General features: G+C 60.3%; 105 protein-coding genes and 1 tRNA gene (2 of these 106 cut by a window edge). 45 read left to right on the forward strand and 61 right to left on the reverse strand.

What is annotated here, in order from left to right; all coding sequences use genetic code 11:
- Positions 1-1,047, forward strand: partial view of an efflux RND transporter periplasmic adaptor subunit gene (locus RHM60_RS17570; RefSeq protein ID WP_322212339.1) — the 3' portion only. Its footprint begins 24 nt before the window's first position; the window shows 1,047 of its 1,071 coding nt (coding positions 25-1,071); its start codon lies off the left edge, out of view; its stop codon occupies positions 1,045-1,047.
- Positions 1,044-4,109, forward strand: a complete 3,066-nt coding sequence (locus RHM60_RS17575; RefSeq protein WP_322212340.1) for an efflux RND transporter permease subunit — start codon at positions 1,044-1,046, stop codon at positions 4,107-4,109. Before RHM60_RS17570 ends, RHM60_RS17575 begins: the two co-directional genes overlap by 4 nt.
- Before the next feature lie 200 nt (positions 4,110-4,309).
- Here RHM60_RS17575 and RHM60_RS17580 read toward each other — a convergent pair whose 3' ends face one another.
- The 12 genes from RHM60_RS17580 to RHM60_RS17635 form a co-directional block, all read right to left on the reverse strand.
- Entirely contained in the window at positions 4,310-4,936 is a 627-nt protein-coding gene (locus RHM60_RS17580; RefSeq protein ID WP_209987219.1) for a class I SAM-dependent methyltransferase, read from the reverse strand.
- Between the two features lie 39 nt (positions 4,937-4,975).
- Entirely contained in the window at positions 4,976-5,620 is a 645-nt protein-coding gene (locus tag RHM60_RS17585; RefSeq protein WP_209987223.1) for a methionine ABC transporter permease, read from the reverse strand.
- A complete protein-coding gene (locus tag RHM60_RS17590; RefSeq protein WP_322212341.1) occupies positions 5,610-6,725 on the reverse strand; it encodes a methionine ABC transporter ATP-binding protein in 1,116 nt (371 codons plus the stop codon). Before RHM60_RS17590 ends, RHM60_RS17585 begins: the two co-directional genes overlap by 11 nt.
- Complete coding sequence (locus tag RHM60_RS17595; protein WP_322212342.1) at positions 6,722-7,537, reverse strand: MetQ/NlpA family ABC transporter substrate-binding protein; 816 nt, start codon at positions 7,535-7,537, stop codon at positions 6,722-6,724. The genes RHM60_RS17590 and RHM60_RS17595 overlap by 4 nt, the downstream gene beginning before the upstream one ends.
- 145 nt (positions 7,538-7,682) lie before the next feature.
- Positions 7,683-9,032, reverse strand: a complete 1,350-nt coding sequence (locus RHM60_RS17600; RefSeq protein WP_322212343.1) for an LLM class flavin-dependent oxidoreductase — start codon at positions 9,030-9,032, stop codon at positions 7,683-7,685.
- Positions 9,032-10,225 (reverse strand): SfnB family sulfur acquisition oxidoreductase, encoded by a 1,194-nt coding sequence (locus tag RHM60_RS17605; RefSeq protein ID WP_322212344.1) that lies wholly within the window; start codon positions 10,223-10,225, stop codon positions 9,032-9,034. Before RHM60_RS17605 ends, RHM60_RS17600 begins: the two co-directional genes overlap by 1 nt.
- Positions 10,226-10,227: 2 nt before the next feature.
- Positions 10,228-11,469 carry an SfnB family sulfur acquisition oxidoreductase gene (locus tag RHM60_RS17610; protein ID WP_322212345.1) on the reverse strand — a complete coding sequence of 414 codons (1,242 nt, stop codon included), beginning with the start codon at positions 11,467-11,469 and terminating at the stop codon, positions 10,228-10,230.
- Positions 11,470-11,674: 205 nt separating this feature from the next.
- Positions 11,675-12,433: a hypothetical protein gene (locus RHM60_RS17615; RefSeq protein WP_209987241.1), complete on the reverse strand. Its 759-nt coding sequence runs from the start codon at positions 12,431-12,433 to the stop codon at positions 11,675-11,677.
- 475 nt (positions 12,434-12,908) lie between these two features.
- Positions 12,909-13,655, reverse strand: a complete 747-nt coding sequence (gene tcyN, locus RHM60_RS17620; RefSeq protein ID WP_209987243.1) for an L-cystine ABC transporter ATP-binding protein TcyN — start codon at positions 13,653-13,655, stop codon at positions 12,909-12,911.
- Positions 13,656-13,658: 3 nt separating this feature from the next.
- Complete coding sequence (tcyL, locus tag RHM60_RS17625) at positions 13,659-14,324, reverse strand: cystine ABC transporter permease (RefSeq protein WP_322212346.1); 666 nt, start codon at positions 14,322-14,324, stop codon at positions 13,659-13,661.
- Entirely contained in the window at positions 14,324-15,118 is a 795-nt protein-coding gene (gene tcyJ, locus RHM60_RS17630) for a cystine ABC transporter substrate-binding protein (protein WP_209987246.1), read from the reverse strand. Before tcyJ ends, tcyL begins: the two co-directional genes overlap by 1 nt.
- Before the next feature lie 254 nt (positions 15,119-15,372).
- Complete coding sequence (locus RHM60_RS17635; RefSeq protein WP_231422664.1) at positions 15,373-16,368, reverse strand: D-cysteine desulfhydrase; 996 nt, start codon at positions 16,366-16,368, stop codon at positions 15,373-15,375.
- Positions 16,369-16,534: 166 nt separating this feature from the next.
- Here RHM60_RS17635 and epsC point away from each other — a divergent pair, with 166 nt between their 5' ends.
- The 3 genes from epsC (at position 16,535) to mgrA (ending at position 20,917) form a co-directional block, all read left to right on the forward strand.
- Positions 16,535-17,461, forward strand: coding sequence for a serine O-acetyltransferase EpsC (epsC, locus tag RHM60_RS17640; RefSeq protein ID WP_057009859.1), 927 nt, complete (start codon positions 16,535-16,537; stop codon positions 17,459-17,461).
- A gap of 347 nt (positions 17,462-17,808) precedes the next feature.
- On the forward strand, positions 17,809-19,770 hold the full coding sequence (gene betT / locus RHM60_RS17645; RefSeq protein WP_209990611.1) for a choline transporter BetT: 1,962 nt from the start codon (positions 17,809-17,811) through the stop codon (positions 19,768-19,770).
- A gap of 109 nt (positions 19,771-19,879) precedes the next feature.
- Positions 19,880-20,917, forward strand: a complete 1,038-nt coding sequence (mgrA, locus tag RHM60_RS17650; RefSeq protein WP_322212347.1) for an L-glyceraldehyde 3-phosphate reductase — start codon at positions 19,880-19,882, stop codon at positions 20,915-20,917.
- 250 nt (positions 20,918-21,167) lie between these two features.
- Here the strand turns inward: mgrA and tauC are convergent, their stop codons facing one another.
- From tauC to RHM60_RS17675, 5 genes are all read right to left on the reverse strand, one after another.
- A complete protein-coding gene (gene tauC, locus RHM60_RS17655; RefSeq protein WP_322212348.1) occupies positions 21,168-22,004 on the reverse strand; it encodes a taurine ABC transporter permease TauC in 837 nt (278 codons plus the stop codon).
- The gene (tauB, locus tag RHM60_RS17660) at positions 22,001-22,780 is read right to left on the reverse strand and encodes a taurine ABC transporter ATP-binding subunit (protein ID WP_209987268.1); all 780 of its coding nucleotides are present in this window, start codon (positions 22,778-22,780) and stop codon (positions 22,001-22,003) included. Before tauB ends, tauC begins: the two co-directional genes overlap by 4 nt.
- Positions 22,781-22,793: 13 nt before the next feature.
- A complete protein-coding gene (gene tauA, locus RHM60_RS17665; RefSeq protein ID WP_322212349.1) occupies positions 22,794-23,771 on the reverse strand; it encodes a taurine ABC transporter substrate-binding protein in 978 nt (325 codons plus the stop codon).
- Between the two features lie 245 nt (positions 23,772-24,016).
- Complete coding sequence (gene gshA / locus RHM60_RS17670) at positions 24,017-25,600, reverse strand: glutamate--cysteine ligase (RefSeq protein ID WP_322212350.1); 1,584 nt, start codon at positions 25,598-25,600, stop codon at positions 24,017-24,019.
- A gap of 291 nt (positions 25,601-25,891) precedes the next feature.
- Positions 25,892-28,228, reverse strand: coding sequence for a Tex family protein (locus tag RHM60_RS17675; protein WP_209987276.1), 2,337 nt, complete (start codon positions 28,226-28,228; stop codon positions 25,892-25,894).
- Between the two features lie 355 nt (positions 28,229-28,583).
- Between RHM60_RS17675 and ompR the strand changes: the two genes are divergently transcribed.
- Together ompR and RHM60_RS17685 are read left to right on the forward strand one after the other, a co-directional pair.
- Positions 28,584-29,324, forward strand: a complete 741-nt coding sequence (ompR, locus tag RHM60_RS17680) for a two-component system response regulator OmpR (RefSeq protein ID WP_003213175.1) — start codon at positions 28,584-28,586, stop codon at positions 29,322-29,324.
- Between the two features lie 117 nt (positions 29,325-29,441).
- Positions 29,442-30,755: an ATP-binding protein gene (locus RHM60_RS17685; protein ID WP_057009854.1), complete on the forward strand. Its 1,314-nt coding sequence runs from the start codon at positions 29,442-29,444 to the stop codon at positions 30,753-30,755.
- Between the two features lie 140 nt (positions 30,756-30,895).
- Here the strand turns inward: RHM60_RS17685 and rimK are convergent, their stop codons facing one another.
- The 3 genes from rimK to RHM60_RS17700 form a co-directional block, all read right to left on the reverse strand.
- Positions 30,896-31,801, reverse strand: coding sequence for a 30S ribosomal protein S6--L-glutamate ligase (rimK, locus tag RHM60_RS17690; RefSeq protein WP_003171022.1), 906 nt, complete (start codon positions 31,799-31,801; stop codon positions 30,896-30,898).
- Positions 31,798-32,214: an ATP-dependent zinc protease gene (locus RHM60_RS17695; RefSeq protein WP_416195184.1), complete on the reverse strand. Its 417-nt coding sequence runs from the start codon at positions 32,212-32,214 to the stop codon at positions 31,798-31,800. Before RHM60_RS17695 ends, rimK begins: the two co-directional genes overlap by 4 nt.
- A 79-nt stretch (positions 32,215-32,293) precedes the next feature.
- Positions 32,294-33,073: an EAL domain-containing protein gene (locus tag RHM60_RS17700; protein ID WP_209987279.1), complete on the reverse strand. Its 780-nt coding sequence runs from the start codon at positions 33,071-33,073 to the stop codon at positions 32,294-32,296.
- A 116-nt stretch (positions 33,074-33,189) separates the two neighbouring features.
- On the opposite strand from RHM60_RS17700, the gene RHM60_RS17705 reads away from it, so the two are divergent.
- A complete protein-coding gene (locus tag RHM60_RS17705) occupies positions 33,190-33,597 on the forward strand; it encodes an RNA-binding S4 domain-containing protein (RefSeq protein ID WP_003236026.1) in 408 nt (135 codons plus the stop codon).
- A gap of 124 nt (positions 33,598-33,721) precedes the next feature.
- Here the strand turns inward: RHM60_RS17705 and RHM60_RS17710 are convergent, their stop codons facing one another.
- The gene (locus RHM60_RS17710) at positions 33,722-34,525 is read right to left on the reverse strand and encodes a phosphatase PAP2 family protein (RefSeq protein ID WP_322212351.1); all 804 of its coding nucleotides are present in this window, start codon (positions 34,523-34,525) and stop codon (positions 33,722-33,724) included.
- 125 nt (positions 34,526-34,650) lie between these two features.
- On the opposite strand from RHM60_RS17710, the gene hslO reads away from it, so the two are divergent.
- Entirely contained in the window at positions 34,651-35,553 is a 903-nt protein-coding gene (gene hslO, locus RHM60_RS17715) for an Hsp33 family molecular chaperone HslO (RefSeq protein ID WP_209987286.1), read from the forward strand.
- A gap of 179 nt (positions 35,554-35,732) precedes the next feature.
- Positions 35,733-37,274: a phosphoenolpyruvate carboxykinase gene (locus RHM60_RS17720; protein WP_322212352.1), complete on the forward strand. Its 1,542-nt coding sequence runs from the start codon at positions 35,733-35,735 to the stop codon at positions 37,272-37,274.
- A gap of 124 nt (positions 37,275-37,398) precedes the next feature.
- On the opposite strand, the gene RHM60_RS17725 is transcribed toward RHM60_RS17720, so the two are convergent.
- From RHM60_RS17725 to RHM60_RS17735, 3 genes are all read right to left on the reverse strand, one after another.
- Positions 37,399-37,755: a DUF1493 family protein gene (locus RHM60_RS17725; protein WP_209990613.1), complete on the reverse strand. Its 357-nt coding sequence runs from the start codon at positions 37,753-37,755 to the stop codon at positions 37,399-37,401.
- Between the two features lie 408 nt (positions 37,756-38,163).
- Positions 38,164-38,763, reverse strand: a complete 600-nt coding sequence (locus RHM60_RS17730) for a putative adenosine monophosphate-protein transferase Fic (RefSeq protein ID WP_231422672.1) — start codon at positions 38,761-38,763, stop codon at positions 38,164-38,166.
- The gene (locus RHM60_RS17735; RefSeq protein WP_003236014.1) at positions 38,763-38,933 is read right to left on the reverse strand and encodes a YhfG family protein; all 171 of its coding nucleotides are present in this window, start codon (positions 38,931-38,933) and stop codon (positions 38,763-38,765) included. Before RHM60_RS17735 ends, RHM60_RS17730 begins: the two co-directional genes overlap by 1 nt.
- Positions 38,934-39,166: 233 nt before the next feature.
- Here RHM60_RS17735 and RHM60_RS17740 point away from each other — a divergent pair, with 233 nt between their 5' ends.
- A complete protein-coding gene (locus tag RHM60_RS17740; RefSeq protein ID WP_322212354.1) occupies positions 39,167-41,104 on the forward strand; it encodes an ATP-dependent DNA helicase RecQ in 1,938 nt (645 codons plus the stop codon).
- 25 nt (positions 41,105-41,129) lie between these two features.
- Positions 41,130-41,561 (forward strand): acyl-CoA thioesterase, encoded by a 432-nt coding sequence (locus RHM60_RS17745; RefSeq protein WP_209987298.1) that lies wholly within the window; start codon positions 41,130-41,132, stop codon positions 41,559-41,561.
- Positions 41,562-41,634: 73 nt separating this feature from the next.
- Here the strand turns inward: RHM60_RS17745 and RHM60_RS17750 are convergent, their stop codons facing one another.
- From RHM60_RS17750 to RHM60_RS17765, 4 genes are all read right to left on the reverse strand, one after another.
- Entirely contained in the window at positions 41,635-42,108 is a 474-nt protein-coding gene (locus RHM60_RS17750) for a glycine zipper domain-containing protein (RefSeq protein ID WP_209987301.1), read from the reverse strand.
- Between the two features lie 199 nt (positions 42,109-42,307).
- Entirely contained in the window at positions 42,308-44,656 is a 2,349-nt protein-coding gene (locus RHM60_RS17755) for an FdhF/YdeP family oxidoreductase (protein WP_322212355.1), read from the reverse strand.
- Entirely contained in the window at positions 44,653-45,492 is an 840-nt protein-coding gene (fdhD, locus tag RHM60_RS17760) for a formate dehydrogenase accessory sulfurtransferase FdhD (protein WP_209987306.1), read from the reverse strand. Before fdhD ends, RHM60_RS17755 begins: the two co-directional genes overlap by 4 nt.
- A 97-nt stretch (positions 45,493-45,589) precedes the next feature.
- The gene (locus RHM60_RS17765) at positions 45,590-46,477 is read right to left on the reverse strand and encodes a LysR family transcriptional regulator (protein WP_231422676.1); all 888 of its coding nucleotides are present in this window, start codon (positions 46,475-46,477) and stop codon (positions 45,590-45,592) included.
- A 133-nt stretch (positions 46,478-46,610) separates the two neighbouring features.
- On the opposite strand from RHM60_RS17765, the gene lysM reads away from it, so the two are divergent.
- On the forward strand, positions 46,611-47,051 hold the full coding sequence (gene lysM, locus RHM60_RS17770; protein ID WP_231422677.1) for a peptidoglycan-binding protein LysM: 441 nt from the start codon (positions 46,611-46,613) through the stop codon (positions 47,049-47,051).
- Between the two features lie 107 nt (positions 47,052-47,158).
- Here lysM and yrfG read toward each other — a convergent pair whose 3' ends face one another.
- Positions 47,159-47,821 (reverse strand): GMP/IMP nucleotidase, encoded by a 663-nt coding sequence (gene yrfG / locus RHM60_RS17775; RefSeq protein ID WP_209987315.1) that lies wholly within the window; start codon positions 47,819-47,821, stop codon positions 47,159-47,161.
- Between the two features lie 87 nt (positions 47,822-47,908).
- Here yrfG and nudE point away from each other — a divergent pair, with 87 nt between their 5' ends.
- Positions 47,909-48,475 (forward strand): ADP compounds hydrolase NudE, encoded by a 567-nt coding sequence (gene nudE / locus RHM60_RS17780; protein WP_209987319.1) that lies wholly within the window; start codon positions 47,909-47,911, stop codon positions 48,473-48,475.
- Positions 48,472-49,308: a 3'(2'),5'-bisphosphate nucleotidase CysQ gene (gene cysQ / locus RHM60_RS17785; protein ID WP_209987323.1), complete on the forward strand. Its 837-nt coding sequence runs from the start codon at positions 48,472-48,474 to the stop codon at positions 49,306-49,308. Before nudE ends, cysQ begins: the two co-directional genes overlap by 4 nt.
- A 67-nt stretch (positions 49,309-49,375) precedes the next feature.
- On the opposite strand, the gene RHM60_RS17790 is transcribed toward cysQ, so the two are convergent.
- From RHM60_RS17790 to rfbB, 7 genes are read right to left on the reverse strand one after another with little or no spacing between them, the layout of a single operon-like run.
- On the reverse strand, positions 49,376-49,831 hold the full coding sequence (locus tag RHM60_RS17790; RefSeq protein ID WP_322212356.1) for a thioesterase domain-containing protein: 456 nt from the start codon (positions 49,829-49,831) through the stop codon (positions 49,376-49,378).
- A gap of 26 nt (positions 49,832-49,857) precedes the next feature.
- A complete protein-coding gene (locus RHM60_RS17795; RefSeq protein WP_209987328.1) occupies positions 49,858-51,243 on the reverse strand; it encodes a sigma-54-dependent transcriptional regulator in 1,386 nt (461 codons plus the stop codon).
- Complete coding sequence (locus tag RHM60_RS17800; protein ID WP_231422679.1) at positions 51,240-53,048, reverse strand: sensor histidine kinase; 1,809 nt, start codon at positions 53,046-53,048, stop codon at positions 51,240-51,242. The genes RHM60_RS17795 and RHM60_RS17800 overlap by 4 nt, the downstream gene beginning before the upstream one ends.
- Positions 53,049-53,084: 36 nt before the next feature.
- Positions 53,085-53,966 carry a dTDP-4-dehydrorhamnose reductase gene (gene rfbD, locus RHM60_RS17805; protein WP_322212357.1) on the reverse strand — a complete coding sequence of 294 codons (882 nt, stop codon included), beginning with the start codon at positions 53,964-53,966 and terminating at the stop codon, positions 53,085-53,087.
- Positions 53,963-54,508 (reverse strand): dTDP-4-dehydrorhamnose 3,5-epimerase, encoded by a 546-nt coding sequence (rfbC, locus tag RHM60_RS17810; protein ID WP_231422681.1) that lies wholly within the window; start codon positions 54,506-54,508, stop codon positions 53,963-53,965. Before rfbC ends, rfbD begins: the two co-directional genes overlap by 4 nt.
- Positions 54,505-55,380 carry a glucose-1-phosphate thymidylyltransferase RfbA gene (rfbA, locus tag RHM60_RS17815; protein ID WP_209987340.1) on the reverse strand — a complete coding sequence of 292 codons (876 nt, stop codon included), beginning with the start codon at positions 55,378-55,380 and terminating at the stop codon, positions 54,505-54,507. The genes rfbC and rfbA overlap by 4 nt, the downstream gene beginning before the upstream one ends.
- Positions 55,377-56,459: a dTDP-glucose 4,6-dehydratase gene (rfbB, locus tag RHM60_RS17820; protein WP_209987342.1), complete on the reverse strand. Its 1,083-nt coding sequence runs from the start codon at positions 56,457-56,459 to the stop codon at positions 55,377-55,379. Before rfbB ends, rfbA begins: the two co-directional genes overlap by 4 nt.
- 290 nt (positions 56,460-56,749) lie before the next feature.
- On the opposite strand from rfbB, the gene aguA reads away from it, so the two are divergent.
- From aguA to RHM60_RS17835, 3 genes are all read left to right on the forward strand, one after another.
- Entirely contained in the window at positions 56,750-57,856 is a 1,107-nt protein-coding gene (aguA, locus tag RHM60_RS17825; RefSeq protein WP_322212358.1) for an agmatine deiminase, read from the forward strand.
- Positions 57,857-58,090: 234 nt separating this feature from the next.
- On the forward strand, positions 58,091-58,294 hold the full coding sequence (locus RHM60_RS17830; RefSeq protein WP_209987349.1) for a hypothetical protein: 204 nt from the start codon (positions 58,091-58,093) through the stop codon (positions 58,292-58,294).
- Between the two features lie 386 nt (positions 58,295-58,680).
- A complete protein-coding gene (locus RHM60_RS17835) occupies positions 58,681-59,982 on the forward strand; it encodes an OprD family porin (protein ID WP_209987352.1) in 1,302 nt (433 codons plus the stop codon).
- A gap of 78 nt (positions 59,983-60,060) precedes the next feature.
- Here the strand turns inward: RHM60_RS17835 and RHM60_RS17840 are convergent, their stop codons facing one another.
- The 14 genes from RHM60_RS17840 to RHM60_RS17910 all read right to left on the reverse strand — a co-directional run bounded on the left by RHM60_RS17840 (position 60,061) and on the right by RHM60_RS17910 (position 72,338).
- Positions 60,061-61,638, reverse strand: a complete 1,578-nt coding sequence (locus RHM60_RS17840; protein WP_322212359.1) for a M48 family metallopeptidase — start codon at positions 61,636-61,638, stop codon at positions 60,061-60,063.
- A gap of 15 nt (positions 61,639-61,653) precedes the next feature.
- Positions 61,654-62,019: a hypothetical protein gene (locus RHM60_RS17845; protein WP_322212360.1), complete on the reverse strand. Its 366-nt coding sequence runs from the start codon at positions 62,017-62,019 to the stop codon at positions 61,654-61,656.
- Between the two features lie 21 nt (positions 62,020-62,040).
- Positions 62,041-63,402, reverse strand: coding sequence for a CHASE2 domain-containing protein (locus RHM60_RS17850; RefSeq protein WP_322212361.1), 1,362 nt, complete (start codon positions 63,400-63,402; stop codon positions 62,041-62,043).
- 291 nt (positions 63,403-63,693) lie between these two features.
- The gene (locus tag RHM60_RS17855) at positions 63,694-63,921 is read right to left on the reverse strand and encodes a hypothetical protein (RefSeq protein WP_322212363.1); all 228 of its coding nucleotides are present in this window, start codon (positions 63,919-63,921) and stop codon (positions 63,694-63,696) included.
- A gap of 32 nt (positions 63,922-63,953) precedes the next feature.
- Positions 63,954-64,943 carry an Abi family protein gene (locus tag RHM60_RS17860; protein ID WP_322212365.1) on the reverse strand — a complete coding sequence of 330 codons (990 nt, stop codon included), beginning with the start codon at positions 64,941-64,943 and terminating at the stop codon, positions 63,954-63,956.
- Between the two features lie 403 nt (positions 64,944-65,346).
- Entirely contained in the window at positions 65,347-66,150 is an 804-nt protein-coding gene (locus RHM60_RS17865) for an MltR family transcriptional regulator (RefSeq protein ID WP_322212366.1), read from the reverse strand.
- Between the two features lie 33 nt (positions 66,151-66,183).
- Positions 66,184-67,332 carry an integrase gene (locus RHM60_RS17870; protein ID WP_322212367.1) on the reverse strand — a complete coding sequence of 383 codons (1,149 nt, stop codon included), beginning with the start codon at positions 67,330-67,332 and terminating at the stop codon, positions 66,184-66,186.
- Positions 67,329-67,541 carry a hypothetical protein gene (locus RHM60_RS17875; RefSeq protein WP_322212369.1) on the reverse strand — a complete coding sequence of 71 codons (213 nt, stop codon included), beginning with the start codon at positions 67,539-67,541 and terminating at the stop codon, positions 67,329-67,331. The genes RHM60_RS17870 and RHM60_RS17875 overlap by 4 nt, the downstream gene beginning before the upstream one ends.
- A gap of 428 nt (positions 67,542-67,969) precedes the next feature.
- Positions 67,970-68,260, reverse strand: coding sequence for a hypothetical protein (locus tag RHM60_RS17885; protein WP_322212372.1), 291 nt, complete (start codon positions 68,258-68,260; stop codon positions 67,970-67,972).
- Positions 68,261-68,265: 5 nt separating this feature from the next.
- Positions 68,266-70,977, reverse strand: a complete 2,712-nt coding sequence (locus tag RHM60_RS17890) for a toprim domain-containing protein (protein WP_322212373.1) — start codon at positions 70,975-70,977, stop codon at positions 68,266-68,268.
- Positions 70,977-71,210: a hypothetical protein gene (locus RHM60_RS17895; protein ID WP_322212374.1), complete on the reverse strand. Its 234-nt coding sequence runs from the start codon at positions 71,208-71,210 to the stop codon at positions 70,977-70,979. The genes RHM60_RS17890 and RHM60_RS17895 overlap by 1 nt, the downstream gene beginning before the upstream one ends.
- A gap of 71 nt (positions 71,211-71,281) precedes the next feature.
- Entirely contained in the window at positions 71,282-71,632 is a 351-nt protein-coding gene (locus RHM60_RS17900) for a hypothetical protein (RefSeq protein ID WP_322212375.1), read from the reverse strand.
- Positions 71,629-72,108 carry a YmfL family putative regulatory protein gene (locus RHM60_RS17905; protein ID WP_322214638.1) on the reverse strand — a complete coding sequence of 160 codons (480 nt, stop codon included), beginning with the start codon at positions 72,106-72,108 and terminating at the stop codon, positions 71,629-71,631. Before RHM60_RS17905 ends, RHM60_RS17900 begins: the two co-directional genes overlap by 4 nt.
- A gap of 29 nt (positions 72,109-72,137) precedes the next feature.
- Positions 72,138-72,338, reverse strand: a complete 201-nt coding sequence (locus RHM60_RS17910; RefSeq protein ID WP_322212377.1) for a DNA-binding protein — start codon at positions 72,336-72,338, stop codon at positions 72,138-72,140.
- Between the two features lie 138 nt (positions 72,339-72,476).
- Between RHM60_RS17910 and RHM60_RS17915 the strand changes: the two genes are divergently transcribed.
- Positions 72,477-72,785, forward strand: a complete 309-nt coding sequence (locus RHM60_RS17915; RefSeq protein WP_322212378.1) for a helix-turn-helix transcriptional regulator — start codon at positions 72,477-72,479, stop codon at positions 72,783-72,785.
- A gap of 353 nt (positions 72,786-73,138) precedes the next feature.
- On the opposite strand, the gene RHM60_RS17920 is transcribed toward RHM60_RS17915, so the two are convergent.
- The 3 genes from RHM60_RS17920 to RHM60_RS17930 all read right to left on the reverse strand — a co-directional run bounded on the left by RHM60_RS17920 (position 73,139) and on the right by RHM60_RS17930 (position 76,300).
- Positions 73,139-73,387, reverse strand: coding sequence for an ogr/Delta-like zinc finger family protein (locus RHM60_RS17920; RefSeq protein ID WP_071483122.1), 249 nt, complete (start codon positions 73,385-73,387; stop codon positions 73,139-73,141).
- Between the two features lie 65 nt (positions 73,388-73,452).
- Positions 73,453-74,331, reverse strand: a complete 879-nt coding sequence (locus tag RHM60_RS17925) for a phage portal protein (RefSeq protein WP_322214639.1) — start codon at positions 74,329-74,331, stop codon at positions 73,453-73,455.
- Entirely contained in the window at positions 74,243-76,300 is a 2,058-nt protein-coding gene (locus tag RHM60_RS17930; protein WP_322212379.1) for a terminase large subunit domain-containing protein, read from the reverse strand. The genes RHM60_RS17925 and RHM60_RS17930 overlap by 89 nt, the downstream gene beginning before the upstream one ends.
- Positions 76,301-76,461: 161 nt before the next feature.
- Here RHM60_RS17930 and RHM60_RS17935 point away from each other — a divergent pair, with 161 nt between their 5' ends.
- From RHM60_RS17935 to RHM60_RS18055, 25 genes are all read left to right on the forward strand, one after another.
- Positions 76,462-77,376: a GPO family capsid scaffolding protein gene (locus RHM60_RS17935; protein WP_322212381.1), complete on the forward strand. Its 915-nt coding sequence runs from the start codon at positions 76,462-76,464 to the stop codon at positions 77,374-77,376.
- A 1-nt stretch (position 77,377) separates the two neighbouring features.
- Positions 77,378-78,397, forward strand: a complete 1,020-nt coding sequence (locus tag RHM60_RS17940) for a phage major capsid protein, P2 family (protein ID WP_322212383.1) — start codon at positions 77,378-77,380, stop codon at positions 78,395-78,397.
- On the forward strand, positions 78,394-79,122 hold the full coding sequence (gene gpM / locus RHM60_RS17945) for a phage terminase small subunit (RefSeq protein ID WP_322212385.1): 729 nt from the start codon (positions 78,394-78,396) through the stop codon (positions 79,120-79,122). The genes RHM60_RS17940 and gpM overlap by 4 nt, the downstream gene beginning before the upstream one ends.
- 97 nt (positions 79,123-79,219) lie before the next feature.
- Positions 79,220-79,690, forward strand: a complete 471-nt coding sequence (locus RHM60_RS17950; RefSeq protein ID WP_231421631.1) for a head completion/stabilization protein — start codon at positions 79,220-79,222, stop codon at positions 79,688-79,690.
- Positions 79,687-80,136 (forward strand): phage tail protein, encoded by a 450-nt coding sequence (locus RHM60_RS17955; protein WP_209983838.1) that lies wholly within the window; start codon positions 79,687-79,689, stop codon positions 80,134-80,136. Before RHM60_RS17950 ends, RHM60_RS17955 begins: the two co-directional genes overlap by 4 nt.
- Positions 80,126-80,806, forward strand: a complete 681-nt coding sequence (locus tag RHM60_RS17960) for a virion morphogenesis protein (RefSeq protein WP_322212386.1) — start codon at positions 80,126-80,128, stop codon at positions 80,804-80,806. The genes RHM60_RS17955 and RHM60_RS17960 overlap by 11 nt, the downstream gene beginning before the upstream one ends.
- Before the next feature lie 11 nt (positions 80,807-80,817).
- Positions 80,818-81,933: a DUF2586 domain-containing protein gene (locus tag RHM60_RS17965; RefSeq protein ID WP_322212387.1), complete on the forward strand. Its 1,116-nt coding sequence runs from the start codon at positions 80,818-80,820 to the stop codon at positions 81,931-81,933.
- A 5-nt stretch (positions 81,934-81,938) separates the two neighbouring features.
- A complete protein-coding gene (locus RHM60_RS17970; RefSeq protein ID WP_003235237.1) occupies positions 81,939-82,388 on the forward strand; it encodes a phage protein in 450 nt (149 codons plus the stop codon).
- Positions 82,388-82,606, forward strand: a complete 219-nt coding sequence (locus RHM60_RS17975; protein WP_186751385.1) for a TraR/DksA C4-type zinc finger protein — start codon at positions 82,388-82,390, stop codon at positions 82,604-82,606. Before RHM60_RS17970 ends, RHM60_RS17975 begins: the two co-directional genes overlap by 1 nt.
- Positions 82,603-82,893, forward strand: coding sequence for a hypothetical protein (locus RHM60_RS17980; RefSeq protein ID WP_186751384.1), 291 nt, complete (start codon positions 82,603-82,605; stop codon positions 82,891-82,893). Before RHM60_RS17975 ends, RHM60_RS17980 begins: the two co-directional genes overlap by 4 nt.
- Positions 82,890-83,423, forward strand: a complete 534-nt coding sequence (locus RHM60_RS17985; protein ID WP_322212389.1) for a lysozyme — start codon at positions 82,890-82,892, stop codon at positions 83,421-83,423. Before RHM60_RS17980 ends, RHM60_RS17985 begins: the two co-directional genes overlap by 4 nt.
- Complete coding sequence (locus RHM60_RS17990; protein WP_322212390.1) at positions 83,423-83,875, forward strand: lysis system i-spanin subunit Rz; 453 nt, start codon at positions 83,423-83,425, stop codon at positions 83,873-83,875. Before RHM60_RS17985 ends, RHM60_RS17990 begins: the two co-directional genes overlap by 1 nt.
- 33 nt (positions 83,876-83,908) lie before the next feature.
- On the forward strand, positions 83,909-84,196 hold the full coding sequence (locus RHM60_RS17995) for a putative phage tail assembly chaperone (RefSeq protein WP_186751381.1): 288 nt from the start codon (positions 83,909-83,911) through the stop codon (positions 84,194-84,196).
- Between the two features lie 20 nt (positions 84,197-84,216).
- Entirely contained in the window at positions 84,217-84,360 is a 144-nt protein-coding gene (locus RHM60_RS18000; protein WP_032872601.1) for a DUF6890 family protein, read from the forward strand.
- A gap of 6 nt (positions 84,361-84,366) precedes the next feature.
- The gene (locus tag RHM60_RS18005) at positions 84,367-86,679 is read left to right on the forward strand and encodes a phage tail tape measure protein (RefSeq protein WP_322212391.1); all 2,313 of its coding nucleotides are present in this window, start codon (positions 84,367-84,369) and stop codon (positions 86,677-86,679) included.
- Positions 86,676-86,993: a DUF2590 family protein gene (locus RHM60_RS18010; protein WP_003235256.1), complete on the forward strand. Its 318-nt coding sequence runs from the start codon at positions 86,676-86,678 to the stop codon at positions 86,991-86,993. Before RHM60_RS18005 ends, RHM60_RS18010 begins: the two co-directional genes overlap by 4 nt.
- Positions 86,990-88,162, forward strand: coding sequence for a baseplate J/gp47 family protein (locus tag RHM60_RS18015; protein ID WP_322212392.1), 1,173 nt, complete (start codon positions 86,990-86,992; stop codon positions 88,160-88,162). Before RHM60_RS18010 ends, RHM60_RS18015 begins: the two co-directional genes overlap by 4 nt.
- On the forward strand, positions 88,159-88,683 hold the full coding sequence (locus tag RHM60_RS18020) for a phage tail protein (RefSeq protein ID WP_322212393.1): 525 nt from the start codon (positions 88,159-88,161) through the stop codon (positions 88,681-88,683). The genes RHM60_RS18015 and RHM60_RS18020 overlap by 4 nt, the downstream gene beginning before the upstream one ends.
- A gap of 8 nt (positions 88,684-88,691) precedes the next feature.
- Positions 88,692-91,106: a phage tail protein gene (locus RHM60_RS18025; protein ID WP_322212394.1), complete on the forward strand. Its 2,415-nt coding sequence runs from the start codon at positions 88,692-88,694 to the stop codon at positions 91,104-91,106.
- Positions 91,107-91,114: 8 nt separating this feature from the next.
- Positions 91,115-91,822, forward strand: coding sequence for a hypothetical protein (locus RHM60_RS18030; RefSeq protein ID WP_322212395.1), 708 nt, complete (start codon positions 91,115-91,117; stop codon positions 91,820-91,822).
- Positions 91,804-92,742, forward strand: a complete 939-nt coding sequence (locus RHM60_RS18035) for a hypothetical protein (protein WP_322212396.1) — start codon at positions 91,804-91,806, stop codon at positions 92,740-92,742. Before RHM60_RS18030 ends, RHM60_RS18035 begins: the two co-directional genes overlap by 19 nt.
- Positions 92,739-93,293: a DNA-binding protein gene (locus tag RHM60_RS18040; protein ID WP_322212397.1), complete on the forward strand. Its 555-nt coding sequence runs from the start codon at positions 92,739-92,741 to the stop codon at positions 93,291-93,293. The genes RHM60_RS18035 and RHM60_RS18040 overlap by 4 nt, the downstream gene beginning before the upstream one ends.
- Positions 93,290-93,994, forward strand: coding sequence for a hypothetical protein (locus RHM60_RS18045; protein WP_186751374.1), 705 nt, complete (start codon positions 93,290-93,292; stop codon positions 93,992-93,994). Before RHM60_RS18040 ends, RHM60_RS18045 begins: the two co-directional genes overlap by 4 nt.
- Entirely contained in the window at positions 93,967-94,938 is a 972-nt protein-coding gene (locus RHM60_RS18050) for a hypothetical protein (RefSeq protein ID WP_322212398.1), read from the forward strand. The genes RHM60_RS18045 and RHM60_RS18050 overlap by 28 nt, the downstream gene beginning before the upstream one ends.
- 366 nt (positions 94,939-95,304) lie before the next feature.
- The gene (locus RHM60_RS18055) at positions 95,305-95,532 is read left to right on the forward strand and encodes a hypothetical protein (RefSeq protein ID WP_322212399.1); all 228 of its coding nucleotides are present in this window, start codon (positions 95,305-95,307) and stop codon (positions 95,530-95,532) included.
- Positions 95,533-95,745: 213 nt separating this feature from the next.
- On the opposite strand, the gene RHM60_RS18060 is transcribed toward RHM60_RS18055, so the two are convergent.
- From RHM60_RS18060 to RHM60_RS18095, 8 genes are all read right to left on the reverse strand, one after another.
- A complete protein-coding gene (locus RHM60_RS18060; RefSeq protein ID WP_322212400.1) occupies positions 95,746-96,042 on the reverse strand; it encodes a hypothetical protein in 297 nt (98 codons plus the stop codon).
- Positions 96,043-96,056: 14 nt separating this feature from the next.
- Positions 96,057-96,296, reverse strand: coding sequence for a hypothetical protein (locus tag RHM60_RS18065; protein ID WP_322212401.1), 240 nt, complete (start codon positions 96,294-96,296; stop codon positions 96,057-96,059).
- 495 nt (positions 96,297-96,791) lie between these two features.
- Positions 96,792-97,151 carry a hypothetical protein gene (locus RHM60_RS18070; RefSeq protein ID WP_322212402.1) on the reverse strand — a complete coding sequence of 120 codons (360 nt, stop codon included), beginning with the start codon at positions 97,149-97,151 and terminating at the stop codon, positions 96,792-96,794.
- 477 nt (positions 97,152-97,628) lie between these two features.
- Entirely contained in the window at positions 97,629-98,450 is an 822-nt protein-coding gene (locus RHM60_RS18075; RefSeq protein WP_322212403.1) for a hypothetical protein, read from the reverse strand.
- A gap of 123 nt (positions 98,451-98,573) precedes the next feature.
- Positions 98,574-98,649 (reverse strand) — tRNA-Thr (locus RHM60_RS18080).
- Positions 98,650-98,768: 119 nt separating this feature from the next.
- Positions 98,769-100,145 carry an HlyD family type I secretion periplasmic adaptor subunit gene (locus tag RHM60_RS18085; RefSeq protein WP_231422687.1) on the reverse strand — a complete coding sequence of 459 codons (1,377 nt, stop codon included), beginning with the start codon at positions 100,143-100,145 and terminating at the stop codon, positions 98,769-98,771.
- Positions 100,135-102,288 carry a type I secretion system permease/ATPase gene (locus RHM60_RS18090; RefSeq protein ID WP_209987390.1) on the reverse strand — a complete coding sequence of 718 codons (2,154 nt, stop codon included), beginning with the start codon at positions 102,286-102,288 and terminating at the stop codon, positions 100,135-100,137. Before RHM60_RS18090 ends, RHM60_RS18085 begins: the two co-directional genes overlap by 11 nt.
- 45 nt (positions 102,289-102,333) lie before the next feature.
- Entirely contained in the window at positions 102,334-103,686 is a 1,353-nt protein-coding gene (locus RHM60_RS18095; protein ID WP_209987392.1) for a TolC family outer membrane protein, read from the reverse strand.
- A gap of 346 nt (positions 103,687-104,032) precedes the next feature.
- Here RHM60_RS18095 and RHM60_RS18100 point away from each other — a divergent pair, with 346 nt between their 5' ends.
- Positions 104,033-114,938: the 5' portion of an Ig-like domain-containing protein gene (locus RHM60_RS18100; RefSeq protein ID WP_322212404.1), read on the forward strand. 8,798 nt of this gene lie beyond the right edge of the window; only the first 10,906 of its 19,704 coding nucleotides appear in the window; its start codon is at positions 104,033-104,035; the stop codon falls past the right edge of the window.

Consider the following 114,938-nt stretch of genomic DNA (forward strand, 5'->3'; position numbering starts at 1 on the left):
GCCGCCAGCCTGTTGCTGACGGCCTGTTCCAAGGAAGAAGCGCCGCCCGAGCCGGTGCGCCCGGTGCTGTCGATGCAAGTGAAGGCTGAAGACCAGGAAACCTTCGGCCGCTTCGCCGGCACCATCCAGGCCCGCTATGAAAGCAACCTCGGCTTTCGCGTGCCCGGCCGCATTGCGCGGCGCGCCGTGGACGTGGGCGCCGAAGTGGAGAAGGGCGCCCTGCTCGCCGTGCTCGACCCCACCGATCAGCAAAACCAGCTGCGCGCCGCCCAGGGCGACCTCGCCCGCGTGCAGGCGCAGTACATCAACGCCCAGGCCAACGCCCGTCGGCAGCAGGAACTGTTCAACCGCGGCGTCGGCGCCCAGGCCCAGTTGGACGTGGCGCAGACCGACCTGAAAACCACCCGCGCCACCCTTGAGCAAGCCCAGGCCTCGGTCAACCAGGCCAGGGACCAGCTCAACTACGCCGAACTGCGCACCGACCACGCCGGTATCGTCACGGCCTGGAACGCCGAGGCTGGCCAGGTGGTGACGGCCGGCCAGCAAGTGGTGACCCTGGCCCGCCCGGACATCAAGGAAGCGGTGATCGACCTGCCGGCGGGCCTCGCCGAGCGTCTGCCGGCAGACGTGGTGTTTCTGGTGGCCGGGCAGCTCGACCCCGGCGTCAATACCACCGCCGTCGTGCGCGAGATCGAACCCCAGGCCCAAAGCGCCACGCGCACCCGTCGCGCGCGCCTGACCCTGGCCGAGACACCGCCCGCCTTTCGCCTGGGCACGGCGATCAGCGTCACATTGAGCAGCGCCATTGCGCCGCGTATCGAGCTGCCCCTGAGTGCCTTGCAGGAGGTCGACGGCACCACCCGCATCTGGCTGCTCGACACCCAGAGCCAGACGGTGCAGCCGCGCGATGTCACGGTGCTCAGCCGTGACAGCGACAGCGTCTTGCTCAAGGGCGGGGTCAAGCCCGGCGAGCGCGTCGTCACCGCCGGCGTGAACAGCCTGAAACCCGGGCAGAAAGTCAAAATCGACAAGGACAGCCCGCGATGAAACGCAGCTTCAACTTATCCGACTGGGCCCTCAAGCATCAGTCCTTCGTCTGGTACCTGATGTTCGTCGCGCTGCTGATGGGCGTGTTCTCGTACATGAACCTGGGGCGTGAGGAAGACCCCTCGTTCACCATCAAGACCATGGTGATCCAGACCCGCTGGCCGGGCGCGACCCAGGAAGAAACCCTCAAGCAGGTCACCGACCGCATCGAGAAAAAACTCGAAGAACTCGATGCCCTCGACTACGTGAAAAGCTACACGCGACCGGGCGAGTCCACGGTGTTCGTGTTCCTCAAGGACACCACCAGCGCCAGGGACATCCCGGACACCTGGTACCAGGTGCGCAAGAAGATCGACGACATTCGCGGCAGCTTCCCCCAGGGCTTGCAGGGGCCTTCGTTCAACGACGAGTTCGGTGACGTGTTCGGTTCGGTGTATGCCTTTACCGGCGACGGCCTGTCGATGCGCCAGCTGCGCGACTATGTGGAGCAGGTGCGTGCCGAGATTCGTTCGGTGCCGGGGCTGGGCAAGGTCGAGATGATCGGCCAGCAGGACGAAGTGATCTACCTCAATTTTTCCACGCGCAAACTGGCCGCCCTCGGGGTTGATCAGCGCCAGGTGGTGCAAAGCCTGCAATCGCAGAACGCGGTGACCCCCGCCGGGGTGATCGAGGCCGGGCCGGAGCGGATTTCCGTGCGCACCTCCGGGCAGTTCGCCTCGGAAAAGGACCTGGCCAACGTCAACCTGCGCCTCAATGACCGCTTCTACCGTTTGGCCGATATCGCCGAGATCAGCCGTGGCTACGTCGACCCCGCGCGGCCGATGTTCCGCTTCAACGGTAAACCGGCAATCGGCCTGGCGATTGCCATGCAGAAGGGCGGCAATATCCAGTCGTTCGGCAAGGCGCTGCACACGCGCATGGACGAACTGACCGCCGACCTGCCGGTGGGCGTGGGCGTACACAAGGTGTCCGACCAGGCTGAGGTAGTGGAAGAAGCCGTCGGCGGTTTCACCAGCGCGTTGTTCGAAGCGGTGATCATCGTGCTGGTGGTGAGCTTCATCAGCCTGGGCATGCGCGCGGGCCTGGTGGTGGCGTGTTCGATTCCGCTGGTGCTGGCGCTGGTGTTCGTGTTCATGGAATACAGCGGCATCACCATGCAGCGCGTGTCCCTGGGCGCGCTGATCATCGCCCTCGGCCTGCTGGTGGACGACGCGATGATCACCGTGGAAATGATGATCACGCGGCTGGAAAAAGGCGAAACCAAGGAGCAGGCGGCGACCTACGCCTACACCTCCACTGCCTTCCCGATGCTCACCGGTACGCTGGTGACCGTGGCCGGCTTTGTGCCTATCGGCCTCAACGCCAGTTCGGCAGGGGAATACACCTTCACGCTGTTCGCGGTGATTGCCGTGGCCATGCTGGTGTCGTGGGTGGTGGCGGTGCTGTTTGCGCCGGTGATCGGCGTGCATATCCTCAGCGCCAATGTGAAACCGCACAACGGTGAGCCGGGACGCATTGGCCGTGCCTTCAACGGCGGCATGCTGTGGGCGATGCGTAATCGCTGGTGGGCCATCGGCATCACTGTGGGGCTGTTCGTGGCGTCGGTGTTTTCCATGCAGTTCGTGCAGAACCAGTTTTTCCCGTCGTCGGACCGCCCGGAAGTGCTCGTCGACCTGAACCTGCCGCAAAACGCCTCGATCAACGAAACCCGCAAGACCGTCGACCGCCTCGAAGCGATCATCAAGGACGACCCGGATATCGCGCGCTGGAGCACCTACATCGGGCAGGGCGCGATCCGTTTCTACCTGCCCCTCGACCAGCAACTGGAAAATCCGTACTACGCGCAGTTGGTGATTGTCAGCAAAGGCCTGGAAGAACGTGGCGCGTTGATCGCGCGTCTGCAAAAGCGCCTGCGCGATGACTTTGTCGGCATCGGCAGCTATGTGCAGCCGCTGGAAATGGGCCCGCCGGTAGGGCGGCCGGTGCAGTATCGCGTGTCGGGCAATGACACCGACCAGGTGCGCAAGCACGCCATCGAACTGGCGACCCTGCTTGACCAGAACGATCACCTGGGCGAGATCATCTACGACTGGAACGAGCCGGGCAAAGTGCTGCGTATCGACATTGCCCAGGACAAGGCGCGGCAACTGGGGTTGTCGTCGGAAGACGTGGCGCAGTTGATGAACAGCGTGGTCAGCGGTGCCTCGGTGACCCAGGTGCACGACGACATCTACCTGATCAACGTGGTCGGTCGCGCCGAAGACGCCGAACGCGGCACGCCGGAAACCCTGCAGAACCTGCAGATTGTCACGCCCAACGGCACCTCGATTCCGCTGCTGGCGTTCGCCACCGTGCGCTACGAGCTGGAGCAGCCGCTGGTGTGGCGCCGCGACCGCAAGCCGACCATCACGGTCAAGGCCTCGGTACGCGATGAGATACAGCCCACCGACCTGGTCAAGCAGCTCAAACCCGAGATCGACACGTTCAGCGCCGGCCTGCCGGTGGGCTACAAGGTCGCCACCGGCGGCACCGTGGAAGAAAGCGGCAAGGCCCAGGGACCGATTGCCCGCGTGGTGCCGCTGATGCTGTTCCTGATGGCGACCTTCCTGATGATCCAGTTGCACAGCGTGCAGAAGATGTTCCTGGTGGCCAGCGTGGCCCCTCTGGGGCTGATCGGCGTGGTGCTGGCGTTGATTCCCACCGGCACGCCCATGGGCTTTGTGGCGATCCTCGGCATTCTGGCGCTGATCGGTATCATCATCCGCAACTCGGTGATTCTGGTGACGCAGATTCACGAATATGAAGTGGCCGGCTACACGCCATGGGATGCGGTGGTGGAAGCCACCGAGCACCGGCGCCGGCCGATCCTGCTCACCGCTGCGGCAGCCAGCCTGGGCATGATCCCGATTGCGCGGGAAGTGTTCTGGGGGCCGATGGCTTACGCGATGATTGGCGGGATTATCATTGCCACGCTGCTGACGCTGCTGTTTTTGCCGGCGCTGTATGTGGCCTGGTACAAGATTCGTGAGCCGAAGCAGGACCAGCAGGAAAAACGCGGTTAAAAATGTGGGAGGGGGCTTGCTCCCGATAGCAGTGGGTCAGCCACCCGATTATTTGGCTGACCCACTGCTATCGGGAGCAAGCCCCCTCCCACAGTTTCAATCGGCGGAGAGTTTGCAGCCAGTGTTCATCCTGGATTCCACGACCATGAAGCAACGCTGACCTCAAACCATATGGGCAACCCAATGTGGGAGGGGTGGTGTTAAGGCTTGCGCCAGACACTCGCCAGCCACGGTTGCTGATCGCGAGGTAGCCCGGCCGGGCGGTAGTAATGCTCCAGTTCCACAAACCCGGCTGTGGTCAGCAACGATTGCCACGCCTCCAGGTCGTGGTAGGCACCATAGCGCGGCCCATTCCAGCCTTCACGGTTGTCCCCGCGTGGATTGGAGCTGAACAACACGCCGCCCGGTTTCAACGCAGCCTGCAATTGCTTGAGTACGCGCGGTAATTCCTGCTTGGGGATATGAAACAGCACCGCGTTGGCGAAGATCCCGTCGAAGCGTGCGGCGGGCAGGTCGAGCTTGAGGAAATCCTGCTGGTAGACCTCGCAGCCACTGTCCTCGCGCGCCATCTGCGCAAAGCGCTCGGAGCCGTCCAGGCCTACGGCGACATGGCCCATGCGCGTAAACGTCTGCAGATCGCGCCCCGGCCCGCAGCCGAAATCCAGCACGGTAAACGGCGCCTCGCCCTGAATATGGCGCAGCAGCGCATCGATGTTCTGGCTCACATCGTGGTCGCGGGTGCCTTCGCGAAAGTCCTCGGCCACCTGGTTGTAGTGGCCCAGGGTGGTGGAGGTGATCTGGTTGAGGTCTTCGGGCTTGAGAGGCATGAGCTGCGGTACCGGGTGCTGAGAGGCCTCGACTATACCTCACCGCTTGTTGAGCACCCGCGCCAACCGGTCCCCACCCAGCTGAATCACCGCCACCAGCACCACCAGCAGCACAATCACCGTGAGCATGATCTGCGTGTCAAAGCGCTGATACCCATAGCGGTAGGCAATGTCGCCCAGGCCACCGGCGCCAATCGCCCCGGCCATGGCCGATGAGTTGATCATCGTCACCAGGGTAATCGTGAACCCGCCGACGATACCCGGCAGCGCCTCCGGCAACAGCACATGGCGGATGATGTGCCAGCGCCGGCAACCCATGGCCTGTGCGGCTTCGATCAGCCCGTGATCGACCTCACGCAGACTCACTTCAGCGATGCGTGCAAAGAACGGCGTGGCGGCGATGGTCAGCGGCACCACGGCCGCCCAGACGCCGTAGGTGGTGCCCACGATCAGGCGGGTGAAGGGGATCAGCGCCACCATCAGGATCAGAAACGGAATCGAACGGAACAGATTGACGAACGCCCCCAGCACGCGGTTCAACGCCGGGGCCTGATAGATGCCGCCCTTGTCGCTGGTCACCAGGAACACCGCCAGCGGAATGCCTACCAGCAAGGCGATCAGCGACGACACGCCAACCATCAACAAGGTGTCGATGGCACCCTGCACCAAACGATCAAACCACATAGCCCAGCACCTCCACCTGTTGCGCCCAGTTCGCGGCGCGGTTGCGCAGTTCTTCGGCGCTATGGGCCGAGCCATTCACCGCCAGTAGCAATTGCCCCAGGGCATGGCCCTGGATCCGTTCCACGCCGCCCTGCAGCAAGCGCACGCGCCCGCCGAGGGCGCTGAACAGCGCGGCCAAGTCCGGTTCGTCGGTGGCGCTGCCGGTGAACTGCAAGCGCAGCACCACAGCCGCGTCAGCCGCTACCCGCGTCGGCTGCAAGCGACTTTGCAGCTCTGGCGCCAAGTCATGCTGCAACGGCGCCAGCAGGGTCTGGCTCACCGCATGTTGCGGGTTGCCAAACACTTGCCACACCGGGCCTTGCTCGACGATTTTGCCGTGTTCGAGCACCACTACGCGGTCGCAGATGTCGCGGATTACCGCCATTTCGTGGGTGATCAGCACAATGGTCAGGCCCAGGCGCCGGTTGATCTCACGCAGCAGGGCGAGGATCGACTGGGTGGTTTCCGGGTCGAGGGCCGAGGTGGCTTCGTCGCACAACAGAATCTCGGGGTCGTGCACCAGCGAACGGGCGATGCCCACGCGCTGCTTTTGCCCGCCGGAGAGTTGCGCCGGGTAGGCCTTGTGCTTGTCCTGCAAACCCACCAGTTCGAGTAGCTCGCGCACCTTTTGCTCGCGCTGCGGCCTGGGGATGCCCGCCACTTTGAGTGGCAATTCGACGTTCTGCCACACGGTCTTGGCCGACATCAGGTTGAAGTGCTGGAAGATCATGCCGATGCGCCTGCGCAGCGCCACCAGGCGGTCTTCGTCGAAGTCGCCGATGTCCACCTGATCGATCAGCACGCGCCCGCTGCTGGGCTGTTCCAGACGATTGATGGTGCGGATCAGCGAGGATTTACCGGCGCCGCTGCGACCGATGATGCCGAACACTTCACCGCGCTGGATCGCCAGGTCGATGCCGTGCAGGGCCTGCACCGTGCCGTCGTAGGTCTTGCCCAGGTTGATGAATCGCACATGGGCGCGGTTCAGTTCAGGGTGCAGTTGGGTCTGTTCGGCGTCCCTGAGCGGTGTGCCCAGGGCGCGAAGTCGGGCATTGGCGGCGCTCATTTTTTACCTTCCCAGCCTACCTGGTAGAGCGTGCCGAGGGATTTATCCAGAGCCGCGCGCACCACCGGCGAGTGTTGGTAAATGTCGACGAACTTGATCACGCGCGGGTCGGTTTTGCTCTTGGGCTGGATCACGAACTGGATCACGTATTCCGGATGGTCCAGGCCGTCGAACAGCAACGCCGACTCGGCATCGAAGGTCTTCGAGAGGCGGATATATGCCGGGTAGCCCTGCACCAGGTCGGCGTCGTCATAGGTGCGCACCAGTTGCACTGCTTCCACTTGCAGGATCTTCAGCTTTTTCGGATTGCTGACGATGTCTTCTTCGGTGGCCTTGTAGCCTACGCCCGGCTTGAGGGTGATCAGCCCGGCCTTGGCCAGCAGTTGCAGGCCACGTCCGCTGTTGATCGGGTCGTTGGCAATCGCCACGCTGGCGCCCTCGGGCAGGTCCGCAATGGCTTTGTATTTTTTCGAATACAGCCCGACGTTGTTGATGATGCCCGGCGCGTACGGCACCAGGTCAAAACCGGCGGCGGCCTTGGCGTTTTCCAGGAAGGGGATGTGCTGGAAGTAGTTCACGTCGATATCGCCGGCGGCCAGGCTGACGTTGGGCGCGATCCAGTCGGTGAATTCCACCAGCTCGACGTTCAGGCCCTGCTTGCCGGCTTCGGCGACGGCGGCTTCCAGAGGAATGGCGAAGGCGGCGGTGGTGCCGACTTTCAGTGGCGCATCGGCGGCGAACACCGACGAGCTGAACACACCGAGGGCAAGGGCCAGTGCTTTGACTGGGTGGGAGAGCAGTGTTTTTTTCATGGTCGATTTCCAGTCATAAGGTGCAGGTGCAAACAATGAAGATCCACTGTGGGAGGGGACTTGCTCCCGATGACGGTGGGTCAGTCACAGGATGGGTTCACTGACACTCCGCTATCGGGAGTAAGCCCCCTCCCACATTTCTAATTCAATGGCGGTAGGTGGAGCCGGTGTGTTGCGCTGGCAGCAGCGCGGTGCCGAACACTTTTTCGCGCAGCGTGCCGGTCTCGTATTCGGTCTTGTACGAACCGCGCTTTTGCAGTTCCGGTATCACCAGGTCGATAAAGTCCACGTAGCTCTCCGGCGTCACAATGCGCGTCAGGTTGAAACCATCCAGCCCGGTTTCGCCGATCCACAATTCCAGTTCATCGGCGACCTGTTCGGGCGAGCCCACCAGGGTGATATAGCGACCGCCCAGGGCGTGCTGCTCCAGTAACTTGCGCCGGGTCCAATCGTTGTTCTGCAGGTTTTTGGTGGCCGACTGGATGGCGTTGCTCTTCACGTACTGGATCGGTTCGTCCAATGCGTATGCGGCAAAATCAATCGCGGTGGACGCGGCGAAATGCGCCACGCCGGCCTCCGCGCTGGCGTAGCTCAGGTACTCGGCGTGCTTGGCCCAGGCCAGTTCCTCGGTGGCGCCGACGATCACATTGAGGCCCATGAACACCTTGATGTCGTGCGCATTGCGCCCGGCCTCCACGGCACTGGCGCGCACCTTGTCCACCTGCACTTTGGTTGCGGCCCTGGTCTGGCCGCTGATGAACACACACTCGGCGTGGCGCCCGGCGAACAGCAGGCCACGGTCCGAACTGCCGGCCTGGAACAACACCGGCGTGCGCTGCGGCGACGGCTCGCACAGGTGATAGCCCTCCACCCGATAGAACTCGCCGTGGTGCTCGACCTTGTGCACCTTGCCCGGCTGCGCGTAGATCCGTTGCGCCGGATCGTTGAGCACGGCGTCGTCTTCCCAACTGCCTTCCCACAGTTTGTAGAGCACCTGCAGGTACTCGTCGGCCTGGTCGTAGCGCCGGTCATGCTCGACCTGCTCAGTCAGGCCCATGGCCTTGGCCGCGCTGTCGAGGTAGCCGGTCACGATGTTCCAGCCCACGCGGCCACGGCTCAGGTGATCCAGCGTCGACATGCGCCGGGCGAACAGGTACGGCGGCTCGTAGGTGAGGTTGGCGGTGAGGCCGAAGCCGAGGTTTCGGGTGACCGCCGCCATCGCCGACACCAGCAGCAACGGGTCGTTGGCCGGCAACTGGATCGACTCCTTGAGCGGCACGTCGACGGAATTCTGGTAGACGTCGTACACGCCGACGATATCGGCGATGAACAAGCCGTCGAACAGACCGCGTTCCAGGGTTTTTGCCAGGTCGGTCCAGTACTCAATGGTTTTGTACTGGGTGGAGGTGTCCCGTGGGTGGGTCCACAGGCCGTGGTTGATATGCCCGATGCAGTTCATGTTGAAGGCATTGAGCAGGATCTTTTTCTTCGCCATCAGAGGGTCCCCCGCAGCGGCGGGTTTTCGTCGTTGAGGTAGTAATTGCCTACTGCGTGATACTTCCAGCGCACCGGGTCATGCAGGGTGTGCACCCGTGCGTTGCGCCAGTGACGGTCCAGTCCATGCTCGGCCAGGGTGGCCTGGCTGCCGGCGAGTTCGAACAGGGTGCTGCCGGCGGCCAGGGAAATCTCCGTGCTCAGGGCGCGCGCTTCGGCCACCGCAATCGAGGCGGCGGCAACCGTCTCGGCATTGCTGTCGGCCTGGGCGCGGTCGAGGAATTCGCCGGCCCGTTCAAGCAGTGCCTCGGCCGCGTGCAGGCGGATGCTCAGGTGGCCGAAGCTCTTCAAGGTCAGTGGGTCTTCGCTGGCTTTGTCGCTGCCGGCGTCGATCCACGGGCGGGTCCTGGTGCGCACAAAGTGCAGCGCATCTTCAAAGGCGGCGCGGGCGATGCCGGTGTCGATGGCGGCGTGAAGGATCTGCGCCAGCGGGCCGACGGTGGTCGGGCGCTCGAAGGCGCTCTGGAAAGAGATGACGTCACGGGCGGCGACCCACACGTTATCGAACACCACCGAGCCGCTGCCGGTGGTGCGCTGGCCGAAGCCGCTCCAGTCATCGATCACGCTGAGACCCTGGCTGTCACGCGGCACAAAGGCCAATTGCTGCACGCCGTGTTCATCCACCACCGAGGTGGGGATGCGCTGGGCGTAAAGTGCGCCGGTTGAGTAAAACTTACGGCCGGTAATACGGAATCCGTCGCCGTCGCGGGTGAGCCGGGTGACGCGATCATGGGCGGTTTTGGTGCCCAGTTCGGCCAGCGCATTGCCGAAGCGCTGGCCGGCCAGTACCTCGGCGTACAGGCGTTGTTGCTGCTCGGGGCTGCCATTCACGCGCAGCACTTGCAGCGCATAGAAGTGGTTTTGCGGAATCTGGCCCAGGGAGGCATCGGCCTGGGCGATCAGTGCAATGACCTTGGCCAGGGTGACGTTGGACACGCCTGCGCCGCCGTATTCGCGGGGCACGCTGATGCCCCACAGGCCCGAGCGCGAAAAAGCATCCAGCTCGGGCAGCGGCAGGCGGCGTTCGCGGTCGCGCAGGGCGCTGTCGCGGCGAAAGTCTTCGGCCAGGTCGCTGGCGATAATCAGGGCGTGCTCGTCGCTGGTGATGACCGCGACGTGATGAGAAAGGGTCATGGTCAAATCCAGGAATGGCGAGCTGGCAGGGTGCCGTTCAGGCGATAGGCACCGACGGCGTGGTACTTCCAGCGTACCGGGTCGTGCAGGGTGTGCACCCGGGCGTTGCGCCAGTGGCGGTCGAAATTGAATTCGGCCAGCGTCGCGCGGCTGCCGGCCAGTTCGAAGAGCTTTTCGCTGACCAGCAACGCCACTTCGGTGGTGAGCACCTTGGCCTCGGCCACCGCGATGGACGCGCGTGCCGCGGACTGCGCGGTGATCGGTGCCGCGCTGACGTCATCCAGCACCCGGCCAGCCTTGCGCAGCAGGGCTTCGGCGGCGTGCAGCTCGATCTTCAGCTTGCCGATATCGGCGATCACGTACAGGTCGTCACTGGCGCGTTCGACCTTGGCGTCGATCCACGGCCGCGAGCGTTCGCGCACGAAGGCGAGGGTGTCGTCGAGCGCCCCCCGGGCGATGCCCGCATCGATGGCGGCCTGGATCAGTTGCGAGACCGCGCCCTGGATATTCGGGCTTTCGCCGATGCGCCAGTTGTCGATGATCAGCTCGGCGTCGACTGCCACCTCGTCCAGCAGCACGGTGCCGCTGGCGGTGGTGCGCTGGCCAAAGCCGGACCAGTCATCGACGATGCGCAGCCCTTCGCTGCCACGGCGCACGAACGCCAGGACCTGTTTGCCGTCATCGTTGAGCGCCTTGATCGCGACCCAGTGCGCAAACAGCGCGCCGGTGGAGTAGAACTTCTGTCCGCTGACCACGTAGCCGTCGCCCTTGGCGGTGATGCGCGCCTTGAGTTCAAGGGTGTTTTTGGTGCCGCGTTCCGGGCCGCCGTTACCGATGCGCCAGCCGTCGAGGACGCTCTGGAACAGCTGCTTCTTCTGGCGTTCGGTGGCGGTGCCCTGCACCAGGTGCAGGATGCCGAAATGGTTCTGCGGGATCTGCCCGAGGGCCGGGTCCGCCGCGCTGATGATGGCGAACACCTCGGCCAGGGTCACGAAGGACACCTGGGGCCCGCCGTATTCGCGGGGAATGGAAATACTGCCCAGACCGCTGCGGGTGAACTGCTCGAGCTGCGCCCACGGTAACTTGCGCTGCTGGTCACGCTTGGCGGCGTGCTGCCGCGCCGCCTGAGCCAGCGTGTGGGCGGCGCTCAGCGCCTCTGCATCGTTGCGCAGCACGGCGGCCGGCAACAGCAGGGGGGCTTCGTCCAGATCACTTTGGGGGGGGGTTGCAGCCACGTTAGGCATCAGCGCCGCTCCTTGGCTGCACGTAATGCCCTGGCGTTATGCACCGGGGTAATTTTGATCATACCGACCTCGCATTCAATGAAATAAAAACAGAAAAATCAGGAATGTCCGGTGGTCCGGTGCATATACCCTAAGCGTGTTAAATATTTAAATAAACTAACTTTTGGGAATATGCATAGAAGGGCGATCACCCAGGTTTGCAGGGTTAGCCGAGCGGACGGGGTTGGTAGACCGGCGTGGTTGTCGCCGGACGGGTGGGCAGCAGCGCTGCAATGCGCACGGTGCGGGTGGGCGCCCAGCGCGAATTGTTGCCGACGCGGTCCAGCACGCAGTAGGTCACGTCCAGCCGGCAGTCATCGCCGCCTTCGACAATCACGCTCGACGGCACCCACACCTGCACGGCCAGGCCGACGCCGCTGGCGGTGATTTTTGGCAGGTCCATGCGCACGTCACCCCAGCGCAGGGTGATCGCATCGCCGCTGCTCATGTTCGGGTAGGGCTCGATGGTCAAGGGAATGCCGCGTTGCACCTGGCGGCTGTTGACACCCTGGCGACGGATCGTCTCGGGCAGGCCAACCGGGGCAAGGTTCTGGTTTTCGTCGCTGTACAGGTTGGGCGGCTGTCCGCCCGGGCAGTCGGTTTTGACGCGTACCTGGGTGGTGGCCGAGCGTGCCGGGCCGTGGCCGATCTGCATGACCTGGTAATGCACGCGCGCGGGGCCATCGAGTACGAAACTTTGCGGGATACGCAGGTGGGTCGGCTGGCCGATGCGGCACGCGGTTATCCGTCGTGAGGCAGCGAAGCAGTTGTTCCAGAACAGCTCGATCAGGTCACCTTCCTCCATGCCGGGGTAGGGGGCGATATCGACCTGCAAGTGGGCGGCGGCGTGGGCATTGATGCCGTTTCCAAGGGCCTGGGGCAGGGTTGGGGCGGTCAACATGGCCGGGGTTGCAGTGCGCGTCATAAGTCATCTCCTTGATGCAGCCAGCAGCGCTCGTTCCGAGCCATTGGCGCGGGTGCGCAAGCGGTCCGAAAGGAACGATTCAGTAAATAGCCGGGATAGGATCCAATCCTCTGGACGTTAGATAAGAGGGTTGGCCAGGGTCAGTCAATGGCGGCAAAAGGCTAAACGGTGTGGCGGTGCAGATTCAGAAGGGTCTGACCGGGAGGGGGATTTTTGCGTGGGCGCGGCGGGGTGTTTTACCGAGAGGAATGTCGACGCGCTGTAGGGTGGGAGGCTGCGTCAATGTGGCGAGCGGGCTTGCCCCGCGTTGGGGTGCGAAGCGCCCCCATCAAGGAACATGCGGTGTACCTGACACTGCGCAGAGGATGGTTTTGGGGCTGCTGCGCAGCCCAACGCGGGGCAAGCCCGCTCGCCACAGCAAGCCTGCTTGCCACAACAAGCCCGCTCGCCAGAGGGATGGGATTGATTGAGCCTGTCAGTGGGCGAGGAATTTGCTCAGGAACTGGCGGGTGCGTTCTTCCCTTGGGTTGGCAAACAGCGCCTTGGCTTCGCCCTGTTCGACGATGACGCCCTTGTCGAAAAAGATCACCCGGTTGGCCACATCGCGGGCAAAGCTCATTTCGTGGGTGACGATGACCAGGGTGCGGTTTTCTTCGGCGAGGCTGCGAATGGTCGCCAACACTTCACCCACCAGTTCGGGGTCGAGGGCCGAGGTAGGTTCGTCGAACAGAATCACCTCCGGTTCCATGGCCAGCGCCCGTGCAATCGCCACACGCTGTTGCTGACCACCGGACAGGCGCCGTGGGTAGGCGTCTTCCTTGCCCGCCAGGCCGACTTTGGCCAATAGCTTGCGACCCAGCTCGGTGGCGGCTTCGCGTGGCATCTTCTTGACCACGATGGGGCCTTCGATGACGTTTTCCAGCGCCGTGCGGTGGGGGAACAGGTTGAAGTTCTGGAACACGAAGCCCACGTGCTGGCGCAGACGTCGCACCAGGCCCTGTTGCTGGTTGAGCGGTTTGCTGCCGTCGATCTCGACGTCGCCCACCTTGATACGGCCGCTGGTGGGTTCTTCGAGGAAATTCAGGCAGCGCAGGAAGGTGGTCTTGCCCGAACCGCTGGGGCCGATGATCGCGACGACTTCGCCGGCCTTGACCTCAAGGTCGATGCCGTTGAGCACCACCTGACCGTTGAATTGTTTGGTCAGCTTTTCAACCACGATCATGTTTCAAGACTCCAGGTCATGCCGGTTGACCCGGTCTTCCAGGCGATTCTGAAAATGCGCCAGGATGCTGGCCAGTATCCAGTAGATCAGCGCAGCGGACAGGTACATGGTGAAGATTTCGAAGGTGCGCGCCGACACCAACTGCGCCTGGCGAAACAGCTCGGGCACCTGGATGGTGGCGGCCAGCGCGGTGTCCTTGACCAGCGAAATAAAGCTGTTGCCCAACGGCGGCAAGGCGGTCCGCATCGCCTGCGGCAGAATGGCCCGGCGCAGGGTCTGCGCGCGGGTCATGCCGATGCTGGCAGCGGCTTCCCACTGGCCCCGCTCGATGGACGCAATGGCGGCCCGCAGGATTTCACAGGCGTAAGCGGCCATGTTCAGCGAAAAGCCGATCATGGCCGCCGGGATCGGATCCAGCTCGATGCCCACTTGCGGCAAGCCGTAGTAGATCAGAAACAGCTGCACCAGCAAGGGCGTGCCGCGAAAGAACGACACGTAGACGCGGGCGGTCCAAATGAGCAGCTTGAAGCGCGACAGGCGCATCAAGGCCAGGCCGAAGCCCAGCAGCAAACCGAAGAACATCCCGCCCAGACTGAGAATGACCGTGTAGTACGCGCCCTTGAGCAGAAAGGGCGCGGAGTCCAGCGCGAGTTGGAAGCCTGCTTCCATTATTGAGTGACGTCAGCGTTGAAGTACTTCTCGGACAGCTTTTTCAAGGTGCCGTCGGCGCGCAGCTTGTCGAGGGCAGTGTTCACGGCGTCGAGCAGTTCAGGCTCGCCTTTGCGCAGGGCAATGCCCGACTCCTGGCGCGAGAACGCATTACCGGCAGCGGCGGTGTCCGGGGCTTTCTTGGCGTATTCCAGCGCAGCCAGACGGTCGATCAGGATTGCGTCGATGCGGCCGATGCGCAGGTCCTGGAACTTGGTCGGGTCATCGTTGTAAGTCTTGATGATGGCTTTGGGTTGGTTGTCCTTGAGCCACTGTTCGTAGTTGGTGCCCAGGCCCACACCGACTTTCTTGCCGGCCAGGTCGTCGGCGGTCTTGATCTCGCCGGCGTTCTTCTTCAGCACCAGCGCCTGGATACCGGAAATGGTGTAGGGCTTGGAGAAATCGTATTTTTTCCTGCGCTCTTCGGAGATGGTCACCTGGTTGACCACGGCGTCCAGGCGTTTGGATTCCAGGGCGGCAAGGATGCCATCCCAGGGTGTGGCCTGCAGCTTGACCTTCACGCCCAGCTCTTTGGCCAGGGCTTCGGACAGCTCCACCTCGAAACCGGTGAGCTTGCCGCTTTCATCGACAAAACTGAACGGCGGGTAGGTGCCTTCCAGGCCGATCTTGATCTCGCCCGCCTTCTTGATGTTGCTCAATTGCTCACCGGCAACGGCCTGGCCAAGCAGACCGGCGCCCAGCGCCAGGCCCAAGGTGCCAACCAGTAATGTGCGACGCAATGCAGAAATAGTCATGAAGAGCCCCTGTGTTTTTATGGTGAGCGAAGCAGGTGACGCAGTGGTCGTATCCTGCCTTAAAGCGCGCGACTATAAGGCCGGTTTTTAAGACTTGAAAATAATATAAATTCAGACTGATATTCTATTTTTGAATATAGAAAGTTTCAAGGTGGGAGGGGGCTTGCTCCCGATCGCGAGGTGTCAGCCAGCTCATCTGTGACTGATACACCGCCTTCGGGAGCAAGTCCCCTCTCACATGGGTCGGTGCGGACTCAGTTAAATACGGAGTCATAGGCAAACAGCGCCGGTGCCCCGCCGGTATGCAGGAAGATAATCGGCCCGTCCTCAAACCGCTGGCGCCCGATGCCGTCCAGCAAGCCAGCCATGGCCTTGCCGGTGTACACCGGGTCCAGCAACAGACCTTCCTGGCTGGCCAAAAGTTTGATCGCCGACAAAGTGCCCGCATTCGGCTCGCCGTAGCGCGGGCCGAAATATTCGTCCCACAGGATCACCTTGAACGCGTCCGGCAGGGCCACGCCCAGCAACTCGGCGGTGCGTTCGGCCAGGCCCTGCACTTTCGGGCGTTGGGCCTCGTCGGTGCGCGACACGGTCACACCCACCACTGGCAGATGGGGCAAGGCTTCGCTCAAGGCCAACGCCAGGCCGCTGTGGGTGCCGGCGCTGCCGGAGGCCAGCACCACGGCAGCGAAGTCGATGCCGCTGGCGTCGATCTGCGCGGCCAGTTCCAGGCCGGCCCGGACATAGCCCAGCGCACCCAGCGCATTGGAGCCGCCGATGGGCACCAGGTACGGCTTCTTGCCATTGCTGCGCAGGCGGTCGGCGAGGGCATTGAGTTGGTCGTCGACGTTATCGAGGTTTTCCACCCGCTCCACTTTGGCGTCGAACAACTCGAGCAGCAGGCGGTTGCCGTTGCCGAGGTAGTTGGGGTCTTCGGTGCCGATGGGGTTTTCCAGCAGCGCGACGCAGCCCAGGCCGAGCCTGGCGGCCAGCGCAGCGGTCTGGCGCACGTGGTTGGACTGGATGGCGCCGGCGGTCACGAGGGTGTCGGCGCCCTGGGCGATGGCATCGGCGGCGAGGTATTCAAGCTTGCGCAGTTTGTTGCCGCCCATGGCCAGCGGCGTGGTGTCGTCGCGCTTGACGTAGACGTCGCGACCCAGCCATGTCGACAGCCGTTCGAGTTTTTCCAGGGCGGTGGCGCCGCCCAGCAGGTCCAGGCGGTTAAAGCGGTCGAGCTGTTGCTTGATCATGGTTGCGCACGGTTGCTGAGGAATGGGCCGACTATAGGCAGGCCCTTTTGCGCAGGCAACCGCCAATCGCTTATAGCCGATAGTGCTTGGCATCACACCATTGGTTCTTAAGGGCGGCCGGGGTGCATACCGTAAAGTGGCGGCCATTACGTCAGGAGTAAAGACCGTGAGTGAGCGTTCCAGTCATTGGCAATTACAGACCATCGTCAGCCAGCTGCGCAGCGCCCGCGATCAGTGGCGCACGCGCAATGGCCGTTTGAGCGGCGAGCATGGCGGGCGTGAACTGCCGTCGCGCGAGGCGGTGGCGCAGATCCTCGAAGCCTTGTGTGGTGCGCTGTTTCCGATGCGCCTGGGGCCGGTGGACCTGCGTGAGGAAAGTGAAGATTTCTACGTCGGCCACACTCTGGATGTCGCGCTGAACGCCTTGCTTGCCCAGGCGCGCCTGGAGCTTCGTTATGCCGCGCGCCAGGGCGGGCAGGACGACAGCCAGATCGATGCCCATGCCATCCGCCTGATCCAGGGTTTCGCCCTGGCCTTGCCATCCCTGCGCAGCCTCTTGGATACCGATGTGCTGGCCGCCTACCACGGCGACCCGGCTGCGCGCAGCGTCGACGAAGTGCTGCTGTGCTACCCCGGCATTCTGGCGGTGATTCACCATCGCCTGGCCCATCACCTGTACCGCGCGGGCTTGCCGTTGCTGGCACGGATCAGCGCAGAAATCGCCCACTCGGCCACCGGCATCGACATCCACCCCGGCGCGCAGATCGGCCCGAGCTTCTTTATCGATCACGGCACGGGTGTGGTGATTGGTGAAACCGCGATCATCGGTGAGCGCGTGCGTATCTACCAGGCGGTGACGCTGGGCGCCAAGCGCTTTCCGGCGGACGAAGACGGACAGTTGCAGAAGGGGCATCCACGGCATCCGATCGTGGAAGACGATGTGGTGATCTATGCCGGGGCGACCATTCTGGGGCGCATCACCATCGGCAAGGGCTCGACCATTGGCGGCAATGTGTGGCTGACGCGCAGCGTGCCGGCGGGGGTGAACATCACTCAGGCCAATCTGCAGCATGAGGATGGCGCGCAAAAATAGCCCCAGCGCCGAACACCTTTCAATTGTGGGAGCTGGCTTGCCAGCTCCCACAGTTTGATCCGTGTCTCACACATGAGCTGTTTATCGCTGAACGTTTTGTGATCCTTATCCGTCATACAAGGCCTTGGCTTGACGTAGGAATTGTCTACCACTCGGCCCTGCGATTAGTCCCCGAACGCCTATTCATGTTTAAATTGAACGCTCGTTCAAGTTAAACCGGTGGTTCGCTGCCCGCTCACAACAGGAGGCTTACCTTTGCTGAGTCCGTTATTTACAGCCACATACCCAACCCTCGGGGTGCATCGTTCATGAGTGCATCGTCCACCCCTTCCAGCGGCCTGGTGCGCATGAATGCGCCCGTTTTCTACTTTGCCGCAACCTTCATTCTGCTGTTTGGCATCACCGTTATCGCGATCCCGCAACAGGCCGGTGCCTGGCTGCTGGCTGCGCAAAACTGGGCGGCCAATACGGTCGGCTGGTACTACATGCTGGCGATGACCCTGTATCTGGTCTTCGTGGTGGTCACCGCGCTATCGGGCTACGGCAAGATAAAGCTCGGTGCCGACCACGACGAGCCCGAATTCAGTTACCTGTCCTGGGCCGGCATGCTGTTCGCCGCAGGCATCAGCATCACGCTGTTCTTCTTTTGCGTGTCCGAGCCGCTGACGCACCTGGTGCAACCGCCCCAGGGCGCGCCGCTGAACGCCGATGCAGCGCGCCAGGCCATGCAGATTCTGTTTCTGCACTGGGGCCTGCATGGTTGGGGCGTGTTTGCCTTTGTCGGCATGGCCCTGGCGTACTTCGCCTACCGGCATAACCTGCCGCTGGCGTTGCGTTCGGCGCTGTACCCGCTGATCGGCAAGCGCATCAACGGCCCCATCGGCTACGCGGTGGACGGCTTCGGCATCATCGCCACGGTGTTCGGCCTGGGAGCCGACATGGGCTTTGGTGTGCTGCACCTCAACTCCGGGTTGGACTACCTGTTCGGCATTGCCCATACGCAGTGGATTCAGGTCGGCCTGATCACCCTGATGATGGGCGCGGCGATTCTTGTGGCCGTGGCCGGCGTCGACAAGGGTGTGCGGGTGATGTCCGACATCAACATGCTGCTGGCCTGTGCGCTGCTGCTGTTCGTGTTGTTCGCCGGTCCCACCCAGCATTTGCTCAACACCCTGATCCAGAACATCGGCGACTACCTCGGCGCCTTGCCGACCAAGAGTTTCGATGTGTACGCCTACGACAAGCCCAGCGACTGGCTGGGCGGTTGGACGGTGTTCTACTGGGCCTGGTGGATCGCGTGGTCGCCGTTCGTGGGCCTGTTCATCGCACGGATTTCCCGTGGCCGTACCATCCGCGAATTCGTGTTCGGTGTGCTGCTGATCCCGCTGGGCTTTACCTTGGCGTGGATGTCGATTTTCGGCAACAGTGCCATCGATCAGGTGCTCAACCACGGCATGACCGCGCTCGGTCAGTCGGCCATCGATGACCCGTCGATGAGCCTGTACCTGCTGCTGGAAACCTATCCGTGGAGCAAGACGGTGATCGCCGTCACGGTGTTTATCAGCTTCGTGTTCTTCGTCACCTCCGCCGACTCCGGCACCGTGGTGCTGTCGACGCTGTCGTCCAAGGGCGGCAACGCCGATGAAGACGGGCCGAAGTGGCTGCGGGTGTTCTGGGGCGCGATGACCGCGCTGGTCACCAGTGCCTTGTTGTTTGCCGGCAGCATCGATTCGCTGAAATCGGCGGTGGTACTCACCTCGTTGCCGTTCTCGATGATTCTGCTGTTGATGATGTGGGGGCTGCACAAGGCGTTCCATCTGGAATCACAAAAGCAGATCGCGCAATTGCATTCGCTGGCGCCGGTGTCGGCTTCACGCAAGGGCAAAGGCGGCTGGCGCCAGCGCTTGAGCCAGGCGGTGCACTTCCCGTCGCGGGACGAGGTATACCGCTTCCTCGAGTCGACGGTGCGCCCGGCGATTGAAGAAGTGACGGCGGTGTTTGTCGAGAAGGGCCTTTCGGTGGTCACCCAGCCGGACCCGGCCAACGACAGCGTCAGCCTCGAGATCGGCCATGGCGAGGAACACCCGTTCATCTACCAGGTGCAGATGCGCGGTTACTTCACACCGTCGTTCGCCCGTGGCGGCATGGGCTCCAAACAGATCAACAACCGTCGCTACTATCGGGCGGAAGTGCACTTGAGCGAGGGCAGCCAGGACTACGATCTGGTGGGCTACACCAAGGAGCAGATCATCAACGACATCCTCGATCAGTACGAGCGGCATTTGCAGTTCCTGCATCTGGTGCGCTGAGCCCTGTGATCGTTCCCACGCTCGGCGTGGGAACGATCATCGGCGCGTCCACTCTGGGAGTAAATTGCTGTAAAAGGGAAACCACACCCAACAGCCCAGAGAGGATTCGATGACGTACATTGCTGCCGAAAACCGCTATGAATCTATCCCGTATCGCCGCACAGGCCGCAGTGGCCTGGTGCTGCCCGCCCTGTCCCTGGGGCTGTGGCACAACTTTGGCGACAGCACCCCGATCGACACTCAGCGCGCCCTGCTGCGCACCGCGTTCGACCTGGGGATCAACCACTTCGACCTGGCCAACAACTATGGCCCGCCCTATGGCAGTGCCGAGATCAACTTCGGCCGTCTGCTGCGCGAAGACTTCAAGCACTACCGCGACGAACTGATCATCTCCAGCAAGGCCGGTTGGGACATGTGGCCCGGCCCATACGGCCAGGGCGGCGGCTCGCGCAAATACGTGCTGGCCAGTCTCGATCAGAGCCTGCAGCGCATGGGGCTCGACTACGTGGATATTTTCTACTCGCACCGTTTCGATGCCGACACGCCGCTGGAAGAAACCGCCAGCGCCCTGGCCACTGCCGTGCAGCAGGGCAAGGCGTTGTATATCGGTATTTCGTCGTACTCCGGGGTGAAAACCCGTGAAATGGCAGCGCTGCTCAAAGAATGGAAAGTGCCACTGCTGATTCACCAGCCGGCCTACAACCTGCTCAATCGCTGGGTGGAGAAAGACCTGCTCGACGCCACCGAAGAACTCGGCGTCGGCGTGATCGCGTTCACACCACTGGCCCAGGGTCTGCTCACCGACAAGTACCTCAATGGCGTGCCGGCCGACGCACGGGTCAACCGCCCGGGCGGTGGTTCGCTGCAGGCGGGGCATCTGTCCGAAGCCAACCTCGCCCACGTGCGCGCCCTCAACGAAATCGCCCAGCGACGCGGCCAAAGCCTGGCCCAACTGGCATTGGCCTGGACGTTGCGTGACCCACGGGTGACCAGCGCACTGATCGGCGCAAGCCGGCCGGAGCAGATCACTGAGAACGTTGGGGCGTTGAAAAATCTGAGCTTCAGCGCAGAGGAACTGGCGCAGATTGATCGATTTGCGCAGGAAGGCGGGATCAACCTGTGGGAAAAGCCTTCCAGCGCTGAATAAGTAGCGAGCGCGCTTATTGTGGCAAGCGGCCTTACTGTGGCGAGCGGGCTTGCCCCGCGTTGGGGCGCGAAGCGCCCCCAATCAAGCAAAACGCGGTGTACCTGATACGGCTCAGCGTCTGGTTTTGGGGCTGCTGCGCAGCCCAACGCAGGACAAGCCTGCTCGCCACAGGGAATCTGCGCTTAACTGAAAGGCATTAGGGCAAGCCTGCTCGCCACAGGGATGTGGTTGCCTGAAATGGCGCGTGCATTCAGCGTGCCTGCCCATGCCACGGCACCCATTTGCGCTGCAGGGCGCGCAGGCCCATTTCCATGGCGAATGCGATCACGGCGATCACCAGGATGCCCAGCACCACCACGTCGGTGACCAGGAACTGCGCCGCCGACTGCACCATGAAACCCAGGCCGCTAGTGGCCGCGATCAGCTCGGCCGCAACCAACGTCGACCAGCCAACCCCCAGGCCGATGCGCAGGCCGGTGAGGATGTCGGGCAGGGCGCTCGGCAGGATCACATGGCGAATCAGCTGGGCACGCGTCGCCCCCAACGACTGCGCGGCCCGCAGCTTGGCCGGGTCAACGGTGCGCACGCCGGTCGCCGTAGCGATGGCGATCGGTGCAAAGATCGCCAGGTAAATCAGCAGCACTTTGGACAGCTCGCCGATGCCGCACCAGATCACGATCAATGGCAGGTAGGCCAGCGGCGGGATTGGACGGTAAAACTCGATCAGCGGGTCGAGGATGCCACGCGCAATGCGGTTCGAACCGATGGCAATCCCCACCGGAACGGCGGTCAGCACGGCAAAGCCCAGGCCCAGGCCGATACGACTGAGGCTCGCGCTTAGGTGCTGCCACAAGGTGGAATCCATATAGCCCGTGGTCGCCAGCAGCCAGCCTTTTTGCAGCACGGCGGAGGGTGGCGGCAGGAACAGCGGCTCGATCAGGCCGGTGGCGGTCACGGCCCACCAGATCGCCAGCAAGGCGACCAGCGTGAGCAGGCTGATCCAGCGCGTGCTCAAGCTGCGGCGCACCGGGATAACCGCGTGTGCCACCGGCTTGGCGGCGCTGGCGGGTAGTTCATAGCTGCTCATGCGCTCACCTGCCGTTGCGAAAAGACTTTGCCCAGCACGTGTTCGCGGGTTTCGATAAAGCGCGGGTCGGACTTGATCGCCCGCGCCGACTCACCGGCGGCGTAGCGTTGGCCGAAGTCCAGGTGCAGGCGTTCGACGATCTGGCCGGGGTTGGGCGCCAGCAGGATCAAGTCAGTGGCGAGAAATACCGCTTCTTCGATGTCGTGGGTAATCAGGAAGACCGGCTTGGCCGTGCGCCGCCAGACTTGCAGCAGCAGCTCCTGCATCTGTTCGCGGGTAAAGGCATCGAGGGCACCGAAGGGTTCGTCCATCAGTAACACGCGTGGGTCGGCGGCCAGGGCGCGGGCCAGGCCGACGCGTTGCTTCTGGCCGCCTGAAAGCTGCCAGATACGCCGGCTGTCGAACCCCGCCAGGTCGACCAGCGCGAGCATTTCCCGGGCGCGGATTTCACGTTGCGCCCTGGGCACACCAGCCAGCTCCAGGCCGAAGCCGACGTTGGCCAACACGTCCTGCCAGGGCAGCAGGGCGTCGTCCTGGAACACCACGCCACGTTCGGCGCTCGGGCCTTGGACCGGCACGCCATCGAGGCTGATGCGCCCTGCAGACGGTTCGACAAAGCCGGCAATCAGGTTCAACAGCGAAGTTTTGCCACTGCCGGACGGGCCGAGGGCCACCAGCAATTGCTGGGGCCCAAGCTCGAGTGAAATGTCAGACAGTACCGGTTCTGTGGCGCCTGGGTACTGTGCGCTGATGCGCTCCAGCTTGAGCAAGGTCATCGCACTGAATTCCTTATTGAGTGATGAACCTGGTGCTGACATAAGGCGCGTAGTCCGGCAGCACGGCGTCGACCTTGCCCTGTTCCTTGAGGAACGCAGCGGTGTCGGTGATAGCCTTGGTGGTCGGTGCGCCCAGCAGGGTTACCTGGTCGGCGGCCAGCGGGTAGAGGTTGCCTTGCAGCAGCAGTGGGATGTCACTGGCTTTGGCGCCGGAGAGCTTTACCAGTTTGTCGACGTTGCCTTTGTCGGCTAGCCACGCTTGCGGGTCCTTGCGGTACGCGGCGTAGGCATCCAGGGTGACCTTGACGAAAGCCGTGACGATTTCCGGGTGCTTCTCGGCAAAATCCTTACGCACGATCCACGCATCGAAGGTCGGCGCGCCGAACTTGGCCAGCTCGCCGGAGGTAATCAGCACCTTGCCGTTTTCCTTGGCCACGCCCAGGGCCGGGTCCCACACGTAGGTGGCGTCGATATCGCCACGCTTCCAGGCCGCGATAATGGCCGGCGGTGCGAGGTTGAGGATGGTGACTTTCGACGGGTCGATGTTCCAGTGCTTCAACGCGGCCAGCAGGCTGTAGTGGCCGGTGGACACGAACGGCACGGCGACTTTCTTGCCGATCAGGTCCTGCGGGCGGTTGATCCCCGCACCGTTGCGCGCTACCAGGGCTTCGGCACCGCCGATCTGGGTGGCGACGAGGAAGGTTTCCACCGGAACCTTGCGCGTGATCGCAGCGGTCAGTGGGCTGGAACCGAGGTAGCCGATCTGCACGTCGCCGGAAGCGAGGGCGGCGATGATATCGGCACCATTGTCGAATTTGCGCCAGTCGATTTTGGCGTTGGTGGCTTTTTCATAAGCGCCGTCGGCCTGGGCGACTTTGGCCGGGTCGACGGTGGTCTGGTAAGCGATGGTCACATCCGCCGCCTGGGCAAACAGGCTGGCACCGGCCAGGGACAATGCGGCCAGGAGGCGCAGAGGGGTCAGCAGTTTCAAGGGGGAAGCTCCTCAATCAGGCGGCCGGAGGTCGGCGTGTGAGGAGACTAAATGATCTAAGAATCCGAAAATAAATAACGTTTTCGAATTAGCTTATTAGAAGAGAAGCGAACGCCAATCTTCAGTCTGGTGCAGGCAAATGTGGGAGGGGCTTGCCCCCGATGGCGGTGGATCAGTCAGCTTATCTGTAGCTGACCCACAGCTATCGGGGGCAAGCCCCCTCCCACAGTGGACAGAGTAGGTCCTTAATTACTGATGGCGAGGATGCTCGCCTGGTACGACCCGACAAACACATCGAAGTCGCCCACTTCGGTTTGCTCCAGCTCCGCCTGTTGCGCCAGCGACTTGCGCGCCAGTTCTTCAAAGCGCGCCTGTTCGTCAGCTGCCAGCGGCTCCTTGCGGAAATACTCGGCATGCAACTGGCTCTGGTGCAGGGAGAACTGCGCAAAGCTCTCTTTGCGCTCGGCCATCGCTGCCAGTACCTGGGCCGACGGGGTCAGCGACGGGTCCTGGATTTTCGCCAACTGGGCATCCAGTGCCTGGCTGTGTTCGCTGACGCCGTGGCTCTCGTCGAGCAGGGCGGCCAGCGGCGCGATCTGTTCCAGCAGCTCGGTGGCCCATTGCTTCATGTCCACCGCCGCGCCATCGCGCTGCAGCTCCAGGCCCGGACGACGACCCTCCTTGACCACGCTGAGGAAGTTGGAGGTGGCGTTGCCGCATTCGTTGTTGGCGAACAGCGGGCTGTCGTTGAGTGCGCAATACAGCAGGAACGCGTCGAGAAAGCGCGATTCCGGCAGGTCGATGCCCATTGGCAGGAACGGGTTGATGTCCAGGCAGCGTACTTCGATGTACTGGATGCCACGGGCCACCAGCGCCTGGATCGGCCGCTCGCCGGTGTAGGTCACGCGCTTGGGGCGGATGTTGGAGTAGTACTCGTTTTCGATCTGCAGGATGTTGGTGTTGAGCTGCACCCACTCACCGTCCTTGTGCGTGCCGACTTCGACGTACGGCGCGTAGGGCGTTGCCACCGCTTCGCGCAGGCTGTCGGTGTAGCTGCTCAAGTCGTTGTAGCACGGCGTGAGACCGGCCTGGGCGTTGCTCTGGTAACCCAGGTCGCTCATGCGCAGGCTGGTGGCATAGGGCAGGTACAGCGTGTCGGCGTCCAGCACTTCGAGCTGGTGCGAGCGCCCGCGCAGAAACCCGGCGTCCAGGGCCGGCGAGGCACCGAACAGGTACATCAGCAGCCAGCTGTAACGGCGGAAGTTGCGGATCAGCGCGATGTAGGCCGTGGACTGATAGTCACGCTCGGTGCCGACAAAGCCCTCGGTGTCCTTGAGCAGCGGCCACAGCTGTTCCGGCAGGGAAAAGTTGTAGTGGATACCGGCGATGCACTGCATGGTCTTGCCGTAACGCAGGGCCAGACCCTTGCGGTACACGTACTTGAGCTGTCCGATGTTGGAGGTGCCGTAATAGGCAATCGGAATGTCTTCCTCGGCCGGCAACGGGCACGGCATCGACGGGCTCCACAGGTATTCACTGCCGAGCTTGGTGTAGGCAAAGCGGTGGATCCTGTCCAGGCTGCTCAAGGTATCGGCCGGGTTGGGCAGCGCCGGGGTGATGAACTCCAGCAGCGATTCCGAGTAGTCGGTGGTGATCAATTCGTTGGTCAGTGCAGCGCCCAGAGCTTCGGGGTGCGGCGTTTGCGCCAGGCGACCCTCACCGGTGACGCGCAGGCATTCCCGCTCGATGCCGTGCAAGCATTGCTCCAGCAGGGAGAGGTGTTCGCGCTTGCCGAGCAGGGCCAGGCGGCGGTTGAGAAGTTCGCTCAAGTTGGATTCCTTCACGCGTCAGTCGCCCCAATATGGGGGTGGGCAGGACGGTCTACAAGGGTGAAGTGGAAACTGGCGTTATCGCCTGGTTTTGAGTCGAGATGACCCGCATTGAAAAAGCCTCCTTCACTCCATGAATTGGGCTACAGCGCATCAAGAAAATTCCGACGCTGTGATTGCAGCGCCGAAATTAACTCAAATCGAGGGTGGGGAGCTATAGGGCAGCGAAGGTGCCCTGCGCTTTTACAACATGTTTTGCATGCAGTTACCTACAAGACGTTGATTTGACCCTCAGCGCTTTTTCAACTGCTTGGCGTTGGCGAACAGCGACGCCATGGCGTTGTTGGCTGGCGCTGCCGTCGCGGTTTCCTTGCGCGGTTGGCTGTTTTCCGAGCGGTTCTGCGACTGACGCGGTGCCGAACCCGGGCGTGCGCCACGGGCACCGTCGACTTTCTCGCCGGGGGTATCGCTCATGCGCATCGACAGGCCCACGCGTTTGCGCGGGATATCGACTTCCATGACCTTGACCTTGACCACGTCACCGGCCTTGACCGCTTCGCGCGGGTCCTTGATGAATTTCTCCGACAGCGCGGAGATATGCACCAGGCCGTCCTGATGTACACCAATGTCCACGAACGCGCCGAAGTTGGTCACGTTGGTCACCACGCCTTCGAGGATCATGCCCGGTTGCAGGTCCTTGAGGTCCTCGACGCCGTCCTGGAACTCGGCGGTCTTGAACTCGGGACGCGGGTCTCGGCCGGGTTTTTCCAGCTCTTGCAGGATGTCGGTGATGGTCGGCACGCCGAAGGTTTCGTCGGTGTATTTCTTCGGGTCCAGGCGCTTGAGGAACGCGGCGTCGCCAATCAGCGAGCGAATATCGCGATCGGTTTCGGCGGCGATGCGTTGCACCAGTGGGTAGGCTTCCGGGTGGACGGCGGACGAATCCAGCGGGTTGTCGCCATTCATCACGCGCAGGAAGCCGGCGGCCTGTTCGAAGGTTTTTTCACCCAGGCGTGCGACTTTTTTCAGCGCGGCGCGGGTCTTGAACGCGCCGTTTTCGTCGCGGTGAGTCACGATATTTTGTGCCAGGGTGGTGTTCAGGCCGGAGATACGCGCCAACAGCGCGACCGAGGCAGTGTTCACATCCACGCCGACCTTGTTCACACAGTCTTCCACCACCGCATCCAGGCCACGCGCCAGTTTCAGCTGCGACACGTCGTGCTGGTACTGGCCGACACCGATGGATTTGGGGTCGATTTTCACCAGTTCGGCCAGCGGATCCTGCAGGCGACGGGCGATGGACACTGCGCCTCGGATCGACACGTCGAGGTCCGGGAATTCCCTGGACGCCAGTTCCGACGCCGAGTACACCGAAGCGCCGGCCTCGGAGACCATGACCTTGGTCATCTTCATCGCTGGGTATTTTTTGATCAGTTCGGCGGCCAGCTTGTCGGTCTCACGGCTGGCGGTACCGTTGCCGATGGCGATCAGGTCCACCGAGTGCTTGGCGCACAGGGCGGCCAGGATTGCGAGGGTCTGGTCCCACTTGTTATGCGGAACGTGGGGGTACACGGTGGCGTGGTCCAGCAGCTTGCCGGTGGCGTCGACGACCGCGACCTTGCAACCGGTGCGCAGGCCGGGGTCCAGGCCCAGGGTGGCGCGCGGGCCGGCGGGGGCGGCCAGCAGCAGGTCGTGCAGGTTGTGGGCGAACACGTTGATCGCTTCGGTTTCGGCGCCGTCACGCAGTTCGCCCAGCAGGTCGGTTTCCAGGTGGGTGTAGAGCTTGACCTTCCAGGTCCAGCGCACGACTTCACCGAGCCACTTGTCCGCAGGACGGTTCTGATTCTGGATGCCGAATTGTTGCCCGATCATGCCTTCGCACGGGTGCATGGTGCCCGGCAGTTCGTCGCCGACTTTGAGCGCCGAGCTCAGAATGCCTTCGTTGCGCCCGCGGAAAATCGCCAGCGCACGGTGGGACGGCATGCTCTTGAGCGGTTCGTCGTGCTCGAAGTAATCGCGGAACTTGGCGCCTTCTTCCTCTTTGCCGGCGATGACGCGCGCGCTGAGCACGGCTTCCTGCTTGAGGTAGTTGCGCAGTTTTTCCAGCAGGTTGGCGTTTTCGGCGAAGCGCTCCATGAGGATGTATTTGGCGCCTTCGAGGGCGGCCTTGACGTCGGCAACGCCCTTGTCGGCATCGATGAAGCGTGCGGCTTCGGTTTCCGGGCTTAGCGACGGGTCGTTGAACAGGCCATCGGCCAGCTCGCCAAGGCCGGCTTCCAGGGCGATCTGGCCCTTGGTGCGGCGCTTTTGCTTGTAGGGCAGGTAGAGGTCTTCGAGGCGGGTCTTGGTGTCGGCGAGCTTGATGTCGCGTTCGAGTTGCGGGGTGAGCTTGCCCTGTTCCTCGATGCTGGCGAGGATGCTGATACGCCGTTCGTCGAGTTCTCGCAGGTAGCGCAGGCGTTCTTCCAGGTGCCGAAGCTGGATATCGTCGAGGCTGCCGGTCACTTCCTTACGGTAGCGGGCGATGAAAGGCACCGTGGAGCCTTCATCCAGTAGAGCGACGGCCGCTTCGACCTGTTGGGGGCGTACGCCGAGTTCTTCGGCGATGCGGCTGTTGATGCTGTCCATAAAACCACCTGAAATTCTGAAAAGCAGCTCGCGGGCCCGCAGAACAAGGCCCGGAAAGACTGGTTGAGCGGCCCGACCGGCACCGCTGCCTGGGTCAAGAGGCAGCCAATTGACCCTCGAAATCGAAAAAGTCGCGTCAAGCGGGTAAAAAAAGCCGGCAGTAAACGGAAACGATCTGACGTTGCTCTGCAAGACGGCGCCGCATTATAACCAGCGTTCTGTCCTTGAGGGGTACTGCGCCAGTGGTTGTAGGACGCAGGTCTGCTGGTGGTCGAGGAAAAATCTGCTAACAATGCACACGGTGCGTATAACGGCAGCTAGGCCATAATGCGCGCCGAGATAAGAGGAGCATCCAATGAGCAGCACTGCACAAACTGCTGAAGGCGAAAAAATTCTCATCGTTGACGACGATCCGGGGCTGAGCAGCCTGCTGGAGCGCTTCTTCAACTCCAAGGGCTACCGTGCCCGCGCGGTGCCGAACACCGAGCAGATGGACCGTCTGCTGGGGCGCGAAGTATTCAACCTGGTCGTACTTGACCTGATGCTGCCCGGCGAAGACGGCCTCACCGCCTGCAAACGCCTGCGTGGCGCGAACAACCAGATTCCGATCATCATGCTCACCGCCAAGGGCGATGAGCTGAGTCGCATCAAGGGCCTTGAACTGGGCGCTGATGATTACCTGGCCAAGCCGTTCAACCCTGACGAACTGATGGCCCGGGTCAAGGCCGTATTGCGTCGCCAGGCAGCCCCGGTACCGGGCGCGCCAGGCAGCGAAGACGAAAGCGTTACCTTTGGCGACTACGAGCTGTCGCTGGCGACCCGTGAACTCAAGCGTGGCGACGAAGTACACATGCTCACCACCGGCGAGTTCGCGGTACTCAAGGCCCTGGTGATGAACGCACGCCAGCCGCTGACCCGCGACAAGCTGATGAACCTGGCCCGTGGTCGGGAATGGGACGCGCTGGAGCGCTCCATCGACGTGCAGATATCCCGTCTGCGCCGGATGATCGAGCCGGACCCGTCCAAGCCTCGCTATATCCAGACAGTCTGGGGTGTGGGTTACGTGTTTGTGCCGGATGGCACAGCGACCAAGTGACCGATGACTTGCAGGTACGGGTATCCCGGCGTTTGACCCCTTGAGGGTCGACGGGATGCTCGGCGTCTGCAATTCTGCGAGCGCTGCTTTTTCCTGCCAGGTGTCCAGCTGTCTTTTATGAAAACCCCATTGTGGTTCCCACAAAGTTTCTTCTCGCGCACCCTTTGGCTGGTGTTGATCGTCGTTCTGTTTTCCAAGGCACTCACACTGGTTTATCTGCTGATGAACGAGGACGTGCTGGTGGACCGGCAATACAGCCACGGCGTCGCGCTGACGCTGCGTGCCTATTGGGCGGCCGACCCCGAAAACCGCGAGAAGATCGCCAAGGCCGCCACGCTGGTGCGTGTTGCCGGTGCAGGCGTGCCGGAGGGTGAGCAGCATTGGCCCTACAGCGAAATCTATCAGCGCCAGATGCAGGCCGAGCTCGGTGAAGACACCGAGGTGCGCTTGCGCATGCATGTGTCGCCTGCCTTGTGGGTGCGTGCGCCGAGTCTGGGTGAAGACTGGCTGAAAGTGCCGCTGTATCCGCACCCGTTGCGCGGCCAGAAGATCTGGAACGTGCTTGGCTGGTTTCTGGCGATCGGTTTGCTCTCCACCGCCTCCGCGTGGATTTTTGTGCGTCAGCTCAACCAGCCGCTTAAGCGCCTGGTATTCGCCGCCCGCCAACTCGGCCAGGGACGCAGTGTGCGGCTACCGGTGAGTGACACACCCAGCGAAATGACCGAGGTGTACGGTGCGTTCAACCAGATGGCGGAAGACGTCGAACAGGCCGGGCGCGAGCGGGAACTGATGCTGGCGGGGGTGTCCCATGACCTGCGAACGCCGCTGACGCGCTTGCGGCTGTCGCTGGAATTGATGGGCAATCACAGCGACCTGACGGACGACATGGTTCGCGACATCGAGGACATGGATGCGATTCTGGATCAGTTTCTGGCGTTTATCCGCGACGGCCGTGATGAACTGGTTGAAGAAGTCGACCTGACGGACCTGGTACGTGAAGTCGTGGCGCCCTACAACCAGAACGGCGAACAGGTGCGCACGCGCCTGGAGCCGATCCAGCCGTTTGCTTTGCGCAGGGTTTCGATGAAGCGCCTGCTGAACAATCTGATCGGCAACGCCTTGCACCATGCCGGTTCCGATGTGGAGGTGGCGGCCTATGTGTCCGGGGACAGTACGGCACCCTATGTGGTGCTGAGCGTGATGGACCGTGGCGCCGGTATCGATCCCGCCGAACTGGAAGGCATTTTCAACCCCTTCACCCGTGGTGACCGTGCCCGTGGCGGCAAAGGCACGGGGCTGGGACTGGCGATTGTGCGGCGGATTGCGTCGATGCATGGCGGCAATGTTGAACTGCGCAACCGTGAGGACGGTGGGTTGGAGGCGCGGGTGCGCTTGCCGCTTGGTTTGATGCTGCCCCGAGATGCGGTCTAACCAACAACACTCATTGAAACGTGGGAGGGGGCTTGCTCCCGATAGCGATGTCTCAGTCAAAAATGTTTGACTGACACTCTGCTGTCGGGAGCAAGCCCCTCCCACATTTGGTTTTATGGTGTGTCAGAGGAGGAAGGGTTTCAGCCCTTGCCCTTGGTCCTGGTCATGTTCGGGCCACCATTCTTTTCCAGGTGCTGAATGATGATCCCCGCCACGTCCTTGCCTGTGGTGGTCTCGATCCCCTCCAGCCCTGGCGATGAGTTCACCTCCATCACCAGCGGGCCATGGTTGGAGCGCAGGATATCCACACCCGCCACGGCCAGCCCCATCACCTTGGCTGCGCGTAATGCGGTCATGCGTTCTTCCGGGGTGATCTTGATCAGGCTGGCGCTGCCGCCACGGTGCAGATTGGAGCGGAATTCGCCCGGTTTGGCCTGGCGCTTCATTGCGGCAATCACCTTGTCACCCACCACGAAGCAGCGAATATCCGCGCCGCCGGCCTCCTTGATGTATTCCTGCACCATGATGTTTTGCTTGAGGCCCATAAACGCCTCGATCACCGACTCGGCGGCAGTCGCCGTTTCACACAGCACCACGCCGATGCCCTGGGTCCCCTCCAGCACCTTGATCACCAGCGGTGCGCCGTTGACCATTTCGATCAGGTCCGGGATGTCGTCGGGTGAGTGGGCAAAACCGGTGACCGGCAGGCCGATGCCACGGCGCGACAGCAGTTGCAGCGAGCGTAACTTGTCCCGCGAGCGGGCAATGGCCACGGACTCATTGAGGGGGAACACCCCCATCATTTCAAACTGGCGCAGCACCGCGCAGCCGTAGAAGGTCACCGATGCGCCGATGCGCGGGATCACTGCATCAAACCCTTCCAGCGGCTTGCCCCGGTAGTGGATCTGCGGCTTGTGGCTGGCAATGTTCATATAGGCACGCAACGTGTCGATCACCACCATTTCGTGGCCACGTTCGGTGCCGGCCTCAACCAGGCGGCGGGTGGAATACAGACGCGGGTTTCGCGACAGCACAGCAATCTTCATGCAGCACCTGGGGCAGAAATAGTAGAGACCGGGAACACCGGCTTGTCTTGAACGTACTTGACGCCGGGACTGACCACCAATTGGCCGTCAATCAGCGCCTTGGAGCCTAGCAACAGGCGGTAACGCATGGCTTTGCGGCAAGCCAGGGTGAACTCCACGCGCCACACCCGATCACCCAACGCCAGCGTGGTGCTGATCACATAGCGCACCTGCGCGTGACCGTTGGAGCTCTTGATGGTCTTCATGGTCACCAGCGGCGCCTCGCAGCGGCGATGACGCAGTTGCACGACGGTGCCCAGGTGTGCGGTAAAGCGTACCCACTGCGCACCATCGCGCTCAAACGGCTCGATATCGGTGGCGTGCAGGCTCGAGGTACTGGCCCCGGTGTCGATCTTCGCGCGCAGGCCCGCCACCCCCAGATCGGGAAGGGCCACCCATTCACGCAGACCCACAACGGTCAAATGGTCAAATGTCTTCAATATAGATAACCGGTCAATTCGCCCAGGCTTGAGGAGCAACCTTGGCCAGGGCGTTGAATGCGGGCCTGGCGAACCAGTAGCCCTGCATCAGAAATATTCCACAGTCGGACAGGAAATCGCGCTCGCCGGCACTTTCGATGCCCTCGGCGATGACAGTAACCCCCAACTGCTCACAGATTGTGACAATCCCCCGGACGATCACCTGACGGACACGGTCCTTGTCGATATCGCGGATCAGCGCCATGTCGAGTTTGATCAGGTCAGGTTGGAAATCGGCCAGCAGATTCAGCCCCGAATAGCCCGCGCCGAAATCGTCGATGGCGGTCTTGAAGCCGAATTCGCGGTATTCACGCAGAATATTGGTCAAATGGCGATAGTTATCGACGTACTCGCTTTCCAGCGTCTCGAAAATCAGCCGATTCAGCGGAAAATTGTGTGCCCGCGCCGCTTCCAGCGTACTGCGGATACACAGCTCCGGCCGATACACCGCGTTGGGCATGAAGTTGATTGAGAGATGGCTCTGCATGTCCAGCGCCGCCGCGCGGGCGATGGCCTGGGTGCGGCAGCGCTGGTCGAAGCGGTAGCGGTTGCCGTCATTGACCTGGTTCAGCACCGAGAGCGCGCCTTCACCGTGAGGGCCTCGCACCAGCGCCTCGTGGGCAAAAATGGAATGATCGCGCAGGTCTACGATAGGCTGGTAGGCGAAGGCAAAGTCGAAGCTCAGCGGCTCGCTTTGCTGGCAACCCACGCAACGCTGATTGGGCGAGGTGAGTGAAGTGGGGAAGTCGGTCACAGCGTATCCTCGCGAAAACAGGGTGCTACCCGGCGTATCTTAGGTGAGCCTTGGGGTTTATGCGTCGAAGGGTTTCGACGGTAAGGTTGCGACATTTTTCAGAGCGAGGAATTCAAGTGGCTCAGAAGCAGGAAGAGGAAGAAAAGGTCCGTTTGGACAAGTGGCTGTGGGCGGCGCGGTTCTATAAAACCCGTGCCCTGGCCAAGGCTGCCATCGAGAGCGGCAAGGTGCACCATCGCGGCGAACGCTGCAAGCCGGGCAAGGAACCGCGTGTCGGTGACGAGTTTCAGATTCGTACAGGGTTTGATGAAAAAACCATCGTGGTGCAGGCGCTTTCCATTGTGCGCCGTGGCGCTCCCGAAGCGCAGGCACTGTACGCCGAGACCGAGGCGAGCATCGCCAAACGTGAAAACGCTGCGGCCATGCGCAAGGCCGGGGCGTCAGGCCTGACCACGGATGGCAAGCCGAGCAAGAAGCAGCGTCGCGATCTGTTCAAGTTTCGCGGCAGCGGTAATGACGACTGATCGCGCTGATCTCGCGGTTCAAATGTGGGAGGGGCTTGCTCCCGACTGCGGTGTATCAGTCACCTTTGCATGCCCTGACACTCCCTCATCGGGAGCAAGCCCCTCCCACATTACAGGCTCGGCGTTACGCAGTTTGTCGTATGACACTCAATCGCCCGATCACCGGCAGCTTACCCAGCAACCCGAAGATCGGCGTCGTCACGCGCAGCAACGCCCCCGACACCTTCGCCGCAAAAGGCGTGTAATACCCCCATCCCAATGCGAGCAATGCCAGCAAAACGCCACCGATATAATCGTCCTGCCCCCAATGTGCGCCCGCCACCAGGCGCGGCATCATGAACAGCAGCGCCAGGCCCCAGATCACCAGCACCTGGCCGATGTTACGGGCAAACACCGTCATGAACATGCCCCAGATCAGCAGCACCGAAGCATGATCCCCTGGGAAACTCTGGCTCGAACGGTCCTTCAGCTCCCAGGTTTTCTCAAGCCCGGGGAAGTAGTCGCTCATCTGCACGGCACCGCCGATCACCATCGACGGGCTGCTGTGTTGCCAGCCCATGTGCGCGGCGAGTTTGGAAAACAGCATGCGGATAAACAGCAGCAACAGCAGAATACCGAGAAAGCCAAAGAAAGCCTGGCGTACCTGTACCGTCTTGAACACCCAGTCACCGCGAACCAGCAGCGCCAGCAAAATCACGCCAACCACCGCATCAAAAGGGCGCAGACTGGCCACGGCCCACATGTGCAGCCAGGTTGCGCTGGTCGCCAGTGGGTCATTGAGCAGGTGAAACAGCCATTCGTCGAAAATCACACACAGCATCTGGCCCGTGGGCCACAGCCAAAAACACAGCAGTCCGATAGCGAGTAGATTGCAAAGGGCCCATCGCCGGAGGTTCCACTTGGCTTGGAACAAACCCGGATTGTTCATAAACTGTCCCTCTTCGCTCTAGTAAGTTCTCTGTTTCCAGGAGAAAACCGCACCAAGATGGTGCTAAAGCGTTTAATTTTATAAACGTTGTAATCATTTTGTCATCAATTCAGATACCCAGACCTATGACTGATCTACCGGATACCGACTTCACCCAACGCTTCATCTTCGACGAGAACGACGCCCGCGGCGAACTGGTCTCGCTGGAGCGCAGCTATGCCGAAGTCCTCGCCAAGCACGCCTATCCGGAGCCGGTCGCGCAATTGCTCGGTGAGTTGATGGCGGCTGCGGCGCTGCTGGTGGGCACCATGAAGTTCGATGGTTTGCTGATTTTGCAGGCCCGCTCCGAAGGCCCGATTCCCTTGCTGATGATCGAGTGTTCCAGCGAGCGCGACATCCGTGGCTTGGCCCGTTACGACGCCGACCTGATCGCCCCTGACGCCACGTTGAGCGACCTGATGCCCAACGGCGTGCTGGCGCTGACGGTCGATCCCACGGTCGGCCAGCGCTATCAAGGCATTGTCGACCTCGACGGCGACACCCTGTCGGACTGCTTCACCAACTATTTCGTGATGTCCCAGCAGGTCGGCACCAGGTTCTGGCTCAACGCCGACGGCAAGCGCGCCCGTGGCCTGCTGCTGCAACAACTGCCGGCGGACCGCATCAAGGACGACGATGACCGCGCCGAAAGCTGGCGCAACCTCACCGCCCTGGCCGGCACCCTCACGGCGGAAGAGCTGCTGGGCCTGGATAACCCGACCATCCTGCACCGCCTTTACCACGAAGAAGCCGTGCGCCTGTTCGACCCGCAAACCCTGCGCTTCCACTGCAGCTGCTCGCGCGAGCGTTCCGGCAACGCGCTGGTCAGCCTGGGACTGGAAGATGCACAGAATCTGGTAGTCGAACACGGCGGCCATATCGAGATCGATTGCCAGTTCTGCAACCAGCGCTACCTGTTCGATGCGGCCGATGTTGCTCAATTATTCGCCGGCGCAGGCATCGATACCCCTTCCGACACCCGCCACTAAAACGTTTAAGCACAGGTAAATCACCTGAGAAATGCCGAGATAGCGCTGTTCTGACGGGAGGGCCCTACTCTTTTTGGGCTTTTCTGGCATAATCCGGCCCACTTTTTTCGCGGTAGTAGTGCGCAACTTTCTACTACAAAACGTTTGGAGCACTCGGCCATAGGCCGACGGGGAACCTCATGACGCAAGCCAACAACGCCGTATACACCGATCTGAGTGTTGACGATCTGGTTAAAGAAGCCCTGCAGCGCGGTGAAGGCGTGCTTGCCGATACTGGCGCACTGGTCGTTGAAACCGGTCACCGTACCGGCCGTTCGCCGGTCGACCGTTTCATCGTTGAAGAGCCTTCCACTCAGGCTTCCATCGCCTGGGGCCCGATCAACCGCAAGTTCCCGGCCGACAAGTTCGATGCCCTGTGGGCTCGCGTCGAGGCATTCAACAACGCGCAAGAGCACTTCGTTTCCCACGTTCACGTAGGGGCCGCAGAAGACCACTACCTGGCCGTGAAAATGACCACCCAGACGGCCTGGCAGAACCTGTTCGGTCGCTGCCTGTTCATCAACCCGGCCCAGTACAACCCGGCCGGCCGTGAAGAGTGGCAAGTGCTCAACGTGGCCAACTTCGAGTGCGTGCCTGAGCGTGACGGCACCAACTCCGACGGTTGCGTGATCCTCAATTTCGCACAGAAAAAAGTGCTGATCGCCGGCATGCGCTACGCCGGTGAAATGAAGAAAGCCATGTTCTCGGTGCAGAACTTCCTGCTGCCGGCCTCCGACGTGCTGCCGATGCACTGCGCCGCCAACATTGGCGAAGCAGGCGACGTGACGCTGTTCTTCGGCCTGTCGGGCACCGGCAAGACCACCCTGTCCGCCGACGAAAGCCGTTACCTGATCGGTGACGACGAACACGGCTGGGGCGAGAGCGTGGTGTTCAACATCGAAGGCGGTTGCTATGCCAAGTGCATCGACCTATCCGAGAAGAACGAGCCGGTGATCTGGAAAGCCATCAAGCACGGCGCCGTGCTGGAAAACGTCGTCATCGACGAGGCCGGGCACGCCGACTACACCAACGTCAGCCTGACCCAGAACAGCCGCGCGGCCTACCCACTCGAGCACGTAGCCAAGCGTTCCGAAAAGAACCTGGGCGGCGAGCCAAACGCGGTGATCTTCCTGACCTGCGACCTGACCGGCGTACTGCCGCCCGTGTCGATCCTCAGCGAAGAACAAGCGGCCTATCACTTCCTGTCCGGCTACACCGCTCTGGTGGGCTCGACCGAAATGGGCTCCGGCGGCGGCATCAAGTCGACCTTCTCCACCTGCTTCGGCGCGCCGTTCTTCCCGCGCCCGGCCGGCGAGTACGCGGAGCTGCTGATCAAGCGCATCCGCGGCTTCGGCTCCAAGGTCTACCTGGTCAACACCGGCTGGACCGGCGGCGGCTACGGCGTCGGCAAACGCTTCAACATCCCGACCACTCGCGGCGTGATCGCCGCCATCCAGAGCGGCGCGTTGATCGGTGCCGAGACCGAGCACCTGGACACCATCAACCTGGACGTGCCGTTGGCGGTGCCGGGTGTCGAGACCGGTTTGCTGAACCCGCGTAATACCTGGGCCGACAAGGCTGCTTATGACGAAGCGGCGAAGGCGCTGGCCGGGTTGTTTGTCGAGAACTTCAAGAAGTTTGAAGTGAGTGATGCGATCAAGGCGGCGGGTCCCAAGTTGTAAGACTCGATCGTTATGAAAAAGCCGCCCTCATTGGGCGGCTTTTTTGTGCCTGCTCGCCAGGTCAATATGGATTCAGTGGCAGGAGGGAGCACGCCCCCTCCCACAGTTTTCATCTGTGATGCACTTAACTCAGGTTTTCCAGTGTCTGCGTGTCCCAGCTGTGGGTCTTGATGGCCAGGTAGAGCATGCCGATGGTCAGCGGGATCTTTTCACCACGGCCTTTGGCGCGGTGTTTGAGGAAGACGTCAAACACCGGCGGCTGGAAGTAACGGTAGGCATCGTAGTCGCCCAGGTCGACGGCGAAATCCTGCTCCAGCGCCTCCATCAATTGCCTGGCGTCGCCGCCGTCGCAGCCCAGGTCGAGATTGATCGCGGTTTGCAGGCGAAGGGTTTTATGTTGCGGCAATCCAATTTCTTCGTGCAGCAGTTGCAGGAGTTGCTGCATGTCGGAGTCTTCGGGGAAGTTGGGAGCCAGGTTCATGGTGTGGGTTCGCAGCAGTGGATGAGCATTACGTCGTTGGCGGTATCTGTTTCGGGTGATCAGGGCAGAAATAACCAGGAAGAGAGTCAGACTGATCCAGAAGATATATTCAGTCATTGAAGTGACCGCCCTGGCGTTGTCGGATTGTTCTTGAAGGGCGAATCACGGCAAATTTGAAACCGCAACGGTCGCTGTGTTGAGTCCTTTCGATGTTCACGGGCTTTACCGAGAAAGTGGAGAGGACGTTAGTTTCGGTCAGTAAGAGGGATATTCAATAGAGGGGTAAGCAGGTGTTTTTTGCAATTTGGGAAGCGGATTGCGCGGTATTTCGTCTTTTCCTACAGTGATTATCGGCATCTTCAGCTTGGCGTCGATCTTTCGGCCGCAACTGCCCAACTATGGGAGCGATCAGGATCTTGCAGGTGTGCTTATGCAGCGCTTGAAAATCGTTTCCAGCCCCCTGTAATCACACGCCACCGCGTCGATGTTCGCAGGTATCCACGCAACGTCTTTTACCAGCCACCAGTTCACCGAGAACCCCGCATTTACGATGATTTGTTCAAACAGGATCCGTTGTGCCCGGCCATTGCCTTCGCGAAAAGGGTGGATGACGTTGAGGTCGCCATAAACTTCAGCGATTCGAGTCACCAGTTCAGCCTGGGGGGCGCCGACAAACCAGTTCGCCTCTTCCATATGCCGAATAATCTTCTCCGCTTCCGGAAGGATACGCTCGGGCGTGCAGAACAGCGTGTCGCCTTTCTGGATATTGACGCTGCGCAGTTCGCCGGCCCAGTCGTAAATATCGCCAAATAAAGTGCGGTGGATGTTTTGCAGGCGATCAAGGTCGTAGGGCGGCGGGAAGAGGGGAAGATTGCCTATGGCGATTTCGGACAGTTCCCGCTCGGCTTCATGCAAGCGTGCTTCATCGAGCAAATCGAGGCGGTTGCGCAGGACGCTGCTACCGGGATAGCAGTAAGGATCCTGGCCCACCCCGTATTTGTCGAGCATCAGCGCGGGGTATTGCGGTACTTGGCAAGGACGGCTTCGCGAGTGGGCAGCGGTTTGTCGACGTCCGCCGGCTGGGTGTCGAACCCCTCCAGGCGCAAGCTGGCCAAGTAATTGGAACGGCGGATCTTGTGGTAATGATCCTGTTTTTGCTCAAACGTCAGTTCGCTCATCGCAGCGTACTCCTAGGTAGCAAGGCTTGATTGTAGCGCAATGCGTCTGCGCGAAGGCAGTCTTTGGATAGGCAAGATATGGTAGTTGTTCCTACAGGCTTGCGCGAATAGTCCTGCTTTCCACCACGCTGTGTATCATCCTGTCTCTTTTTTCCACGCGACCTTTCTCGATTCGCTGACCCGGGTGAGCTACGTTTTTAAGCCACCCTCAGCGGTCAATGGAGTGACAGCCTATGCACGACACCCTCCAGCAGGTCTTTGGTTATCCACAGTTTCGTTCGGGCCAGGAAGAAGTGGTCAGCGCCGTGCTGGCCGGGCGCTCGGCGGCTGCTATTTTCCCCACCGGCTCCGGTAAATCCCTGTGCTATCAGCTGTCGGCGGTTTTGCTCCCGCACCTGACGCTGGTGGTTTCACCGCTGCTGGCGTTGATGCAGGATCAGTTGGGCTTTCTGCAGCGCCACGGGATTTCAGCCGGCAGCATCGATTCGGCGCAAAGTCGCGAGGACGCCAATGAGGTGATGGCGCGTGCGCGCTCCGGTGAGCTGAAGATCCTGATGATTTCCGTGGAGCGCCTGAAGAACGAGCGCTTTCGTAACTTCCTGCAAAGCGTGCCGATTTCATTGTTGGTGGTGGACGAAGCCCACTGTATTTCCGAGTGGGGCCACAACTTTCGTCCGGACTACCTGAAGCTGCCGGACTACCTACGCCAGTTCAATATCCCGCAAGCCCTTCTGCTGACGGCTACGGCAACGCCCAAGGTGATTGCCGACATGCAGGCCAAGTTCGCCATTGCGCCCGGCGATGTGATCACCACAGGCTTCTATCGGCCCAACCTCAACCTGCTGGTGGAGCCGGTGAGCGGCGCGAACAAACGCTGGCGCCTGGTGCAGTGGATGAGCGAGCGGCCCAACCAGCCGAGTATCGTCTATGTCACCCTGCAAAAAACCGCCGAGCAGATCGCCGAGCACCTGAACCGCAACGGCATCCAGGCCGAGGCGTATCATGCCGGCTTGCCGCACGATAAACGCGAGGGCATCCAGCAGCGATTCATGGGCGGGCGCTCCAATTGCATCGTCGCGACCATCGCGTTCGGCATGGGTATCGACAAGAGTGATATCCGCAACGTGGTGCACTTCGACCTGCCCAAGTCCATCGAGAATTACAGCCAGGAAATCGGCCGCGCAGGACGTGACGGGCAGCCATCGGACTGCCTGGTGCTGGCCAACCGTGACAGCCTCAACGTGCTGGAAAATTTCGTGTACGGCGACACGCCAGAGCAAGAGGGCATCCGCCGTGTGCTGGACGAGTTGCAGGCGTCACGCAGCGAGGGGCAGTGGGAGTTTTTGCTGCGCTCGCTGTCGGACCACAGCAATATCCGCGAGTTGCCGCTCAAGACCTTGCTGGTACAACTCGAACTCAAGGGCGTGATCGCGCCGCGCTATGCGTTTTATGCCGAGTACCGTTTCAAATACCTGATTGAGCCCGAGGCCTTGCTGGCGCGTTTTTCCGGCGAGCGGCAGCAGTTTGTTGCGGCAATCATCCAGGTGTGCAAGCGCGCCAAAACCTGGGCGACGGTGGATTTCGATGCGCTTTATCAACAGCATGGCGCTGAGCGCAATCGGGTGGTGAAGGCCCTGGATTACTTCCAGGAGCAGGGGCTGATCGAGCTGGAGAGCAAGCAGATGACCGAGGTCTACAGTTTGCTGAATACGGATTTCGACCCGCAGGTATTGAGCACCGAGTTATACACAGGCTTCAAGCAACACGAGGTGACGGAAGTGGCGCGTATTCACGCCATGCTTGATCTGTTCGCCACCGAACACTGCCTGGGGCAGCGTCTGGCACAGTATTTCGGCGATGACCAGGCGCCGCAGCGTTGTGGACATTGCTCGGTGTGCCACGGCCATATTGCTCACCTCCCACCGCCGCCTGGCCTGGCGCCGCTTGTGGATAAAAACTTCATGGGCCTGAGCGGTGATTTTATCCACAGGCATCATGAACACACCGGCGATTTGCCGGGCGCCGAACGGCTTACGCGTTTTCTCGGCGGCATCAGCGTGCCGTTGTTTACTCGGTTGAAGGCGCGCAGCATTCCCGGGTTTGCCGCGCTGGAGGAGTATCCCTACGCAGAGGTTCGCGAGTGGGCCGATGCCCATTTGCAGGACCTGTAAACAGCCACCTTGAAGAGATTTGCCAATGCCTGACTCAGTGCCGCAACGCGCCGACTACGCTCATTTCCAGCCGATCATCACACGCTGGCACGACAATGATGTGTATGGCCATGTGAACAACGTCACCTACTACAGCTTTTTCGATACGGCGGTGAATACCTACCTGATCGAGCAAGGCGGGTTGGACATTCATGACGGCGAGGTGGTGGGCTTTGTGGTGAGTTCGGCGTGTGATTATTTTGCGTCGATTGCCTTTCCCGAGCGCATCGACGTCGGTCTGCGCGTGGGCAAGTTGGGCAACAGTTCGGTGCAGTATGAGTTGGCGGTGTTCAAGGCCGGCGAGGAAGAGGCCTGTGCGGCGGGGCGGTTTGTGCATGTATTCGTGGATCGGGCTTCGAACCGACCTGTGACGATCGCGCAGAAGTTGCGCGATGCGCTGCAGCGATTGGTTATTTAGCCGCAACACCACCGATCCAGATGTGGGAGGGAGCAAGCCCCTCCCACCCTGGAAGTGCTGTGGTCTTCAGACCTCAGCGGTGGCGATGGTGATGCTTGCGATGCCCATAGGCATGGCCACGGCCGCGATGGTCATCACGGTCATAACGGCGATTGTCGCGCCCACGGTAGCGGCGATCATCGTCATCACTCTTGTTGCCCATGTAGTTGCCCAGCGCGCCGCCAGCACCGCCGCCGGCGGCTGCGCCGACCAGGCTGCCGGTGTTGCCGCCAACGCTGCGACCTACCACGTTGCCACCGGCCGCGCCCAACGCACCGCCGATGGCGGCTTCGCCACGGCTGCGTTTGTCGGCGCCCACCGCGCTGCCGCCCGCGCCACCCAGGGCTGCGCCGATGGCCGAACCTGTGTTGCCGCCGATCTGCTGGCCTACAACCGAACCCAGAACCCCACCCAATGCGCCGCCCACACCGGCTTCGGTGGTGCCACCTGCCATGGCTGCGCCGCTGGCGAGGCTAAAGGACAGCAAGAGAATCGAGGAGAACTTCATAGGGAGACCTCAAGAGGATGACGCCGCGATCCTGAGGTCGTGGGAGAGTGCTGACAATCGAAATCCGACCAGTGGCTATAGTTGTATACAATTCGCTAACTTGCTGTTTTGTATAGGGAACTTAAGTCGTTTTAGCCAGTCTCTATTGACTTCGGAACGGCCGCTTTTATACAAAAGCGGCCTTTTTTGTGCCTGTGATTTATGCGGTGCGGGCCATGATCAAGCCGTTGTCACTCGCCGCTTCCAGGCGGATCGCCACGAACTTCGAGGTTGGCGTATGGCTGCCATCCCCGGTGCTTTCCAGCGGCACCAGCGGGTTCACTTCCGGGTAGTACGCGGCGGCCTGGCCGGCCGGAATATCAAAGGCCAGCAGGGTGAAGCCCTTTACGCGGCGCTCACGGCCGTCTTCCCACAGCGACACGATGTCGGCCTTCTGCCCCGGCTTGAAGCCCAGGCGGATGATGTCCGCTTCGTTGACGAACAGCACGTCACGTTGGCCTTTCACTCCACGATAACGGTCGTCCAGGCCATAAATGGTGGTGTTGTACTGATCGTGGGAGCGCATCGATTGCATGATCAGGTCTGGCACCCGGCCCGTGGCGTGGGTGCGTTCGTGGATCAGGTCCTTGGGCAGAATGTTCGCACGGAAGTTGGCGCGGCCCAGCGGGGTGTTCCAGCGACGCGCGCCGGCCGAGTTGCCGAGGTAGAAACCGCCGGGGTGCTTGATGCGTTCGTTGAAGTCCTTGAAGCCTGGGATGGTGTCGGCGATCAGGTCGCGAATGCGCCCGTAGTCGGCCACCAGCCAGCTCCAGTCCACCGGCTTGCTGCCCAGAGTGGCGGCGGCGATGCCGGCGATGATTGCTGGCTCCGATTTCATCAGCTTCGACAGCGGTTGCAGCTGGCCATTGGAGCCGTGAACCATGCTGAACGAATCCTCTACCGTTACCGCCTGCGGGCCGTCGGCCTGGATGTCGATGTCGGTACGGCCCAGGCACGGCAAAATCAGCGCGTCCTTACCATGCATCAGGTGGCTGCGGTTGAGCTTGGTGCTGATCTGCACGGTCAGGTCGCAATTGCGCAGCGCTTCGAAGGTGCGCGAACTGTCCGGCGTGGCCTGGGCGAAGTTACCGCCCAGGGCGATGAAGACTTTGGAGCGGCCTTCGAGCATGGCGTGAATCGCTTCCACCACGTTGTGGCCGTTGGTGCGTGGCACCTGGAACTGGAAGCGCCGCTCCAGGGAGTCCAGAAACGCCACCGGTGGGCGCTCGTTGATGCCCATGGTGCGGTCGCCCTGCACGTTACTGTGGCCACGCACCGGGCACAAGCCAGCGCCGGGGCGGCCAATGTTGCCGCGCAGCAGCATCAGGTTGGCGATTTCCTGGATGGTCGGCACCGAATGGCGATGCTGGGTGATACCCATCGCCCAGCACATGATCACGTTCTTGCCCTTGGCGTACATGCGCGCGGCCTGCTCGATCTCGACCAGGGGGAGGCCGGACTGCTCAACGATTTCATCCCACGAGGTGTCGTCGATCCTGGCCAGGTAATCGAGCACGTTGGCGGTGTGTTCGTTGAGGAAGTCGTGGTCGAACACCGCTTCCTTGCCTTCGGCCTGGGCCTGGCGTTCCCACAGCAGCAGGAACTTGGCCATGCCGCGCAGGATGGCCATGTCGCCGCCCAGCGCCGGACGGAAGTAGGCGGTGTTGGTAGGTTTGTCACCGTTGGTAAGCATTTCCAGCGGATGCTGCGGGTGCTGGAAGCGTTCCAGACCGCGCTCTTTGAGCGGGTTGATGCACACCACCTGGGCCCCGCGTTTAACCGCTTCACGCAGCGGTTCGAGCATGCGCGGGTGGTTGGTGCCGGGGTTCTGGCCCCACACGAAGATCGCATCGGCATGTTCGAAGTCATCAAAGGTCACGGTGCCTTTGCCGACGCCCACGCTTTGCGCCAGGGCTACGCCACTGGCCTCGTGGCACATGTTCGAGCAATCCGGAAAGTTGTTGGTACCGTAGGCGCGCACGAACAGCTGATACAGGTACGCCGCTTCGTTGCTGGCGCGGCCCGAGGTGTAGAACTCGGCCATGTCCGGGCTGGGCAAAGCATTGAGATGCTTGCCAATCAGGTCGAATGCCGCTTCCCAGCTGACCGGCTGATAGCGGTCGGTTTCGGCGTTATAACGCATCGGCTCAGTCAGGCGGCCCTGGTACTCGAGCCAGTAGTCGCTCTGTTCCAGCAGCGCGGTGACGCTGTGCTTGGCAAAGAATGCCGCATCGACCCGGCGCTTGGTGGCTTCCCAGTTGACCGCCTTGGCGCCGTTTTCGCAGAACTTGACCATGCCGCTTTCCGGCGAGTCACCCCAGGCGCAGCCCGGGCAGTCGAATCCGCCGTTCTGGTTGGTCTTGAGCATCATGCGCAGGTTTTTCAGCGCATTGTCGCTGGTCAACCACGCCTGGGCCACGCTGATCAGTGCGCCCCAGCCGCCGGCCGGGCCTTTGTAGGGCTTGTAGCGCGGGGTCGGGGTTTGGTCGGCTTGATGATGATTGCTCACGGCTGGTTCTCCATCGCGGGGCTGTAGACCCGCGGCGCACTTTTCTGCGGCAGGTGGATGAGATTGAGGTTGTGCCGGCGCGCCCATTGCAGGGCCAGGCCGGTGGGCGACGACAGGCTGACCAGAGTCTGGATGCCCGCGCGCAGGACTTTCTGAATCAATTCAAGGCTGCAACGGCTGGTGACAATCGCCAGGCCGCCGTCGGTAGGGATCTTTTGGCGAATCAATGCACCGATCAACTTGTCGAGGGCGTTATGCCGGCCGATGTCTTCGCGGCCCAGCAGCAACTCGCCCTGGCCGTTCATGAACACCGCTGCGTGCACGGCGCCGCTGTGCTGGCCCAACGGCTGAAATGCGCTGATGCGTTGACGCAGACCGTTCAGCCAGTCAGCAGGCGGCAACGGCGCGCCGGGCAGTACGTTGAGGTCCGGCAAGGCTTGTTCCACCGCTTCGACGCCGCACAACCCACAGCCGCTGGTGCCTGCCAGTTGGCGGCGCTGCTGCTTGAGGTTCCAGAACGCACGGCTGGAAATCTGCACCTGAGCGTACTGCGCCGAACCGGAACCACTGAGTTTGAGGTCATAAATGTCGCTGACGTCGGCAATGATGCCGCTGCCCAGGCTGAAGCCGACGATAAAGTCTTCCAGGTCCGTTGGCGTCACCAGCATGACGGCCTGGCTGATGTCGTTGTAGGCAATCGCCAACGCCACTTCTTCGGCCAGCGCGGTGCTGGCGACTTCAGTGTGTTCAAGATTGCAGAACTGGTAGCTCTGGCTGGCCGCGGGCGCAGGTGTGTCGAGAGCGGGCGCCGCGCAGACCGGGTGCTTGGCGTTCATGGGGCAGTACCATCGGCGGATTGGTCAGTGCTTAGACTAGGCGCGACAAAGCGTCGCGTCTAATCGCCAGTACTGATCTGCCGATAGATGACGTCGATCAAGAAGCTGTCGGCGATTTCTGAAGCAGTGCGAAGCAGGCCTCCGCCAGGGCCGAGCGCGGTGCGCTGCGGCGCATGATCAACCCCAGGCGCGCGAGGGTGTGGGCATCTTCGATGGGTTGCAGGCGCAGATGCTCGGTGAGCGCATCCAGGCCGCCCTCCAGTGGCATCACTGCACAACACAGCCCGCCGTGCACCGCTTGAAGCAACTGATGAACGGCGTCGGTCTGTAACAACGGCTGTGGGTTGAGGCCACGGCTGTGGAAGTTGTGGTCGATGGACTGGCGAAAGTGCATGCCGCTGGTGAGCATGCCCAGGGGCAGCTCAATCAGCGACTCCCAGCTCAACGGCGTATCGCCGAAGCTGAAGAAGCGTTGATCGTAGAGCAGACCCATGCGCGTTTCGCCAAGGACCAGGGAGTCGAAGCGTTCGTTGTCCAGGCGCTCCAGGTACGAAACGCCAAGGTCCAGCCGGTTGCTCGACAGTTGTTCCAGAATCTGTTCGGAGCTGAGGGCCGACAATTCAAAGCGAAGGCTGGGGTGCTCCTTGTGCAGTTGCTGCATCAGCGCCAATGGGTCAAAGCTCGACAGCGGCACCACGCCCAGGCGCAGCGTACCCACCAGATTGCCGCGACAGGCGGCCGCCTCGGCCTGTAAGCCGTCATACGCCGCCAGCACGGTACGGGCCCAGGCCAGCACGCGTTCGCCGGGGGCGGTGAAGCCTTCGAAACGTTGGCCGCGATTGACCAGCGGCAGGTCCAACTCGTCTTCCAGGCTGCGCAGGCGCATCGACAGCGTCGGCTGGGTGATGTGGCAACGCGCCGCCGCCTGGCCGAAGTGACGGGTTTCGTCGAGGGCGATGAGGAATTTCAACTGTTTGATGTCCATCTTCGCTCCGGGGCTTATTCCAATGGCAGGGGATTCTAGCGCGTTTGGGTCTGTGCTCGGGCCGGAACCCATCCAGGTGTGGACGGGTCTAGTCTTGAGCAATCTGGAACACAACTACCAAGGAGAGCGCACCATGAGTCTTTTGAGTTTTGTCAAGGAAGCAGGCGAGAAGCTGATCGACCTGCTCACACCGGGTAATGCCAATGCCAGCGATGATTTGAAAAAACACATCGAGAAGGTCGGGTTGGGCAATCCGGACGTGCACGCCACTGTCGAAGGTGACAAGGTCACGCTGACGGGAACCGTTGCCAGTCAGGAAGAGAAGGAAAAAGTCCTTCTGGCTGCCGGCAATATTGCAGGCGTTGCGAGCGTCGATGATCAGATCACCGTATCCGGCCCGGCTGTGGCTGCCGCCCGTTTCGTGGTGGTGAAAAAAGGCGACACCCTCAGCGCGATTTCCCTGGCGGTGTACGGTAACGCCAACCAGTACAACAAAATCTTCGAGGCCAACAAGCCGCTGTTGTCGCATCCGGACAAAATCTATCCGGGCCAGACACTGCGTATTCCCGAGTAATACGCAAATCAAAAATGTGGGAGGGGGATTGTTCCCGATAGCACAGTGTCAGTCACCGAGGTGATTCTGATGCACCGCTATCGGGAGCAAGCCCCTTCCCGCAGTGGTCAGAGCCCGGCAATGAGATCGCGGTAATCGTCGACCGCGGTAAATTCAGCGGTGTCCTTGGGTCCCTTCCTGCTGTCCGGCTCTTTCACCGCCAACAAATGCCCCACGCCGAAATCCCGCGCACTGCGCAGAATCGGCAAGGTGTCATCGATAAACAGACTGCGTGCGGGATCGAAGCCGATATCGGCCTGCAGGGCATCCCAGAACTGTGGGTTTTCCTTGGCGAAACCATAGTCGTGGGAACTGATCAATCGCTCGAAATACGGCGCCAGTTCAATGCGCTCCAGCTTCAGCGACAACGAGTCACGATGGGCGTTGGTGATCATGATCACCCGCTTGCCGGCCTGTTTGATCGCCGCCAGAAACGTGTCGGCATCCGGTCGCAGGGCGATCAGGTCGGCGGTTTCCAGCTTGAGTTCGCGCACCGGGAGTTTCAGTTCGGTGCTCCAGAAGTCCAGGCAATACCATTGCAATTGTCCAGCGTTACGCTCGAACAGAGGCTGCAGCTCCATCGCGGCCATGGCCCGACTCACCCCGTGCAGGTCAGCGTAGCGTTGGGGCAGGTGCTCCATCCAGAAGTGATTGTCGTAATGCAGGTCGAGCAGGGTGCCGTCCATGTCCAGCAGGACGGTGTCGATGGCGTGCCAGGGCAAAGCGGGCATGGGGCGGTCTCATGTAAGTAAAGATATCCGACACAGACAATCGGAAAAGCCACGGTATAGTAACCCGATCACGCCAAGGAGCCTCTCATGCGCCAGAAACCCACCGTCCTCGCCCGCGAAATCGTCGCCAGTAGCCGTTTGTTCCGCGTGGAGGAAGTGCAACTGCGCTTTTCCAATGGCGTTGAACGGACCTACGAGCGTCTGGTTGGACGCGGCGCCGGTTATGGCGCGGTGATGATCGTGGCGATGATCGATGCGGACCACGCGCTGCTGATCGAGGAATACTGTGGCGGGATCGACGAGTATGAGCTTTCCTTGCCAAAGGGATTGATCGAGCCTGGCGAGGACGTACTGGCGGCGGCAAACCGCGAGCTCAAGGAGGAAGCGGGCTTCGGCGCGCGGCAGTTGGAGCACATTACCGAGCTGTCGTTGTCGCCTGGCTACATGAGCCAGAAAATCCAGGTGGTACTGGCCACCGAGCTGTACGAAGAACGCCTGGAAGGCGATGAACCCGAGCCGATGCGTGTAGACAGGGTCAACCTGCGCGAGCTGTCGCAACTGGCGCAAAACGAGCAGTTCAGCGAAGGCCGTGCATTGGCTGCGCTGTACCTGGTACGAGACCTGTTGACCCAGCGAGGAGCGTTCAGCGCATGAGCGAACTGTTTTTAGGCCACCCGTTGATCGCCCCCGTGATTGAGTTGGCACGCCAGGCCGGTGAGGTGATCCTGCCGTATTGGCGCGCCGATGTGGCGGTCACCGCCAAGGCAGATGATTCGCCGGTGACGGCGGCGGACCTGGCCGCTCACCACCTTATCCTCGCCGGCCTGACTGCGCTGGACCCGAGTATTCCCGTGTTGTCCGAAGAGGACGCCGATATCGACCAGAGCGTGCGCGCCGGTTGGCAGCGCTGGTGGCTGGTGGACCCGCTGGATGGGACCAAGGAGTTCATCAGCGGCAGTGAAGAGTTTACCGTCAACGTGGCGTTGATCGAACAGGGCCGCGTGGTGTTTGGCGTGGTGTCGATGCCCACCAGCGGTCGTTGCTACTTCGGTGGTGCAGGCCTGGGCGCGTGGCGTTCGGATGTAAACGAAGCGCCCCGGCAGATCCAGGTACGCAAGACCCCGGCTGCAGGCGAAGCGTTTACCGTCGTCGCCAGCCGCCGCCACAGCAGTCCCGAGCAGGAGCGCTTGCTGGACGGCTTGAGCCAGGGCCTGGGTGAGTTGAAGCTGGCGAATATCGGCAGCTCACTGAAGTTCTGCCTGTTGGCTGAAGGCAGCGCCGATTGTTACCCACGGCTGGCGCCCACGTCGCAGTGGGATACGGCGGCGGCTCAGGGTGTACTGGAAGGCGCGGGCGGTGAGGTGTTGGAGTTGAACGGCGAGCGGTTCAGTTATCCGGCGCGGGAATCGTTGCTCAACCCTTTCTTTCTGGCGTTACCGGCGAAGGCGGCGTGGCGCGATCGCCTGTTGAGCCTGGCCAGGTCTTAAGACCTGCGCAAATTAAAAATGTGGGAGGGGGCAAGCCTGCTCCCACATTTGCTTTGTGTAATAACGACTAGCGGTGCAGGACGTATTGGCCGGTAAAAGTCACTGCGCGGTCTTCGCTGCCCTCATTCACAATCCATGTGTCCAGCGTCAACCGCGCCCGGCCATGGCGTTTGTAGGTCGCCACGAAACGCTTCCACACCTTCTCCTCCGGCGCCGCGCAAATCACCGTGGCATCCTGCGTCACCGGCAACGGATAACTGATCTGTCCTTCCTGAATCACGATGTGCCCGTCTTCAATGCCGTGTTCGCGCAGTCTCAGGTGCAACCAACCCCAGCCTGCCAGGACGGCGCCGCAGTAGAGGCTGCCGCCAAACATGGTGCTCTTGTGGTTGATATTGGCTGGCAAGGGAAGATGCAGTTGCAGCTGGTGGTGTTGCCAGTCGAACACCTTGAGCCCCATTTCCCGAGTGAGGGGGATGTCGTGATGAAGGATGGATTCCAGGTAACGGCTGTCGCGGCTCATGGCAGTCTCTTGGCAGGTGGACGGGGTCATTCGTCGTCAGTGCTGTGGCTGGCGCTGTCGGCGAAGTTCAGGCCGTGCTTGCGCAGTTTGTCGTGCAAGGTCTTGCGCGGTACGCCCAGCGCTTCGGCAAGGCTGCGCAGGGAGCTGTGAGGGCGGGTGAGTTCGGCGGCGATCAGGCTTTTTTCGAACTGCTCGACCTGTTCGCTCAAGCCGCCCGATGTGGACGTCAGCACGCTGGCGCCAGGATTGCCCGGCGTGCTGTCCAGCGCCAGTTCCAGGCCCAGGGCGAAGCGCTCGGCGGCGTTCTGCAGTTCGCGCACGTTGCCCGGCCAGCTATGGCGCAACAGCAACGCGCGTTGGCCCGGTTGCAGTTCGTGCAGCGGCAGGCCGTGGCGGCTGCTGGCCTCGTCGGCAAAGTGCTGGAACAGCATCAACGCATCCTCACCGCGCTCGCGCAGCGGCGGAATGCGCAGCGGCGCGACGTTGAGGCGGTAATACAAGTCGGCCCGAAAGCGCCCCTGGTCGGCGGCTTGGCGCAGGTCTTCCTTGGTGGCCGCGATGATGCGGATGTCCAGCGGGATCAACTGGTTGCCGCCCAGGCGCTCGACCACGCGCTCCTGCAACAGGCGCAGCAGCTTGACCTGCACATCCAGGCTCATGCTTTCGATTTCATCCAGAAACAGCGTGCCGCCGTTGGCGAACTCGAACTTGCCGATCCGACGTTTCTGCGCGCCAGTGAACGCGCCCGGTTCGTGGCCGAACAGTTCACTTTCGACCACCGATTCGGCCAGTGCCCCGGCGTTGATCGCCACGAACGGCCCGCTGCGCCGGCTCGACAGATCATGCAGCGCACGCGCCACAACCTCCTTGCCGGCGCCGGTTTCGCCGAGGATCAACACGTCGGCACGGGTCGCGGCCAGGGCACCGATCTGTTCGCGCAGGCGCAGCATCTGCGGCGAATGGCCGACCAGGCGCGTGCTCAACTGCTGACGGTCACTGAGGGCCAGGCGCAGGCTGCGGTTGTCCAGCACCAGCCGGCGCAGGGCCAGGGCGCGGCGCACACTGTCGAGCAGGGCGTCGCTGGCGAAGGGTTTTTCGAGGAAGTCATAGGCGCCCGCGCGCATGGCCTGCACGGCCAGCGGCACGTCGCCGTGGCCGGTGATCAGCAGCACCGGCAGGTCCGGGTCCTGGCCGTGCAATTCGGCGAGCAGCTCCAGGCCATCCATGCCGGGCATGCGGATATCGCTGACCACCACGCCTGGCCAATCGCGGGACAGGCGCGCGGTGAGGCCATTGGCTTCGCCCAGCGGCAGGACGTTCAACCCGGCCAGGTCCAGGGTCTGGCACAGGGCCTGACGCAAGTGTGGATCGTCGTCGATCAACACCACCTGGATCTGGTTATCGATACTCATACACTGCGGTCCTCGGACGGTTGCAGACTCACGCCCGGCGAGCCGGCGCGCAATTTCAGGGTTAACAGCGCGCCGCCTTCCCTGTGGTTGGCGAACAGCAGTTCGCCGCCAAAGGCACGCATCAAGGTTTCGCAGATCGCCAGGCCCAGGCCGAGCCCTTGAGTACGCGTCTTGGTGGTATAGAACGGCTCACTGGCGCGGCCCAGGGCTTCCATGCAAAAGCCCGGGCCGTTGTCGCGGATGTACAGGTTGACGCCTTGCGCAGTGGTTTCGGCACTCAGCCACAGTTTGCGCGGCGGGCCTTTTTCGGTGAGGGCGTCGAGGGCATTGGCCAGCAGGTTGCCCAGCACCTGGCGCAAGCGGGTTTCGCCGGCCTGCACCCACAAGGTGGCTTCCGGCAGGTCGCGGATCAGCTCCACCTCCATCGACCGACGCCGCTTGGCCAGCAACGCCAACGCGTCGTCGAGCGCCGGCTGCAGCGCCACGCTCTCCGGCGCGTGACGGTCGCGACGGGCGAACGCGCGCAAGTGGGCGATGATCGAGGCCATGCGCCCGGTCAGTTCGCTGATCAGCTTGAGGTTGCCACGGGCATCGCTGGTGCGTTCATGATCAAGCAGGATTTCGGCGTTTTCCGCGTAGCTGCGAATCGCCGCCAATGGCTGGTTGAGTTCATGGCTGATACTCGCCGACATGGTGCCCAGTGCCGAGAGCTTGCCGGCCTGCACCAGGTCATCCTGGGCGCGCACCAGTTCCTGCTGGGCGTGTTCGCGTTCCAGCACCTCCTGTTTGAGGCGCCGGTTGAGGCCTTCAAGGTCGCTGGTACGCTCGACCACGCGCATTTCCAGCTCGCGGCGCGCCTTCGCTTCGAAGGCGATGCGCTCCAGATAATGGCGACGGCGCTGCATCAGCAGCCCAAGCAGCAGCATCAGCACCAGCAGCGTGGCACCGCCGACTGCCACCACGGTGCGTACCGGGCGGTTGATCAAGGATTGTGGCGCGAGGATTTCCACGTTCCAGCCGGTCTCGGCGATGGCCGTGGACTGACGCAGCCAGGCCGTATTGCTGAGGCTCAGCGGCTGCGGGTCGCGAGTGGGGTAGGGCTGAATGGCACTGATGGCCTGGCGCTCTTCGGCGCTCAGGGGCCGCGTGGCGCGAAAGCGCCATTGCGGGCGCGACGTGAGGATCACCACGCCATTGTGGTCGGTCACCAGCAGTTGTTCCGGGGTGTTGCCCCACAGGCTTTCGGTGTGGTCCAGGTCGACCTTGACCACCAGCACGCCAATGATTTTGTCGTGGTCGCGCACGGCGGCAGCGAAGAAGTAGCCGCGCTTGGCCGAGGTGGTGCCCAGGCCGAAGAAGCGTCCCAGGTGCCCGGCCATGGCCTCACTGAAATACGGGCGGAACGAGAAGTTGCGTCCGACGAAACTGTCCTGTTTGTCCCAGTTGGACGCGGCGAGCGTCTTGCCGGACGTGTCCATCAGGTACATCACTTCCGCCCCGGCCTGGGCGGCGACGTCCTTGAGCAGCAGGTTGGCGCCGACCAGGTTGGTGCTGACCTGCGGCGCCTCCAACGCGGTACGCAAGGCTGGCAAGTCGCCGAGGATCTGCGGCAGCACCTCGTAGCGATGCAGCGTACCGAGCAGGTTGGCGACGTAGAGGTCGAGGGTCTGACGGTTCTGCCCGGCCAGTTCGTTGCGGTAATAACGCTCGGCGAGGTGCTCCAGCGGCCACAACAGCGGTGCCAGGCACAACGCCAGCAGCGCCAGGCTGCGCCAGCGGGGTCTTCGCGGAAGGGGTGGAGTCATGGGGACCGTGCGCCTGTGGGTACAGGCGCATTATGCCTAGTGCTGACCGGCAAGACACTCGCGCAATGCATCCTGCCACTGCGGTTGGCTGACCTGCCACTGTTGCTGCAGACGGCTGCAATCCAGGCGCGAGTTCAACGGGCGCCTGGCGGGCGTCGGGTAGGCGCTGGAGGGAATCCCTTCCAGTTCGGCGCAGGGTTTGCCGGCGGCCCGCAACTGCTCGCCAATGGCCTGGGCAAAGCCGAACCACGATGTTTCGCCCTGTGCCGTCAGGTGATACACGCCCCAATCGCCCGCCTGGCCGGCCTGCCAGCGCTCGACTAGCATGCGGGTGCTGCTGGCGATGGTCCCGGCCCAGGTCGGCGCGCCGATCTGGTCGGCGACGATGCGCATGTGCGGTTTCTCTTGCAGCAGCCGCTGCATGGTCAGCAGGAAGTTTTTACCGGTGGTGGAATAAACCCAGCTGGTCCGCAGCACCAGGTACTCACCGCCCACGGCCGCGATTGCCTGCTCTCCAGCCAATTTGCTCTGGCCGTAGACACCCAGCGGGTTGGTCGCGTCCGCCTCGGTGTACGGCGCAGGCTTGCTGCCGTCGAACACGTAGTCAGTGGAGTAGTGAATCAGCGGGATGCCCAGCGCCTTGGCTTCCTCGGCAAGCACACCGGGCGCGATGGCATTGATGGCAAAGGCCGCATCCGGCTCGCTTTCAGCCTGATCGACGGCCGTGTGTGCGGCTGCGTTGATAATCAGGTTGGGGCGGTGGGCGCGTACTTGCTGGCGGATCTGGTCAGCGTTGGCCAGGTCCAACTGATCGCGGCCTAACACGATGAGTTCGCCCAGGCCCCCCAACTGCTGTTGCAGCGCCTGGGTAACCTGGCCATGCTGGCCGGTGATCAGAATTTTGAGAGCGCCGCTCATGGGAACACGTCAGCGTCTTTCAGACTTTTGCCGTTCTGGTCTTTGGCGGACAAGGTCGGTGCACCGCTCATTTGCCAGTCGATGCCCAGCTCGGCGTCGTCCCAGCGAATGCAGCGTTCTGCCGACGGAGTGTAGTAGTCCGTAGTTTTGTACAGAAACTCCGCGTAGTCGCTGAGAACCACAAAGCCATGGGCGAACCCTGGTGGAATCCACAGTTGTCGGCTGTTGTCGGCTGATAACCGCACACTGGCCCACTTGCCGAAATTGGGCGAGCTGCGACGGATATCCACTGCCACATCCAGCACTTCGCCCGCCGTCACGCGCACCAGTTTCCCCTGGGCATGTTCGATCTGATAGTGCAGACCGCGCAACACGCCTTTTTGCGAGCGCGAGTGGTTGTCCTGCACAAATTGCTGTTCCAGTCCTGCGACTTGAGCGAAGTCGCGCGCATTGAAACTTTCGTAAAAGAAACCGCGCTCATCGCCAAAAACCTTGGGCTCGATGATCAATACACCCGGCAGCTCAGTAGCGGTCACATTCATTCATTGTCCCCGGCGAGTTTGTACAAGTATTGACCATAGCCGGTTTTGCCAAAATATTTTGCGCGCTCAAGCAAATAGTCACGATTGATCCAGCCATTTTCGTAGGCGATTTCTTCGAGGCACGCCACTTTTAGGCCCTGACGGTGCTCGATGGTCTGCACGTACGTCGAGGCTTCAAGCAGGCTGTCGTGGGTGCCGGTGTCCAGCCAGGCAAAGCCACGGCCAAAGCGCTCAACATGCAGATCGCCACGCTTGAGGTAAGCGTTGTTGACGTCGGTGATTTCCAGCTCTCCACGTGGAGAAAGCTCGACAGCCTTGGCGATCTCGATCACGTCGTTGTCATAGAAATACAGGCCAGTCACCGCGTAAGACGACTTGGGTTTGGCCGGTTTCTCTTCGATGGACAGGGCGCGGCCTTCCTTGTCGAAGTCGATCACGCCGAAACGCTCCGGGTCCTTGACCCAATAGCCGAACACGGTAGCGCCGGACGGACGCTCGGCAGCCGCACGCAGTTGCTCACCGAAATGCTGGCCGTGGAAGATGTTGTCGCCCAGGATCAGGCAAACCGGGTCTTTGCCGATGAATTCTTCACCGATGATGAACGCCTGAGCCAAACCGTCCGGTTTGGGCTGTTCGGCGTAGGTGAAGCGCACGCCAAACTGGCTGCCATCGCCCAGCAGGTTGCGGTATTGCGGCAAATCGACCGGCGTTGAGATGATCAGAATGTCCTTGATCCCCGCCAGCATCAGCACCGAGATCGGGTAGTAGATCATCGGCTTGTCATACACCGGCAGCAGTTGCTTGGACACGCCCAGGGTGATGGGGTGCAAACGGGTGCCGGAGCCGCCGGCCAATACGATTCCCTTCATCATGCGATCAAATCCTTCACGTCGGTGTTGCCCAATCGTTCACCCTGATAACTGCCGTCCTGGACCCTGCGGCACCATTGCAGATTATCGAGGTACCACTGCACGGTTTTGCGCAGCCCTGTTTCAAAGGTTTCTTCCGGGGTCCAGCCCAGTTCACGTTCGATCTTGCCGGCGTCGATGGCGTAGCGCTGGTCGTGGCCGGGGCGATCCTTGACGAAGGTGATCAGGTCGGTGAATTGCTCTACGCCGGCCGGGCGCTGTGGCGCCAGTTCTTCGAGCAGGCCGCAGATGCCGCGAACCACGTCGATGTTCTTTTGCTCGTTGTGTCCGCCGATGTTGTAGGTCTCGCCTACCACGCCTTCGGTCACCACTTTGAGCAGCGCGCGTGCGTGATCTTCGACGAACAGCCAGTCGCGAACCTGCAACCCGTCGCCATACACCGGCAATGGCTTGCCTGCGAGGGCGTTGAGAATCACCAGCGGGATCAGTTTTTCGGGGAAGTGGAACGGCCCGTAGTTGTTCGAGCAGTTGGTCAGCAGCACCGGCAGGCCGTAGGTGCGCTGCCAGGCGCGAACCAGGTGGTCGGACGCGGCCTTGCTGGCCGAATAGGGCGAGCTTGGGGCGTAGGGCGTGGTTTCGGTGAACAGGTCGTCCACGCCGTGCAGGTCGCCATACACTTCATCGGTGGAAATGTGATGGAAACGGAACGCGCTCCTGGCAGGCTCCGCCAGCTTCTGCCAGTAGGCGCGGGTGGCTTCCAGCAGACTATAGGTGCCGACGATGTTGGTCTGGATGAAATCCGACGGGCCGTCAATCGAGCGGTCGACATGGGACTCGGCCGCCAGGTGCATGATGGCCTGCGGCTCGAAACGCGCCAGCACCGCGCTGACGGCGTCCTGATCGACGATATCGGCCTGCACGAACTCATAGCGGCTGTTGGAGGCGATGCTGGTCAGCGACTCCAGGTTGCCGGCGTAGGTGAGTTTGTCCAGGTTGAGCACTTCGTGCTCGGTGTGTTGAATCAGGTGACGAATCAGGGCGGAGCCAATAAAACCGGCGCCGCCGGTAACGAGAATGCGCATGTCGGGGGCCTTTTCCTTAGACGGACATTAAGCGGATGAAGCATAGCTTGAGTGGTGGCGTCAGGTGGCGCAAGCGTAACGTGCGCACAGGGGTTGCCTTACCCCCCTGAACAATGGCGATATACATGCCTGAAAATGCCGGGGTCGTCACAGTACTGCTTGCCACGTTGATCCCGATTGTTATCGGTTATTTTCCGTCATATTTTTCGTCTACCCTCTTTGATTTCTGTTAAAGCCGATTTTTATCCGTTATAAAGTCGGCCTTCACCCCATTCGGAGCCATGATTGCCATGACCACTTTGCACAGCACACCTCGCGCCGATGGCTTCCATATGCCCGCCGAATGGGCGCCACAGACCCAGACCTGGATGATCTGGCCCGAACGCCCGGACAACTGGCGCCTGGGTGGCAAGCCGGTGCAGGCGGCTCACGTGGCCGTGGCCAAGGCTATCGCACGGTTTGAGCCGGTGACGGTGGCCGTGTCTGCCGGCCAGTACGAAAACGCCCGCGCCCGCCTGGATGTGCCGAATATTCGTGTGGTGGAAATGTCCAGCGACGACGCCTGGGTTCGCGACACCGGCCCTACATTTGTCATTAATGACAGTGGCGAAGTGCGCGGCGTGAACTGGGATTTCAATGCCTGGGGCGGGTTTGACGGCGGTCTGTATGCGCCGTGGAACCGCGACGCGCAGGTGGGCGGCAAGATTCTCGAGATCGAGCGCATGTCCCGTTACCGCACCGAAGGCTTCGTGCTGGAAGGCGGCTCCATTCACGTCGACGGCGAAGGCACGCTGATTACCACCGAAGAATGCCTGCTGAACCGCAATCGCAATCCGCACCTCGACCGCGCGGCGATCGAGGCGGTGCTCAGCGATCACCTGGCTGTGGACAAGATCATCTGGCTGCCGGACGGCCTGTTCAACGACGAAACCGACGGCCATGTGGATAACTTTTGCTGCTACGTAGGCCCAGGTGAAGTGTTGCTGGCCTGGACCGACGACCCGCAAGACCCCAACTACGCACGCTGCCATGCCGCCATGGATGTGCTGCAAAGCAGCACTGACGCCAAGGGCCGCGCGTTTATCGTGCACAAAATGCCGATTCCGGGGCCGCTGTATGCCACCGAGGACGAGTGCGCCGGTGTGGATCCGGTGGATGGCAGCCAGGAACGCAACCCGAGCGTGCGGTTGGCCGGCTCCTACGTGAACTTCCTGATCGTCAACGGCGGCATCATCGCCCCCAGCTTCGACGACCCGCTGGACAGCCAGGCCAGGGACATTCTTCAGGGCCTGTTCCCGCAGCACGAAGTGGTGATGGTACCGGGGCGTGAACTGTTACTGGGCGGCGGTAATATCCACTGTCTGACCCAACAGCAACCGGCTCCGCACAAAAACTGAGTGCAGTTGTAACAGCGTTGCGAGTAGTGGCTTGAAGCCATGTTTTCGCAGCGTTTCAGCAAGCCCGCGACCTGGCAGGGTCGCGGGCTTTTCTGTGTCTGGATGCCTACGCGCCGGGGACATTGGCATAGCTCTTGTATCGCGGTTGTAACGGTGGCTCAAGGTGGATGACGGTGCTGTTCTGTCATAAACCTTGAGTAAGTTAGCCGCTCACGCAGTAGGGAGAGCGTAGAAATGAATGCCGAGAGCAATTCGATCAAGACGTTTACGCATCACCCGGCGCGGGTGAATAGCGATGCAATTCATGCGCTGGCACAGTGGTTGAAGGCAAACGACTCGCGCCAGCCCGACCTGCGTAGCCTGATGAATGACCGCTACCCGGCGGGGCTATTCAGCGAGGACGAGATGAAGGCGCTGTGCGAGCTGGCACGTAACTGAAGAAAACACCAGTATCAAAAAAATGTGGGAGGGGGCTTGCTCCCGATTGCGGTGGCTCAGTTGGCTTGTTTGTAACTGACGCCCCGCTATAGGGAGCAAGCCCTTCTCAGATTTGACTGGTGGTGGCTCAAGGAGCGCAGTCCGCGGCTTAGAATCTTTTCGTCTGAACTCAGAACATTCACGAAATTGACACAAAGTTCAACGCGCGACTAGGATTGCGCCCAACGCCTGTGGCTAACCGCCATGACTCATCCAATAAAAAAAGGCCCGCGGCAGTTCAGTCGTCCGCGGGCCTTCTTTTTTTTGGAACAAAGTCGACACCAGAAAAAGCGATACGGGGCCTGGTGTCACAGCGCGTACTCAAACGGTAATAAGGAATATAAAAAATGTTGAAGCAACGGATGAGTCTGATCGCTCTGGGGATTTTGAGCGCATCGGCAGCCATGGCAAACGACCAGGAGCAATCCAAGGGTTTTGTCGAAGACAGCCACCTGAACATCGCCGCACGTAACGCCTACATCAGCCGTGACTATAAAAACGGCAAGCAGGACAAAGCCGAATGGGGCCAGGGTTTTATCGGCAAGCTGGAATCGGGTTTCACCCAAGGCACCGTGGGTGTGGGTGTGGACGTGATCGGCCAGTACGCCATTCGTCTGGATGGCGGTAAAGGTCGCGCCGGCGCCGGCGGTATCGACTTCTTCAAACAGGGTAACGGCACCACCGATAACCCGGGCTCCGCACCCCACGACCTGGCCAAGGGCGGCGCGGCGGTGAAATTCCGTGTGTCCAACACCGTGCTCAAGTACGGGGACCAGTTCCCGGCCGTGCCGGTATTGCAGTACGACAATTCGCGCCTGTTGTCGGAAACCTACACCGGTACCTCGATCGTTTCCAAAGAAATTGCCGGCCTGCAACTGGACGCCGGTCACTTCACCAAGGAAGCGCGCAAGAGTGCCGAAGGCACCGACAGCGGCCGCCTCAAGAACATCGACTATATCGGTGGCAGCTACAAATTCACCGAAAGCCTGTCGGCCGCGCTGTATGCGTCCCACATGCAGGACGTGCTGAAGAAGCAATACGTCAACGTCAACTACGTGCTGGCCCTGCCAGAGAAGCAGTCGCTGACCTTTGACTTCAACGGCTACAAAACCAAGCTGGACCGCAGCTTCGCCCTGGAAAACCAGAAAGACGCTGACGCCCGCGACAACAAGATCTGGAGCCTGGGCGCGACCTGGGCCGTTGGCGCGCACAGCTTCACCGTCGCTCACCAGCGCAGCACCGGCGACACCGGCTACCTGTACGGCGGTTATCGCAACGCAGGCGGCATCGGCGATGGCGGCAACACCATCCTGCTGGCCAACTCCTACTGGTCAGACTTCAACGGCAAGGACGAGCGCTCGTGGCAAGTCGGCTACGGTATCGACTTCACCACCTTTGGTGTGCCGGGCCTGACCTACAACGTTGCCTACGTGCGCGGCACCAACATTGACGACGGCACCGGCCGTGGCGATGGCACCGAGCGTGAAATCTGGAACCAGTTCAAGTACGTGGTCCAGAGCGGCCCGGCCAAAGACCTCAGCCTGCGTGCGCGTGCGTCCTGGTTGCGGGTGTCGAACAACGCCGATCAGTACAACGTGGGCGGTAATGAAATCCGGTTGTTTGCTGATTACCCGATCAATGTTTTCTGATTGATTGGGCGTAGTGCTTGATTCAAGGCGATAAAAACCCCGACTGGTTCGGGGTTTTTTATGCCTGCCTGTTCGGCGTCAGGCTTTTTGCGGGGCGAGCTTCTTGCAGTTTTCCTTGCGTGTGGGGTATTGCTCGCACTTGCGCAGCACGGTTTGCACCTGTTGCGTGTCTTTGAGCAGCTGGTTGGCCAACAGCTTCTCGGTGATGAACAGCTCCTCCGAACCCAGGTTGCGCTCGGCCTTGTCGATCATCGCCAGCGCCGCCTGGCCGTCGCCACGCTTGAGGTGGTAGCTGATGATCAAGTCGTAGGTGGAAGGGCCGGCCAGGGACCAGTCCTTGATCGCCTGCAACTCTTTCACCGCTTCGCTGCCTTTGCCCTGGGCCAGGCGCACGGTGTACGCGGTGCGTCGAATACCTGGCTGATCCTTGACCGGCGACGCCAGTGCCTTGCGGATAAACGCATCGGCATCGGGCACCTTGTTTTTTTCCAGGGCGTCATTGGCAAAGTACGCGTCTTTGTAGCCCTGCATCGCCTTCGCCACCTGCGGCGTGTTCTTCATCATCGCCCAGCTTTTGGGGTTGACCCGTGCGCGGCGTTCCTGACGATATTCGCGCTGCAGGTACTGGCGCAGCTCGGTGTCGCGGTCCATCGCCGCCATGTGTGAGCGGTTGAAGTACTGCGTGGTGGCGGTGATGCTGGTGGCTAGGCCGTCCTTGATCAGCACGTCCAGCTCCTTTTGAAACTGGCTGAGATTGAACTGCTGCAACGAGTCCTGCATGGCGTTTTTGCGTGCGGTGAGAAAGCCCGCGAGCAACGGCTTCTGCTTGCCCTGGAAATCGTTGAGGCGCTCCAGGCTGTGGGTGGCAGCGCGCGGCGCATAGCCTGCGCGAATCATCAGGTCGGTGCCGAGCAGATCGGCCTGGTCTTCCTGGCTGCGGCCCCAGGCGGTGCTCCATACATGATCGGAAAAGGTATTGGCCAGCGCGGTGTAGAGCACGGTGTTGCCGATGGTCTTCTGGGTGCCGGCCGGGTCCTTGCTGAACACCTTCATGGTGCCGGAGCTGCGGTCCACGCGGGTGTCGGCGGCCATGGTGGCCAGGGCGACAGTGGACGCCACGGTAGTGAACATCTCTTTCTGCTGCTGGAACGCAGCCATGCGGTCGTGGTGATGCAGCAAAATGTGGCTCATCTCGTGGCCCAGCATCGCAGCGATTTCATCTTCGCTGGCGACGTTGTCCAGCATGCCCAGCGGCACGAACAGGTTGCCGTACGGGTCAGCCGCCGGCCCGAAGCTGTAGCTGTCGGTGATCTTCACCTGCAAGGTCGGCAGCTCGCCCGGCCAGCCCTTGGACAGACGCGTGACGATGCCCTGCAAATACACCTGCAGCATCGGGATATCCACCAGGTTCTGCTGGCGCGCTTCCGCGGCCGGCACTGCGCGCCCGTCGTAGCTCAGGCGCTGCTTGCTCTGGCGCTGCGGGTCGAGCTTGTAGTACTGACGCACGTCGGTGTTGTCCACGTAGTGGCCCTGGACCCTGGATTGGGTCGACGGCCCCACCAGGTTGAGGAACGCCTGGTCGGCGCCCTTCAAGGTTGCGCAACCGCTGAGCAGCGCGCTTGCCAGCAGGCTGGTTGCCACGAGAAATCCCTTCACCCTGACACTCCTTTGTTATTGATTGCAGCCGGCACCGAAACCGATGGTGGAATGATTGCGGCTGCTTTTTGCCTGGCTTTTGGTCAGGCCTTCGCAGGGTAGGCCCACCACCTTCAGGGGCGGCTCGATGCGCAGATCCATGGTATCCAGCCACACCTTCTGACCAGCCAGTTCCACCTGCACGATTTCCAGCGCTGAGTTGTACTGCAGCACCGTCAGCGGTTGGGTGGGTGCGTCTTTTTTCGCCAGGTCGCGCTGAGGTGCGCCTTGTTCATCCAGCACAGTCACCGGGTCGGCGAGGAACGCGTTGATGGTGTGGGTTTCTGCCCAGGCGCCCTGAGTGAAGAGGGCGGCGAGCAATACGATGAGGCTTCTGTTCATCCTTGGGTTCCTTGAGTTGAATCATGTAGCGGCCGGTTCAGAGCGCTCGCCATCGAAGAAGGCTTTGATGCGCTCGCTGAACAACACCAATGACAGCGAAATGATGCCCAGCACGTTGACTGGGGTGATGCTGTTACAGCTCAGCACAATGCTCAAAGCAATGAGCAATGACATCACCAATAGCCAGGACGGGTAGGGTGAGGAGAAAAACCATGCTTCCTGGCGCAGGCAAAAGGTAAAGGTGCTGTGGCCTGCCTGCCTGCGCGTCTGAAGCTCTTTGAGCAAGGTAATCAACGCCAGAAGACTTAGTTCCAACAGGTCTAGCCCATTGACAGGCAGGCTGGGAAGATCGGCGGGTTCATGGTTGTAGTCCATGCCCTTGTTGATCAGGTTATCCAGGGCCATGGCATGCAGATACACGCCGGGCAGTTGGCCGTGTACGGGTGACTCCACCAAGTCGCCGGTGGACTCAATATGGGCACCGACCAGCACCAGGCGCCCACGCAGCAGTTCGGCGATCAGGGCCTGATCTTCGGGGCTGGTGACTTCCAGGTCGCTGGCGGTCAGCGTCAGCGTGTAGGGGTAGATTTGCTGGCTCGAGTCATCCAGTTTCCAGAACACCGCCTGGAAAAACTGCATCACGGCGTCCAGCAGAAAATGTCGCGGCGGCGTGGCATTGGCGATGTCAGCGATACGCGCCTGGTCCGGCGACAGCTTCAGCCCCCATTGCACCGCAATCGGCTGGCGCTGCGCGGCGGCTTCGGCGTCCAACGGCGGCGTGTCGCAGTGCCGCGTTGCGCAGAACACGCGGTACAGCGCCAGCGCGGGCGTTTCCATCAGACCCACCTGCGTGTGCACCGCCAGCGGGTACTGGTCGTCCACACCTTCCCACTTCACCAGCGCCGGGCGACTGACCTGCGTAAAGGGTGCCAGCGTGTTGGCCTGGCCTTCTTCGCCACGCGTCTGCCCGGTATTGGCCAGCCACAACGGAATGCCCTGGCGCTGATAGCGCTCAAACACATTCGCCAGTAACTGACTGCCGCGCGCAGGGTCGCCCAACGAATGATCATGGCTGTAGAGCAGATCCGCAAACACCGCCTGGGGCTTGTAGGCGAGCAAACGCTTGAACAGCTTGCTCTGCTCGCCATAGGGCATCGGCCACGAAGTGCCGTTGCGCATCAGGTACTCATCATCGATCAACACCACCGCCACATGCTGCTGCCCAAAGCTGGGGTAACTGCTGGAGAGCATGCGGTTAAGCCACTGCGCCGACGCCTTATCGCTGGAACTGGCCAGGCCGAAAGGGTCGAGAATCGCAAGCGCGACGATGATGACCGCCAGTAAATAGCGACGTTTATTTAACAGCGGTGGAGTCGACAACATCCATGTCTCGATAGGAAAGCAAAAGCAAGGCGGGGGTTTTAACGGAGTGGGGCGGGGGTGTCAATTGGAAAAGTGGCGAAGTGCCACGGTTTGCGCTGCAGTGCATCGCTTATGTGGGAGTCTCCGCCAAATCTTCGACTTAGCGCTGACGCGCAGCAAACCGGAGCCTCTGTGGCGAGAGCCGGCTTGTTGTGGCGAGCGGGCTTGCCCCGCGTTGGGGTGCGAAGCGCCCCCCTTAATCGAGGAAAACACGATGTACCTGACACCCTCAACGTCGTGAGCGCTTGCCTGTCAGCGCCAGTATCCGAAGCTTCCAATATCGTCTCGCCGATCTACCCACTCGCCAGCACACGCAATGATTAAAACAACTAGCCAGCCAAGGTATGGCCTGAGTCGTCGGGTGCCAACGATCAACGTTAAATAGACCGCCATGCCCAAATAGATATGCAGCGCGTCTTTTGACAGTCCGGTTGGCGCCACAATGGCGAGCTTGATGCTTTGTGCGGTTGAGATATCCATATCAATTCCTCCTCTCTGCACCAATGCCAGACTTACGCTAGACCCCATTGCTGTTGATCTTTCCAATCATTTGGAAATCCCATGAGTAGCAGATGATCCACTTCCTGCTGATCCATGATTTCGGCCAGGCGAAGCTTCCACTGGCTGTCGGGGCTGATCAAGTCGGTCAGGTAGGCGAGCATCGTCAATACAACGTATAGCCGCTGTTTGGGCTGCGGCCGGTCGGCGGGAGCCGTTGGGATGGCCCATTCTTTCGGTAAGGATGGTCGAATCGAGAGCTCTCGGTTCCATAACCGTGAGTGGTGGGCACAGCAGTTGCGAATGAAGGTCAGTGTGTGCAGCCAGGAGGCCAATACTTCGAAGGGCAGACTGAATCGGGTAGCGATGGCTTTCTTGTCGGCGCTTTTGCCTATGGCATTGAAGAGGGTAGATACGGTCCCAAGGCTGAGTTCTTCCAGGACTGCCCAAGCGGGCGGCAGCTCAGGGTGGGCGTAGGTTGCACCGTAGTAGCGGAAATAGTTGTCACGCATGCGGTTTTCGATCCGCTGTTGCTGGAGCCCATCGGCTTGTCGGCCCTTTTTGATGCGGTCGATATCACGTCTGAGTTTGCTGCGCTCCTTACTCATTTGCTCCCGTAACGGACGCAACAGATCGGGGTGAGAGTATGACGAGGAGAAAACTGACGCGTCAGCTATCCAGTCAGGCCCGTATTTTGGACACATATGATTGCTGATGGTCGCTCGTATGGCGACTTCAACACGTTCGATGGCATCCATGGTGATGCGCCGCAAAGAACCATCGAAGCGGTAAATCTCGACGATCGCCTTCAGTGTGCTACCGGGCTTGAAAGTGTGTTCAGGGTCTGGCTCCTGAAAGGGGCGCATGTAGGGACTCAGGCGAAACAGCGTGGCCACTTCGAGAAAACGCATGGCCCGATCATCGTTGGCGATGTGCAGGCCTCGTTGCTTTAGCAGTTCCAATTGCTGTTCTACGCTGAGAGCCGGTTTATCGAAGGGCCTCATGTAGTTTTCTCAGGGCAAAAAAAACCCGCACGATTTGAGCTTGATGACTGGGTCAACCTAGGCTTGGCGGGTGTGTTGGGGTGCATTATAGGTAGGTGTAAGAGACGGTCAACGTTGCACTGACGTGAAAATTGTAACGGCAGGCGCGCGAGCAAGGTTTGTCTGTCGATGCTGATAATGCGGCGGCGACCTTTACCCAGCTTCCAGGAGGTTTAAACCTTCCAGAAACCACAAAGCCCCGCGTTGCGGGGCTTTGAGATATGGTGCCGGCACCAGGAGTCGAACCCGGGACCTACTGATTACAAGTTAGTAAAACAAAATATAAAAATCAATGAGTTACGTTTATATCTGTTACGTGGCGTATGAGCTTGAGGCCCGTAAACGTTGACCCTTTCTATGCTTGTTACGTCCGAATACCGTGCTTGCGTCGCGGTTTCCTAGGGGAAGGTATGCTGGCTATTTTTTCTTCAATTTCCTTTTCTAGTAGTCGAAGTGATTGTCTGTCAGTAGGGGATAAGGCGCCCCCAATGAACGCGGTTCGCGCGTGAAATCTCACTAGCACCTCCCGATAAAATTCCAGTTCAGCACCGCTGGTGTCTCGCATGCGATCATAAACTTCGGTCAACTGGTCCCTGGCATTCTGAATTTGTTCACTGGCTTCTCCCGCGAACCCGAACATGATTTCTGCTTTCGGCTCTTCTACTCGCCGGCCTTCTTGGTTAATGGCGTTGGCGCTAGCGATGAGATTCAGGAGAAGCGCATACCCCGATGAGCGCAATTTTTCTTCGGCTATAGCCGGGTACGCCTGCAGGAAGGGCGCGTAATTCATAGACCTGATATGTCCGGAGATTTTTTGGTCTGTTAGGGCTATGGGTTTCCACGTGTGTGCATAGGAATTCCTGATTGCACGCAGTTGCTCTAAATCATTGAATTGCTTTTTCGACACAAGCCCGAATGAAAACGCTGCTTTGATTCGTGAAGAAAAATTCCCTAACGGAGCATTGAATCCGTCGACCAAAGCTATCGTAGTTGGCCCTGGGAGCATGAACGCTTTGAGCAGGTTACCGAGGGCCTCTTCTGCAAAAGAGGCCAAGGATAAAACCAGACCTCGATCGTCCAGCTCATCTAGAAAAGGCCCTAGTGCGTTCAAGTTTCCAAAGACGTCATCATCCACCGCAGATGAATCATCTTCGTTATCTTCGTCCATATATTTTTCTCCTGGTGGTCCGGCTGTGCTACTTCAAATAACCGATGGGGATACTACCGGAATACTAAAATCGTAAACGTCCATCATTTTCGGGTCTCGATGCCCACTGGCCTCTTGCTTGTCCGCACGTGTTCCGCCTGTGTCGGTGATGCCACGCCGCTTCAAGTCATGCAGGCCGAACCTTTGATCTGACGTGATCATCTCTTCAACGAGTGCCAGGGTTATGAAGCGCTGCCAAGCTGTGTCGAGGCTAGATTTGCGAAGCGGCCCACCGTGACTGGCCACAATTACGTGCCGACGAGATGGCAGGATCGGGACCACACTGTTGCGTTTGGCCCATATCTTGGCCCTATAGGCCTTCGCGTTGTCCCACGCTCTGCGCAGCCGTGGCGTCCAGCGAACGATATTGTCACGGCTGCCCTTACGGCGATTGGTTAGAATCCCGCTCTCCAGCTCGTTTTCGTCAGTAAGGGTCACAACCTCGATGCCGCGCAACCTGCAGAGGTAGGCCAGCTCCATCACGTAGCCAAGATATTCGGGACAGCTACCTTTTTCGTTGCGCTGCAGCAAACCTCTGGCAATTGCCCGGTCGATGAGAGCATCCATAACCAGGTGATTCGGCAGGCGGCGCTGTTTGCGCTCTACCGGCGCTTCAATACCGAGGGCTGGGTTCACTTCCAGGAAGCCGCGATTGCGGCCCCACTGCAGTACACGGCGCAGGTAGCGCAGCACATGGGCGGCTTTCGATGGCGTGCCTTCGTCCGCCAGTCGATCAACGATTCGTTGCACCAGGGCAGAAGTGAATTTTCGAACAGCCAGATCTCCCAGCGGTTTTCCCAGCTTCGTGGGAATCTTCAAAAGAACATCGCGGGAATAGCGGTAGTCGTCGTGGGTTTTTGAACTGAGCTTCTTGTATCGATCGCTATCGTGGAACTGTGCACAAACGTAGCGAAGCGTTCCCCGGTCAACGTTTGAAGTCTCGTCCATGATCTGGTGCAGCTCTGCCAGTGAAACGGTCGCCGGCGCAATGTTGCGCCGGCGTTGTGTGCCGGTTTCGTCACGGTGAAGGGTGTACCAAACCCCTTCGTTTCGCTGGTCGAAGTAAACAGCCGCTGGGAGAGCGGCCTGGTCAATGTGAGCGGGAATGTGCGGATTATGCTTCCGCTTCCTTGCTTTCCTCATAGGATGTCTGCGTCGTATCGCTCTGCAGCGACAGGCTTCATGCCTGCGGCTTGGTTGATAAGGTCCAGCGTTGTCCATGGTCCTGTGCGGCCACGAAACAGGCGAACGCCCTGGTCAACCAGCGACCGTTCAACATCAGACCGGCGTTGATAGCCGGTGATGCGCTGCAGGTCGGTGAATACCAGGACGTTGTCCGATCGGGAGTTCATTGCTAACCCTCTGTGAGCTGGAGCACCCCGGGCAGTCTAGCGCCGCAGCCGGGGCATGATTATTAGAAATTGGGGATCAAACTGCTGGAACTATTGATTGGCCAGGAGATGGGACACAAATGCCTTTTCACCTGCAGTGAGATCACCTTGTAGGTGGGCCATATTGGTGACCGCCTCGAGACGGATCCGGGCGTCGGGCGTCTTGTTAACCTGGTAATCGAAAAGCGCGGTACCGACGATTCGGATAGCCATTAGGTGCCGCGCCGCCTGCATTCGTTCTGTTGGCACTGTGGTAGCCTTCGGGTCGCTGCTGCTTTGGTGCTCTGCTTGCATGGTGTTGCCCTCAGTGGTGGTTGGTACCGGGGAGCTGTAACTCCTCGGTGCCCTTCATTTGCCGGCATAGCCGATGTCCAGTTCGGTGATTAGGCTTATGCCTTTCGCACCAGGTGAATAACCAGGTCTTCAAACTCTCTTTCGTCGTTGCAGGACTGCCACTCCAGCACGGCCTGCACTTGTTCGCGGGAGCAGTCCATGACGAAAATCTCGCTCTGGCCACCGGTGGCACGAACCTCAAGGATCTGGACGAGGCCGCCAGCGCCGTAGGCTTCGGCAAACACGGTTCTGCCCTCGTAGCCCAGTCGAACCATTACCGCATTGATCCGGCGGATCTCCTCCGCTGCGTTGTCCTTGTCCCGCTCAACAATCAATCTGATGTGCATGGCGGTCACTCCCGAAAGACGAAGCAGCGCATGGTCGACGGGATGTGAGCCGTCGGAGCCATATCCTGCTGACGCGCTCGTATCGCACTCTCCACTCGTTTCTGAGTATCCAGGCACTGGTGAGCACGGCAGTCTTTGAGCAGTCGGCGCAGCACAGCTAGGTCCGGAATGCGCTGGCGGTGCTCCAGGGCGACCTCGGCGAACTGGTTAAGATTGATGGCGATCAAGCCTGGCTTTTTGCTGTGGTTGACCATCGGGGCCGAGGGCAGCGATTCCAGATAATCAAACACCTGCCAGAACTCGTTCACTTCCTTCGGATCGGTGCTGATCGCCGCCTGTCGCTCGTTGGCCGCTTTCAGAAGGTATTTGCGGCAGGCCTGGACCATGTGGTCCGGGATAGCGATGACCAGTTGCAGGCAGTCCAGCAGGGCCAGCATCATGCTATGGTTCTTGATGACCCGATCGGATGCCAGGTTACGGGTGGCCCAAAGCTCGGCGCGGTATTGGGGATACAGTTCCGCGAAGCGCTTGAGCACCAGTGGCTCGGCGCGCATTGCCTTCACCATGAAGTGGCTGACGTGCTCCAGTTCTGTCTGAACGATTGCATCAGCAGCCTTACGGCTTTTATCGGTGATCACTGGTTTGAGAAACGGCAAGCGGACGATACGGCTGATGATCGCTTCGTGGCCGGTAACGATGGCGTTCTGAGCAATTACGATGGACGCGCGAAAAGGCGGTTCGTAGGTATCGTTGCTGTTGGACTTGACGCCCCGGGTGCGCAGGGTGCCGCCGCCATAGAAGTCCTTGAACTGGTCCCACTCGAAGGCCTTGGTATTGTCCTCGTTCGTGTTTCGGTCAGCCTCAAGAAGCACCAATGGCAGGTTGGCCACCTGGCCCATTGCTCGGCTCAAGCCTGAGAAAGAACTTTTGGCCGGATCGAAACCCTCGTAGGTCCGCCCGAAGAGCTTCCAGATGAACTTGATCAGCGTGGTTTTGCCCGAATCGGGCTCACCCGACATTTCCAGGAATGGAAAGCTCTCATGTTCGGCCCGGATCTGTTCGGCAAACAGCGAGCCAAACCAATAGGTGAGGGCGAGAACGCCATTCTCGCCAAAGACAGTCCATAGGTTCGGCAGCCAGTCTTCGCGATAACCCTTACTGTCCAAGGCCATTTTTATTTTTACCGACTTCATCAGGCATTTGACCCGCTGCTTTCCGAACTCGAAATAGTCCTCGTCGTTGGCCTTGTAAATAGACCCGCCGTGGATGGCGATGTCGTTGAAGATGTACGCCTTGTGATCGCGGCTGTAGCCCAGGAAGTCGATGGTCTCGACGGTTTTCAGGCGTTCGGTTTGACGGATAATGATCTGGTCCAGGTGCTTCTGAGTGCCCAGCCAGGTCGCGCCCGAATACATCAAGCGGGTCTTAAACTCGCTGCTTGAGGAGATTTGCTTCGGCGTGAACGTGTAATTCTCGCCATGGTCGTCGTGGATCCCCAGCACCTGGAAGTAAAACCACGCCTCGTTGGTGACGTCGTTCACCTGCTTGTACAGCGCTTCAAAACGGCAGTTGGCCAAGAGCTTCAAGCTGCAGACGTTCTGCAGCACCTTGCGGCGTGCAGCCTTGTCGTTGAGCTGTTGATCTTCGTGGTCTTCGCTGGTTGCCAGTGCCTTTTGTTCTTCCTCGAGCTTCGACAAATCGAACTTGGCCCAGTAGGTTTGGTTGCTGAAGTCAAAAGCGAACTCTGGGAAACCTTCCTCCCAGGTGTACATCAGCAGCGCCTTTTCTTTCGGCGAGGGAGCCAACAGCATGTCACCCTCATGGCGCGCGGCATCCAGGTCACGCTTGCGCTTGTCATTGCGCGCTTTACCTTCTTCTTCGAACTGCCAGCGCTGGTGCAGGTCGTTCCAGTCGACTTTTTTATCCCGCTGGGGAATCAGCGCCGCCTTACAGGTGAAGCCCATTTCACGTGCTTGTTTGACCCAGCGCAGCAAGTAGCCGCGAGCAGTTGGCTCGTTGTCCAGGGCCCATACCAACGTGGGCAAGTTGCCCGGGCGCTGTTCGACCAGACGTTTCAGCGCTTCTACTGGGAAGTTCACACTCGACATGGCCGACACCGCGTCGACGTCGTTTTGCACCAGGGCGGTGGCGTCGAAGATGCCCTCGACAATCCACAGCTCTTTCACCTTGGCCAGGTCCACGCTCGGCGGGCACCACAACTCACCCTGGGCGCTATATTGGGGCTTAAAACGGGCTTTCATCTTGCCGAAGCGGGAAGGGCGATCGATCAGGCGTTCCCAGTAGCCACCGTTCGGCAGGGGGAATCGAATCGTGGCACTAGACTCTCTCGTTTCGTGGTTGACGTAGTTCTCTTGGGTGAACCAACCGGTCATGGCTCCGGCGTTCAAGCCCCGAGCAAATTCCAAGTAAGCACGTGCGGTTACGGTCGGATCGTTGTCAGTAGCCGGCGCGCGCTTGCTCCAGTCCTCAAACAGGTCCTCATAGATTTCTTTGACGTGCTCGATATGGCCGCAGCGCTCCGGCCGGCCGCAGCGGATCTGCCAGGGCTTGTCGTGGCGGGCATACAGCTCTTTCTTGTTGCAGGCAGGGCAAACCCCGCCACGCATGTAATTCGTGCCTAAACGTAGCTTCAGGCCGAAGTCATCTTCCAGCCGCTGAAGTAGTTGTGTGCGGATATCTTCATTCATCATTGACATTATTTCGCTGCTTTTAAGCTGTGAGAGAGCGCGGCCATCAGGCGTTTTTGTGCTGCCATTACCGGGACGTGGGCGAGGATTGCGCCGTGGCGCAGACCGTCTGCAACGAGGCGGAACTGGTCGTCGTACCAATATTCATTGAGGCTCAAGCGATACTGTTCACGCAGCGCAGCCAGTAACGCTTCGGCCTCGTCTGGCGGCAGTTGGGTGGTAACAATTACATCGTTTACCATCGTTGAACCTCGAATTCGGGCATAGCTCACCCAAACCCACGGGGTGTGGGGCGGGAATCGGTAAAGGGGTTTTAAACGCGGGTGGCGCGGCCGGCAGATATCAGGTGTTCGTAAATCAGGTAGACGGGAACTGACCAGGCGCAGCCTCGCACGGGGTCAGTTATGACCACCGCATGGGATTCGCTGGCGTGGAGGTCGACGCGCTGTCGAGCATTGATTTCAGCAAGCTCGCCGAGGGCCTCACAAGTAAGGCGCAGTGCCATGGACTTGTCAGCCTGGAAGCTTTCCACCAGGTGGTTGACTGTTCGCTCAATGAATTGGCCCTGATCGCCCAGGTGTTCGCCCTGGTGGCGTTCCAGGAAGGTAAGCGCAGCGGCCCGAATGGTGCTGCGATAATCCAGGTCCGTGGAGGCATCGTTCATTTGGCTTTCCCCGATTTGACGCGGTAGAGGTCGATTGCGGCGAATACTTCGGCGGTGCGAGCTGCCATGTGTAAGGTGTGGGCGTTGCGGATCAGCTCGGCTTCTTCGTCAGTGATCACTGCGTCTTCAAGCGCCTGGGCAATGATCTGGTCGACCGTTCCCTGCTTGGCTGAACTCTGCATGGCACGCGTATACATCTCGACGTTATCCAGGCTCTCTGGATGGGCGACTGGAACGAACATGCCGCCGTACATTGCTGCAACGTAGTTGGGCAGATGCTGAGTGCCGGTGACTTGCTCCAGCTGGAAAATCTGCGCATCGGTCAAAGGGCGGCAGTTATTGTTTTCATATGCGTGATTGTCGAATTTCTTGAGCGGCAGACCGATCCGGGCTGCGGCACATTCGCGGCCACCTGAGTAGTCGCAGATGATTGCGCTGACCACTTCCCTACGTGTTTTTAGAACCCGACTTTTCATTTTCTGCTGTTCCCTCAGTACGCTGGCCATTACTGTGCAATCACGCCGTCTTTGATGCCCAGCAACACGGCGGCGCGATGTGCCTCCCCACGGCGACCTTTTCGACGCCCGTTTAAAAGGTCGCTAACCAAATTTTTGTTCAGGCTATGGATACGGCTGAATTCCGCAATGCTCATCCCCTTTCGATCAAGCGCCGCGCGGGCTTGCTCCGGTGTAACTGGCGCGTGCATAGTGCGTTCACTCCTGTTGATATGAGTTGTTTCGTGTTCATAGGTGGTGATTATGCACGCTAATTTGATCTTGTACAGAGGGATAGCTTGAAAAATTGTTCAGTCAGTCCTGAGAGCGATCGCTCCCCAGGGGACCGCTTGCGCGATGAGCGGGTTAGGTTAGGTCTAAGTCAGGAAGATTTAGCACTGGCCGGCGGCGTAAATCGAAACACCCAGGGCAGCTATGAACGCGGGGCTCGGAACCCTGATACGGCTTACCTCATGGCGGTTGCAGGCCTTGGTATAGACATTAGTTTTGTACTTACCGGCCAAAAACAGATATCGGATTTGAGTGGAGTAGAAGCTCAAATAATCGATCAGTACCGAAACATTCCTGAAGACGACCAAAAAATGATTCGTCGGATGCTGGAAGCGATGGCTGTCATGGAGTCTCGCAGCCACGATTGAGCTGTAACGAATTGTTAACATTGGTTGCATTCACCTCTGTGTCTCGGCGGAGGTCCGCCCGATAACGTCGACTCATTCATGCACCAATGGAGTCGTACGCATGTTGGATCGAGCAAAATTTGAAGGCAATTACACAAAATCTGATGCACTTGATTGGCACGCGCTTACTTCGACGGAGCTACGGTTGATCAAGCTTTACCGACGTATGCCTGTAGAAGACCAGAATCATGTGAGGCGTATGTCAGAACTACTTTTGGAAATTCCCAACGCTTCTCACCTCGACAAACCAACCACCTAACCAGATCGCTTCTATCCCTAGGCGCTGGCCCCTAGGGCTGGCGCTTCCGCCCCGATCATGCCGCGCCCAACTGATCGAATAACTCCCGTTGTTTCGCTCTGGGCATATCCCTCAAACGATCAAACAGCATTCTTTCGTAGGATTGAGCGGAAGGGCTGAGCGTGTGTGAAAACGTCAGATTCGCTACCCATGTGTGCCCGCACGTTGCGTCGAGGCACTGGCAATAGAGTTTGGCAAAATCCCGCGATAGTTCTTCGCGTGAAGCAATCCGGCCCTTGTTCCCGCATTTGCATACAACTCTCATTGTGTCCCTCCCCAGGGCAGCCAATAGCCACTATTTTGCCATAATTTGTAGTGGCAATAGCTGCTTTAAGACGTTTGCCTAGTGTTATCAACTGGTGTTTTGGTTTCTTGCCACGATATTTTCCTGTCGCGTCGCAGCGTGTCGTTCAACTGGTTGAACAGCTGGCAAATCGGCCTGATCTCGTTGCTGGTGTACACGCGATCGATCTTCTCGATATCCCCGAAACCCCCGCTGTTTTCCGGGATGATCCCGGCCAGGGCAGGGTTCATTCGCCAGGCAGCGATCACGTCGTTACGAGTGATGTTCTTCACCTTCTCCAGTTCGTCCTTGGCCTGGAAGTCCCCCACAGGGATGATCTGGATCGCGTTTTCTTTGCCGTTGGGGATGTTCACGAACATCGAGCGGAAGTTGCCCACGCCCTTGCTCGCGCTGATCTGCGCGCGCAGGTTCTCTTCGTCTTCCTCGGTCAAGTCCGGGTCGTTGGTGTAGAAGATGTATCCCGCGTGCGCGCCGTTGCTGTAGTAGCGCCGGCGGAACAGTGTTGCGGCCTCGTTGAGCAACAGCGCCTGCAGGCCGCCCAAGTAGTCGGGCACGCCGTAAATGTTCTGTTCCACGTCATAGTCCAGAACGTGTTCAATTTCTTCCTGTTCGAAGTCCATGAATTTGCTATCGGGCAGCAGCATCCTGAACCCGCCGTCGACCTTCACCCGCATGTTGATGGCCGGCAGGTGCTGCATCTCCAGCACCTCACCGAAGGCGTTGGTATCGCGGTAGAAATACGCCTCCCCGAACACCATGTAGTCCAGGCTGGCCCGCCCCATGGTCTGCGTGCTGCAGCCTTCGGACGGGATGAATTCACGCAGCAGCAGGTTGCGCTTGAACTTGGGGATGGCACCGTGGTGCGCGTTGGCGCGAAGCAGCTTGGCCAGGCCCGCCCGCGACACTGGCGGTTTGTAGATCTCGCCGTCGTCGCTGAGAAACACCCCCAGGTACTCGCCGATGTTGCCGGACAGCACCTGTTCGGGTTCCCCGAAGGTGAACGCCCGCATGGGCTGCGGCTGTCGCGCCTGTTGGCTGGTTTGGGGCTTTTTGTGTCGTGGCTTGGGCATTGGTTCCGCTCGTGACGTAGCGGCTACGGCGCCGCTTGTTGGTGTTGAGGGGTTCATTGAACAGGGCGTGCATGATCGACCAGGCGATATCGGCATGGCCGGTGGCGTCGGTACGCGAAGCGCTGTAGGTCACTTGGCCGCTGGTAGTGGTGCCGCGCTTGATGGTCAGGAACGCCTGGGCGATGTCGGTCCAGCCGGCGTCCCATTCGATGCGGCTGCCCTGGATCGTGTCCTGCGCCTTGATTACCAACAGGTTCTTGGTCTCAAGGCTGTAATGGATCGGCGTTGCTTTCGGGTAGAAGTCGCGCACCAGGTCGAACACGCCATAACCCACGCCGGTGATGTCGATACCGATGTGTTGGACGTTGAAACGCTCGGTCAGCTTTTTGACCTGGGTGGCCTGGTAGTTGAACGAATGTCCCCGCCAGCTGTGCTTTTCCAGGATGCGGAATTTCGCCCCGGGTTCCAGCGGCGGGGCAACCACCACGCATGTGGCGTCGTCGCGGGTGCGGCTCGGATCGTAGCCAAGCCACACCGGACTGTTGCCGAAAGGTCGATCCAGCTCCGGGTCGTAGTCCTCCCACAACGACAGGTCGGAATAGCACCGCTCCAGATCCTTGAGACCGAACGCGCTTTGGCTGCTGTCGATGAACTTGCAGTAAAACAGCTGCTGGAATTTGTCTTCGTCGTACTCCAGCTGCAGCTGCTCCAGGTCGAACAGATCGCACCCGCCATCGATCGCGTCCTGAATGGTGATGGTCTTGCGCCATTGACCATCTGGGCACAGCGCGCCCTGCGTGTAGGACGCCTCGGTGGGCCAGGTGCCGCCGGCTTTCTTGCCGCGCTTGCTGTTGCGGAATTCCTCCCCCGACCAGAACGGATATGCCTGGTGCGACACTGCGCTGGGCGTCGAGAAGTATGTTTTGCGCCACTTCTTGTGGGTACCCATGGCGCTGGCCACGGTGCTGAGCTTTTCGAAGTCGCGGATCCAGAAGTACTCGTCCACGTACACATGGCCGTGGTAGCCCTGGGCGGTGCTGCTGTTGGTCGACAGGAAGCGCAGCTCGGCGCCGTTGCTGAGCGTGATCGGGTTGCCGGTCAGCTCGATATCGAACCACTGTTTGGCAAACTGGATGATGTAGCTGCGGAAAATCTCTGACTGCGAGCGGCTGGCCGAAAGGAATACCTGGTTGTCACCAGTCAACACCGCGTCCATGAATGCTTCGCCGGCGAAGTAGTAGGTCAGGCCTACCTGGCGGCTTTTGAGAATGTTGCGGATCCGGCTCGTCAGCGGGTTTTGCTTGGCTGCGAACAGCTCCTGCTGATAGCGGTACATCTTGCTGATGAACTTATCTAGGAAGTCGACTTCGGTCAGACCGCTGATGTCGTTCTTGGCCTTCTTTTCCTTTTTCCTGTCGCCACCCTCGCCACGGCTGGAGCGTTCGCCGCGCGGCCGCCTGCGCGGTTCCTGGGGCTCGCCCATGTCGTCGCCGTTCGATGCCGCCACCGGTGCGGGCTTGGCCGCTTGTTTCAGCAGGCGTTCGCGAACGATGGTCAGTCGGTCCAGTTCGTTGAGGTCGTCTTTGGACAGGCTGCCAACCTTGTCCAGGAGGAGGGTGATCCGCCGGCCGACGGCAGTCAGCGGCTCTTCGTCCGACAGCATGTCTTCCCACCCGCCCTGGCGGATCCAGTAGTAGACGATCCGGATGTTGGGCAGGTTGAGCTGCACCTGAATTTCCTTGGCCTTACAGCGGCGCAGAAACAGACGTTTGGCGGCTTCTTTAACTTCGGTCGAGTAGTACATGGGCCGCAGTCTATGCGGCGAAAACGCTGGAAACGCGGGGTTAAATTCCGTGATCCGCCTATATCGCGAATATAGGAGAAACGCGCATTTGAACCGTTTGTTTGAGGCTCCGCGGCTCCCTATCTTGGCGGCTCATTCAGTGATTGAGCGCAGTCAAATCCATGCCCCGTTCCCTTGTTTCGTTCTGGAAACGTGTCGCCACCAGCGGAGCCACCGTTGATGGGCGCGTAATCCTTCCCCAGGAACTGCGCGATATCGCTGAAACCTACAAACCGTCCTTCTACACGGCTGTGATCTGGTGCGACCACGAACGTTGGCCAGGCTCCCACGGCACCGTCTACGCGGTGCGTCTTGTGGAAGAAGCTGAAGACCTGGAACCCGGCGAAGTGGCGTTGGAAGCGCAATTGAAGCCCAACGACCGCCTGCTGTATCTGAATGACCAAGGCCAGAAGCTGTTCAGCAGCATCGAAATCACCCCGGACTTCCGTGGCAAGGGCAAAGCGTACCTGACCGGTTTAGGCGTTACCGACCAGCCGGCCAGCGTGGGCACCCAGGAACTCTACTTCTCCCACAAGAACAACCGCGCCTCCTACTACGCCGCGTCGGTCGAGCTCGGCCGCCTGCAGGACGACAGCCCAAACACCGCCGAAACCGGACTGATCGAGGCCCTGACCGGCTTCTTCAAGCGTTTCGCCACCGGTGTGCTGCCCGCCGAAACCACTCCACCCCAAACAGAGAGCAAACCCCCAATGGATGAAGCTACAGCAACGGCTTTGACAGCCCTGGTTGCGCAGCTGCTGGTTGTCGCTGCCGGCCTTCAAGCCGTCATTGAGCCTGCAGCCGCCGATGCGCCTGAGCCCGATCAAGACCTGATCGATGACGTCAGCACGGCCGTGGACGACATCGTTGCCACCGCCGAGGAAGAGCGGGAATTTCGCCGCAAGGGCAATCAGTCCGTACTTGCCAAGCTGGATGCGCTGCAGAAGCAGTTCAGCGCGCTGCAGAACAACTCAACCGGTCGCCAGTTGCCGCGCAATCCCGGTCCGGTAACCACCGTCAAAAAGCGGGTGCTCTAACATGGCCTACTCCCTGAGCGCCTTTGGCGCCCAAATGTTCGCAGAACTGCAGGTCGCCATCGCGGAAAGCTATGGCGTCGACCTGGCTACCAAGATGTTCAGCGTCGATCCGACCATTGCCCAGGAGCTGAACGACGCCATCACGGCCAAGTCCGACTTCTTGGGCCGTATCAACGTCATTCCGGTGACCGAGATCAAGGGTCAGAAGGTGTTCATCGGCGTTTCCGGTCCGGTCACTGGCCGCACCAACACCAAGACCACCGATCGCGAAGCCAAGGACGCGTCGTCGCTGGATCAGTCCACCTACGAGTTGTCTTCCACTGAATCCGATGTGGGCTTGCCGTACGCCAAGATCGACGCCTGGGCCAAGTTCCCGGACTTCCATCAGCGCTATTCAGCTGCTGTGCAAAAGCAGATCGCGCTGGACCGCATTATGGTTGGCTTCCACGGCACCCACGCTGCAGTGCAAACCGATATTGCCCAGTATCCGATGCTGCAAGACGTCAACAAAGGTTGGCTGCAACAGGCTCGCGAGCAGATCCCGGCCCAGGTCCTCAAGGAAGGCAAAGCTGCTGGTAAGGTCACCCTCGGCGTCGGTGGCGACTATGCCAACCTTGATGCCCTGGTGCACGACACCAAACAACTGGTGGACGAGCGTCTGCGCGATGCAGGCGACCTGATCGCGATCATCGGCACCGACCTGCTGGCTGCTGACAAGGCCAAGCTGTATTCGAAGCAGGGTGACACCCCGACCGAAAAAGAGCGCATCGAAGAAGCCCAAGTGATCGCCACCTATGGCGGTTTGCCGAGCTTCAGCGTGCCGTTCTTCCCGGTCAACGGTGTGGTCGTTACCAGCTGGGACAACCTTTCGATCTACTTCCAGGACTCCAGCTGGCGTAAGCAGACCATCGACAATCCGAAGCGCTCCCGCGTCGAGGACTTCAACAGCCGCAATGAAGGTTATGTGATCGAGCAGCTGGAAAAGTTCGCCATGACCGAAAACGTGGAGCTGGTCGCGTGAGTCTGGCCCTAGCGCATAAGCGCCGCACCATCGCGCTGGGGGGCGCCGCCGTTGTGGCGGCTGCCGTCTCCGCAGCTCTGCCTTACTCGCCGGCGGAAGCCCTGAGTAGCCCCGCCAATGCGCGCAAACACTTGCTACTGCAGGAAGCCGCGTTGGATCAGGATCTGGAGCGCCTGAGCGCGATGAAAGGAGCTTTGGCAGGACGCCAGTTGCTCAAGCGCGACGAGCTGCTGCCCAAGTACCAGGAATACGTCCAGCGCTACTGCGAGTCGGGTCTGAACTTCCCCAATCGCGTTGCGGTGCAGGTGATGGTGTGGCTGTTCGACACGACCCAGTTCGAAGACGCACTGGAGCTGGCCGACTTCCTGATGGAGCAGGGCCAGAAGATGCCGGAGCGGTTCAAGCGCCGTGACATCCAGACCTTTGTTGCTGATGCGATCGCCGACTGGGCCTATGACGAATACAACGCGGGCCGCAGCCCTGAGCCCTACCTATCCGACCTGTTGCCCCGCGTTGACGGCGAATGGGACCTGCCTGAGCAGATCCCGAGCAACTACCACAAGTTGATCGGCATGCGCGCTATGGAGGCTGAGCAGTGGGAGACCGCGCTCAAGCATTTGGAGCGTTCCACCGAGCTGTACCCGAAAGCCGGCAACGACACCCGCATCAAAAAGGTCCGCAGGGCCTTGGAAAAACAAGCGGCCGCTAACCCGGCTACCGAATAACCGACTACCCCCCCAGCGGGGACCTGTGGAAGTGAGCCGCCCATTTATGGACCGTCCCACTGAAAACAGGCTCCCCGCCCTATTTGAGCGGCCAGCAATGAGCTTTTCCGGGAAAACCACCACCTTTGTGGAACAGACGATCGAGAACGACGGCTTTTGGCCAGACCTCTCTGTGTCCGAATTCCAGAAGGAACAACGCCTGCCGGCGGAGTACCTGGTAGAGCTGCTGGTCGACACACTGAAAAGCGCCATGGTTGAGGTGAACACCGACCTGGCCCGCGTGAAAGCTACCCTGCAGGGCGCTGGCGTATCGAGCCTGACGGCAGCGGCGGGTGCGGGCACCCCTGCGGCATGGGCCTACGCTCATAAAATCACGCTCTACAAGCGTGCGGTTTACTGCCGCGCCAAAGCCCACTCACTGCCGCAGTTCGCCACCGTCAATCGTCGCGAGAGCGCGGAGAACACCGGCAAGGAAGCCCCTGAGCGTGTCGAAACGTTCCTGGCATTCAGCCAACAGGCCGTGCGCGTACTGCAGGGCCGTGGCCGCATCACGGCGGCGCTGCAGTGATCCAGTTGAAGGCGCTGACCGCCTACCTGATGGCCCGCAACCTGGTGGAGCCGGAGCAGTTCGACAGCTGGACCGAACAGGTCAGCCTGGAGCTGATCTGGAAGCCCGACCTTGATGGCCTTCACATGGCTGACATGCGCTATCGCGCTGCTTTCTCCCTGGAGCGATTCACCGGTAACCCGGGCAGGCTGATGGCCTTGGTCGGCAGTTGGCTTGAAACCCACGACCCCGATCGGGACCGCCACGAACTGCCGGCGCCGCTGTTTGCGATTGAGCCGCTGGACGCTGACAGCTTCGACGTCGACCTGTCCCTGGAGTTCGTTGAGCCCCAATACCTGGCCGAAGATCCAGGCGGCGAGATCGAGGCGTTCGGCAAGACCTGGGCGTTCGTCCCATTTGATCTGTGGACAGCCGAGCAGGGCGAGGTGGGCAGCGATGGCCGCTAGTGCACTCGATCTGGATATTCGCGGCTTGCTCAACGTTGACGCGCAGCTGGCGTTGCTCGAACTGCCTCCTCAGTTGCGCCGGCGACTGCTGAACAACGTGACCAAGCGTGTACGGACGATGAGCCGTAAGCGCGTACGGGAGCAGAAGAACCTGGACGGCAGCCCGTTTGAGCAACGCAAGGGCAGTGCCAAGGGAAAAAAGAAGATGGAAGCCGGCCTGGCCAAGCTGCTGCAGGTCACGCGTGTCAGTTCCGATGAGGCCGAATTGGGCTGGAAAAACGCACTCACCCGATGGGTCGCCTCCCAGCAGCACAACGGCGTCAGCGAGCGGCGCACCGCCGCGCAGATGCGCCGCTGGAACAAAGTCCCCCCAGGAATTGCATGCACCGAAAAACAGGCAAAACGCCTGCGACGGCTGGGCTTTCGCGTGCGGCAGAAGGGCAAAAAAGCGCTGGCCAGGCCGTCAGTGGCTTGGATTCAAGAACACGTCAACTACGCCAAGGCCGGCTTGCTGATCCGCATTTTGAACGATGAAAGAACCGAGACCACCGGCGCGCAAAGCTGGGATATCACCCTGCCCAAACGCCAGTTCCTCGGCGTGGAGACCGGGACCGAAACGCGCGAGCTGGTTAACCAGGTCTTCCAACAAATCCTTAATTCACCCCGCTAACGAGGCACAGAATGGCAATTGGCAAAGTCAGCGTTAACAATCTCAATCTGGGCCAAGGCGCCGTGACTGAGATCGAGCGCTATTTTCTCTTCATCGGTCCCGGCCCGAAGAATGTCGGCAAATTGATGCCCCTCAACACCGACAGCGACCTGGACGCCTCTCTGGGGCTGCCAGCCAGTGACCTGAAAACCCAGATCACTGCTGCACGCCTGAACGGCGGCGATCGCTGGGCGTGCCTGGCGGCGCCGATTGGGGCCGAAGGGGACTGGAAGACCGCCCTGGAGCAGTCACAGCAGCAGGGTTTCTCTGTTGAGGCGGTTGTCATCACGCAACCGGTGGTCAAGGCCGCTGAATTGTCAGCGATGCACGACGCCGCTGTCGCGCTTGGCAATGTCTACGGGCGCCGCGTCTTCGTTATGGCCTCCACGTCCAGCCCTACGCCACTGCAGGCCTGGTCCGAATACCTGGTTGACCAGAAAGCGATCGTGGACGGCTTGGCCGCGCCCAGGGTGCTGGTCGTCCCTCAATTGCATGGCAATGACCTGGGCGTGCTGGCCGGACGCCTGGCCAATGCTGCGGTGAGCATCGCCGATAGCCCTATGCGTGTGGCCACCGGTGCGGTGCTGGGCCTTGGTGCCGTGCCTATCGACAAAGACGGTATCCCGTTGCCGTCCTCGATCCGCGCTGAACTGGACAAAGCACGCTTCTCCGTCTCCCAGACCTATCCCGATTACCCCGGCGTGTATTGGGGCGACGGCAACATGCTGGATACCCCGGCCAGCGACTACCAAGTCATTGAATATCTGCGACTGGCGGACAAGGCCGCGCGCCTGGTGCGTCCACTTCTAATCCGCCGCGTTGCTGATCGCCGGTTGAACAGTACACCCAACAGCATGGCGGTAAACGTCACCGCGTTGATGGCTCCGCTGCGCCGCATGGCCAAGTCGGTGAAGTTCGCCGGCGAGGTATTCCCGGGCGAGATCGAATCGCCAAAAGACGGGGACATCGTGCTGGTCTGGAAGAGCAAAACCTCCGTCGAGGCGTTCATCAAGATCAAGCCCCACAACTGCCCGAAAGACCTCACGGCGAACATCGCCCTGGACCTTTCCAACGACGATTCGGAGTAACCCCCATGTCACGTATTGGCGGCAAAAACTTTGACGTGAACCTGGGCGATCTGCAGGTTCATGTCGAAAGCTGCACCCTGGATATCACCGACAACAGCAAGACTGCGCAAACCCGGGGCGTGCCTGACGGCTACGTCGACGGCGATGTGGCGGCAGCCGGTGAACTGGAGCTGGACTCCACCAACTTCAATCTGCTGATCGAGGCGGCGCGCAACGCCGGCAGCTTCCGCAAGCTCGATGCCTTCGACGCGGTGTTTTTCGCCAAGGCCGGCGACGACGAGCTGCGCATTGAGGCCTTCGGCTGCAAGTTGAAGGTATCCAGCCTGCTGAGCATCGATCCCAAGGGCGGCGAGAAGACCAAGCACAAGGTGCCATTCGAGGTCACCAGCCCGGACTTCATCCGTATCAACGGCGTGCCGTACCTGGATGCCACTGAGATCGAGGGCATTAGCTGATGGTCTGCCCGTTCGATCGCGCCCAAGCCCTGGAACAACGTCAGCGGGACCAGGCTATCAATGCCCAGTTGGCCCAGGCCCGGCGTGAGTCAGCGGGCCCAAGCCTTACCCACTGCGTGGATTGTGATAGCGAGATCCCCGAAGCGCGCCGCGCTCTGGGAGGGAAAAAACGTTGCACCCCATGCCAAGCCGGTTTCGAGAAAGGAGGGCGGTCATGAGCAACGTCCGCTTAAGCCATCTGGAGCGAAGCTTTGCCGTATTGGATCACCGCATGCTGGACCTGGAGCGACGTAACGAATCCGTGCCCACCCGGCTGACCACGCTGGAGCAGCGCTTTGAGCATATGTCTGGCCAGTTGGAGGAGTTGAACGAGGGCCAGCAGAAGCTGACAAGTGTGGTTTCCGGCCTCGGCACCAAAATCACCTGGGCGTTGGCGGTGGCCAGCACCTTGTGGGCCATCCTGCAGATGCTGGGCCCAGCCTTGCTGCGCGTGGTTTTTCCATGAGCCTGCGCGGCAAGATCGCCGCCGGCGCCATCGCGCTTTGCAGCTCCACGTTGGTGCTGTTCCTAGGCACCTGGGAAGGCAACGGCCAGAACACCGTGTATGCGGACAAGCTGGCCGGTGGCCTGCCGACTGTGTGCAAGGGCATCACCCATCACACCAGCCCTTACCCGGTGGTTGTGGGGGATTACTGGTCGGACGCTCGCTGCAACGAGGTGGAGCAGCTGGTGATCAGCAAAGGCCAACTGCAGTTGGTCGACTGCATCACCAATCAGGATGTGGGCCAGAACACTTTTGACGCCCTGAGCAGCCATGGCCACAACTTTGGCACGGCCAGCACCTGCGCCAGTCGCGCCGTGGGCCTGATCAACGCCGGCAGAATAAAAGACGGCTGCCAGGCGCTGGCCTGGGCGCCAGACGGCAAAACGCCGGTGTGGGCCTTTGTCACCAGCGGCCAGGGCAAAAAGGTGTTTATCCCTGGCCTGCACGCGCGTCGGTTGGCCGAAGCGGCGCTGTGCGAGGCGGGGCTGTGATGCGCGACGGCATTTTCATTCTGGTGCTGTGTTTGGTGGGCTGGTTCGGTTTCGACCTGCTGGAAGGCCAACGCAACACCGCCCGCAGCGAGCGAGACGCCGCGCTGCTTGAAGTCAGCGGCCTGCGAGAGGCGGCGCGTATCAGCGGCGAAATGCTGGCCGCGCGTGACGCCATTGACCTCCAACGTACCCAGGAACTTAACGATGAACGCATCGAAAACGACGGCTTGCGCCGCGCTGTTGACGCTGGCCTTAACCGGTTGCGCCTCAACGCCACCTGCAGCGCCCCAGCCACCCCAGCGGCCGGCGCCGGCCGCGTGGTTGATGCAGCCACCGCCGAACTCACAGCAGACGCTCGACAGGATTATTTCACCCTCAGAGATCAACTCGCCCTCAGCCGGCAAATGATCCTGGGCCTGCAGGACCACGTGCGCAGGGTATGCCTGCGCTGATTCAGCACTTTCCAACCTCAACGGAGCAACACCATGACCGATACACGCGATATCACCTTGGAAGTCGGCGACAAGGAATTCACCTTCGCACTGACCCCGCAGGACGTGACCAAGTACTTCAATGCCGTGACGCAGACCAACAAGGTTTCGCCGGCCAACAACCTGCTGGTGACCACCGTTAAGCAGGAAGATCGCGCCACGCTCAAGGCCTTGCTGGGCAACCCGGTATTGGTCATGCAACTGGCCGGCGCGCTCCTCGAGGAGTACGGCCCGGACGTTGAAATCACCGTAAAAAAGCCCTCGACCACGCCGAACGACTGACCGAAAACGGCCTTGGCCAACTGGTGGCCCTGGCCAGCCGCTGGCTACCTGGTGCCGAGCCCACCGCCGAGGTGATGGGCACGGCCAAGTGGCTGGAGGACGAGCATTGGCGCCGGATGGAAATCGCCATTGCCAACGGCATCGCCCACGCACTCAACGGATAAACACAGATGGCTGACAAAAGCGCCCGGCTGGCCTTCATTTTGAGCCTGACCGATAAGGTCACCGCCCCGCTGGGCAAGGTCAAAATGGGCTTTTCTGACCTGGCTGAACAAGGCCAGAAGAACATCACCCAAATGGGCGTTGGCCTGGCTGGGATGGTGGGTGCCGGCGTGGCCATCTCCGAATCGCTGGAACCAGCCTTGGAGATGAACCGGGCGCTGGGCGAGGTCCGATCGCTGAACGTTGCGGAAGATGCCTTGGATTCGCTCAATCGCAAGTCGTTGGAGTTTTCGGTGAACTACGGCGAGAACGCCCGTGACTTTGTCGCCTCGGCGTACCACATCGAGGGCGCTATCAAAGGCCTTGCGGGCAGTCAGCTGGCGACCTTCACCAACGCCAGTGCCGTGTTGGCCAAGGCCACCAAGTCCGATGCGGACACCATGGGCACCTACGTTGGCACCATGTACAACCTGTTCAAGGGCCAGGCCGACGCCATGGGCAAGGGCCAGTGGGTGGAAAATCTGGCGGGGCAGACGGCCACCGCGGTGCAGCTGTTTCGCACCAGTGGCGAGCAGATCGGCGAGGCTTTCAAATCCGCCGGCGGCCTGGCCAGCACCGCCGGAGTGAGCCTGGCCGAGCAAATGGCGGTACTGGGCACGCTGGGCAGCACCATGGACGGCGGGGAGGCCGGTGGTCTCTATAAGTCGTTTTTCGAGAATGTCAGCGGCGCCTCGGAAAAGCTCGGCATGTCCTTTGTCGACCAGCAGGGCAAGTTGCTGCCGATGATGGACATCCTGGACAAGCTCAAGGGTAAGTTCGGGGATCTGTCTATTGAGGCCAACGGCAAGAAGCTGCGTGACGCCTTCGGTGGCGAAGCGGCGCGGTTGATCACCACCTTGATGGGCGACACCGGCCGCCTGAAAAACGGCATGGAGCAACTTGGCAACGTGCGCGGCCTGGAGAACGCCGAGCGCATGGCCAAAAACATGGTGGACCCGTGGCAGCAGTTTGGCGCCGCTGTGCAGGCGCTGCGTATCGCCTTCGGGCAGTCACTGATCCCGATTCTGGCCCCGCTGATGGACCGCCTGGTGGCCATCGCCAGTACGCTGACCCGCTGGACCCAGCTGTTCCCCAATATCACCCGCGCAATCGGCATCACGGTGCTGGTGGTGTTCGGCATCATCGCCGCTATGTCCCTGCTTACCATGACGGTTGGCATCTCGAAAATGGTCTGGCTGGGCATGGTAACGGTGTGGAAACTCCTGACCATGGCCGGCCTGCGCAGCGTGGCCATGTTCCTGTATCACACCGTCATGGTGATCGGTTTTGTCGCCGGCCTGGTGCTGATGGTCGCCTGGATGGGCCTGGTCAAGGGCGCCATGCTGCTGTGGCAAGGCGCGATCTGGCTGGTCAACACCGCGTTGCTGGCCAACCCGGTGACCTGGATCGTGATCGGCATTGTCGCTCTGGTCGCGGCCGTCGCGGCGGCGATCATTTATTGGGACCAGTGGACCAGCGCGCTGCTCAACAGCGAGGCGTTCCAGTGGGTCAGTGGCCAACTGACCGCGCTGTCGGACTGGTTCGATTCGATGGGCGGCTGGTCGAGCATGGCCAGCGCCGCGTGGGACGCCATCGTCAACATCTTCAAAAGCGCGATCAATGGCTTGGTCGAGATGCTGAACAAGATCCCCGGTGTGAGTATCGATGCAGCGTTCGGTGATATGCCGGCCGCGCCGGATCTGCCGACAATCAGCGCGCCCCAGGTCGAGGCGCCGTTGCTGCCGCAGTTGGTCAGCGCACCCCAGCCACCGATCCAGGCACCGCCGCTGGTACTGGCTGCACCGCCAAAGGCAGCGACGCCGGCAATGCCCACGCTCAACACGCTGCAGCCCCAGGCTCAAGCGCCGGCCCTGGTGCTGGCACCGGTGCCGAAAACACCGGCGCCGGTCGCGCAACCGCTGACCGCGCCCCAAGCGCCGCGTACGGCACCGGCACTGGTGGCTGCGCCGGCCTTGAAAACGCCCGCGCCGATCGGGCCGCAGTTGCGTGTTCCCCAACCTATGCAGCCGCCCGCCCTGGTTACAGCGCCCAAACCCACCGAGAAGGCCGAGCAAAGCCAGGAACGGATCAACAGTGCAGTGACCAGCCTGTCACCCAAACGGCCGGACGCGGTGCCCCGGGGCGGCTTGCTGTCCAGCATCCAGAACAACAACCAAACCCAAAACAAGGGCACCCATGTGGAGAACGTCAACATTCACACCGGTAAAACCATGAACCCGCTGGAGCTGGAAGGCATGTTGGCCATGGCGGTGGGCGGATGAGCGATTACATCGACCTGCTGATTGTGGAAAACGACCTGGTGCTGGACCCCTCGCGTCAGCCTTTGCTGATCGAGGACCGGGCCAGCATCGCCCAGGACATTGCACACATGATCCGTGAGAGCGGCTTGCTGGTCACGCTGGTGGCAGAGCGCAGCAAGTTGCGTCAGCGCGACTGCATTCAGCAACTGGAGCTGCTGGTAGAGGCCGACGAGCGCCTGGTGCCCGGGACGGCGCTGATCAACCAGGTGCGGTCCGGCCAGTACCTGGTCACAGCCAAAACGCTGAAATTCGGCGATATCGAGGTGGTGTTGTGAGCGACGTAGATTTTAAACAGGCGCTCGCAGACGCTGGCATTCCGATCACCGAGCACGGGTTGCGCAAGGCTTGGGAAAAGGAAGTGGCCGCCCAGGGCAGCAAGATGAGCAACACCAGTGCCTATTCACCTTTCTGGCGGGTGATCACCGCCCTGGTAACCAAGCCGGTGCTGTGGCTGATCAACTTCATCAGCGGCACGATCCTGCCCAACTTCTTTGTGAAAACGGCCCAAGACAAGTGGCTCGATATGCTGGCCTGGGCGGTCAACGTGGAGCGCAAGGGCGCGACCAAGGCCCAGGGTATGTTGCTATTCACCCGTGACGTCGCCGGCGGCGTGCTGCAGCTGCCTGCCGGCATACAGGTTCAGTCCGCCGCTATTAACGGCCATGTTTATCAGTTGGTCACAACCCAGGCGGCAACCTTTGCGGACGGTGTGCTGCAGCTGGAGATCCCCGCACAAGCGCAGGAAGTGGGCAGCGGCTACAACCTGGCGCCGGGTTATTACGCCATTTTACCGGTGCCCATTGCTGGCATCGTCCAGGTGGTGAACGCGGACGGCTGGCTGATTGCACCAGGTGCAGATCCAGAACCAGACGATCAACTGCGTTTGCGCGTGCGCAACCAGTTCTCGGCGGTCAACCAGTGGCACACCGATGCGGTGTATCGCGCCATGATCTCGGCTTTTCCAGGCGTGCGCCCCGATGGCGTGTATTTCCTGCACGGTGCGCCCCGGGGCCCAGGCAGCGCCAATGCCTATGTGCTGTTTGAGGCCGACGTGCCGGCCGCGACCTACCTGGAGCAAATCAACGCCCATATCCGCGACCAGGGCAACCATGGCCACGGCGACGATCTGTTGGTGTTGGTGATGCCTGAGACGCAGCACGCCCTGCGTGTGCTGCTGTGGCCGCGCCCGGTGCTGACCAGCGAGCAGCGCACCAAGCTGCAGGCCGAGGTCGAGCAGTTCATCCGGGCAGCCTTTCGCGAGAGCGGTACCGGCGATTACCAGCCGACCCTGACCTACCCACAGGCGCGCTTTTCATTCAGCCGCCTGGGCGAAGAACTTCACCAGCAGTTTGCCGGCATTGAGTCGCTGCACTTCGACAATGCCGACATTGTGTCGGAACTGACGATTCCACGGATCAGCAGCCTGCAGGTGGTGTTGCCATGATCAAGCTCGGTTTGCCGTTCTGGCTCGATGGTCCGCAGCTGGCCAAGTTGAAAGCTGCAGCGCAGTCCTGGTGGGAAACGGTCGAGGGCTGGTTGCACTGGCCGCTGCTGCAGATGGATGCGGAAACCTGTCACTTGATGGTACTGGACCTGCTCGCCTGGCAGCGCGATATCAGCCGCTTCAAGGACGAGCCGGAAAACCTGTACCGCCTGCGGGTGAAATACGCATTCATCAATGCCGTCGACGCCGGCAGCACGGCCGGACTCAAACGCATCCTGCAGCGCCTGGGCGTGGGTTATGTCGAGATTGACGAGCGCATGGCCGATCGGGACTGGGACGTGGTGCTGCTGCGTCTCTCCGACTCGCAGCTGTCGCAGAACCCCGAGCTGCTTCGCGTGTTGATTCAGCAGTACGGCCGCACCTGCCGGCGCTATGACTTCGTGACCATCACCCCTGTATCGCTGCGCATCGTCGCAGTGGACTTCAACGACGACCAGCAAACGCTGATCGCCAGCCTGTAGGAGCCCTCATGGGAGCCAGTATTACCCTTGCAGGTGAAAGCCTGATTGCCCAGAAAATGGGATCGCAACAACGCCTCGAAGTCGTGCGCTTTGTGTTTGCCAACGTGCCAGACCTCAACCCGAACGCACCGGTCAATCGTGCCGCCGCGAAGCCCCCGGCCGCGCAGATCGTGTACAGCTACACCATTCCCCAGCAAAACGTGGGGTATGTGAACCCCAACCAGGTGGTTTACAGCTCGATGCTGGGCAGCGATGTCGGGGATTTTGATTGGAACTGGATCGGCCTGGAAACTGCCGAGAATGTGTTGCTGGCCGTGGCCTATGTGCCGCTGCAGCAGAAGCGCAAGAACATTCCCCCGCTGCAACTGGGCAACAACGTAACCCGCAACATCCTGGTGGTGTTTGATGGTGCCCAGGCACTCACTGGCATCACCATTGATGCCAGTACCTGGCAGCATGACTTCACCGTGCGCCTCAAAGGCATTGATGAGCGTGAGCGCCTGAGTAACCGGGATGTGTTTGGCCGTGCCTGCTTTTTTGGCAGTGCGTTTCAAGTTGAAAAGGTGGGATCTGCCTATCAACTGAATCCAGGCGTGGCGTACATCGAAGGTGTACGCATCGAGCTGGCCAAGGTCTCGCCAGTTGTGCCGACACAAATTCCCACTCAGAGCTGGCTGCAGGTCTCATTGCGTCGGGAGCTGAACGATGTAGTGGCCTCTTGGAAAGTGGTGTTCGCGCCGGACCAAGTCGACTATGTGACCTCTGACGGTGTCCAAGTCTACTGCGTGCCCCTGGCCGATCTGACCGCCTCGGCAGTGAGCGATCGCCGGACGGTTGAGGCCATCAATGGGCCGCTGATTCAACACCTGGCTGCGCGCAACGGTGATTATCAGAACCTGCGCGCTCGTGCGACGACCAAAAGCGATGTGGGGCTGGGCAACCTTCCGAACGCGATCAGCGACGACGATACCACCAACGACAGCTTGATTTTGGCAACGACCAAGGCGGTTAACGCCGTTCGTTTGGCGCTGCAGGACGCGATCAAAAAGCTGATCAACGGCACTACGCCGGTGGGCAAGGCGAAGCAGTTGGAAACCGCGAGAAAGCTATCGATCAGCGGCGCCGGCGCCGGCAGCGTGGATTTTGATGGCACTGCAGACGTTGATATCCGGCTGACGATGCCGGATATCGTCGCCGCCTGGAAATACACCAAGGTAACGGTCAACTCCAAAGGCTTGGTGGTCAGTGGTGAGTATCTCCAAGCTGCAGATATTCCCGTGTTGGACTGGTCGAAGATCACCAGTGGAAAGCCCTCCACGCTGGAAGGATATGGCATCACCAACGCGGTTCCGCTGGGACATACTGACAAGCGCCCACAGCTCTATGGGCCTTTACCTGGTAGCTCCTACCAGTATGGCGCGTTGGAAATCCGGGAAGTGCAATTGGTGCAAGGTGCAAAAACTGACTTCAGTTACGCGCCGCGCATGGTTTTTCACTGGGGCGGAAAAACCTCTGGTGATTTGGCAATGACTGTCGGCGGTCAGCTTTGCTGGAACGGCTCGACACTCTGGCACACCGGTAACTTTGATCCCGGCACCAAGGCCGATAAGGCTACGACCCTCTCCGGCTACGGAATCCTCGACGGCATCCAGACCGGGAAATGTGGCTTGGCATCATCCACCGCGCCGCTAAGTTCGATCGATACCATCGGTCTGCCAGGTGGGTTTCACTACTTTGGCACTGGGCAGACGAGCTTTGAGCAGTACGTCAGCGTCCTGAACATTCCGTATGGGAGCAGTGCCTACGCAGGTCAGATCGGCCTCCAGCAGGGAACGCCCGAACCCCGGGCGCTCATTCGATCAGTGAACAACGCGGGCAACTGGACGCCCACACGTGAGCTATGGCACAGCGGCAACCTCAATCCCTCGAGCATCGTGCCTCCAGGATCGATCGTGGCGTTTGCCATGGCGACCCCTCCGCCGGGCTTTTTCAAAGCGAACGGCGCAGCGGTGTCTCGAATCACGTACGGGGCTTTGTTCGCGCAGATTGGCACGAGCTACGGGGCAGGGGACGGCGTTAATACGTTCAATCTGCCAGACCTTCGCGGCACATTCTTGCGCGGTTGGGACGACAGTCGCGGACTCGATGCTAATCGAGGACTGGGGACCCTGCAGGGCAGTCAGAACGCAAGCCACACGCACGGCGCGTCTAGCGACGTACAAGGCGCACACAGTCACGGCATTTGGCCGATCGCGCTCAACATCACCACCGGCCAGGGCGGTGGGCACTACTCGGTAGGTGCCTCGCTTTCGGCAAACAGCGGATCCGCCGGCGCTCACAATCACAACATCACAGTCGACGCATCGGGCGGTATCGAAGCACGCCCGGTCAACGTTGCCATGGTGTATTGCATCAAATACTGAGGTCCAACATGAACGCTAAAACGGTCTACCAAACCAATCAATTGGGCCTCTATGTCGGCCTGGCTGAAGCCGAAGAATCGCCCCTGGAGCCAGGTGTTTTTCTGATTCCAGGTGGGTGCGTAGAAACGGCACCGCCGAAGATTCCGGCCAACAAAGCAGCCTGCTGGAGTGGCGGCCAGTGGAGCCTGGTCGAGTATTTCGACGGCCTGATTGTCTACAGCATCACCACGGGCGAGCCTCTGACCGTCACCGGCCTCGGTCCGATCCCCAGCGGCTACACCGTGAAAAAACCAGGACCTGATCAAGTTTGGAAGAATGGCGAGTGGGTAGACGATATCGGCGCCATTCTGGTCGCGCTGTACGAACAGAAACTGCACGAGATCAACGCTGGCTGTAACAACCATATCGAGTCCGGTTTTATGTCCAGTGCGCTGGGTGAGCCGCACCGATATAACAGCCAGATGGATGACCAAATCAACCTGACTGGAATGGTGTTGAGTGGCCTGGACGCCAGCTACGCCTGTTTTGACGCTGACCAGGTCAAAGGCTTCCGGCCTCACACAGCGGCACAACTGCACCAGGTTGGTCAGGATCTCGTGCGCTTCAAGCAGTCGGCGCTGCAGCACGCTGATAACCTCAAACAGGACTTGGCCACCGCGCTCAAAGGCAAAAAGCTCAAGGTGATGAAGTCCATTCAATGGGCTCCGCCGGCATGACCTGGAGCGCGGTCAAAATGCGCTGGCCCGAGCAAGCCACTCAATGGATGGGCGATCTATCACATGCCCATGGCTTGGCCGGCAACGAGCTTGTGGGCACCACCAAGCGGCTGGACGATCTCAACGGTAAAACCACCACCAGCCCAGGCCCGGTGGGGGAGGCTGCCAAGGCGCCGATCGCTGCAGGCCGTACGGCGCTCGCCGAGCAGACGGGCGAAGCCCCGGCATGTTTGGTGGTGACGCCATTTCAAAGTGGAGTTGGCCAGGGCCGTGGCTACCAGCGTTTCCTATCTGCACCGAACTTGCTGCAGCAGCTGGCCGGCAAACTGGTAGACGTGAGCGACATCGGCCGGCCGGATGGCCCTCAGTTCGCGCTGTGCTTGATGTTCCTTGCGACCCGTTTTGATCAGTTGGCCGACAGTCTGGCGCGCTTCAACGCGCTGTTGCCGATGCCGGACCTGGTTCGGGCTGAGCGCCGTGCACGGCACCTGTCCAAGCTGGAGACCGAGAAGTGGGAGATCCCCGCCGCCGGTGCTTTGCCGCGCTGGCAAGCGCTGCCGCTTGAGCGCTGCACGGTGGTGAAAGCTGCACAGCAATCCATGGCCGGGCAGATCGCGGTCCTGGAAGGTTATGCCGCCGACCGTTCGCCCATGGCTGACCTATCAGCGTTGGCCACCCGCAAAGCCGCCCAGCAACGGAGCCGTGACCAGCAGGTGGCCGACCTTAAAGCCTCGCTTGCTGGCAGTAACGCCGATAGCAGCATGCGCGCACGTCTGATTGGCCCAGGTAATTCTGTTGAGCTGCGCCAGGCCCTGCTGACTGGTGATGCCCCAGGACATGAATGGGTGTTGTGCGCCGGCGCGCTGCTGGTGGGATCTGAAAAGGGCTTGAGCTTCGTTCGTGAGTTGGTGGGCCTATGACGCTGCTACTTGACGGGCAAGAGGTTCGCGGGAAGAACCTGAAAGTCACCGGCAATCTGCGCATTGAGAGCGACGATTTGTCAGGGCAAACCAGCAACACCGACAAGGGCCACAAGGGCTTTAAGCCCAAAACCCTGACGGTCAGCCTGATGATTCCATTTGTTGACCAGTTGCAACTGCGCGACCTGATGCGCCTGGTGGAAGCCACTGAGGGCGGTGGCCAGCTCAAGACCTACCGCATCGTCAACGATACCGCCGCCGCGTTCGGCATGCGCCAGGTGACATTCACCGAAGGCGTCAGCGCCCGGGAGGACGACAACCTGCGTGGCTGGCTGATCCAGTTCACCCTGACAGAGAAATTGTCCAATCCTGAAAAGGTCGAGGGCAGGCGATCAGGCAACGCGGTGACGGCGCAGTCTGGCCCGGGCGCAGCGGTTGGTGGTGCCGGCGGTGCTGGTGGCGACTCACCTGGTGGCCCGGAGGAACTGACAGGATTTGAAGCGACCCTGAAAAAGGTCGACACCTGGTTGGGCGGGAGCCCGCAGACATGAAACTGCACAAGGAATTGGCTATCAACGGCCAGCCATACGTCCTGGTCAAAAACGAAGTGCGGCTGGATGCCAAGAGCCCTGGGCGGGCGACATTCACCATTCAAGCCTCTGCGCCGGTCAAGGGCTTGGTGACGCTCGATATCGGCTACAACGGCAACACGCTGCAGCGCCACTTCATCGGCTACGTCGAACGCTCCACCACAGCCAGCAGCGGCCAGCAGGTGCTGTTCTGCCGCGAGCTGGCCGCGATCCTCGCCAACCCGCTGCCGCTGAATCTTCGCCACGTCGACCTGCGCGCCGTGCTGGTTGAGATCGGTCAGCACACCGGGTTGCGGTTCCGCGTCCCGGATCAGCCCTACGCCGGCGTGAAAGCTCCGTTCTTTTACAGCCTGGCTGCTGGCTATCAAGCCATGGACAGCCTGGCCCGGGTTTTCAACATCCCCGACTTCATCTGGCAGCAGCAGGGTGATGGGGAGGTGTTCGTGGGCAGTTGGGCCGACAGCTTCTTTGGCGTTCGTGCGCCGCTGCAGCTGCCGGTGGAGCTGTTCGACGACTACCAGGGCAACCAAAGCGCAATGATTGCAGCCCTTCCCGGGTTGCGACCAGGTGCAACGATCAACCACGGCGAGCGCATCACCAGTGTGGCGCTCATCGACAACCAGATGGCCATCCGATGGACGACGCAATCCGCCGCAGCGTAGAACGACAATTTCCCGAACTCACCGGCGGTTATCACTTGCCGCGCTTTGCCCGGGTTGTCGCCGTGGCCGACGCCCCGGCCGGCGCCGGCATCTGTGACGACTTCCGGCCGCGCTATGCGGTCGACATTGAGGTCATGGGGCCGGACGGCGAGCCAGATCCCAAGCTGCCGATTTTGGCCGGCGTACCGCTGCCCCTACCCACCGGCGGCGAGGAAATGGGCATCTATGCCTTCCCGGAGGAGGGCACCCAAGTTGTGGTGTGCTTTGCCTATGGACTGCCGCACAAGCCGTATATCCAAACTATCCTGCCCCACGGCTTGAGCATGCCGAGCGTGCCGAAGGGTGACCAGGTGTGGCAGCACAGCGAGGCGTGTCAGCAGCGTGTGGACGCCGATGGCAACTGGCTGCGCCAGACTGACGGCAAGATCCTGGACAAGGCGATCGAGCGGGAAGTGGAGGCGATGGGGAACACGGAGACGTTCCAGAATCACACCAGGACGGTGGACGACCATTCAACTGAGTCAGTGGGTGGGATCAAGACGATCGAGGCGCTGGGCGCGCTCAAGCTGTTGTCGGGCGGATCAGCGAGCCTGGCGGCGGTGGGCGATCTGCACCAGGCGACCGGACGGGACTTGAACCTAGTGGTAGGGCAGAAGTGCAACGTCACTGTCGGTGGTGATATGGAGGAAAGGATTCAGGGGTTACGTAAGAGCGTGGCAGAAGTCAGCCAAAGGCTGGTGGCGCCCAAGACATGGGTCGGATCTGAAGGGGTGAACGTGCTGCAGGTGCTTTGCGATTTGCTCGACCTGGTCCAGCAGATGAACGTCCAACTAGCCAGCCATACACATGGTCCGACACCGGTACCTGGTAATGCCGCCGTTTTTACTGGCAAGGCCGCCGAAGTGTTGCAGCTGAAAGGTCTGTTAAAACCAATCACTTTATAAGTCATAGAGTGTTACTAGGTGGAGAGTAGGACTAGGTGGAAAGTACTAATGGTTTGAAAAGTCGTACTTTTATCGTGTGGCTTACAGTCTGCGGCGCCGCGCTCGTCGAAAGCGGCATAAAATCTTCACACCATCAAAGTGCGGCTAATACCGCCCGTCTGAAAGGCTGGCCGAAGAATACCCTATTTGTTGTCAACTAACTGTTGAATAGCGGCGTATCGTTTTTGATCAACGACCTATAGAAACCTCGGTAGTTAGCGAGGAATTTCGAGGGGGGCTATTTGCGGCCGGACCTGAAAAAGACGCGGCCCGCGCATTGGCGGGCCTTTGGGGCTGTCGTTGATCTGGTTTGCACAGGAGAAAATTGTGTTAGATTCGTTCCTGAGCGCCGGTACTGCAGATTTTCGGTATAGCTTTGAACCTAGAGAACTCAAAGCCTATGGCCCACAGCAGGCACCGTCAAGCTCAATCACTGTTAAAACAATCGTTAGTTATGCCGTTAGTTATGTCGTTAATAGGGTTGTTGACCTAAATGTTAATTTCGTAAATAACGCTTATGGTTGGGTGAGTGATATTGAAGTTGGTGATAAATGACCAGCTGCGTGGATACCCCATGCTCATAAGGGCATGGCTCATAGCTCTGGAGTGAAAAGATGAAAACGTTAATAATGCGTTATCTTCCTGAAGAAATGATACGAATCCTGCAGACGGCCTATTGGGCTTATCGTTGGTTCAAAATCCTTCAGCAGGTATAAAGCAGTAAAAGAACAGAGACTTCGGTCTCTGTTCTTTTGCGAGGCGCTGTATTCATCCAAGTCTGCACCACCAGGACTGCGCGTAGGCGCATCCATCGATGTATTCAATACCAGTCAGCACAAACCCCGAGGGAGCCATCCCCGAGAGCGTCGCGTCCAGCAGCTTAGGTAGTGGGCTGGGCTCACGCGGCATCCCTTTATGCAATATGGCTATATTGGAGCTGCGTCCTAACTCGTCGGAGATCTCCGGATTTACGCGAACGTCTCCCGCTATGGCCGGATAACGTCGCCTTTCTTGAGGGGTGAGCGGCACGCCCTTACACCGCATAGGTGTGACCAGCATATGCATAGACCACCTCTCGCTCAGACGTTGCCTGACTGTTCGAGGCGCGTTTCCACCGCATAAGCCAAAGCACTGTCGGCTAGCTCAAGCAGGTCGCAGAGATCGTCTCGCTCGATCAACTGCGCTCTGTACAACTCGTGTGCCTGGAGCAAGAGGGTTTTATGGTGGGCACCTGGATGCTGGAGCAGTGCTGACTGGTTCTGCAGAAATATCATCCATGTCTCAACGGTCCAGTCCTGGGATGAGGTGGCTGTGCTCATAGATAAATCCTGAAAATACTGTATATGCGAACAGTATATGGCCGCGCTTCACTTCCAGCTCCTAGATCCGACGAAGGGCGAGACGATTGCGTAGGAATTTATTCTGTAAAGAAAAAATGGAAGAAAAAGCACTTATCCCCCTCCCGCCGACGGGGTTTGTGTCCTTTTTTTGTGCAAAGTCGGAAGTAGTGCAAACGAAGCTGCAGCCCAAGCGGGCCGTGGGACTCTGCAGGCGATCGGCAATTTCACAGATTGCAAAGTTTTGAAGATAAATGCAGTGCGGCTGCACAACATTGCTATGGGCGTGCTTCAGTAGCCGAAAACTGAAGTCCCCGGCCCCATTGGGCGAAAAAATGAAAACACCGTAATTCGTGGGTTTTCATTCTCTGACAGGCTCTTTTAGAGGCGCCTCGCTGAGCGATGGCCGAAACGCGTTTTCCGCTGGAGCCCGCGAATGATGAGGGCTGTAGCTGATGTGCCCCGTTACAGAGAATTTCACACCGATTCGGAGGCGGCCAAGCGAAGGTGGGGCAGCTCATTCAGCTTCTGCAGGCGCGTGAATTCATTCCTCACAACAGGAATCAGCAGGCGTTCCAGCGCGTCACGAAGCTTTGTTGCCTGCTCCTCGGTCAACTTTTTAACCGAGCCAGTAACGCTGCTGGCGCAGAGGACGTTGGCGGGGAGGATGCTCAACATATCCATGGAACCGTCAATGTAGCCGCCCAGATATTCCTGCCTTTTGAACAGTACGGAGCTTTCAGGGGCTTCTTGGTAATCCCAATGAACCTCCCAGGTCGAACTGTTCTTCTTAATTTCGATGATGGGTTCCGCTGCTTGGGACGCTGGCTTACGCATGCTTGTTTCCTTTGATCAGTGCGCGGCTGAGCATTAGCTTCGAGGCGTCCGCATTAATGTTTATTTAGGTTGACCCCCAAATCCCTGTCAGATCATGGATATCTGTCAGGGAGTGCCCTGCAGCCCCCGTGTTTACTGGGGTTCAGCTCTGACAGCGGGGTTGGATGTTTGTGTCAGTTTCTCCCTCAAAAATAAAAAACCCTTGTAAATCAGGCGCTTGAAAACAGCAGATCTGACACTGCTGTTTTGTCAGGTTTTGACAGGTCGCTGACAGCTTTCTGACAGTGATGCAAATCGCTGAAAGGCTTGAAATACAAGGGTTACAGAGTAGATGAATATAAATCTGACAAAACTGACAAGCTTTTAAGGGGTCAACCTAATTTTTTTCCGCTTCGCATTAGGGGGCATTCTTCTGTGGCGCGCTCACATAGAAACGCCTGCAACTCTCTGAGTGTTCTAGGGCGTTATTCCTGAATTTCATGTCCTTACACGGTTAGCTCTGATCAACCGCTTCACATATTTGAACGCTAGGAATCCCAGTATGGTGATGGCACCGAGCGTCGCTCCTGATGCCAAGGTTTCTGGGTAAGGCAAGCCCGCAAAAGTCTCCTTGCTTAAGCTGACATTCATCAATCTGGCACCAGCAAGGGCACAGACCGCGGAGGTGCATAAACCGAGGCCTCGGGGGATGATGATCGTCTTGTTGCGGAGGGAAAGTGGGCCAAAGACGAAGTACAGGAAAAGAAGAGCAGAGGACGTTGCTAGACCATAGAAGGATGACAAATAGCTGCTACGTCGGACTGTGCTGTCTTCAAACGCAACTTCATTGACTCCCACAATCCGAGCCCTTACCTCGAATACCGGTCGTGCTCCGGAGGTGATCGCAGCGATGGTCACGACATCTTTGGGGTTGGATAGATACGGAGAAATAGCCGCTTTGTTTGCCGACGCGGTTACCTGAACGGGGATATTCTTTGGTGTCGTGCTCGTGATTTCGGCGCTCACCAATTTTGCGTCATTAGCCATTATGATCTGTAGGACGCCGTCAAAATCCGCGCTAGTAATCGGTTTCGAACCGGTATTAACCAGTTCTATGGTCGATACGTAGGGCGATTCGACATTTTGCCCGTTCAGCGAAATTTGAAGATTTTGGATGTTTAAAGCGGGCTGCAAAGCAGACGAAGAGAGCAGGCGGACGGTGAGTGAGCGGGATGAAAGGTCTATCTGCGGGACGACCAAAGCTGCGATTGCGATAACAGTCGTGGCGATAAACTTCCAGTCCCAAGTCTTCCAGGCCATAAGCACTTCCTTTTGAAGTAAACCGCCCTGTTTTGCAAAGGCTAAATAGTCGCCTTGTTACGTCTGTTGTTACGTTCTACAGAAAAACGAAAGGCCTGCATCGCTGCAAGCCCTTGTTTTGAATGGTGCCGGCACCAGGAGTCGAACCCGGGACCTACTGATTACAAGTCAGTTGCTCTACCAACTGAGCTATACCGGCGTGTTAGGGCGACGATTATAGCGATTGGCGAGATCCTGTAAACCCCTGAAAACTGACTATTTTTGCGAAATCCTCAGTTTTCTCCAATTCCCTACGCACACCGCGTAAATCCAAAGCCATCAACGCTCGTGCAATGCCTCGGCCCGTGACTTGATGATCGGCTTGAGCAGGTAACTCAGCACGCTTTTCTTGCCGGTAATGATGTCCACCGACGCCACCATGCCCGGGATGATCAGCAGTGGTTTCTCATCGGTGCCCAGGTGGCTGCGTTCGGTGCGCAGTTTGATGACGTAGAAGGTGTTTTTCTTCTCTTCATCCTGCACGGTGTCGGCGCCGATCTGTTCGAGTTTGCCTTTGAGGCCGCCGTAGATGGTGTAGTCGTAGGCGGTGAACTTGATCATGGCTTCCTGGCCCGGGTGCAGGAAGGCAATATCCTGCGGACGGATGCGTGCTTCCACCAGCAGGGTGTCGTCCAGAGGCACCACTTCGGCGATGTCGCTGCCGGGCTGGATCACGCCGCCCACGGTGTTCACCAGCATCTGCTTGACGATGCCGCGCACCGGCGAGGTGACCATGGTGCGGCTCACGCGGTCTTCCAGGCCTTTGGAGGTGGCCTGGGCCTTGCTCAGGTTGGTGCGTGCTTCGTTGAGCTGGGCCAGGGCTTCGCTGCGGAATTTGCCGCGGGTTTCGTTGATCTTCTGCTGCACTTCGTTGATGGCTGCCTGGGCACGCGGGATGGCCAGGGTGGTGCCGTCGAGCATGCCACGGGTTTCAACTTCCGAACGTTTTAAGCGCAGCACTTCCACTGGCGAAATAGCACCCTGCTGCACCAGCGGTTCGGACATGCCGATCTCCTGGCGCAGCAGGCTCAGGCTGTTGCGGTACTGCTCCTGTTTGGAGCTGAATTCACGCAGCTCCTGCTGACGCTGCAGCAATTGCTGTTGCAGTCCGCCAATCTCGTCGGCCAGTTGCTGGCGCCGGCTCAGGTACAGCGATTCTTCGTTCGAGGCCTGATTGGGCACGGCCTTGCGGGCATCTTCGGTGATGTTCAGCGGGCGGTTTTCCACTTCCGCGCTCAGGCGCTCCACGCGCAGCTCCATGGCCACGCGGTCGGCTTCGGTTTCGCCGACGTTGGAGGCAAAGCGCGTGTCGTCCAGGCGCACCAGCGGCGCGCCGGGTTCGACTATCTGGCCTTCGTGCACGTAGATCTGCGCGACGATGCCGCCTTCCAGGTTCTGGATTTTCTGGATGCGCGATGACGGGATGGCCTTGCCTTCGCCCTTGGTCACTTCATCGATGATCGCGAAGTGCGCCCACAGCACGAGGAATACGAAGAAGCCGATCACGCCCCAGATGGTCAGGCGCACGATGCGCGGTGCGTCGTCGACCAGGGCTTTTTCCACTTCGGGCAAGGGCTGGTCGTCGAGGGAGTCGGTGCCTCTGAAATAACCGACGATGACGTCTTTGAGGCGACGTGGTCCGGATTTAAGCGACACTGATCTGCCCCTTTTTCAGCGCTTCCATAACGGCCGCTTTCGGGCCGTCCGCGAGGATCTGCCCGCGGTCGATCACCAGCAGACGGTCGACCAGGCTCAGCAGCGAAGCACGGTGGGTGACGAGAATCACCGTCTTGTTTTCGATCACCGACTGCAGGCGCTGCTTGAGGCGCTCTTCGCCGGTGTTGTCCATGGCGCTGGTCGGCTCGTCCAGCAACAAAATCGGCGGGTTGAGCAACAGCGCACGGGCCAGGGCAACGTTCTGGCGCTGGCCGCCGGACAGGTTTTGCCCGCGCTCGCCCACTTGCAGCTCGTAGCCTTGCGGATGCAGCCTGGCAAACTCATGCACGCCGGCCAGCTCGGCTGCCTGCAAGACCATTTCATCGTCGACGTAGCGCGCACCCGACACCAGGTTGTCGCGCAGCGTGCCGGCCAGCAACTGAATGTCCTGAGCCACGTAGCCGATGTTGTGGCGCAGTTCGCTGACGTCGATCTGGCGGATGTCCACGCCGTCCACCAGCAAGGAGCCGGCGTCCGGCTGATACAGGCCGACCAGCAGTTTGGCCAGCGAGCTTTTGCCCGAGCCGCTGCGGCCGATGATGCCGATCTTCTCGCCGGGGCGGATGTTCAGGTTGATACCGCGCAGCGCCAGGGTCTGCTGGTTCGGGTAGGTAAAGTCGACTTCACGGAACGCCATCGCGCCTTGCAGCGCTTTACGGCTGAGCGGGCGCTCGTCGTAATTGCGCTCCTGCGGCAGCTCCATCATCTCGTCCACCGACACCATCGTCACCTTGGCCTGCTGGTAACGGGTCAACAGCCCGGACAGTTGGGCCAGCGGCCCCAGCGCGCGGCCGCTGAGCATGTAGCACGCCACCAGGCCGCCCATGCTGAGGTTGCCGTCGATGATCTGGTACACACCGAAAATGATCATCGCCACGCCCGCCACTTGCTGGATCAGCAAGGTGATGTTCATGGCCAGGCCCGACAGCACTTTCACTCGCAGTTCGAGCCGGCTGAGGGTGCCGATGGTCTGTTCCCACTGGTACTGGCGCTCGCTCTCGGCGTTGTTGACCTTCACCGCATCGAGCCCGGCGAGGGTTTCGATCAGGCTCGACTGGCGCTCGGCGCCCAGCGCCATGGTGCGTTGCAGGGTCGCCGTCAGCGGCTTCTGCAGCATATGGCCGATACCCAGCGCCAACGGGAAGGCGATGATCGGGATCCACACCAGGTGGCCGCCGAGCAGGGCGATCACCAGCAGGATGATCAGGGTAAACGGCAGGTCGATCAGGCTGGTGAGGGTCAGGGACGTGAGGAAGTCGCGCATCCCCTGAAACTCATGGATATTTTGCGCGTAACTGCCCACCCGTGCCGGCCGCACTTTCATCGCCATGCCCACGATGCGCTCGAACAGCGTCGCGGAAATGATCAGGTCGGTTTTCTTGCCCGCCAGGTCCAGGCACAAACTGCGCAGGCTCTTGAGCAGCAGGTCGAACAGGTAGGCGCCACAGATACCGATGGCCAGTACCCACAGGGTGGCGGTGGCCTGGTTCGGCACCACGCGGTCGTACACGTTCATCACGAACAGCGGCGCGGCCAGGGCGATCAGGTTGATCACCAGGCTCGCGGCGATGGCGTCGGCGTACAGCCAGCGTGAGCGTTTTAGAGTGTCACGAAACCACGAGCGCGCACGCGGGATCAGCGTGCCGTTGGTGACATCGAACTTGTGCTGTGGCTGAGCGAAGAACACCCGGCCGCTGTAGTCCTGGCTCAACAGCTCACGGCTGACATGAACCTCACCGCCGTCGCTTTCGCTCAGCAGCAGGCGCGCCGTGTCCCCGTCCCAGCCCAGCAGCACCGCACTGCGCCCCTCCTTGAGCAGCAGCATGGCCGGCAGGGCAATCGTCGGAATCTGTTCCAGCTTGCGTTGCAGCAACCGCCCCTGCAAACCTGCGCGGGCGGCTGCGCGTGGCAGCAGCTCGGCGCTCAGGCGTTGCGCGGCCAGGGGCAGGCCGGTGGTCAGCATGGCCCGGCTGGCGGGTTTGTAATGCAGGGAACAGAGGGTCAGCAGACCATCCAGTAAAGGATCGTCGTGCTGACTGCGCGGGTCATGGTTGAGCTGCGCCACATCGATATCAGAATTCAAGCTGACTCTCTCTTAATGCGTTGAGTGCTCCAACTCCGTAAAAAATCAGTTCATCCCTGGCAGGTTCACTTTCGTTTTGACTTCGTTTTGCACGACCGAGGCCAGCGGGGCGACGATGCCCTGGCTTCTCAGCAGTTGGCCCATGTCGGCCTTGATGCGGTATTGCGTGTACAACTGCAGGTTCTTGATCTGCGCCAGACGCTGCGACGCGGTGAACAGTTCGTTCTCGCTGTCGAGCAGGTCGAGCAGTGTACGCTCACCGAGGCTGAACTGCTGCTGGTAAGAGGTGCGCACGCGGGTGCTGCGGTCCACGTACTCCTGGGCGATCGGTACCTGCGCCGTGGCATTGTTGTAGGCGTTCCACGCCAGGCTCAATTCCTGGTTCAATTCGCGCAGGGCGTTGTTGCGGATATCCAGCGCCTGGGACGCCTGGGAGGCCTTGGACTGCAGGTCGGCCTTGTTGCTGCCGCCGGAGTACAGGTTGAACTGCATGCGCAGCATGGCGGAGTAGCCATTGTCATGGCCTTCTTCGCCGCCGACATTGTTGTTGGCCGAGCGCTGCAGTTCGGCATCAAAGCGCGGGTAGAAGGTCGACTTGGCGGCTTCGTACTGCTTTTCGGCGGCGGCGATGTCCGATTCGGCCGAGCGCAATACCGGGCTGCTCTCCACCATCTGGCGGCGCGCTTCTTCAAGGTTGGCCGGCATCAGGGCGACAAAGCCCTGCGGTCGTTCCAGTTGATCGGGCTCCTGGCCGACGGCGCTGATGTAGTTGGCCTTGGCGTCTTCCAGGTTGGTCTGCTCGGTCAGCAGGTTGTTACGCGCTTGAGCCAGTCGGGCTTCGGCCTGGTCCATGTCCGCCATTCTTCCGACGCCACGGCTGGTGCGCAGTTTGATCTGGTCAAAAATGCGTTCGTGGCTTTTCAGGTTGTCTTCTGCCAGTTGCACCATCTCGCGACGGGTCAGCACATCCAGATAAACCTGGGCGACCGTCAGGGCAGTGCGCTCGGTGGTGTTGAGCAACGCATAGCCACGGGAATTGGCGGTGGCTTGCTGGCGGCTGACTTCATTTTGCGTGCCGAAGCCCTGGAACAGGTTCTGTTGCAGGCGAATGCTCGACTCACCCCGGTTCAGGGTTTTCCAGTCATGGCTGTTGCTGGCGGCGCGGGTGTTGATGTTGTCGGAGCTTTCACGGCCATAACCGCCCAGTAAGTCCACTTTAGGCAGGTAGCCGCCCTGGGCCGCTCGCACTTGATAGTCGGCAGCGATGCGCGCGTTCACGCCAGCCTGGATCTCCGGGTGCACGTCCACTGCCTTTTGCATGGCCTCAGGGAGGGTTTGGGCCTGCACGAAACTGGCGGCGAGAGCGAACGGCACGGCGATGAAAAAGTGCAAACGCATTCTGATGTTTCCCCGGAGATCTGGTTGCCTGCAAAGCTGCAACAAAATTGGAATATTGCATGGGAGTGGCAACTCGAAATGCCCGTTTTTATTGGGCGCCGGAGGGCGCAAACAGAAAGTCGCGAGGCCGCTTAAATATCAATGTGACATTACGGGGCGGATTGTTTAGGATGGCGCCCAATAGGTCAATACCTTGACGGAAAAGTAATTTTTCCGGAAAAACATCAAAATATTGACGCCAAAATTTTTACGCAGAAATTCAAGTACTCCAGCTATTGAATCGGCACCAGCGGTAGGGCCGGTCTCCTTGATGGATGCCCCCTGAACGGTATTTCGGAGATTTTTTATGAGCAGCGTTGCGGTCGTCAAAAGCATTGTCGGTCAAGTGTTTGCGGTATCCCCGGAAGGGATTCGTCGCCTGCTTGTAGAAGGTGATCGCCTGTTCGCCGGGGAGCAGGTCGATACCGGCCCCGCTGGCGCCGTGTCGCTGGAGCTTACCGATGGCCGCGTGATCGACCTGGGCCGCGACAGCCAGTGGAGCGCCGACGCGCCTGACTCGTCCACTGACCTGAGCGCCGCCACTGCCCAGGCCGCACCGTCCGTTGCCGAGCTGCAGCAAGCCATCGCCGCCGGCGCCGACCCGACCCAGGACCTCGAAGCCACCGCCGCCGGCCCGAGCGCGGCCGGTGCAGACGGCGCTGTCGGGGGCGGGCACAGCTTCGTGGTGCTGGACGCGACCGCAGGCGTGGTCGACCCTACCATCGGCTATCCGACCAACGGCCTGAACGCTGCGGATGCCGGCGCTGCGCCGCTTACCGCCGGCAACACTAACAACGGCGCCACTGCGCAAAACGTCACCGTCACCCTGACCGCCACGCCGACCATCACCGAAGCCGGCGGCGTGGTGGTTTACACCGCATTCGCCACCCAGGCGCCGACCAGCGACCTCACCGTTACCTTGTCCAACGGCTTGGCCGTAGTGATCGCGGCCGGCCAGACCTCCGGCGCGCTGAACGTCACCTTCGCCGGCAATGACACGCCGTACCTGGATGCCTCGTCGATCTCCGCCACCATCGCCGGCACTTCCGGCGGCGGCAACGTGGTCGTCACCACGGATCCGACGCCTGCGGTGACGCAAGTCAACGACACCATCGACACCACCACCGTGACCCTCACCTCCGCCGCCTCGGTGGATGAGGGCGGCAAGATCGTCTACACCGCCACGGTGACCAACGCCGCGCAGACCGACGTCACCGTCACGCTGTCCAACAACACCACCATCACCATTGAAGCCGGCAAAACCACCGGCACCGTCAGCGTCGACACCCCGGCGAACCTGGCCGATGGCAAGGACCTGACCGTCAGCGCGAGCATCACGGCCGCCAGCGGTGGCAACTACGAGAACCTCGCGATCAACCCGCAAGCGGCGACCACCACAGTGATCGCTGTGGATAACCCGAGCGTGCTGGTGGCCGACACCGCCACCCTCGCCGAAGACGGCGTTGCGACCGGTAATGTGCTGAGCAACGACAGCGATATCGACAATGTGCTGTCGGTTGCCACCTTCAACGTGGGCGGCACCACCTTCAATGCCGGCCAGACCGCGACTATTGCCGGCGTGGGCAGCATCACCATCGGCGCCGATGGCGCGTACACCTTCACCCCGGCCAAGGACTTCAACGGTGATGTGCCGCAGATCGGCTACACCACCAACACCGGTTCGACCAGCACGCTGAATGTGAACGTGGTGGCGGTCGACGACGCGAGCGTGTTGAAAGCGGACACCAGCACGGTGCAGGAAGATAACGTTGCCACTGGCAATGTGCTTTCGAATGATGTCGACGTCGACAACGTATTGAGCGTCGCGACTTTCAGCGTCAACGGCACCACTTACAACGCCGGCCAGACCGCGACTATTGTTGGCGTCGGCTCGATTACTATCGGCGCTGACGGCGCGTACGCCTTCACGCCGGTCAAAGACTTCAACGGTGACGTGCCGCAAATCGGTTACACCACCAACACGGGTTCGAGCAGCACGCTGGACGTGAAGATCGACGCGGTTGATGACGCGAGCGTCCTCAAAGCGGACACCGGCAGCGCTCTGGAAGATAACGTTGCCACCGGCAATGTACTGAGCAACGACGTCGATGTGGACAACACACTGACTGTTGCTACGTTCAATGTCGGTGGAACCACTTACAACGCAGGCCAGATCGCGACCATTGCTGGCGTTGGCTCAATCACCATCGGTGCCGACGGCGCCTATGCCTTCACGCCGGTCAAAGACTTCAACGGTGACGTGCCGCAGATCGGCTACACCACCAACACCGGTTCGAGCAGCACGCTGGATGTGAAAATCGACGCTGTAGATGACGCGAGCGTCCTCAAGGCAGACACCGGTAGTGCGCTGGAAGATAACGTTGCCACCGGCAACGTGCTCTCAAATGACGTCGATGTGGATAACGTCTTAAGCGTTGCGACCTTCAACGTCGGCGGCACCACATATACCGCAGGTCAAACCGCGACCATCGCGGGCGTTGGTTCAATCACCATCGGCGCCGACGGCGCCTACGCCTTCACCCCGGTTAAAGACTTCAACGGTGACGTGCCGCAGATCGGCTACACCACCAACACCGGCTCCAGCAGCACGCTGGACGTGAAGATCGACGCGGTTGATGACGCGAGCGTCCTCAAAGCGGACACCGGTAGTGCCCTGGAAGATAACGTTGCCACCGGCAACGTGCTCTCAAATGACGTCGATGTGGATAACGTCTTAAGCGTTGCGACCTTCAACGTCGGCGGCACCACATATACCGCGGGTCAAACCGCGACCATCGTTGGTGTTGGTTCGATCACCATCGGTGCCGACGGTGCGTACGCCTTCACACCGGTTAAAGACTTCAACGGTGACGTGCCGCAGATCGGCTACACCACCAACACCGGTTCGAGCAGCACGCTTGATGTGAAAATCGACGCTGTAGATGACGCGAGCGTCCTCAAGGCAGACACCGGTAGTGCGCTGGAAGATAACGTTGCCACCGGCAACGTGCTCTCAAATGACGTCGATGTGGATAACGTCTTAAGCGTTGCGACCTTCAACGTCGGCGGCACCACATATACCGCAGGTCAAACCGCGACCATCGCGGGCGTTGGTTCAATCACCATCGGCTCCGACGGTGCCTACGCCTTCACCCCGGTCAAAGACTTCAACGGCGACGTACCGCAAATCGGCTACACCACCAACACCGGCTCCAGCAGCACGCTGGACGTGAAGATCGACGCGGTTGATGACGCAAGCGTCCTCAAAGCGGACACCGGCAGCGCCTTGGAAGACAGCGTTGCCACCGGCAACGTGTTGAGCAACGACGTCGATGTCGACAACGTACTGACTGTTGCCACGTTCAACGTCGGTGGCACCAGTTACGCCGCCGGCCAGACCGCAATCATCGCAGGCGTGGGCGCTATCACCATCGCTGCAGACGGTGCCTACGCCTTCACACCGGTCAAAGACTTCAACGGCGACGTACCGCAAATCGGCTACACCACCAACACAGGTTCCAGCAGCACCCTGGACGTAAAAATCGACGCTGTTGATGACGCGAGCGTCCTCAAGGCAGACACCGGTAGCGCCCTGGAAGATAACGTTGCCACCGGCAACGTCCTTTCGAATGACGTCGACGTAGACAACACACTGACTGTTGCGACCTTCAATGTGGGCGGCACCACCTATACCGCTGGCCAGACCGCAACCATCGCAGGTGTTGGAGCTATCACCATCGGTGCTGACGGCGCGTACAGCTTCACCCCGGTCAAAGATTTTAACGGTGACGTGCCGCAAATTGGCTACACCACCAACACAGGTTCCAGCAGCACTCTGGACGTGAAGATCGACGCGGTTGATGACGCTAGCGTCCTCAAAGCGGACACCGGCAGCGCCTTGGAAGACAACGTTGCCACCGGCAACGTCCTTTCGAATGACATCGATGTCGACAACGTACTGACTGTTGCCACGTTCAACGTCGGTGGCACCAGTTACGCCGCCGGCCAGACGGCAATCATCGCAGGCGTTGGCGCTATCACCATCGATGCCGACGGTGCCTACGCCTTCACCCCGGTCAAAGACTTCAACGGCGACGTACCGCAAATCGGCTACACCACCAACACCGGCTCCAGCAGCACGCTGGACGTGAAGATCGACGCGGTTGATGACGCAAGCGTCCTCAAAGCGGACACCGGCAGCGCCTTGGAAGACAGCGTTGCCACCGGCAACGTGTTGAGCAACGACGTCGATGTCGACAACGTACTGACTGTTGCCACGTTCAACGTCGGTGGCACCAGTTACGCCGCCGGCCAGACCGCAATCATCGCAGGCGTGGGCGCTATCACCATCGCTGCAGACGGTGCCTACGCCTTCACACCGGTCAAAGACTTCAACGGCGACGTACCGCAAATCGGCTACACCACCAACACAGGTTCCAGCAGCACCCTGGACGTAAAAATCGACGCTGTTGATGACGCGAGCGTCCTCAAGGCAGACACCGGTAGCGCCCTGGAAGATAACGTTGCCACCGGCAACGTCCTTTCGAATGACGTCGACGTAGACAACACACTGACTGTTGCGACCTTCAATGTGGGCGGCACCACCTATACCGCTGGCCAGACCGCAACCATCGCAGGTGTTGGAGCTATCACCATCGGTGCTGACGGCGCGTACAGCTTCACCCCGGTCAAAGATTTCAACGGTGACGTGCCGCAAATTGGCTACACCACCAACACAGGTTCCAGCAGCACTCTGGACGTGAAGATCGACGCGGTTGATGACGCTAGCGTCCTCAAAGCAGACAGCGGTAGCGCGCTGGAAGACAACGTTGCCACCGGCAACGTCCTTTCGAATGACGTCGATGTAGACAACGTACTGACTGTTGCCACGTTCAACGTCGGTGGCACCAGTTACGCCGCCGGCCAGACGGCAATCATCGCAGGCGTTGGCGCTATCACCATCGCTGCCGACGGTGCCTACGCCTTCACCCCGGTCAAAGACTTCAACGGCGATGTGCCGCAAATCGGCTACACCACCAACACGGGCTCCAGCAGCACCCTGGACGTGAAGATCGACGCGGTTGATGACGCGAGCGTCCTCAAAGCGGACACCGGCAGCGCCTTGGAAGACAACGTTGCCACCGGCAACGTGTTGAGCAACGACGTCGATGTCGACAACGTACTGACTGTTGCCACGTTCAACGTCGGTGGCACCAGTTACGCCGCCGGCCAGACCGCAATCATCGCAGGCGTGGGCGCTATCACCATCGCTGCAGACGGTGCCTACGCCTTCACACCGGTCAAAGACTTCAACGGCGACGTACCGCAAATCGGCTACACCACCAACACAGGTTCCAGCAGCACCCTGGACGTAAAAATCGACGCTGTTGATGACGCGAGCGTCCTCAAGGCAGACACCGGTAGCGCCCTGGAAGATAACGTTGCCACCGGCAACGTCCTTTCGAATGACGTCGACGTAGACAACACACTGACTGTTGCGACCTTCAATGTGGGCGGCACCACCTATACCGCTGGCCAGACCGCAACCATCGCAGGTGTTGGAGCTATCACCATCGGTGCTGACGGCGCGTACAGCTTCACCCCGGTCAAAGATTTTAACGGTGACGTGCCGCAAATTGGCTACACCACCAACACAGGTTCCAGCAGCACTCTGGACGTGAAGATCGACGCGGTTGATGACGCTAGCGTCCTCAAAGCGGACACCGGCAGCGCCTTGGAAGACAACGTTGCCACCGGCAACGTCCTTTCGAATGACATCGATGTCGACAACGTACTGACTGTTGCCACGTTCAACGTCGGTGGCACCAGTTACGCCGCCGGCCAGACGGCAATCATCGCAGGCGTTGGCGCTATCACCATCGCTGCCGACGGTGCCTACGCCTTCACCCCGGTCAAAGACTTCAACGGCGACGTACCGCAAATCGGCTACACCACCAACACCGGCTCCAGCAGCACGCTGGACGTGAAGATCGACGCGGTTGATGACGCTAGCGTCCTCAAAGCGGACACCGGCAGCGCCTTGGAAGACAACGTTGCCACCGGCAACGTCCTTTCGAATGACATCGATGTCGACAACGTACTGACTGTTGCCACGTTCAACGTCGGTGGCACCAGTTACGCCGCCGGCCAGACCGCAATCATCGCAGGCGTTGGCTCGATCACCATCGCTGCAGACGGTGCCTACGCCTTCACACCGGTCAAAGACTTCAACGGCGACGTGCCGCAAATCGGTTACACCACCAACACCGGTTCCAGCAGCACGCTGGATGTGAAGATCGACGCTGTAGATGACGCGAGCGTCCTCAAAGCGGACACCGGCAGCGCCCTGGAAGACAACGTTGCCACCGGCAACGTCCTTTCGAATGACGTCGACGTAGACAACACACTGACTGTTGCTACCTTCAGCGTGGGTGGCACTACCTATAACGCTGGCCAGACTGCAACTATCGCAGGCGTGGGCGCTATCACCATCGGTGCTGACGGCGCCTACGCCTTCACACCGGTCAAAGACTTCAACGGCGACGTGCCGCAAATCGGTTACACCACCAACACCGGTTCCAGCAGCACGCTGGATGTGAAGATCGACGCTGTAGATGACGCGAGCGTCCTCAAAGCAGACACCGGTAGTGCGCTGGAAGACAACGTTGCCACCGGCAACGTGCTAAGCAACGATGTCGACGTAGACAACACACTGACCGTCGCCACCTTCAATGTGGGCGGTACTACATATACCGCAGGTCAAACCGCTGTTATCGCGGGCGTCGGCTCAATCACCATCGGTACTGACGGCGCCTACGCCTTCACCCCCGTCAAAGACTTCAACGGCGACGTACCGCAAATCGGCTACACGACCAACACAGGTTCGAGCAGCACGCTGGACGTGAAAATCGACGCGGTTGATGACGCGAGCGTGTTGAAAGCCGATACCGGCAGCGCCCTGGAAGACAACGTTGCTACCGGCAACGTGTTGAGCAACGACGTCGATGTCGACAACGTGTTGAGCGTTGCGACCTTCAACGTCGGCGGCACCACGTATACCGCAGGTCAAACCGCGACCATCGCGGGCGTTGGTTCTATTACCATCGGCGCCGACGGCGCCTATGCCTTTACGCCGGTCAAAGACTTCAACGGCGACGTGCCGCAAATCGGTTACACCACCAACACCGGTTCGAGCAGCACGCTGGATGTGAAAATCGATGCGGTCGATGACGCGAGCGTGTTGAAAGCGGACACAGGTAGTGCTCTGGAAGATAACGTTGCCACTGGCAATGTGTTGAGCAACGACGTGGATGTAGACAACACCCTGACTGTTGCCACGTTCAACGTGGGTGGAACCAGTTACACTGCCGGCCAGACGGCCGTTATTGCAGGTGTCGGCTCAATCACCATTGGCACCGACGGCGCCTACGCCTTCACCCCGGTCAAAGACTTCAACGGTGACGTGCCTCAAATTGGCTACACCACTAACACCGGTTCGAGCAGCACGCTGGACGTGAAGATCGACGCCGTAGATGACGCAAGCGTCCTCAAAGCCGACACCGGCAGCGCGCTGGAAGACAGCGTTGCTACCGGTAACGTGCTGAGCAACGATGTCGATGTGGATAATGTGTTGAGCGTTGCGACCTTTAACGTCGGCGGCACCACGTATACCGCAGGTCAAACCGCGACCATCGTTGGTGTTGGTTCGATCACCATCGGCGCCGATGGCGCGTACGCCTTCACCCCAGTCAAAGACTTCAACGGCGACGTGCCGCAAATCGGCTACACCACCAACACCGGTTCGAGCAGCACGCTGGATGTGAAGATCGACGCTGTTGATGACGCGAGCGTCCTAAAAGCGGACACCGGTAGTGCGTTGGAAGATAACGTTGCCACCGGTAACGTGCTGAGCAACGACGTTGACGTCGATAACGTGTTGAGCGTTGCGACCTTCAACGTCGGCGGCACTACGTATACCGCAGGTCAAACCGCGATTATCGCGGGCGTTGGTTCTATTACCATCGGCGCCGACGGCGCCTATGCCTTTACGCCAGTCAAAGACTTCAACGGTGATGTACCGCAAATCGGCTACACCACCAACACGGGTTCGAGCAGCACGCTGGACGTGAAGATCGATGCTGTAGATGACGCGAGCGTTCTCAAGGCCGACACCGGCAGTGCGTTGGAAGATAACGTTGCCACCGGCAATGTTCTTTCGAATGACGTGGACGTCGACAACGTCTTAAGCGTTGCGACCTTCAATGTTGGCGGCACTACGTATACCGCAGGTCAAACCGCTGTTATCGCGGGCGTTGGCTCAATCACCATTGGCACCGACGGCGCCTACGCCTTCACTCCGGTCAAAGACTTCAACGGCGACGTGCCACAAATTGGCTACACCACTAACACCGGTTCGAGCAGCACGCTGGACGTGAAGATCGACGCCGTAGATGACGCAAGCGTCCTCAAAGCCGACACCGGCAGCGCGCTGGAAGACAGCGTTGCTACCGGTAACGTGCTGAGCAACGATGTCGATGTGGATAATGTGTTGAGCGTTGCGACCTTCAACGTTAATGGCACCACTTACAACGCAGGCCAGATCGCGACCATTGCTGGCGTTGGCTCAATCACCATCGGCGCCGACGGCGCCTATGCCTTTACGCCAGTCAAAGATTTCAACGGTGACGTGCCGCAAATCGGTTACACCACCAACACCGGTTCGAGCAGCACGCTGGATGTGAAAATCGATGCGGTCGATGACGCGAGCGTGTTGAAAGCGGACACAGGTAGTGCTCTGGAAGATAACGTTGCCACTGGCAATGTGTTGAGCAACGACGTGGATGTAGACAACACCCTGACTGTTGCCACGTTCAACGTGGGTGGAACCAGTTACACTGCCGGCCAGACGGCCGTTATTGCAGGTGTCGGCTCAATCACCATTGGCACCGACGGCGCCTACGCCTTCACCCCGGTCAAAGACTTCAACGGTGACGTGCCTCAAATTGGCTACACCACTAACACCGGTTCGAGCAGCACGCTGGACGTGAAGATCGACGCCGTAGATGACGCAAGCGTCCTCAAGGCCGATACCGGCAGTGCGCTGGAAGACAACGTTGCCACCGGCAATGTCCTTTCGAATGACGTTGACGTAGACAACGTACTGACTGTTGCCACGTTCAACGTGGGTGGAACCAGTTACACCGCCGGCCAGACGGCCGTTATTGCGGGCGTTGGCTCAATCACCATTGGCACCGACGGCGCCTACGCCTTCACACCGGTCAAAGACTTCAACGGCGACGTGCCGCAAATTGGCTACACGACCAACACCGGTTCGAGCAGCACGCTGGACGTAAAAATCGACGCAGTTGATGACGCGAGCGTCCTCAAGGCTGACACCGGCAGCGCCTTGGAAGATCATGTTGCCACTGGCAACGTGCTGAGCAACGACGTCGATGTGGACAACGTGTTGAGCGTCGCGACTTTCAGCGTCAACGGCACCAGTTACAACGCCGGCCAGACCGCTGTGATCGCAGGTGTGGGTAGCATCACTATCGGTGTTGACGGCGCGTATGCCTTCACCCCCGTCAAAGACTTCAACGGCGACGTGCCGCAAATCGGTTACACCACCAACACCGGTTCGAGCAGCACGCTGGACGTGAAGATCGATGCGGTTGATGACGCGAGCGTCCTCAAGGCCGATACCGGCAGTGCGCTGGAAGACAACGTTGCCACCGGCAATGTCCTTTCGAATGACGTTGACGTAGACAACGTACTGACTGTTGCCACGTTCAACGTGGGTGGAACCAGTTACACCGCCGGCCAGACGGCCGTTATTGCGGGCGTTGGCTCAATCACCATTGGCACCGACGGCGCCTACGCCTTCACACCGGTCAAAGACTTCAACGGCGACGTGCCGCAAATTGGCTACACGACCAACACCGGTTCGAGCAGCACGCTGGACGTAAAAATCGACGCAGTTGATGACGCGAGCGTCCTCAAGGCTGACACCGGCAGCGCCTTGGAAGATCATGTTGCCACTGGCAATGTGCTGAGCAACGACGTCGATGTGGACAACGTGTTGAGCGTCGCGACTTTCAGCGTCAACGGCACCAGTTACAACGCCGGCCAGACCGCTGTGATCGCAGGTGTGGGTAGCATCACTATCGGTGTTGACGGCGCGTATGCCTTCACCCCCGTCAAAGACTTCAACGGCGACGTGCCGCAAATTGGCTACACGACCAACACCGGTTCGAGCAGCACGCTGGACGTAAAAATCGACGCAGTTGATGACGCGAGCGTCCTCAAGGCCGACACCGGCAGCGCCTTGGAAGATAACGTTGCCACTGGCAATGTGCTGAGCAACGACGTCGATGTGGACAACGTGTTGAACGTTGCGACTTTCAGCGTCAACGGCACCAGTTACAACGCTGGCCAGACCGCTGTTATCGCGGGTGTTGGCTCAATCACCATCGGTGCCGACGGCGCCTATGCCTTCACACCGGTCAAAGACTTCAACGGTGACGTACCGCAAATCGGCTACACGACCAACACGGGCTCCAGTAGCACGCTGGATGTGAAGATCGAGGCAGTTGATGACGCGAGCGTCCTCAAGGCAGATACCGGCAGCGCTCTGGAAGACAATGTCGCCACTGGCAATGTCCTTTCGAATGACGTGGACGTCGATAACGTACTGACTGTTGCCACGTTCAACGTCGGTGGCACCAGTTACGCCGCTGGTCAGACAGCCGTGATTGCGGGTGTGGGCAGCATCACTATCGGTGCTGATGGCGCGTACGCCTTCACCCCCGTCAAAGACTTCAACGGCGACGTACCGCAAATCGGCTACACCACCAACACCGGTTCGAGCAGCACGCTGGACGTGAAAATCGACGCGGTCGATGACGCGAGCGTGTTGAAAGCGGACACAGGTAGTGCTCTGGAAGATAACGTTGCCACCGGCAACGTGCTGAGCAACGACGTCGATGTGGACAACGTGTTGAGCGTCGCGACTTTCAGCGTCAACGGCACCAGTTACAACGCCGGCCAGACCGCTGTGATCGCAGGTGTGGGTAGCATCACCATCGGTACTGACGGCGCCTACGCCTTCACACCGGTCAAAGACTTCAACGGTGATGTGCCGCAAGTCGGCTACACCACCAACACCGGCTCCAGCAGCACCCTGGACGTGAAGATCGATGCGGTTGATGACGCGA

This window comes from Pseudomonas sp. MH9.3, assembly GCF_034354675.1.
Taxonomy (GTDB): domain Bacteria; phylum Pseudomonadota; class Gammaproteobacteria; order Pseudomonadales; family Pseudomonadaceae; genus Aquipseudomonas.

What these genes read in the sequence shown, in the direction of transcription:
- RHM60_RS17675 (WP_209987276.1), bottom strand. Translation starts at nt 28,228, where the DNA reads ATGGACAGCATCAACAGCCGCATCGCCGAAGAACTCGGCGTACGCCCC.
- RHM60_RS17890 (WP_322212373.1), bottom strand. Translation starts at nt 70,977, where the DNA reads ATGTCAATGATGAATGAAGATATCCGCACACAACTACTTCAGCGGCTG.
- tcyN (WP_209987243.1), bottom strand. Translation starts at nt 13,655, where the DNA reads ATGATCGTGGTTGAAAAGCTGACCAAACAATTCAACGGTCAGGTGGTG.
- RHM60_RS18025 (WP_322212394.1), top strand. Translation starts at nt 88,692, where the DNA reads ATGGGAGCCAGTATTACCCTTGCAGGTGAAAGCCTGATTGCCCAGAAA.
- rfbC (WP_231422681.1), bottom strand. Translation starts at nt 54,508, where the DNA reads ATGAATGTGACCGCTACTGAGCTGCCGGGTGTATTGATCATCGAGCCC.
- RHM60_RS17615 (WP_209987241.1), bottom strand. Translation starts at nt 12,433, where the DNA reads ATGACGCGCACTGCAACCCCGGCCATGTTGACCGCCCCAACCCTGCCC.
- RHM60_RS18070 (WP_322212402.1), bottom strand. Translation starts at nt 97,151, where the DNA reads ATGCGTAAGCCAGCGTCCCAAGCAGCGGAACCCATCATCGAAATTAAG.
- RHM60_RS18005 (WP_322212391.1), top strand. Translation starts at nt 84,367, where the DNA reads ATGGCTGACAAAAGCGCCCGGCTGGCCTTCATTTTGAGCCTGACCGAT.
- RHM60_RS17910 (WP_322212377.1), bottom strand. Translation starts at nt 72,338, where the DNA reads ATGCACGCGCCAGTTACACCGGAGCAAGCCCGCGCGGCGCTTGATCGA.
- RHM60_RS17965 (WP_322212387.1), top strand. Translation starts at nt 80,818, where the DNA reads ATGGCAATTGGCAAAGTCAGCGTTAACAATCTCAATCTGGGCCAAGGC.
- hslO (WP_209987286.1), top strand. Translation starts at nt 34,651, where the DNA reads ATGACTGATCTACCGGATACCGACTTCACCCAACGCTTCATCTTCGAC.
- RHM60_RS17735 (WP_003236014.1), bottom strand. Translation starts at nt 38,933, where the DNA reads ATGAGCGAACTGACGTTTGAGCAAAAACAGGATCATTACCACAAGATC.
- RHM60_RS17750 (WP_209987301.1), bottom strand. Translation starts at nt 42,108, where the DNA reads ATGAAGTTCTCCTCGATTCTCTTGCTGTCCTTTAGCCTCGCCAGCGGC.
- RHM60_RS17590 (WP_322212341.1), bottom strand. Translation starts at nt 6,725, where the DNA reads ATGAGCGCCGCCAATGCCCGACTTCGCGCCCTGGGCACACCGCTCAGG.
- RHM60_RS18075 (WP_322212403.1), bottom strand. Translation starts at nt 98,450, where the DNA reads ATGGCCTGGAAGACTTGGGACTGGAAGTTTATCGCCACGACTGTTATC.
- tauC (WP_322212348.1), bottom strand. Translation starts at nt 22,004, where the DNA reads ATGAGCAGCTATGAACTACCCGCCAGCGCCGCCAAGCCGGTGGCACAC.
- rfbB (WP_209987342.1), bottom strand. Translation starts at nt 56,459, where the DNA reads ATGCGCATTCTCGTTACCGGCGGCGCCGGTTTTATTGGCTCCGCCCTG.
- RHM60_RS17975 (WP_186751385.1), top strand. Translation starts at nt 82,388, where the DNA reads ATGGTCTGCCCGTTCGATCGCGCCCAAGCCCTGGAACAACGTCAGCGG.
- RHM60_RS17710 (WP_322212351.1), bottom strand. Translation starts at nt 34,525, where the DNA reads ATGAACAATCCGGGTTTGTTCCAAGCCAAGTGGAACCTCCGGCGATGG.
- RHM60_RS17635 (WP_231422664.1), bottom strand. Translation starts at nt 16,368, where the DNA reads ATGATCAAGCAACAGCTCGACCGCTTTAACCGCCTGGACCTGCTGGGC.
- RHM60_RS17995 (WP_186751381.1), top strand. Translation starts at nt 83,909, where the DNA reads ATGACCGATACACGCGATATCACCTTGGAAGTCGGCGACAAGGAATTC.
- RHM60_RS18050 (WP_322212398.1), top strand. Translation starts at nt 93,967, where the DNA reads ATGGACGACGCAATCCGCCGCAGCGTAGAACGACAATTTCCCGAACTC.
- tcyL (WP_322212346.1), bottom strand. Translation starts at nt 14,324, where the DNA reads ATGGAAGCAGGCTTCCAACTCGCGCTGGACTCCGCGCCCTTTCTGCTC.
- RHM60_RS17790 (WP_322212356.1), bottom strand. Translation starts at nt 49,831, where the DNA reads ATGAGCCGCGACAGCCGTTACCTGGAATCCATCCTTCATCACGACATC.
- RHM60_RS18060 (WP_322212400.1), bottom strand. Translation starts at nt 96,042, where the DNA reads ATGCATATGCTGGTCACACCTATGCGGTGTAAGGGCGTGCCGCTCACC.
- RHM60_RS18040 (WP_322212397.1), top strand. Translation starts at nt 92,739, where the DNA reads ATGACGCTGCTACTTGACGGGCAAGAGGTTCGCGGGAAGAACCTGAAA.
- betT (WP_209990611.1), top strand. Translation starts at nt 17,809, where the DNA reads ATGAATGCGCCCGTTTTCTACTTTGCCGCAACCTTCATTCTGCTGTTT.
- RHM60_RS17940 (WP_322212383.1), top strand. Translation starts at nt 77,378, where the DNA reads ATGGCCTACTCCCTGAGCGCCTTTGGCGCCCAAATGTTCGCAGAACTG.
- aguA (WP_322212358.1), top strand. Translation starts at nt 56,750, where the DNA reads ATGACCACTTTGCACAGCACACCTCGCGCCGATGGCTTCCATATGCCC.
- RHM60_RS17875 (WP_322212369.1), bottom strand. Translation starts at nt 67,541, where the DNA reads ATGAACTCCCGATCGGACAACGTCCTGGTATTCACCGACCTGCAGCGC.
- RHM60_RS17905 (WP_322214638.1), bottom strand. Translation starts at nt 72,108, where the DNA reads ATGAAAAGTCGGGTTCTAAAAACACGTAGGGAAGTGGTCAGCGCAATC.
- RHM60_RS17765 (WP_231422676.1), bottom strand. Translation starts at nt 46,477, where the DNA reads ATGGACATCAAACAGTTGAAATTCCTCATCGCCCTCGACGAAACCCGT.
- RHM60_RS17580 (WP_209987219.1), bottom strand. Translation starts at nt 4,936, where the DNA reads ATGCCTCTCAAGCCCGAAGACCTCAACCAGATCACCTCCACCACCCTG.
- RHM60_RS17740 (WP_322212354.1), top strand. Translation starts at nt 39,167, where the DNA reads ATGCACGACACCCTCCAGCAGGTCTTTGGTTATCCACAGTTTCGTTCG.
- rfbD (WP_322212357.1), bottom strand. Translation starts at nt 53,966, where the DNA reads ATGAGCGGCGCTCTCAAAATTCTGATCACCGGCCAGCATGGCCAGGTT.
- tcyJ (WP_209987246.1), bottom strand. Translation starts at nt 15,118, where the DNA reads ATGACTATTTCTGCATTGCGTCGCACATTACTGGTTGGCACCTTGGGC.
- ompR (WP_003213175.1), top strand. Translation starts at nt 28,584, where the DNA reads ATGAGCAGCACTGCACAAACTGCTGAAGGCGAAAAAATTCTCATCGTT.
- RHM60_RS17800 (WP_231422679.1), bottom strand. Translation starts at nt 53,048, where the DNA reads ATGACTCCACCCCTTCCGCGAAGACCCCGCTGGCGCAGCCTGGCGCTG.
- RHM60_RS17900 (WP_322212375.1), bottom strand. Translation starts at nt 71,632, where the DNA reads ATGAACGATGCCTCCACGGACCTGGATTATCGCAGCACCATTCGGGCC.
- RHM60_RS18030 (WP_322212395.1), top strand. Translation starts at nt 91,115, where the DNA reads ATGAACGCTAAAACGGTCTACCAAACCAATCAATTGGGCCTCTATGTC.
- nudE (WP_209987319.1), top strand. Translation starts at nt 47,909, where the DNA reads ATGCGCCAGAAACCCACCGTCCTCGCCCGCGAAATCGTCGCCAGTAGC.
- RHM60_RS17600 (WP_322212343.1), bottom strand. Translation starts at nt 9,032, where the DNA reads ATGGCGAAGAAAAAGATCCTGCTCAATGCCTTCAACATGAACTGCATC.
- RHM60_RS17935 (WP_322212381.1), top strand. Translation starts at nt 76,462, where the DNA reads ATGCCCCGTTCCCTTGTTTCGTTCTGGAAACGTGTCGCCACCAGCGGA.
- RHM60_RS17585 (WP_209987223.1), bottom strand. Translation starts at nt 5,620, where the DNA reads ATGTGGTTTGATCGTTTGGTGCAGGGTGCCATCGACACCTTGTTGATG.
- tauB (WP_209987268.1), bottom strand. Translation starts at nt 22,780, where the DNA reads ATGACCTTGCTCAAGCTGGAGCGCATCAGCGCACAGTACCCAGGCGCC.
- RHM60_RS17575 (WP_322212340.1), top strand. Translation starts at nt 1,044, where the DNA reads ATGAAACGCAGCTTCAACTTATCCGACTGGGCCCTCAAGCATCAGTCC.
- RHM60_RS17845 (WP_322212360.1), bottom strand. Translation starts at nt 62,019, where the DNA reads ATGAACAGAAGCCTCATCGTATTGCTCGCCGCCCTCTTCACTCAGGGC.
- fdhD (WP_209987306.1), bottom strand. Translation starts at nt 45,492, where the DNA reads ATGAACGCCAAGCACCCGGTCTGCGCGGCGCCCGCTCTCGACACACCT.
- RHM60_RS18035 (WP_322212396.1), top strand. Translation starts at nt 91,804, where the DNA reads ATGGGCTCCGCCGGCATGACCTGGAGCGCGGTCAAAATGCGCTGGCCC.
- RHM60_RS17980 (WP_186751384.1), top strand. Translation starts at nt 82,603, where the DNA reads ATGAGCAACGTCCGCTTAAGCCATCTGGAGCGAAGCTTTGCCGTATTG.
- RHM60_RS17985 (WP_322212389.1), top strand. Translation starts at nt 82,890, where the DNA reads ATGAGCCTGCGCGGCAAGATCGCCGCCGGCGCCATCGCGCTTTGCAGC.
- RHM60_RS18010 (WP_003235256.1), top strand. Translation starts at nt 86,676, where the DNA reads ATGAGCGATTACATCGACCTGCTGATTGTGGAAAACGACCTGGTGCTG.
- RHM60_RS18045 (WP_186751374.1), top strand. Translation starts at nt 93,290, where the DNA reads ATGAAACTGCACAAGGAATTGGCTATCAACGGCCAGCCATACGTCCTG.
- RHM60_RS17960 (WP_322212386.1), top strand. Translation starts at nt 80,126, where the DNA reads ATGGCCGCTAGTGCACTCGATCTGGATATTCGCGGCTTGCTCAACGTT.
- yrfG (WP_209987315.1), bottom strand. Translation starts at nt 47,821, where the DNA reads ATGCCCGCTTTGCCCTGGCACGCCATCGACACCGTCCTGCTGGACATG.
- RHM60_RS17970 (WP_003235237.1), top strand. Translation starts at nt 81,939, where the DNA reads ATGTCACGTATTGGCGGCAAAAACTTTGACGTGAACCTGGGCGATCTG.
- RHM60_RS18020 (WP_322212393.1), top strand. Translation starts at nt 88,159, where the DNA reads ATGATCAAGCTCGGTTTGCCGTTCTGGCTCGATGGTCCGCAGCTGGCC.
- RHM60_RS17990 (WP_322212390.1), top strand. Translation starts at nt 83,423, where the DNA reads ATGCGCGACGGCATTTTCATTCTGGTGCTGTGTTTGGTGGGCTGGTTC.
- RHM60_RS17730 (WP_231422672.1), bottom strand. Translation starts at nt 38,763, where the DNA reads ATGCTCGACAAATACGGGGTGGGCCAGGATCCTTACTGCTATCCCGGT.
- RHM60_RS18065 (WP_322212401.1), bottom strand. Translation starts at nt 96,296, where the DNA reads ATGAGCACAGCCACCTCATCCCAGGACTGGACCGTTGAGACATGGATG.
- RHM60_RS17950 (WP_231421631.1), top strand. Translation starts at nt 79,220, where the DNA reads ATGAGCTTTTCCGGGAAAACCACCACCTTTGTGGAACAGACGATCGAG.
- RHM60_RS17855 (WP_322212363.1), bottom strand. Translation starts at nt 63,921, where the DNA reads ATGGATATCTCAACCGCACAAAGCATCAAGCTCGCCATTGTGGCGCCA.
- RHM60_RS17595 (WP_322212342.1), bottom strand. Translation starts at nt 7,537, where the DNA reads ATGAAAAAAACACTGCTCTCCCACCCAGTCAAAGCACTGGCCCTTGCC.
- RHM60_RS17605 (WP_322212344.1), bottom strand. Translation starts at nt 10,225, where the DNA reads ATGACCCTTTCTCATCACGTCGCGGTCATCACCAGCGACGAGCACGCC.
- rfbA (WP_209987340.1), bottom strand. Translation starts at nt 55,380, where the DNA reads ATGATGAAGGGAATCGTATTGGCCGGCGGCTCCGGCACCCGTTTGCAC.
- RHM60_RS17725 (WP_209990613.1), bottom strand. Translation starts at nt 37,755, where the DNA reads ATGAACCTGGCTCCCAACTTCCCCGAAGACTCCGACATGCAGCAACTC.
- RHM60_RS17920 (WP_071483122.1), bottom strand. Translation starts at nt 73,387, where the DNA reads ATGAGAGTTGTATGCAAATGCGGGAACAAGGGCCGGATTGCTTCACGC.
- RHM60_RS17930 (WP_322212379.1), bottom strand. Translation starts at nt 76,300, where the DNA reads ATGTACTACTCGACCGAAGTTAAAGAAGCCGCCAAACGTCTGTTTCTG.
- RHM60_RS17830 (WP_209987349.1), top strand. Translation starts at nt 58,091, where the DNA reads ATGAATGCCGAGAGCAATTCGATCAAGACGTTTACGCATCACCCGGCG.
- RHM60_RS17850 (WP_322212361.1), bottom strand. Translation starts at nt 63,402, where the DNA reads ATGTTGTCGACTCCACCGCTGTTAAATAAACGTCGCTATTTACTGGCG.
- RHM60_RS17870 (WP_322212367.1), bottom strand. Translation starts at nt 67,332, where the DNA reads ATGAGGAAAGCAAGGAAGCGGAAGCATAATCCGCACATTCCCGCTCAC.
- RHM60_RS18095 (WP_209987392.1), bottom strand. Translation starts at nt 103,686, where the DNA reads ATGCGTTTGCACTTTTTCATCGCCGTGCCGTTCGCTCTCGCCGCCAGT.
- RHM60_RS17895 (WP_322212374.1), bottom strand. Translation starts at nt 71,210, where the DNA reads ATGGTAAACGATGTAATTGTTACCACCCAACTGCCGCCAGACGAGGCC.
- lysM (WP_231422677.1), top strand. Translation starts at nt 46,611, where the DNA reads ATGAGTCTTTTGAGTTTTGTCAAGGAAGCAGGCGAGAAGCTGATCGAC.
- cysQ (WP_209987323.1), top strand. Translation starts at nt 48,472, where the DNA reads ATGAGCGAACTGTTTTTAGGCCACCCGTTGATCGCCCCCGTGATTGAG.
- RHM60_RS17745 (WP_209987298.1), top strand. Translation starts at nt 41,130, where the DNA reads ATGCCTGACTCAGTGCCGCAACGCGCCGACTACGCTCATTTCCAGCCG.
- RHM60_RS17685 (WP_057009854.1), top strand. Translation starts at nt 29,442, where the DNA reads ATGAAAACCCCATTGTGGTTCCCACAAAGTTTCTTCTCGCGCACCCTT.
- RHM60_RS17720 (WP_322212352.1), top strand. Translation starts at nt 35,733, where the DNA reads ATGACGCAAGCCAACAACGCCGTATACACCGATCTGAGTGTTGACGAT.
- RHM60_RS17885 (WP_322212372.1), bottom strand. Translation starts at nt 68,260, where the DNA reads ATGCACATCAGATTGATTGTTGAGCGGGACAAGGACAACGCAGCGGAG.
- RHM60_RS17610 (WP_322212345.1), bottom strand. Translation starts at nt 11,469, where the DNA reads ATGCCTAACGTGGCTGCAACCCCCCCCCAAAGTGATCTGGACGAAGCC.
- RHM60_RS17835 (WP_209987352.1), top strand. Translation starts at nt 58,681, where the DNA reads ATGTTGAAGCAACGGATGAGTCTGATCGCTCTGGGGATTTTGAGCGCA.
- RHM60_RS17860 (WP_322212365.1), bottom strand. Translation starts at nt 64,943, where the DNA reads ATGAGGCCCTTCGATAAACCGGCTCTCAGCGTAGAACAGCAATTGGAA.
- mgrA (WP_322212347.1), top strand. Translation starts at nt 19,880, where the DNA reads ATGACGTACATTGCTGCCGAAAACCGCTATGAATCTATCCCGTATCGC.
- RHM60_RS17795 (WP_209987328.1), bottom strand. Translation starts at nt 51,243, where the DNA reads ATGAGTATCGATAACCAGATCCAGGTGGTGTTGATCGACGACGATCCA.
- RHM60_RS17865 (WP_322212366.1), bottom strand. Translation starts at nt 66,150, where the DNA reads ATGGACGAAGATAACGAAGATGATTCATCTGCGGTGGATGATGACGTC.
- rimK (WP_003171022.1), bottom strand. Translation starts at nt 31,801, where the DNA reads ATGAAGATTGCTGTGCTGTCGCGAAACCCGCGTCTGTATTCCACCCGC.